The 111131-nt window shown below is 63.9% G+C and carries 116 protein-coding genes and 2 tRNA genes (2 of these 118 cut by a window edge); 61 read left to right on the forward strand and 57 right to left on the reverse strand.

What is annotated here, in order from left to right; all coding sequences use genetic code 11:
• The 12 genes from K1177_RS16155 to K1177_RS16210 all read right to left on the reverse strand — a co-directional run.
• Positions 1–1357, reverse strand: the 5' portion of a protein-coding gene (locus K1177_RS16155) for a methyl-accepting chemotaxis protein (RefSeq protein WP_224704761.1). Its footprint begins 1151 nt before the window's first position; the window shows 1357 of its 2508 coding nt (coding positions 1–1357); it begins with the start codon at positions 1355–1357; its stop codon lies beyond the left edge, outside the window.
• A gap of 104 nt (positions 1358–1461) precedes the next feature.
• Positions 1462–2445, reverse strand: coding sequence for an acetyl-CoA carboxylase, carboxyltransferase subunit beta (gene accD / locus K1177_RS16160; RefSeq protein WP_224704763.1), 984 nt, complete (start codon positions 2443–2445; stop codon positions 1462–1464).
• A 155-nt stretch (positions 2446–2600) separates the two neighbouring features.
• Positions 2601–3425 (reverse strand): tryptophan synthase subunit alpha, encoded by an 825-nt coding sequence (gene trpA, locus K1177_RS16165; RefSeq protein ID WP_224704770.1) that lies wholly within the window; start codon positions 3423–3425, stop codon positions 2601–2603.
• A 2-nt stretch (positions 3426–3427) separates the two neighbouring features.
• Positions 3428–4645, reverse strand: coding sequence for a tryptophan synthase subunit beta (gene trpB, locus K1177_RS16170; RefSeq protein ID WP_224704772.1), 1218 nt, complete (start codon positions 4643–4645; stop codon positions 3428–3430).
• Positions 4646–4800: 155 nt separating this feature from the next.
• Positions 4801–5448: a phosphoribosylanthranilate isomerase gene (locus tag K1177_RS16175; protein ID WP_224704774.1), complete on the reverse strand. Its 648-nt coding sequence runs from the start codon at positions 5446–5448 to the stop codon at positions 4801–4803.
• Between the two features lie 8 nt (positions 5449–5456).
• Positions 5457–5813: a lipopolysaccharide assembly protein LapA domain-containing protein gene (locus K1177_RS16180; RefSeq protein WP_224704776.1), complete on the reverse strand. Its 357-nt coding sequence runs from the start codon at positions 5811–5813 to the stop codon at positions 5457–5459.
• 31 nt (positions 5814–5844) lie between these two features.
• Complete coding sequence (locus K1177_RS16185) at positions 5845–6126, reverse strand: integration host factor subunit beta (RefSeq protein ID WP_137150239.1); 282 nt, start codon at positions 6124–6126, stop codon at positions 5845–5847.
• A 37-nt stretch (positions 6127–6163) separates the two neighbouring features.
• On the reverse strand, positions 6164–7120 hold the full coding sequence (sppA, locus tag K1177_RS16190) for a signal peptide peptidase SppA (protein WP_224704785.1): 957 nt from the start codon (positions 7118–7120) through the stop codon (positions 6164–6166).
• An 80-nt stretch (positions 7121–7200) separates the two neighbouring features.
• Positions 7201–7689 (reverse strand): GNAT family N-acetyltransferase, encoded by a 489-nt coding sequence (locus K1177_RS16195; protein ID WP_224704788.1) that lies wholly within the window; start codon positions 7687–7689, stop codon positions 7201–7203.
• 78 nt (positions 7690–7767) lie between these two features.
• Positions 7768–9510, reverse strand: coding sequence for a 30S ribosomal protein S1 (gene rpsA, locus K1177_RS16200; protein WP_396120232.1), 1743 nt, complete (start codon positions 9508–9510; stop codon positions 7768–7770).
• 140 nt (positions 9511–9650) lie between these two features.
• A complete protein-coding gene (locus tag K1177_RS16205) occupies positions 9651–10298 on the reverse strand; it encodes a (d)CMP kinase (protein ID WP_224704792.1) in 648 nt (215 codons plus the stop codon).
• 3 nt (positions 10299–10301) lie between these two features.
• Entirely contained in the window at positions 10302–11624 is a 1323-nt protein-coding gene (locus K1177_RS16210; RefSeq protein WP_224704794.1) for a 3-phosphoshikimate 1-carboxyvinyltransferase, read from the reverse strand.
• Positions 11625–11788: 164 nt separating this feature from the next.
• Here K1177_RS16210 and K1177_RS16215 point away from each other — a divergent pair, with 164 nt between their 5' ends.
• From K1177_RS16215 to K1177_RS16230, 4 genes are all read left to right on the forward strand, one after another.
• The gene (locus K1177_RS16215; RefSeq protein ID WP_224704796.1) at positions 11789–12202 is read left to right on the forward strand and encodes a TIGR02300 family protein; all 414 of its coding nucleotides are present in this window, start codon (positions 11789–11791) and stop codon (positions 12200–12202) included.
• Between the two features lie 138 nt (positions 12203–12340).
• Positions 12341–12416, forward strand: a tRNA-Ala gene (locus K1177_RS16220).
• A 226-nt stretch (positions 12417–12642) separates the two neighbouring features.
• Positions 12643–13233, forward strand: a complete 591-nt coding sequence (locus K1177_RS16225; protein ID WP_224704798.1) for a nitroreductase family protein — start codon at positions 12643–12645, stop codon at positions 13231–13233.
• Positions 13234–13404: 171 nt separating this feature from the next.
• The gene (locus tag K1177_RS16230; RefSeq protein WP_224704800.1) at positions 13405–14550 is read left to right on the forward strand and encodes a winged helix-turn-helix domain-containing protein; all 1146 of its coding nucleotides are present in this window, start codon (positions 13405–13407) and stop codon (positions 14548–14550) included.
• A 23-nt stretch (positions 14551–14573) separates the two neighbouring features.
• Here K1177_RS16230 and K1177_RS16235 read toward each other — a convergent pair whose 3' ends face one another.
• Both K1177_RS16235 and K1177_RS16240 read right to left on the reverse strand, forming a co-directional pair.
• The gene (locus K1177_RS16235) at positions 14574–14903 is read right to left on the reverse strand and encodes a hypothetical protein (protein WP_224704802.1); all 330 of its coding nucleotides are present in this window, start codon (positions 14901–14903) and stop codon (positions 14574–14576) included.
• Between the two features lies 1 nt (position 14904).
• A complete protein-coding gene (locus tag K1177_RS16240) occupies positions 14905–15438 on the reverse strand; it encodes a hypothetical protein (protein WP_224704804.1) in 534 nt (177 codons plus the stop codon).
• Positions 15439–15643: 205 nt separating this feature from the next.
• Between K1177_RS16240 and pncB the strand changes: the two genes are divergently transcribed.
• Positions 15644–16954 (forward strand): nicotinate phosphoribosyltransferase, encoded by a 1311-nt coding sequence (gene pncB, locus K1177_RS16245; RefSeq protein ID WP_224704805.1) that lies wholly within the window; start codon positions 15644–15646, stop codon positions 16952–16954.
• 119 nt (positions 16955–17073) lie between these two features.
• Positions 17074–17337 carry a hypothetical protein gene (locus tag K1177_RS16250; RefSeq protein ID WP_224704813.1) on the forward strand — a complete coding sequence of 88 codons (264 nt, stop codon included), beginning with the start codon at positions 17074–17076 and terminating at the stop codon, positions 17335–17337.
• Here K1177_RS16250 and K1177_RS16255 read toward each other — a convergent pair.
• The 6 genes from K1177_RS16255 to trhO all read right to left on the reverse strand — a co-directional run bounded on the left by K1177_RS16255 (position 17324) and on the right by trhO (position 21087).
• The gene (locus K1177_RS16255; RefSeq protein ID WP_224704815.1) at positions 17324–17575 is read right to left on the reverse strand and encodes a hypothetical protein; all 252 of its coding nucleotides are present in this window, start codon (positions 17573–17575) and stop codon (positions 17324–17326) included. The two genes, K1177_RS16250 and K1177_RS16255, sit on opposite strands and share 14 nt — an antisense overlap.
• A gap of 81 nt (positions 17576–17656) precedes the next feature.
• The gene (locus K1177_RS16260; protein WP_224704817.1) at positions 17657–18472 is read right to left on the reverse strand and encodes a lysophospholipid acyltransferase family protein; all 816 of its coding nucleotides are present in this window, start codon (positions 18470–18472) and stop codon (positions 17657–17659) included.
• Positions 18469–18912, reverse strand: a complete 444-nt coding sequence (locus K1177_RS16265; RefSeq protein WP_224704819.1) for a Fur family transcriptional regulator — start codon at positions 18910–18912, stop codon at positions 18469–18471. Before K1177_RS16265 ends, K1177_RS16260 begins: the two co-directional genes overlap by 4 nt.
• A 35-nt stretch (positions 18913–18947) precedes the next feature.
• Positions 18948–19427 carry a ribosomal protein S18-alanine N-acetyltransferase gene (gene rimI, locus K1177_RS16270; RefSeq protein ID WP_224704821.1) on the reverse strand — a complete coding sequence of 160 codons (480 nt, stop codon included), beginning with the start codon at positions 19425–19427 and terminating at the stop codon, positions 18948–18950.
• Complete coding sequence (gene tsaB, locus K1177_RS16275; RefSeq protein ID WP_224704823.1) at positions 19424–20044, reverse strand: tRNA (adenosine(37)-N6)-threonylcarbamoyltransferase complex dimerization subunit type 1 TsaB; 621 nt, start codon at positions 20042–20044, stop codon at positions 19424–19426. Before tsaB ends, rimI begins: the two co-directional genes overlap by 4 nt.
• The gene (gene trhO / locus K1177_RS16280; RefSeq protein WP_224704829.1) at positions 20041–21087 is read right to left on the reverse strand and encodes an oxygen-dependent tRNA uridine(34) hydroxylase TrhO; all 1047 of its coding nucleotides are present in this window, start codon (positions 21085–21087) and stop codon (positions 20041–20043) included. The genes tsaB and trhO overlap by 4 nt, the downstream gene beginning before the upstream one ends.
• A 110-nt stretch (positions 21088–21197) precedes the next feature.
• Between trhO and K1177_RS16285 the strand changes: the two genes are divergently transcribed.
• Complete coding sequence (locus tag K1177_RS16285) at positions 21198–22235, forward strand: aldo/keto reductase (RefSeq protein ID WP_224704831.1); 1038 nt, start codon at positions 21198–21200, stop codon at positions 22233–22235.
• Between the two features lie 5 nt (positions 22236–22240).
• Entirely contained in the window at positions 22241–23122 is an 882-nt protein-coding gene (locus K1177_RS16290; protein WP_224704833.1) for an alpha/beta hydrolase family protein, read from the forward strand.
• Between the two features lie 55 nt (positions 23123–23177).
• Here the strand turns inward: K1177_RS16290 and K1177_RS16295 are convergent, their stop codons facing one another.
• Entirely contained in the window at positions 23178–24221 is a 1044-nt protein-coding gene (locus K1177_RS16295) for an NAD-dependent epimerase/dehydratase family protein (RefSeq protein WP_224704835.1), read from the reverse strand.
• Between the two features lie 69 nt (positions 24222–24290).
• Between K1177_RS16295 and K1177_RS16300 the strand changes: the two genes are divergently transcribed.
• Complete coding sequence (locus K1177_RS16300) at positions 24291–24665, forward strand: winged helix-turn-helix transcriptional regulator (protein ID WP_224704844.1); 375 nt, start codon at positions 24291–24293, stop codon at positions 24663–24665.
• 185 nt (positions 24666–24850) lie between these two features.
• On the opposite strand, the gene K1177_RS16305 is transcribed toward K1177_RS16300, so the two are convergent.
• Both K1177_RS16305 and K1177_RS16310 read right to left on the reverse strand, forming a co-directional pair.
• Entirely contained in the window at positions 24851–25639 is a 789-nt protein-coding gene (locus K1177_RS16305; protein WP_224704846.1) for an SDR family oxidoreductase, read from the reverse strand.
• Entirely contained in the window at positions 25636–25965 is a 330-nt protein-coding gene (locus K1177_RS16310; protein WP_224704848.1) for a nuclear transport factor 2 family protein, read from the reverse strand. Before K1177_RS16310 ends, K1177_RS16305 begins: the two co-directional genes overlap by 4 nt.
• A gap of 96 nt (positions 25966–26061) precedes the next feature.
• Here K1177_RS16310 and K1177_RS16315 point away from each other — a divergent pair, with 96 nt between their 5' ends.
• The 5 genes from K1177_RS16315 (at position 26062) to K1177_RS16335 (ending at position 31513) form a co-directional block, all read left to right on the forward strand.
• The gene (locus K1177_RS16315) at positions 26062–26973 is read left to right on the forward strand and encodes a LysR family transcriptional regulator (protein WP_224704850.1); all 912 of its coding nucleotides are present in this window, start codon (positions 26062–26064) and stop codon (positions 26971–26973) included.
• A gap of 410 nt (positions 26974–27383) precedes the next feature.
• Positions 27384–28400, forward strand: coding sequence for an ABC transporter substrate-binding protein (locus K1177_RS16320; protein WP_224704852.1), 1017 nt, complete (start codon positions 27384–27386; stop codon positions 28398–28400).
• Positions 28401–28417: 17 nt separating this feature from the next.
• Positions 28418–29455, forward strand: a complete 1038-nt coding sequence (locus K1177_RS16325; RefSeq protein ID WP_224705836.1) for a FecCD family ABC transporter permease — start codon at positions 28418–28420, stop codon at positions 29453–29455.
• A complete protein-coding gene (locus tag K1177_RS16330) occupies positions 29452–30213 on the forward strand; it encodes an ABC transporter ATP-binding protein (protein WP_224704854.1) in 762 nt (253 codons plus the stop codon). The genes K1177_RS16325 and K1177_RS16330 overlap by 4 nt, the downstream gene beginning before the upstream one ends.
• A gap of 394 nt (positions 30214–30607) precedes the next feature.
• Positions 30608–31513: a trypsin-like serine protease gene (locus K1177_RS16335; protein ID WP_224704856.1), complete on the forward strand. Its 906-nt coding sequence runs from the start codon at positions 30608–30610 to the stop codon at positions 31511–31513.
• Positions 31514–31666: 153 nt separating this feature from the next.
• Here K1177_RS16335 and K1177_RS16340 read toward each other — a convergent pair whose 3' ends face one another.
• On the reverse strand, positions 31667–32854 hold the full coding sequence (locus K1177_RS16340) for a hypothetical protein (protein WP_224704858.1): 1188 nt from the start codon (positions 32852–32854) through the stop codon (positions 31667–31669).
• Between the two features lie 360 nt (positions 32855–33214).
• Entirely contained in the window at positions 33215–33403 is a 189-nt protein-coding gene (locus tag K1177_RS16345) for a hypothetical protein (RefSeq protein WP_224704859.1), read from the reverse strand.
• A gap of 326 nt (positions 33404–33729) precedes the next feature.
• Between K1177_RS16345 and K1177_RS16350 the strand changes: the two genes are divergently transcribed.
• The gene (locus tag K1177_RS16350; RefSeq protein WP_224704861.1) at positions 33730–34911 is read left to right on the forward strand and encodes a GGDEF domain-containing protein; all 1182 of its coding nucleotides are present in this window, start codon (positions 33730–33732) and stop codon (positions 34909–34911) included.
• 259 nt (positions 34912–35170) lie between these two features.
• On the forward strand, positions 35171–35905 hold the full coding sequence (locus tag K1177_RS16355; protein WP_224704863.1) for a hypothetical protein: 735 nt from the start codon (positions 35171–35173) through the stop codon (positions 35903–35905).
• Positions 35906–35949: 44 nt separating this feature from the next.
• On the opposite strand, the gene K1177_RS16360 is transcribed toward K1177_RS16355, so the two are convergent.
• Positions 35950–36240, reverse strand: a complete 291-nt coding sequence (locus tag K1177_RS16360; protein ID WP_224704869.1) for a hypothetical protein — start codon at positions 36238–36240, stop codon at positions 35950–35952.
• Positions 36230–37189, reverse strand: coding sequence for a LysR substrate-binding domain-containing protein (locus tag K1177_RS16365; RefSeq protein WP_224704871.1), 960 nt, complete (start codon positions 37187–37189; stop codon positions 36230–36232). The genes K1177_RS16360 and K1177_RS16365 overlap by 11 nt, the downstream gene beginning before the upstream one ends.
• A gap of 105 nt (positions 37190–37294) precedes the next feature.
• On the opposite strand from K1177_RS16365, the gene K1177_RS16370 reads away from it, so the two are divergent.
• A complete protein-coding gene (locus K1177_RS16370; protein ID WP_224704874.1) occupies positions 37295–37438 on the forward strand; it encodes a hypothetical protein in 144 nt (47 codons plus the stop codon).
• 54 nt (positions 37439–37492) lie between these two features.
• A complete protein-coding gene (locus K1177_RS16375) occupies positions 37493–38020 on the forward strand; it encodes a hypothetical protein (RefSeq protein WP_224704876.1) in 528 nt (175 codons plus the stop codon).
• Between the two features lie 40 nt (positions 38021–38060).
• Here the strand turns inward: K1177_RS16375 and K1177_RS16380 are convergent, their stop codons facing one another.
• The gene (locus tag K1177_RS16380) at positions 38061–39014 is read right to left on the reverse strand and encodes an extensin-like domain-containing protein (protein ID WP_224704883.1); all 954 of its coding nucleotides are present in this window, start codon (positions 39012–39014) and stop codon (positions 38061–38063) included.
• Between the two features lie 99 nt (positions 39015–39113).
• On the opposite strand from K1177_RS16380, the gene lepA reads away from it, so the two are divergent.
• Positions 39114–40919, forward strand: coding sequence for a translation elongation factor 4 (gene lepA / locus K1177_RS16385; protein ID WP_224704896.1), 1806 nt, complete (start codon positions 39114–39116; stop codon positions 40917–40919).
• A 365-nt stretch (positions 40920–41284) separates the two neighbouring features.
• Here the strand turns inward: lepA and K1177_RS16390 are convergent, their stop codons facing one another.
• Positions 41285–42196, reverse strand: a complete 912-nt coding sequence (locus K1177_RS16390; RefSeq protein WP_224704898.1) for an HNH endonuclease — start codon at positions 42194–42196, stop codon at positions 41285–41287.
• Positions 42197–42464: 268 nt separating this feature from the next.
• Positions 42465–44267 carry a helix-turn-helix domain-containing protein gene (locus K1177_RS16395; RefSeq protein ID WP_224704899.1) on the reverse strand — a complete coding sequence of 601 codons (1803 nt, stop codon included), beginning with the start codon at positions 44265–44267 and terminating at the stop codon, positions 42465–42467.
• A gap of 116 nt (positions 44268–44383) precedes the next feature.
• On the opposite strand from K1177_RS16395, the gene K1177_RS18440 reads away from it, so the two are divergent.
• The 11 genes from K1177_RS18440 (at position 44384) to K1177_RS16445 (ending at position 50671) form a co-directional block, all read left to right on the forward strand.
• Positions 44384–44515, forward strand: a complete 132-nt coding sequence (locus K1177_RS18440) for a hypothetical protein (protein WP_263574986.1) — start codon at positions 44384–44386, stop codon at positions 44513–44515.
• A 358-nt stretch (positions 44516–44873) separates the two neighbouring features.
• On the forward strand, positions 44874–45527 hold the full coding sequence (locus K1177_RS16400; RefSeq protein WP_224704901.1) for a hypothetical protein: 654 nt from the start codon (positions 44874–44876) through the stop codon (positions 45525–45527).
• A gap of 212 nt (positions 45528–45739) precedes the next feature.
• Positions 45740–45949 carry a cold-shock protein gene (locus K1177_RS16405; RefSeq protein ID WP_137150203.1) on the forward strand — a complete coding sequence of 70 codons (210 nt, stop codon included), beginning with the start codon at positions 45740–45742 and terminating at the stop codon, positions 45947–45949.
• A gap of 63 nt (positions 45950–46012) precedes the next feature.
• Entirely contained in the window at positions 46013–46225 is a 213-nt protein-coding gene (locus K1177_RS16410) for a hypothetical protein (protein ID WP_224704903.1), read from the forward strand.
• Positions 46226–46277: 52 nt separating this feature from the next.
• Complete coding sequence (locus K1177_RS16415; protein ID WP_224704904.1) at positions 46278–46751, forward strand: glutathione peroxidase; 474 nt, start codon at positions 46278–46280, stop codon at positions 46749–46751.
• Between the two features lie 8 nt (positions 46752–46759).
• Positions 46760–47068: a SelT/SelW/SelH family protein gene (locus tag K1177_RS16420; protein WP_224704906.1), complete on the forward strand. Its 309-nt coding sequence runs from the start codon at positions 46760–46762 to the stop codon at positions 47066–47068.
• Between the two features lie 65 nt (positions 47069–47133).
• On the forward strand, positions 47134–47502 hold the full coding sequence (locus K1177_RS16425; protein ID WP_224704908.1) for a YegP family protein: 369 nt from the start codon (positions 47134–47136) through the stop codon (positions 47500–47502).
• 91 nt (positions 47503–47593) lie between these two features.
• A complete protein-coding gene (locus K1177_RS16430; RefSeq protein WP_224704910.1) occupies positions 47594–48394 on the forward strand; it encodes a transporter substrate-binding domain-containing protein in 801 nt (266 codons plus the stop codon).
• A 94-nt stretch (positions 48395–48488) separates the two neighbouring features.
• On the forward strand, positions 48489–49289 hold the full coding sequence (locus tag K1177_RS16435; protein WP_224704911.1) for an amino acid ABC transporter permease: 801 nt from the start codon (positions 48489–48491) through the stop codon (positions 49287–49289).
• Positions 49290–49377: 88 nt separating this feature from the next.
• Positions 49378–49875: a CreA family protein gene (locus K1177_RS16440; protein ID WP_224704913.1), complete on the forward strand. Its 498-nt coding sequence runs from the start codon at positions 49378–49380 to the stop codon at positions 49873–49875.
• Positions 49876–50035: 160 nt separating this feature from the next.
• Positions 50036–50671 carry a peroxiredoxin gene (locus tag K1177_RS16445; protein ID WP_224704915.1) on the forward strand — a complete coding sequence of 212 codons (636 nt, stop codon included), beginning with the start codon at positions 50036–50038 and terminating at the stop codon, positions 50669–50671.
• A 521-nt stretch (positions 50672–51192) separates the two neighbouring features.
• Here K1177_RS16445 and K1177_RS16450 read toward each other — a convergent pair.
• Positions 51193–52644 (reverse strand): MFS transporter, encoded by a 1452-nt coding sequence (locus tag K1177_RS16450; protein ID WP_224704917.1) that lies wholly within the window; start codon positions 52642–52644, stop codon positions 51193–51195.
• Between the two features lie 168 nt (positions 52645–52812).
• Here K1177_RS16450 and K1177_RS16455 point away from each other — a divergent pair, with 168 nt between their 5' ends.
• A complete protein-coding gene (locus K1177_RS16455) occupies positions 52813–54603 on the forward strand; it encodes a hypothetical protein (protein ID WP_224704919.1) in 1791 nt (596 codons plus the stop codon).
• Here K1177_RS16455 and K1177_RS16460 read toward each other — a convergent pair.
• The 3 genes from K1177_RS16460 to K1177_RS16470 form a co-directional block, all read right to left on the reverse strand.
• The gene (locus K1177_RS16460; protein WP_318153302.1) at positions 54578–54967 is read right to left on the reverse strand and encodes an MmcQ/YjbR family DNA-binding protein; all 390 of its coding nucleotides are present in this window, start codon (positions 54965–54967) and stop codon (positions 54578–54580) included. The two genes, K1177_RS16455 and K1177_RS16460, sit on opposite strands and share 26 nt — an antisense overlap.
• An 89-nt stretch (positions 54968–55056) precedes the next feature.
• Positions 55057–55713: a peptide-methionine (S)-S-oxide reductase MsrA gene (msrA, locus tag K1177_RS16465; RefSeq protein ID WP_224704920.1), complete on the reverse strand. Its 657-nt coding sequence runs from the start codon at positions 55711–55713 to the stop codon at positions 55057–55059.
• A gap of 56 nt (positions 55714–55769) precedes the next feature.
• The gene (locus K1177_RS16470) at positions 55770–56093 is read right to left on the reverse strand and encodes a hypothetical protein (protein WP_224704922.1); all 324 of its coding nucleotides are present in this window, start codon (positions 56091–56093) and stop codon (positions 55770–55772) included.
• 243 nt (positions 56094–56336) lie between these two features.
• Here K1177_RS16470 and K1177_RS16475 point away from each other — a divergent pair.
• Positions 56337–56426, forward strand: a tRNA-Ser gene (locus K1177_RS16475).
• 218 nt (positions 56427–56644) lie between these two features.
• Here the strand turns inward: K1177_RS16475 and K1177_RS16480 are convergent.
• Positions 56645–57889 carry a sensor histidine kinase gene (locus tag K1177_RS16480; RefSeq protein WP_224704924.1) on the reverse strand — a complete coding sequence of 415 codons (1245 nt, stop codon included), beginning with the start codon at positions 57887–57889 and terminating at the stop codon, positions 56645–56647.
• Positions 57886–58605, reverse strand: a complete 720-nt coding sequence (locus K1177_RS16485) for a response regulator (protein WP_224704925.1) — start codon at positions 58603–58605, stop codon at positions 57886–57888. Before K1177_RS16485 ends, K1177_RS16480 begins: the two co-directional genes overlap by 4 nt.
• A gap of 193 nt (positions 58606–58798) precedes the next feature.
• Here K1177_RS16485 and K1177_RS16490 point away from each other — a divergent pair, with 193 nt between their 5' ends.
• From K1177_RS16490 to K1177_RS16500, 3 genes are read left to right on the forward strand one after another with little or no spacing between them, the layout of a single operon-like run.
• Positions 58799–60151: an efflux transporter outer membrane subunit gene (locus K1177_RS16490; protein ID WP_224704927.1), complete on the forward strand. Its 1353-nt coding sequence runs from the start codon at positions 58799–58801 to the stop codon at positions 60149–60151.
• Positions 60152–60164: 13 nt separating this feature from the next.
• Positions 60165–61511: an efflux RND transporter periplasmic adaptor subunit gene (locus K1177_RS16495; protein WP_224704930.1), complete on the forward strand. Its 1347-nt coding sequence runs from the start codon at positions 60165–60167 to the stop codon at positions 61509–61511.
• 50 nt (positions 61512–61561) lie between these two features.
• Complete coding sequence (locus K1177_RS16500) at positions 61562–64660, forward strand: efflux RND transporter permease subunit (RefSeq protein WP_224705840.1); 3099 nt, start codon at positions 61562–61564, stop codon at positions 64658–64660.
• A 92-nt stretch (positions 64661–64752) separates the two neighbouring features.
• On the opposite strand, the gene pcaF is transcribed toward K1177_RS16500, so the two are convergent.
• The 8 genes from pcaF to pcaD form a co-directional block, all read right to left on the reverse strand.
• Positions 64753–65955, reverse strand: coding sequence for a 3-oxoadipyl-CoA thiolase (gene pcaF / locus K1177_RS16505; RefSeq protein WP_224704931.1), 1203 nt, complete (start codon positions 65953–65955; stop codon positions 64753–64755).
• A gap of 4 nt (positions 65956–65959) precedes the next feature.
• A complete protein-coding gene (locus K1177_RS16510) occupies positions 65960–66631 on the reverse strand; it encodes a 3-oxoacid CoA-transferase subunit B (protein ID WP_224704932.1) in 672 nt (223 codons plus the stop codon).
• Entirely contained in the window at positions 66628–67350 is a 723-nt protein-coding gene (locus tag K1177_RS16515) for a 3-oxoacid CoA-transferase subunit A (RefSeq protein ID WP_224704935.1), read from the reverse strand. Before K1177_RS16515 ends, K1177_RS16510 begins: the two co-directional genes overlap by 4 nt.
• Positions 67351–67505: 155 nt before the next feature.
• Complete coding sequence (locus K1177_RS16520) at positions 67506–68537, reverse strand: 3-carboxy-cis,cis-muconate cycloisomerase (protein ID WP_224704937.1); 1032 nt, start codon at positions 68535–68537, stop codon at positions 67506–67508.
• An 18-nt stretch (positions 68538–68555) separates the two neighbouring features.
• Positions 68556–69176 (reverse strand): protocatechuate 3,4-dioxygenase subunit alpha, encoded by a 621-nt coding sequence (gene pcaG, locus K1177_RS16525; RefSeq protein ID WP_224704941.1) that lies wholly within the window; start codon positions 69174–69176, stop codon positions 68556–68558.
• Positions 69176–69922 carry a protocatechuate 3,4-dioxygenase subunit beta gene (gene pcaH, locus K1177_RS16530; protein WP_137150107.1) on the reverse strand — a complete coding sequence of 249 codons (747 nt, stop codon included), beginning with the start codon at positions 69920–69922 and terminating at the stop codon, positions 69176–69178. Before pcaH ends, pcaG begins: the two co-directional genes overlap by 1 nt.
• The gene (gene pcaC / locus K1177_RS16535) at positions 69919–70308 is read right to left on the reverse strand and encodes a 4-carboxymuconolactone decarboxylase (RefSeq protein ID WP_224704943.1); all 390 of its coding nucleotides are present in this window, start codon (positions 70306–70308) and stop codon (positions 69919–69921) included. Before pcaC ends, pcaH begins: the two co-directional genes overlap by 4 nt.
• On the reverse strand, positions 70301–71095 hold the full coding sequence (gene pcaD / locus K1177_RS16540; RefSeq protein ID WP_224704948.1) for a 3-oxoadipate enol-lactonase: 795 nt from the start codon (positions 71093–71095) through the stop codon (positions 70301–70303). Before pcaD ends, pcaC begins: the two co-directional genes overlap by 8 nt.
• Before the next feature lie 162 nt (positions 71096–71257).
• On the opposite strand from pcaD, the gene pcaQ reads away from it, so the two are divergent.
• Positions 71258–72169 (forward strand): pca operon transcription factor PcaQ, encoded by a 912-nt coding sequence (gene pcaQ / locus K1177_RS16545; RefSeq protein WP_224705842.1) that lies wholly within the window; start codon positions 71258–71260, stop codon positions 72167–72169.
• Between the two features lie 14 nt (positions 72170–72183).
• On the opposite strand, the gene K1177_RS16550 is transcribed toward pcaQ, so the two are convergent.
• Positions 72184–72999: a helix-turn-helix domain-containing protein gene (locus K1177_RS16550; protein WP_224704949.1), complete on the reverse strand. Its 816-nt coding sequence runs from the start codon at positions 72997–72999 to the stop codon at positions 72184–72186.
• Positions 73000–73083: 84 nt separating this feature from the next.
• Here K1177_RS16550 and pobA point away from each other — a divergent pair, with 84 nt between their 5' ends.
• Positions 73084–74238, forward strand: a complete 1155-nt coding sequence (gene pobA, locus K1177_RS16555) for a 4-hydroxybenzoate 3-monooxygenase (protein WP_224704950.1) — start codon at positions 73084–73086, stop codon at positions 74236–74238.
• A 39-nt stretch (positions 74239–74277) separates the two neighbouring features.
• On the opposite strand, the gene K1177_RS16560 is transcribed toward pobA, so the two are convergent.
• Positions 74278–75399: a 5-methyltetrahydropteroyltriglutamate--homocysteine S-methyltransferase gene (locus tag K1177_RS16560; RefSeq protein ID WP_224704951.1), complete on the reverse strand. Its 1122-nt coding sequence runs from the start codon at positions 75397–75399 to the stop codon at positions 74278–74280.
• 121 nt (positions 75400–75520) lie between these two features.
• Here K1177_RS16560 and K1177_RS16565 point away from each other — a divergent pair, with 121 nt between their 5' ends.
• The 8 genes from K1177_RS16565 (at position 75521) to K1177_RS16600 (ending at position 83582) form a co-directional block, all read left to right on the forward strand.
• Positions 75521–76567 carry an aromatic ring-hydroxylating dioxygenase subunit alpha gene (locus K1177_RS16565; protein WP_224704952.1) on the forward strand — a complete coding sequence of 349 codons (1047 nt, stop codon included), beginning with the start codon at positions 75521–75523 and terminating at the stop codon, positions 76565–76567.
• Complete coding sequence (locus tag K1177_RS16570) at positions 76567–77298, forward strand: GntR family transcriptional regulator (RefSeq protein ID WP_224704953.1); 732 nt, start codon at positions 76567–76569, stop codon at positions 77296–77298. The genes K1177_RS16565 and K1177_RS16570 overlap by 1 nt, the downstream gene beginning before the upstream one ends.
• Positions 77299–77454: 156 nt before the next feature.
• Positions 77455–78435 (forward strand): PDR/VanB family oxidoreductase, encoded by a 981-nt coding sequence (locus tag K1177_RS16575; RefSeq protein WP_224704954.1) that lies wholly within the window; start codon positions 77455–77457, stop codon positions 78433–78435.
• Positions 78436–78502: 67 nt separating this feature from the next.
• On the forward strand, positions 78503–80362 hold the full coding sequence (locus K1177_RS16580; protein ID WP_224704955.1) for a feruloyl-CoA synthase: 1860 nt from the start codon (positions 78503–78505) through the stop codon (positions 80360–80362).
• Positions 80363–80365: 3 nt separating this feature from the next.
• Positions 80366–81610 (forward strand): thiolase family protein, encoded by a 1245-nt coding sequence (locus K1177_RS16585; RefSeq protein ID WP_224704956.1) that lies wholly within the window; start codon positions 80366–80368, stop codon positions 81608–81610.
• Complete coding sequence (locus K1177_RS16590) at positions 81607–82368, forward strand: SDR family NAD(P)-dependent oxidoreductase (RefSeq protein ID WP_224704957.1); 762 nt, start codon at positions 81607–81609, stop codon at positions 82366–82368. The genes K1177_RS16585 and K1177_RS16590 overlap by 4 nt, the downstream gene beginning before the upstream one ends.
• A gap of 9 nt (positions 82369–82377) precedes the next feature.
• A complete protein-coding gene (locus tag K1177_RS16595) occupies positions 82378–82794 on the forward strand; it encodes an acyl-CoA thioesterase (protein WP_224704958.1) in 417 nt (138 codons plus the stop codon).
• A 23-nt stretch (positions 82795–82817) separates the two neighbouring features.
• Positions 82818–83582, forward strand: coding sequence for a crotonase/enoyl-CoA hydratase family protein (locus K1177_RS16600; RefSeq protein WP_224704960.1), 765 nt, complete (start codon positions 82818–82820; stop codon positions 83580–83582).
• Positions 83583–83585: 3 nt separating this feature from the next.
• On the opposite strand, the gene K1177_RS16605 is transcribed toward K1177_RS16600, so the two are convergent.
• Positions 83586–84038: a MarR family winged helix-turn-helix transcriptional regulator gene (locus tag K1177_RS16605; protein WP_224704962.1), complete on the reverse strand. Its 453-nt coding sequence runs from the start codon at positions 84036–84038 to the stop codon at positions 83586–83588.
• A 329-nt stretch (positions 84039–84367) separates the two neighbouring features.
• Here K1177_RS16605 and K1177_RS16610 point away from each other — a divergent pair, with 329 nt between their 5' ends.
• The 3 genes from K1177_RS16610 to K1177_RS16620 all read left to right on the forward strand — a co-directional run bounded on the left by K1177_RS16610 (position 84368) and on the right by K1177_RS16620 (position 87284).
• Entirely contained in the window at positions 84368–84856 is a 489-nt protein-coding gene (locus tag K1177_RS16610) for a TRAP transporter small permease (protein ID WP_224704964.1), read from the forward strand.
• Positions 84853–86175, forward strand: coding sequence for a TRAP transporter large permease (locus K1177_RS16615; RefSeq protein WP_224704966.1), 1323 nt, complete (start codon positions 84853–84855; stop codon positions 86173–86175). The genes K1177_RS16610 and K1177_RS16615 overlap by 4 nt, the downstream gene beginning before the upstream one ends.
• 86 nt (positions 86176–86261) lie before the next feature.
• On the forward strand, positions 86262–87284 hold the full coding sequence (locus K1177_RS16620) for a TRAP transporter substrate-binding protein (RefSeq protein WP_224704968.1): 1023 nt from the start codon (positions 86262–86264) through the stop codon (positions 87282–87284).
• A 272-nt stretch (positions 87285–87556) separates the two neighbouring features.
• Here K1177_RS16620 and K1177_RS16625 read toward each other — a convergent pair whose 3' ends face one another.
• On the reverse strand, positions 87557–88573 hold the full coding sequence (locus tag K1177_RS16625) for a LacI family transcriptional regulator (protein ID WP_224704976.1): 1017 nt from the start codon (positions 88571–88573) through the stop codon (positions 87557–87559).
• Between the two features lie 292 nt (positions 88574–88865).
• On the opposite strand from K1177_RS16625, the gene K1177_RS16630 reads away from it, so the two are divergent.
• From K1177_RS16630 to K1177_RS16650, 5 genes are all read left to right on the forward strand, one after another.
• Complete coding sequence (locus K1177_RS16630; protein WP_224704978.1) at positions 88866–90182, forward strand: extracellular solute-binding protein; 1317 nt, start codon at positions 88866–88868, stop codon at positions 90180–90182.
• Between the two features lie 158 nt (positions 90183–90340).
• Positions 90341–91231, forward strand: coding sequence for a carbohydrate ABC transporter permease (locus tag K1177_RS16635; protein WP_224704980.1), 891 nt, complete (start codon positions 90341–90343; stop codon positions 91229–91231).
• The gene (locus K1177_RS16640; RefSeq protein ID WP_224704982.1) at positions 91232–92047 is read left to right on the forward strand and encodes a carbohydrate ABC transporter permease; all 816 of its coding nucleotides are present in this window, start codon (positions 91232–91234) and stop codon (positions 92045–92047) included.
• The gene (locus tag K1177_RS16645; RefSeq protein ID WP_224704984.1) at positions 92044–95244 is read left to right on the forward strand and encodes an alpha-mannosidase; all 3201 of its coding nucleotides are present in this window, start codon (positions 92044–92046) and stop codon (positions 95242–95244) included. Before K1177_RS16640 ends, K1177_RS16645 begins: the two co-directional genes overlap by 4 nt.
• Positions 95245–95254: 10 nt before the next feature.
• On the forward strand, positions 95255–96310 hold the full coding sequence (locus tag K1177_RS16650) for an ABC transporter ATP-binding protein (protein ID WP_224704986.1): 1056 nt from the start codon (positions 95255–95257) through the stop codon (positions 96308–96310).
• Positions 96311–96382: 72 nt separating this feature from the next.
• Here K1177_RS16650 and K1177_RS16655 read toward each other — a convergent pair whose 3' ends face one another.
• The gene (locus K1177_RS16655) at positions 96383–96718 is read right to left on the reverse strand and encodes an integration host factor subunit alpha (RefSeq protein ID WP_224704988.1); all 336 of its coding nucleotides are present in this window, start codon (positions 96716–96718) and stop codon (positions 96383–96385) included.
• A gap of 210 nt (positions 96719–96928) precedes the next feature.
• Between K1177_RS16655 and rirA the strand changes: the two genes are divergently transcribed.
• Both rirA and K1177_RS16665 read left to right on the forward strand, forming a co-directional pair.
• Positions 96929–97390 (forward strand): iron-responsive transcriptional regulator RirA, encoded by a 462-nt coding sequence (gene rirA, locus K1177_RS16660; protein WP_224704990.1) that lies wholly within the window; start codon positions 96929–96931, stop codon positions 97388–97390.
• 266 nt (positions 97391–97656) lie between these two features.
• Complete coding sequence (locus K1177_RS16665; RefSeq protein WP_224704991.1) at positions 97657–99471, forward strand: ABC-F family ATP-binding cassette domain-containing protein; 1815 nt, start codon at positions 97657–97659, stop codon at positions 99469–99471.
• A gap of 15 nt (positions 99472–99486) precedes the next feature.
• Here the strand turns inward: K1177_RS16665 and K1177_RS16670 are convergent, their stop codons facing one another.
• On the reverse strand, positions 99487–100533 hold the full coding sequence (locus K1177_RS16670) for a LacI family transcriptional regulator (protein WP_224704992.1): 1047 nt from the start codon (positions 100531–100533) through the stop codon (positions 99487–99489).
• 512 nt (positions 100534–101045) lie between these two features.
• Here K1177_RS16670 and K1177_RS16675 point away from each other — a divergent pair.
• The gene (locus K1177_RS16675) at positions 101046–101267 is read left to right on the forward strand and encodes a hypothetical protein (RefSeq protein WP_224704994.1); all 222 of its coding nucleotides are present in this window, start codon (positions 101046–101048) and stop codon (positions 101265–101267) included.
• Between the two features lie 44 nt (positions 101268–101311).
• Here the strand turns inward: K1177_RS16675 and K1177_RS16680 are convergent, their stop codons facing one another.
• The 5 genes from K1177_RS16680 to K1177_RS16700 form a co-directional block, all read right to left on the reverse strand.
• Positions 101312–101509, reverse strand: coding sequence for a hypothetical protein (locus tag K1177_RS16680; RefSeq protein ID WP_224705002.1), 198 nt, complete (start codon positions 101507–101509; stop codon positions 101312–101314).
• Entirely contained in the window at positions 101502–101651 is a 150-nt protein-coding gene (locus K1177_RS16685; protein WP_224705009.1) for a hypothetical protein, read from the reverse strand. Before K1177_RS16685 ends, K1177_RS16680 begins: the two co-directional genes overlap by 8 nt.
• A 66-nt stretch (positions 101652–101717) precedes the next feature.
• A complete protein-coding gene (gene phnN / locus K1177_RS16690) occupies positions 101718–102284 on the reverse strand; it encodes a phosphonate metabolism protein/1,5-bisphosphokinase (PRPP-forming) PhnN (RefSeq protein WP_224705011.1) in 567 nt (188 codons plus the stop codon).
• 3 nt (positions 102285–102287) lie between these two features.
• Positions 102288–103418 carry an alpha-D-ribose 1-methylphosphonate 5-triphosphate diphosphatase gene (locus tag K1177_RS16695; protein WP_224705013.1) on the reverse strand — a complete coding sequence of 377 codons (1131 nt, stop codon included), beginning with the start codon at positions 103416–103418 and terminating at the stop codon, positions 102288–102290.
• On the reverse strand, positions 103415–104107 hold the full coding sequence (locus K1177_RS16700; protein WP_224705015.1) for a DUF1045 domain-containing protein: 693 nt from the start codon (positions 104105–104107) through the stop codon (positions 103415–103417). Before K1177_RS16700 ends, K1177_RS16695 begins: the two co-directional genes overlap by 4 nt.
• A gap of 111 nt (positions 104108–104218) precedes the next feature.
• On the opposite strand from K1177_RS16700, the gene K1177_RS16705 reads away from it, so the two are divergent.
• The 3 genes from K1177_RS16705 (at position 104219) to K1177_RS16715 (ending at position 106888) form a co-directional block, all read left to right on the forward strand.
• The gene (locus K1177_RS16705; protein WP_396120237.1) at positions 104219–105472 is read left to right on the forward strand and encodes a glycerate kinase; all 1254 of its coding nucleotides are present in this window, start codon (positions 104219–104221) and stop codon (positions 105470–105472) included.
• Between the two features lie 57 nt (positions 105473–105529).
• A complete protein-coding gene (locus K1177_RS16710) occupies positions 105530–105877 on the forward strand; it encodes a VOC family protein (RefSeq protein ID WP_224705017.1) in 348 nt (115 codons plus the stop codon).
• A 72-nt stretch (positions 105878–105949) separates the two neighbouring features.
• A complete protein-coding gene (locus tag K1177_RS16715; protein WP_224705019.1) occupies positions 105950–106888 on the forward strand; it encodes a Gfo/Idh/MocA family protein in 939 nt (312 codons plus the stop codon).
• 90 nt (positions 106889–106978) lie between these two features.
• On the opposite strand, the gene K1177_RS16720 is transcribed toward K1177_RS16715, so the two are convergent.
• Both K1177_RS16720 and K1177_RS16725 read right to left on the reverse strand, forming a co-directional pair.
• Positions 106979–107917: an aldo/keto reductase gene (locus K1177_RS16720; protein WP_224705021.1), complete on the reverse strand. Its 939-nt coding sequence runs from the start codon at positions 107915–107917 to the stop codon at positions 106979–106981.
• 52 nt (positions 107918–107969) lie between these two features.
• Positions 107970–108344 carry a VOC family protein gene (locus K1177_RS16725; RefSeq protein ID WP_263574989.1) on the reverse strand — a complete coding sequence of 125 codons (375 nt, stop codon included), beginning with the start codon at positions 108342–108344 and terminating at the stop codon, positions 107970–107972.
• Between the two features lie 248 nt (positions 108345–108592).
• On the opposite strand from K1177_RS16725, the gene K1177_RS16730 reads away from it, so the two are divergent.
• Entirely contained in the window at positions 108593–110185 is a 1593-nt protein-coding gene (locus K1177_RS16730; RefSeq protein WP_224705054.1) for an ABC transporter substrate-binding protein, read from the forward strand.
• 51 nt (positions 110186–110236) lie between these two features.
• A protein-coding gene (locus K1177_RS16735) for an ABC transporter permease subunit (protein ID WP_224705056.1) crosses the window boundary here: on the forward strand, positions 110237–111131 show its 5' portion. 119 nt of this gene lie beyond the right edge of the window; the window shows 895 of its 1014 coding nt (coding positions 1–895); it begins with the start codon at positions 110237–110239; the stop codon falls past the right edge of the window.

Consider the following 111131-nt stretch of genomic DNA (forward strand, 5'->3'; position numbering starts at 1 on the left):
CCGCGTCCACCACATGGCCAAAGGCCTGCTGCAGCTCGGTCATCATCGCCGCGCGCTCGGCCTGGTTGCGGATGATCTGGGCCGCCTCGGCCTCGGTCATCTCGGCCACCTTGATGCCATTGGCGCGGAACACTTCCACGGCCCGCGCCATGGCGCCCAATTCGTCGGAGCGGTCGGCGCCGCGCACCTCGACATCGAGCTGCCCCTTGGCCAGCGCCTCCATGGTGCCGGTTAGCCGGGTAATCGGCCGGGTAATGCGCTGCGAGAAAATCAGGCCCAGCGCCGCCACCACGGCCAACAGGCCCGCGCCGATCGCCAGCATCAGATTGCGCATATTGGCAACCGGCGCCAGGATCTCGTCCTTGCCCATCACCGCCACGGCAGCCCAGTTCTGGCCCGGCGTGGTGATCGGCGCCGCCGCCACCAGCATGTCCATGCCGCGATAGCTGCTGGTCTCGCCATCATTGCGCTGGCCCGCCAGCGCCGCGTCGAGCACCGGCCCGGCAAAGCCGGTCACCATGGCGTCATTGTCGGGGGTAAAGCTTGAATCATTGCGCAGCAGCCCGTCCGAACCGGCCACCAGCACTTCGCCCGTTTCGCCCAGGCCGGTGCGGTCGCCCACCACGGCGTCGAGCCGTTCGGAGGGCAGTTGAATGGCCAGCACGCCCACCTTGCGGCCCTGGGCATTGAACACCGGCTTGGCAAAGAACGCCGCCGGCAACCCGCCCGCCGGCCCATAGGCGGCAAAATCGGCAAAGGCGATGTCATCGGGGTTTTCGATGGCCAGCGCCTGCGCCACCACGCCACCGAGGGTCGAGGATGCAAAGGGGCCACCCTCGGCAAAGCGGGTGCCGAAATCAGCCGATTTGGTCACCGAATAGACCAGGAACCCCTTGAGATCGAACAGATAGAGGTCGCGATAGCCGCGCGCAGCAATGGTATTGCGGAAGCCGGCATGGAAGCGGGTATGGGTCGCGTCATAGGCGCCCGTCGTCCCCAGCGTTTCCAGCGCTGCCAGATTGTCCGGATTGGGATTGGTGTCGACATAGAGCTTGCGCACTTCGGCAGTCGGATCGACCTTGAACTGCAGCCAGGCGCCACCGAAATCGCGCAGCGACTGCACGGTCGCTTCCGAACGCGAGGTGGAGACCAGATCGTCCCGCACCGCCTTGAGATAGGTCGAGACCGCCGCCGCGCGTTCGCTGGCCAGCGTCATCAAATTGGTTTCGGCCGCACCACGCAGCGCCTGGCTGCCGATCATATAGCTGCCGATGCCGACGCCCAGGCTCACCAGCAGGGCGCTTCCCAACAGGGCCAGTGGCAGCTTGCGGGCGATGGGCAGCGAAAAAACCGACATGAACACACCCTCTTTGCTACGCAAAACGAGACCGGCCGCGGACATGCGGCCGCCCCTGCAGCTGCGCGCTACGTTAAGGGAGGGTTATTAAGCTGCCGTAAAATCTATTCGGCGTGCGCGGCCGCCGGGGAGGGCGCAAGATCGGCGTCATCGCCCTCTGCCGCCACGGCCGCATCGCGCAGGCTGGTGCCCCGCACAACGGTCGGGCTCATGGCGCTGGCCAGCGCTTCGGGCGCATCGGCCTTGGTCAGGATGGCCGCCAGCGAACCGATGGTCGGGCGCAGATTGTGCCGGTGCACCACCATGTCCACCATGCCGTGCTCGAGCAGGTATTCCGAGCGCTGGAAGCCCTTGGGCAGCTTTTCGCGAATGGTCTGCTCGATGACACGGGCGCCGGCAAAGCCGATCACGGCGCCCGGCTCGGCCAGATGCACATCGCCCAGCATGGCATAGGATGCGGTCACGCCGCCGGTGGTGGGGTTGGTCAGCACCACAAAGAACGGCAGGCCCGCTTCGCGCAGGCGCAGCACGGCAACCGTCGTGCGCGGCATCTGCATCAGGCTGAGCACGCCTTCCTGCATGCGCGCGCCGCCCGAGGCGACGAACAGCACGAAGGGGGTCTTGCGGGCGGCAGCGGTCTCGAGCCCGGTGATGATGGCCTGGCCGGCCGCCATGCCCAGCGAGCCGGCGAGGAAGTCAAAGTCCTGCACGGCGACGGTCACCGGCCGCGAAAACAGCTTTCCGGTGGCCACGATGACGGAGTCATCATAGCCCGTCTTGGCGCGGTTTTCCTTGAGCTGGTCGACATAGCGCTTCTGCGCGCGGAATTTCAGCGGATCGGCCGGGGCCGACGGCACGGGCACCAGCTCATAGGCGCCATCGTCCAGGAACGTCTTGAGCCGGTCCACCGGCTTGATCTTCATGTGATAGCCCGAATTGGGCACCACCCACTGGTTGGCTTCCAGATCCCGATAGAACACCATTTCGCCGGACTCGGGGTCCTTCACCCACAGGTTCTCAGCGATCTGCGGCTTGTTGCCGAGAATCGAGCGAATCTTGGGGCGGACGAAGTTGTCGATCCAGTTCATGGCAGGCCTCGTGCGGTGACGCTGAGGCCACCTAAGCTAGAATTGTGGCAATTCTTATCAGGGTGGCGGCATCTGCGCAAAGGGCGCCGCCATGCGCCTGTGGACAGCGGGCCTCCTGTGCCCGCCGCCCATCAGTGAAAAGACCTTGGGGCGGGTCAGCCCCGCGCGCGCTTCACGCCGCTGAAGATCTCGGCCACCAGGTCGCGCACGGCGCCGACCGTCTGGTCGGTCGCCTTGCCGTCCTTGAGCGAGCGGGCCACGGCATCGACCAGCACCGAGCCCACCACGATGCCATCGGCATGCTTGCCGATCTCGGCGGCGTCCTCGGCGGTCTTGATGCCAAAGCCCACCGCCACCGGCAGGTTGGTGTGGCTCTTGATGCGGTCCACCGCCTCGCCCACGGCGCCGCGCGACTTGATCACCGCGCCGGTCACGCCGGTCATGGAGACATAATAGACAAAGCCCGAGCTGTTCTTGAGCACGGCCGGCAGGCGCTTGTCGTCGGTGGTCGGCGTGGTCAGGCGAATGAAATTGAGCCCCGCCGCCATGGCCGGCAGGCAGAGCTCCTCGTCTTCTTCCGGCGGCAGGTCGACGATGATCAGACCATCGGCGCCAGCGGCCTTGGCGGCCTTTACAAAGGCCTCGACGCCAAAGCTGTAGACCGGGTTGTAGTAGCCCATCAGCACGATGGGCGTGGTCTCGTCCTTGCGGCGGAAATCCTCCACCATGCCCAGTACGCCGCGCAGCGTCTGCCCGGCAGCCAGCGAGCGCTGGCCCGCCAGCTGGATGGCGACGCCATCGGCCATCGGGTCCGAGAAGGGCATGCCCAGCTCGATGATGTCGGCGCCCGCCTGCGGCAGGGCTTCCAGAATGGCCTGGCCGGTGGCCAGGTCCGGGTCGCCCGCCATCACATAGGTGACCAGGGCCGGGCGGCCCTCAGCCTTGAGGGCGGCAAAACGAGTATCGATACGCGTGGTCATGACTAGAGCAGCCCCAGATATTTGCCGACGCTCTCGACGTCCTTGTCGCCACGCCCACTGAGGCACAGCACGATCGATTGGTCCTTGCCCATGGTGGGCGCCACCTTCATCAGCTGCGCCAGCCCATGCGCCGACTCCAGCGCCGGGATAATCCCCTCGAGCCGTGTGCACAGCTGGAAGGCTTCCAGCGCCTCGTCATCGGTGATGGGCGCATAGGTCACGCGCTTGCTGTCGTGGAGGAACGCATGTTCCGGCCCCACGCCGGGATAGTCCAGGCCCGCCGAGATCGAATGACCCTCGAGGATTTGCCCGTCCTTGTCCTGCAGCAGATAGGTGCGGTTGCCGTGCAGCACGCCAGGGCGGCCGCCGGTCATGCTGGCGGCATGGCCGTTCTCGACATCCACGCCATGCCCGCCCGCTTCGGCGCCATAGAGCTTGACGTCGGCATCATCGAGAAAGGCGTGGAAGGTGCCGATGGCATTGCTGCCGCCGCCCACACAGGCCACCACCGCATCGGGCAGCTTGCCCTGGGCTTCGGCGAACTGGCTCTTGATCTCGCTGCCGATCACCGACTGGAAGTCGCGCACCATTTCCGGATAGGGATGCGGCCCTGCGGCCGTGCCGATCAGGTAATAGGTGCTGTCCACATTGGTCACCCAGTCGCGCAGCGCCTCGTTCATGGCGTCCTTGAGCGTGCCCGCGCCGGCCGTGACAGGGCGCACTTCGGCGCCCAGCATTTTCATGCGCAACACATTGGGCATCTGCCGTTCCACGTCCGTGGCGCCCATGAAGATGGTGCAGGGCAGTTCGAACTTGGCGCAGACCGTGGCCGTGGCCACGCCATGCTGGCCCGCGCCGGTCTCGGCGATCACCCGCGTCTTGCCCATGCGCTTGGCCAAAAGGATCTGGCCCAGGCAATTGTTGATCTTGTGGCTGCCGGTGTGGTTGAGCTCCTCGCGCTTGAACCACACCTGCGCGCCGCCCAGGTGCTTGGTCAGCCGTTCGGCGAAATAGAGCGGGCTGGGCCGACCGGCATAATGCACCGACAGATCGTTGAGTTCGGCCTTGAACGCCGGATCCTTCTGGGCAGCGCGGTAATGCGCCTCCAGGTCCAGGATCAGCGGCATCAGCGTTTCGGCGACAAAGCGCCCGCCAAAGATTCCGAACCGGCCGTTGTCGTCAGGGCCGTTGCGTAGCGAATTGATACCGGTGGTGTCCACGTCTGCCTCAAGAATGCTCTGGCGCCCGATCATCCGGCCCGGCGGGGCAGGGTGGTGTCTGGCGCCAACAAGGGTCTGGCCATGGCCTTGTGCGGTGGCGCATGCCACCAGGCCGGTGCGGCCATCCTCCCCGCTTGGGGGGAGGGGCGAATGTCTTATACGGCGGCGCGGGCGTTTCGGATGAACGCTTCGATCAACCGCTTGTCCTTGACGCCCGGCGCGCTTTCCACGCCCGAGGACACATCCAGCCCCATGGGGCGCACGGTCCTGACGGCGTCGGCAACGGTGTCAGGCGTCAGCCCACCCGAAAGCATGAAGGGCACGGAAGGGTCAAGCGCCTTGAGCAGGCCCCAGTCAAAGGTCTCGCCCAGCCCGCCGGGCCGGTCGGCGCCCTTGGGCGGCTTGGCGTCGAGCAGCAGCCGGTCGGCCACTTCGACAAAGTCGGCGACATGGGCCACGTCCTCGGCAGTGCCGATGGGCATGGCCTTCATGATTTCAACGCCCGCTTCGGCGCGGATGGCCGCGACGCGATGCGGGGTTTCCGGTCCATGCAGCTGGATCCAGTCCGGCCCCAGCGCCGCCACCTCGGCCACGCAGCTGTTGTCGGGATTGACCAGCACCACGCAGGTTTCCACCCGCCCGCGGGCTTCGGAAATCAGCGTGGCGATGTCCTCGATCGACACATGCCGGGGCGAACGCGCAAAATGCATGAAGCCCACCATATCGGCGCCTGCCGCAATGGCAGCCTCAAGGATATCGGGGGTCTTGATGCCGCAGATCTTGATCACAATAGGGTCGGCCATAGGGGTGCTCAGCGCAGCTCCAGCAGATCGTCGACTTCGGATTTGGGTGTGTTCTGGCGCTGCGTCTTGCGCAGGCCCTTGAGCTCTTCATTGAGCAGGTGGGCTTCGCGTCGCCAGTGCTTCTCGCGACGACGATGATGCCCCTGGGCAAACCAGGTGGCGGTGCCGCCCATCAGCACGCCCACCAGCAGCGCCACATAGAGCACCACGAACAGCGGCACGCCGAAGCCCGGCAGGGCGGCCGCATCGACATTGCCAAAAGGGTTGAAATTGACCACCACCAGATGGGTGTTGGCCAGGGCAATCAGAATCAGCCCCAAACTCAATGGAACCAGAACGAGCCAGCCGACGATTTTATTGACCATGCCTATGGTTGCCTATGGAGCCCTGGCCCCGTTACGAGCGGTTCAGCCGCTCGCGAATTTCCTTGCCGGCCTTGAACTGCGGCACGTATTTCTCGCCCACATCCACCTGCTCGCCGGTGCGCGGATTGCGCCCCACGCGGGCCGGGCGGTTCTTCACCGAAAAGGCGCCGAAGCCGCGCAGCTCAACCCGGTCACCCCGGGCCATGGCGTCGCCGACCTCATCGAGGATCGCATTGACGATATTCTCGATATCGCGCTGGAACAGATGCGGATTTTCCGCCGCAAGTTTCTCGACGAGTTCCGATTTGATCATCATTGTCTCCAGATCACAGTCGTTTGGCCTCGCCGGTTCATGAGGCTGATCCAACCTGCCAAAGCGAGACAAGGCCGTCAAGCGGCATGGCGCCCTGACCAAGGCCCAGCAGACTCTTCGCCTGCCCGCCCAAAATCGTGCCGACCAGGTCAAATCCGGTCTCGGGCCGCGGCCAGGCGGTGTGCACATCAAGGTCCTTGGTCACGCCCTTTTCGGCTTCCAGCCAGGCAATGGCTTCCAGCTCGCCGCCGATGGCGTCGATCAGTCCGGCCTCAATACCCATCCGGCCGGTGACGATGCGGCCATCGGCCAGCGCCAGCGCTGCCGGTCGCGCCAGGCCGCGGCGTTCTGCCACAATATCGACGAACCACTGGAAACTGTCGTCCACCAGCGCGGCGATGGCGGCCCGTGGCGCGCCCTCCATCGGCTCGTCGAAATCGGGCTCCGCCTTGAGCGGGCCCGAGGCCACCTTGTCAAAGTCCACCCCGATGGTGTCGAGCAGCTTGCCCGCGTTCACATGCTGGAACAGCACGCCGATCGAGCCGACGATGGACAGGCGCCGCGCAAAGATGCGGTCGGTGGCAATGGCCGTCATATAGGCCGCCGAGGCGCCCAGTTCCTTGATCACCGCCACGGTCGGCTTGGTCGCGCGCAATTGCCCCAGCGCCTCATAGAGCTCCTCGCCGCCCGCCGTGGTGCCGCCCGGCGAATTGATCGCCACGATCACCGCCTTGACGCTGTCGTCCTCGGCCAGGGCATTGATCGCCGCCAGCCGCGCCGGATCGGTCGAAATCGTGCCATCGATCACCAGCCGGGCGATGTGATCCCCGCTCGCCTGCGGCAGGCCGAAGCGCCCCAGTCCCAGGATCACGGCCAGTGCCAGCGCCATGAATGCCAGCACGCGCCAGAGCCCGCGCGACTTGCGAAAGCGCTCCGTCGCGATGATGGTGTGCGGGTCCGTCGGCTGGGGGGCGGTGGGGGCGTGGTCGGTCATGGCCGGCTCCGGATAATGGGTCCTATGGGCTAGTCCGCCAGTATCTGTTTGGCAAGCGATGCGCCCCCGGGCCGATTGCCTCAGGCCGGCTTGACCATGAAGCGCGCGCTGTCCTCGTAACTGCTCAGCGTGTCTTCCAGCGCCGGAGCCTTGATCGCGCGAAACCCGTGCTTGTGCCAGAAGGGCACCGAGCCGTTGACGGCAACCAGGCTTGTGGTCGGCAGGCCGCGCGCCCGCCCGTGCCGCAGGATCGATCCCACGATGGCGGCCGCCGCGCCGGTGCCGCGCGCCTTGGGCATCAGCGCCAGATCATGCACATAATAGGTGTCGGCATCCGCCGGCAGGCTGCCCAGCAGTGCGTTGAGCGGGGGCACCTGCATATAGCGCCAGGGGTGGCTGAGCAGATAGCCCGAGGCCACGCCGTCGATTTCGAGAAACTGCGTGCCGTCCGGATACAGCGCCAGCCGCTCGGCAAACACCGCGTCGTCCTCGGGAAAATCCGGATGCACCTGCCGGGCGATCTCGATCACGGCGGGCAGGTCGGCTTGTGTCAGGGGACGCCAAAGCAAGGGGCTGGTCATATCTGTCCTTAACGGCAAAAGGCCCGCGCTGTGAAGCGCGGGCCCATCGATTGCTGCGAACCAGGATTACTCCTTGTCGCGATCCTTGAGGGCCGCGCCCAGGATGTCGCCGAGCGAGGCGCCCGAAGCGGACGAACCGTAGTTGGCCACGGCTTCCTTTTCCTCGGCGATTTCCAGTGCCTTGATCGACAGCTGGATGCGCTGGGTCTTGCGGTCGTACTGGGTGACGCGAGCGTCGACCTTTTCGCCCTTCGAGAAACGCTCGGGGCGCTGGTCGTTGCGGTCGCGGCTGAGGTCCGCACGGCGGATGAACGCGGTCATCTCGCTGTCGGCGATGCGCACTTCGATGCCGCCATCGTTGACCTCGGTCACGGTGCCGGTGACGATCGAACCCTTGCGGATGCCGCCTTCGGTGCCGGCTGCGTCGGCGACTTCGCCGGTCGACAGCTGCTTGATGCCCAGGCTGATGCGTTCCTTTTCGACGTCAACATCGAGGACCTTGGCCTGAACCATGTCACCGCGGTTGTAGTCTTCCAGGGCCACTTCGCCCGACTTCTGCCAGTCGAGGTCCGAAAGGTGAACCATGCCGTCGACATCGCCGTCCAGGCCAATGAACAGGCCGAATTCGGTCTTGTTCTTGACTTCGCCTTCGATGACGGCGCCCACGGGGAACTTCTCGGCGAAGCTTTCCCACGGATTGGCAAGGGTCTGCTTGAGGCCCAGCGAGATACGACGCTTGTCGGGATCGACCTCGAGCACGACGACTTCGACTTCCTGGGAGGTCGAGACGATCTTGCCGGGGTGGACGTTCTTCTTGGTCCAGCTCATCTCGGACACGTGGATCAGGCCTTCGATGCCCGGCTCCAGCTCAACAAATGCACCGTAGTCGGTGATGTTGGTGACGCGGCCGGTAAACTTGGCCTCGATCGGGTACTTGGCCTCGATGCCTTCCCACGGATCAGCCTGCAGCTGCTTCATGCCCAGCGAGATACGGTGGGACTCGTGGTTGATGCGGACGATCTGGACCTTGATGGTCTCGCCGATCGTGAGCACTTCGGACGGGTGGTTGACGCGACGCCATGCGATGTCGGTGACATGCAGCAGGCCGTCGATACCGCCCAGGTCAACGAACGCACCGTAGTCGGTGATGTTCTTGACCACGCCGTCGACAACCTGGCCCTCTTCGAGCTGCTGCACGATTTCCGAACGCTGTTCGGCGCGCGACTCTTCGAGGATGGCACGACGCGACACGACGATATTGCCGCGACGCTTGTCCATCTTCAGGATCTGGAACGGCTGCGGCACATTCATGAGCGGCGCGATATCGCGGATCGGACGGATGTCCACCTGCGAACGCGGCAGGAAGGCCACGGCGCCTTCCAGGTCCACGGTGAAGCCACCCTTGACCTGGTTGAAGATGGTGCCTTCAACGCGCTCGTTGTTGTTGTACATGACTTCGAGCTTGACCCAGCTCTCTTCGCGGCGGGCCTTTTCGCGGCTCAGCACGGCTTCGCCAGCGGCGTTCTCGACGCGGTCCACATAGACCTCGACGACCGAACCCACCTTGATGGTGCCGTCACGGCCAGCCTGGCCGAATTCCTTGAGCGCAATACGACCTTCGGTCTTCAGACCAACGTCGATGATCGCCAGGTCCTTTTCGATCGCAACGACCGTGCCCTTGACGACGGCGCCTTCCAAAGGCTCGTTGTCAACGAACGAGTCCATCAAGAGGGCTTCAAAGTCTTCTTTCGTCACAGTTTGCTGTGCCAAATGTCTTCTCCAGTCGTACCGGTGGTTGGGGGGTGGCATCGCCAGAAACGAGACCCGCCTGCTGATCGGGTCAGCAGCCGGTACACGGGGCTCCGTTCGGAAACGGCGATGGAATTGTATAAGTCCGCCTGGCTACGCTGAAGGCTGACCGTCGGGGCCGGGTTGGCGCAAGGTTGGATTTAGGGCTGTTGCCCTGCCTTGCGCGCCATGGTCCCATCGACAATCGCGATGGCTGCGCGGAGTGCGGCCTCTATATCGAGAAGTGTCGTATCGAGCAAGTGCGCGTCCGCCGCTTTGTAAAAGCCGCCATGCGGATTGGCCATGTCCCGGGCGTCACGCTCTTCTATCTGGTGATAGAGGGCATAGCGGTCAACCACCTGGCCGCGCGCTTCCAGCTGCCGCGCCCGTCGCTCCATGCGCGCCTTGCTGTCGGTCTGGATGAAGAGCTTCACATCGGCATCGGGGGCAATCACCGTGCCGATGTCGCGCCCGTCCAGCACGGCCCCGCCCGGCTGCCCGGCAAAGTCGCGCTGAAAGGCGAACAGCGCCTGCCGCACTTTTTCGATCACTGCCACCTTGGACGCCAGGACGCCCGCGTCCGCGCTCGTCAGCGTTGCCGTGTCGGTCAGGTGCGCCGCGTCCAGCCCTTCGGCCGCGGCGATGGCCTTGGCCTCAAATTCGGGCGTGTCCACCGCGTCCCGCACGGCCCAGCCCACGGCGCGATAGAGTAGCCCCGTGTCCAGGTGGGGCAGGCCATAGTGGCGCGACAATCCGCTGGCCAGCGTCCCCTTGCCTGATGCGGCCGGTCCATCCACGGCAATGATCATCGTCTAGCGTCCCTTCATGCTGGGAAAATGCCCGCCCAGGGCCACAAGGGCCTGCACGAAGCCGGGAAATTCTGTGTCGATGGCGCCGGCGTCCTCGATCACGACCTTGTTCTTGCTGCCCAGGCCCAGCACGGCAAAGCCCATGGCCAGATGCGCATTGCCCTGGCTGGCCACCGCGCCGCCGCCGGGCACCTTGCGCTCGCCGCTCACCAGCAGCCGTTCACCCTCAAAGCGCGCCTTGACCCGATTGGCCGTGAGCCCAGCGGCCAGGGCCGTGGCCGGGCTGGCACTGTCCAGCCCCTCGATCGTGGTGTCGCCCTCGGCAAAGGCCGCCGCAATCGCCAGCGGCACCATCTCGTCCGCCAGCAAGGCGCTGCGGTCCCGATCCAGCGCCAGTCCGCGCAGAAAGCTCGAGCGCACGCGCAGGTCCGCCACATGCTCGCCCATCATCTCGCGCTGGTTGGTGAAGGTAATGTCCCCGCCCATTTCGAGCAGCGCATCGATCAGCCCGGTGCGCTGCGGATTGACCAGCACGCCCTCGACCACCACATCGGCCCCCGGCACGATCAGCGCGGCGACAATGCCAAAGCCGGCCAGCGCCGGGTCTGCCGCGACGGTCACCATGCGCGGCGTCAGGTCTGCCCCGTCGCGCAGGCTGATGATGCGGGTGCCGTCCGGCTGCTCGTCCACACCGATGGCGGCACCAAAACCCGCCAGCAGGTTTTCCGTGTGATTGGCCGCCGTCGCCGCCGCCCGGATCTGGGTGAGCCCCGGCAGGTTCAGCCCCGCCAGCAGCAGCGCCGAGAGGCAATCACCATCGGCAATCGGTGCAGCGGCCGTGATGGGCAGTGCGCGCATGGCCCCGCGCCAGGTCGAATGCCCGTCGGGCCCGTCCAGAAGGCGCGCGCCGATGGCCTCGAGCATTGGCAGCACGCCTTTGCGCAGTTCCCCCGATTGACCCAGCGTCACCGCGCAATCCATGTCGTGGCTGGCCAGCGCCCCCAGCAGCAGGCCTGCCGCCGGTCCCAGCCCGTCGAGCGCCAGCGGCGCGCAGGGGGCCAGCAAGCCGCCCGTGCCCAGGCCCTGCACCTGCCAGTGGCGGCCCTCGCGGCGGATCACCACGCCCAATTGCGTCAGCGCCTGCGCCAGCCCGGCAATGTCGGCGCTCTCGGGCATGCCGATCAGCGTGCTGCGGCCCACCGTCAACGCGGCCACCAGCAGCGCCTGTGCCGCCAGGCGCCTGTCTCCAGGCACGGCAAAGCGTCCGGTCAGCGGGTCGGCGCCGTGGGCGGTCAGCGGGGCAGGGCTTGGGCTTTTGTCTGTCATGGGCGGCTTGGGCTTAGCATGCGCGCCCGCCCGAATGCCATCACCCCATTGGACTGCAGCCCAGCTCTCCACATTTTCGGTTTGACAGGACCCGGGTTTGCCCATAACCGGACTGACCGAACACGGGCCGAAACGCCCCCAAAACCCTACGAAAAGGAACATCGATGGCCAGTTCCGAACGCGGCACCAAACGGACCGACCCGGAAACGGGGAAAAAGTTCTACGACCTCAACCTCGATCCGATCGTCTCCCCCTATACCGGCAAGAGCTATCCGCGCTCCTATTTCGAGCAGGCGCTGACCGCCAAGGCCGCCGCGGTTGCCGCTTCGGCCCGCAAGACCACCGACGACGAAGATGAAGTCGAAGAGGAAATCGAAGACGTCACCGCCCCGGTGATCGTTTCCCTCGAGGAAGCCGATGCCGAAGAAGGCGTCGATGATGACATCCCCGAGACCGATGATGTCGACGTCGAAGTCGAGGAAGACCTGGGCGACGATGACGCCGACGTGTTCCTCGAAGAGGACGAAGACGAAGACGATGAACTGGGCTTTGACGTCGGCGGCGACGAAGAGCCTTGATTTTCAATGCGGATTCGGCCGGCTGTGACAAACAGCCGGTCGAATAAAAAAGTGTCATTTAGGCACTTGCGGTCTGCGGAATCATCCAATAGGTTCCGCCTCGCTTCGGACGGCAACCGCCGCCGAGACCCACGGAATGGGGCCATAGCTCAGCTGGGAGAGCGCTTGCATGGCATGCAAGAGGTCAGCGGTTCGATCCCGCTTGGCTCCACCAATTCCACTCCGGCCTGCGGGCCAGTCCCCCGACATGTCTGATACACCGGCGACCTGAAGCGGTCGCTGCGTTCGGCTGCGCCCCGCGGCCAAGGGCCGTTGCGCCACCATTTGCCACGCTTTGTTGAACACTGCGGTCGCGCTCTGGCGATTGTCCAGGCCGGCGTTCAACCCTACCTCAGCCCGTCCCCTCTCTGACACGACGCCGACCCGAGGTATTTCCTGCCATGACTGCCGCTTCCCCCCGCAGCACTGAACACCGCATCGATCCCGATATGCTGGCCCGCTGGTCGCCCCGTGCCTTCAGCACCGAGATCATGCCCCAGGCCGACCTGTTGACCGTGCTCGAGGCCGGGCGCTGGGCGCCATCGGCCTTCAACGCCCAGCCCTGGCATTTCATCTATGCCCGTCGCGACAGTGCCGCCTGGGATGGTTTTGTCGATCTGCTCAACCCCTTCAATCAGGATTGGGCCCGTCACGCCTCGGCGCTGGTGTTCATCGCCTCCAATCTCACGCGCGCTGATTCCAAGGGCCAGCGCCTGCCCGTGCGCTCGCATGCCTTCGATGCCGGCGCGGCCTGGGGCCTGATGGCGCTGCAGGCCACCAAGCTGGGCTGGCATGCCCATGCCATGGCGGGCTTTGATCACGATCGGGCCATGGCTGCCCTGGGCGTGCCCGAGGACTGGCGCCTCGAGGTGGCCGTTGCCATCGGCCGCCGTGGCGAGGCCGCCAGCCTCCCCGAAGGCCTGCGCGAGCGCGAAGTCCCCAGCGCGCGCAAGCCCCTGGCCGAAATCGCCACCGAAGGCCGATTCTCCTGACCAGCGTCTAGACCGTTTCACTCTTGAGTGGATTTGCGGCCCCTTTGCCGCCCTCCCCTCAAGGGGGAGGGGGCGATACAACCGCCTCAATCTGAAGGTGAAACGATCCAGGTTTGCGATGACGCCTGGCTCTGGCAGTGTGCAGCTTTGCCCTGCCGGAGCCGACTCACCTTGGCCAGATCACCCGTCTCCATCGACGCCGCCCGCGCCCGCCACATCTGGATTGCGGCGCAGCGGCTCGACACGTCCGAGCCCTTTGGCAGCGGCCCGGCAGCCACCAGCGCCGCCATAGCCCATCTGGGCTATGTGCAGATCGACACCATCAATGTCATCGAGCGCTGCCACCACCACATCCTGTTCTCCCGCATCCCCGGCTATCGCCGCAGCGATCTCGCGCAGGTCCAGTCGTCGGACAAATCGGTGTTTGAATACTGGACCCATGCGCTGAGCTATGTGCCCAGTGCCGATCTGCCCTTTTATGTGCCGGCCATGAAGGCCCAGCGCAGCGGTCTCAGCCGCTGGTTCGGGTCGGTCACGCCGGCCGAGACCAAGGCCATGCTCAAGCGCCTCCGCGCCGAAGGCCCGCTCTCCATGCGCGACATCAGCGATGAGCCCCTGGTCGAGAAAAACCATCCCTGGGCCAGTCGCAAGCCGTCCAAGCGCGTGCTCGAGGCGCTGTTCTATCAGGGGCTGGTCACTGTCTCGGCCCGCCAGGGCATGCTCAAGAGCTACGATCTGATGGACCGCCACTTCGGCTGGACCACGCCGCCCAAGCCCGCCACCGCCCGCCAGATCGCCGCCTACAAGCTCGATCGTGCCCTGCGCAGCCAGGGCCTGGTGAGTCTCGATTCCATCTGCCACCTCGATGCCCCCGGCAAGGCCGATGTGCTCGCGCTGATCGAGAGCCGTGTCCGCACAAAAAAACTGGTGCCCGTGACGATTGGTGGCAACGACAAGGTGTCCCATTGGGCCGCGCCGGACACGCTCGACAGCGCCGCCGGCGAGTCGCCCCATCTGGTCCATATCCTGTCGCCCTTTGATCCCCTGATCATCCAGCGCAAGCGGCTCAAGCTGGTCTTCGACTATGACCATCTGTTCGAGGCCTATGTCCCCGCGCCCAAGCGCAAGCTGGGCTATTTCGCCCTTCCCGTGCTGATGGGTGACACCATCGTCGCCGCGCTCGACCTCAAGACCGACCGCGCCGCCGGCAAGCTGCTGATCCAGCAGGCAACCTGGCTGGAAGACGTCGGCGCCGAAGGCCGGGCAGCGGTGGACGAAGCGCTCCACCGGTTTGAGCGGTTTCAGCTCGGGGCGTGAAGGGGGAGGCGTCCCCGTTGGGTTCAGACGATCAGCTTGAACCCCAACGCACCGTTGATCGCATCGCGCACCGCCGTCAGGGCAGCATTGACGATGCGTTCCGCCAGTCCCTCGACCTTCATGAGGGCCGCTGCCAGCGTGGCGATGAACTGCAGGCGGATCGTTTCAAGATACTTCGTCACCTCTGCCTTGGTGAACTCTCCCGCGACAAATGCCTGGCCGACCAGCACAAGCTGGCTGGCAAGTGACCAGCACGTATTGATGGAGAATTCCTTGGCCTCCTCCCAGAGCTCTGCGGCCTCCTCCCGTGCACCCTGCATGAGACCGGCGAAGATTTCGTCTGCGCTTGGCATATCAAAGATCCTTTGCTCGCAGCCCTGACAGGGTCGTCGCCACGGCTTTGTTGATGTCATCAATGGCAAGTTGACCCCGGATCGGGCCGATCTTTTGATGGTCGCGATGCGAGGCCTCAAGATCGGCGAGTACGTTCTGCAGCGCCAGCAGCGTCACCACTGCGCAATTGCCTGTCACCACGGTCTTGGGCGTATCGGCTGCAATTGTCTCGCCGCCTATTTTGATCGTTGGCAGGCCAATACTGTTGGCGATGCCATTGATTGGGCACTGCCGGCTGCTGAGCAGACCGGCTTTGACGACGATGTTGGATAATGTGCCGCTGGCCTTGGGGTAGAAAGCCTTGGCAGCATCAGAGGTGAAAGCGCCTGCTGGGGTCCCAGAATTGAGCCGCATGCTGGCAACGAAGGTGACGGCCTCAATCTGGAAAGCGCTCAGGTCATCGTCGAGCGACTTGTCATAGCGCTCACCCAGCTGAAAGCTGCTGCAGCCTGACACAACAAGCACGACTAAAAGGACGACGATGGCCCGGAGCATGATGTGCACTGCAGTTCACTCGGTTAGCGCCACAGATGGCCCGTCCAATAGAGGATCAAACGCAGCCTGTTCCAATTCGCAAACCTACCGACCGTAGGACTGCATAGGCCGCGACCAACACCCCACCGAACCGATCCGCGCCCGCGCGCCTTTCCAAACCCCCGCTTGCCGCGCTAAAACCCTTGCCGCGAAGTGGGGATTAGGTATGGCGACTTTCACTGACATGGCCCGCCGGGTGTACAACCACACCTGGAAGCTCGATCCCATCGTGCGCAGCCTGCTCGATACCGATTTCTATAAGCTCTTGATGTTGCAGATGATCTGGGGCCTCTACCCCAAGGTCGATGCTACTTTCTCGCTGATCAACCGCACCCAGTCGGTGCGCCTGGCCGACGAGATCGATATCGACGAGCTGCGCGCCCAGCTCGACCATGTCCGCACCCTGCGTTTCACCAAAAAGGAAATGATCTGGCTGGCCGGCAACAGTTTTTACGGCTCCCAGCAGATCTTCTCGCCCGAATTCCTGCGCTGGCTGGCCGATTTCCACCTGCCCGATTACCGCCTTGAGCGGCGCGATGGCCAGTTCGTGCTCGAATTCCCCGGCCGGTGGCTGGAAACCACCATGTGGGAAATCCCGGCCCTGGCCATCATCAACGAGCTGCGCAGCCGCGCCGCGCTCAAGCATTACGGCCCCTTCACGCTTGATGTGCTCTATGCCCGCGCCAAGGCCAAGATGTGGGAAAAGGTCGAGCGCCTGCAGAAGCTGCCCGATCTCAGGATTTCCGATTTCGGCACCCGCCGCCGTCATTCCTTCCTCTGGCAGCGCTGGTGCGTCGAAGCCCTCAAGGAGGGCATTGGCGACAGTTTTACCGGCACCTCCAATATCAAGCTGGCCATGGACAATGACCTCGAGGCCCTGGGCACCAATGCCCATGAGCTGCCCATGGTGCTGGCCGCGCTTGCCCCCAATGATGATGCCCTGCGCGCCGCGCCCTACCAGGTGCTCACCGATTGGGAGAGCTATTATGGCGGCAATCTCAAGATCGTCCTGCCCGATGCCTTCGGCACCGACGCCTTCCTGCGCAATGCCCCCGACTGGGTCGCCGACTGGACCGGCTTCCGCCCCGACAGCGCCCCGGCCATTGCCGGTGGCGAGCGCATCATCGAATGGTGGAAGAGCCGCGGCCGCGATCCCCGTGAGAAGCTGCTGATCTTTTCCGATGGGCTGGACGTCGACATGATCGAGGAAGCCTACCTTCATTTCGACGGCAAGGTGCGCATGGCCTTTGGCTGGGGCACCAATCTCACCAATGATTTCGAGGGCTGCGTGCCCAATGGCCCCAATCCGGGCCTGGACCCGATCTCCATTGTCGCCAAGGTCAGCCAGGCCAATGGCCATCCGGCCGTCAAGCTCAGCGACAATCCGGCCAAGGCCACCGGCACGCCCGAGGAGATCGCGCGCTATCTCCGAATTTTCGGCGACGCCGGCCGCGTGGAGCATGCCGTCAAGGTCTGACCAGTTTCACACCACCAAAAAACCATCAGCTGTGGATAGAGCCACAGCAGCGTCCCGCGTTAGGCGCTTGGGAACGCCTGCGGCATAATTTTGCCGCCGGGGGCTCCCATGGAGCCAGTATGACTTTGCAATTGATCGATATTTCCGTCCAGGACAAGCAGGCCCATCCGCGCCTGCCCGGACGCAGCACGGGCCATGTCCGCGCTGTTCTCACCGAAACCATAGATGGCCAGCAGCAGACCCATGAATTGACCGTCTCGGCCTGGGCCGATCACGCCGCCGATGCCACGCCCGAGGATATCGACATGGCGCTCATGCTGCGCGCCGCCCGCATCATTGCCCGGCTCAAGGGCAGTCTGGACCTGCCGGTCAGTTCGACTTGATCATGGCGTTGAGAAAGGCGCGCTGGCTTTCGCTCAGCCCGCCGGTGCGCACTGCCGGCCGGGCCAGCGGCACGGCCGGCTGCAGCTGCAGCAGAGAACGGCCGGGCTGCCGCGGCGATAGGGCCATGCGCGGGCGGTTGGCCCAGGCACGCGCCTGGCGCATCTGGCCTTCACTGCGCAGGAAATTGACCACCACCGGAACCACGATGATCCAGATCGCCAATACCTGCCAAGCCATATGCGCCTCCATGGAAATGCGCATCGGCTATAGCTAACAAATCCCTAACGGCCCAGCACGGCTTGCCGTTAGCCTTACTGGCTAAACTTGTATGTTCTGGCTCACCGGCGGCAGCGGCTTGCCGCGGTTGAGCGCCACCAGCATGGCGCGCACGTCATCCTCGGCAGCCTTGGTCACCACCTTGCGGTTGTCCGTCTCGCGCAGCGGGCGCGGCGTACCGAAGGCCACGGTCACTTCCTTGCGTGGGCCAGACAGGATTTCGATGATGTTCTGCTTCACCGATTTCGACTTGATCCAGGCGATCAGCGAGCGCTCATTGCGGGTCACCGGCAGGCCCTGCAGGGTCGTATAGGCCACCGTCAGCGGCTGGATCAGCACATCGGTGGCGCCAGCCTCGATCATGGCATGCTGGGCCGCGCCCACCAGCGCCGAGCGGAACGGCAGCACATGGGTGCCGATATCGCTCTGCCCCTCGGCAAACAGCAGCACCGCATTGCCGCCCGCCATATGCGCACCCATTTCCCGGCTGGTGCGCCCGGCATCGGTGCGCCGGGTGCGATCGACGAAAATGGTCTTCTGCAGCCGGGCCATCATGCCCACGAAGAACCATTCGCCCACTTCGCGCTTGGCCACAAAGGTCACATCGGCCACCGAGCCGATGGCCACGATATCGGTCCAGCTCACATGGTTGGAGACCAGGAGCGTCGCCCGGCCCGTCGCCGGCTGGCCCAGCACGGTGACCTTGAGCCCCAGGAAGATGCAGCCCATGCGATGGAACAAGCGGGGCAACACCTGCCAGGCCGGCAGGTTCAGCGCATTGATCAGGGCCTGCAGCGGGATGATCACCACCATCACCGGCAGCAGCACGAAGATGAAGAACAGCACGCGGAAGATCATGTCTTGCTCTTGTCGTCTCCAGCAATCGGCACCGCATACAGCTCCAGCCGATGGTCCACCAGCCGGTAGCCCAGCCGCTTGGCTATCACATCCTGGATGGCCTCGATTTCCTCGTTGCGGAATTCGATCACCGTGCCGCTGCGAATGTCGATGAGATGGTCGTGGTGTTCGTCCGGGATCAGCTCGAAGCGCGCCCGTCCGTCCTTGAAATCATGCTTGGTGACGAGCCCGGCTTCCTCGAACAGGTTCACCGTGCGGTACACTGTCGACAGCGAGATGCGGTCATCCACGGCCGAGGCGCGGCGATAGAGCTCTTCCACATCGGGATGGTCATCGGCCGCTTCGATCACGCGGGCAATCACGCGCCGCTGGTCGGTCATGCGCATGCCTTTGGTGACGCAGGCCTCTTCCAGCGTCGGGTCAGTCTGGCCCCTGCTCATGCCATTGCTCCGAACCGGTTTGTCAGGCTTCCGGGTTACCCAAGATCACGCGACATGACAAGCGCGGTGGCCGCAGACCCGTCCGGCTTGGGGTAATAGCCCTGGCGCCGCGCCACCTGGGCAAATCCCTGCCGGCTATAGAGCTTGATGGCCGCCACATTGTCCTCGCTCACCTCGAGAAACATGCGCCGCGCCGGGCTCATCATCAAGTCGGCAAATGCTGCGTTGAGCAGGGCCTGGCCGATTCGCTTGCCGCGCCATTTGGGGTCCACGGCAATGGTCAGCAATTCGCTCTCGTCGGCCGCCAGCCGCACCACGGCAAAGCCGGCAATGCGCCGCTTGGCGTCACAGGCCACATAGACCCGGCTTTCCGCCTCGCCGAGAAAGCCCATCATCTCCTGGCTCGACCAGCCGCGATAAAATCCCTTGGCATGGATGCGCGCCAGCGCCTCGGCGTCCGCGCCCTGGCCGGGTTCGATATGCAGCCCTGCCGGCGCCATCCACAGCTTGATCACGCGCCCGTCCTTTCCACCCGCCCCGCCGTCTGCGGCTTGGCATCGGCCTCGCGCACATAGGCCGCCTCGGGCGGGTGCGTCGCCGGGTCCGCCGTGGCGCCATGGCGGGCCACGAGGGCAATATCGACAAAGGGCTCCCCGATCACCACCGTGCCGGGGGGCACCGCCGCCTGCGCCAGCACCAGCGGCACGATATCGGCCTCGGTCAGCGGCTGCGCCGGCCCGGCAAAGATCTGGAAATAGGCCTCGCCCCGCCGCGCATCGAGCAGCACGGTCGAGGCACCCGGCACCGCCAGCGACAGCGCCAAAAGGCTCGGCACCCCGATCACCGGTATCCCCCGCGCCAGCCCGATGCCGCGCGCCGCGCTCAGCCCGATGCGCAGCCCGGTGAACGAGCCTGGCCCGGTGGTGGTCACCACCCGCGTCAGATCGGCATAGGTGAGGCTATTGCGCGCCAGCAGCGCCGCAATGCGCTCAAAGATCAGCTCGGCATGGCCCGTGGCAATGGCGTCGATCGACACATCGACGTTTCCATCCGCCAGCAGCAGCCCCAGTTGCAGCCTGGGCGCAGCCGTGTCGATGGCCAACACCACAGGCGTCTTGGTTGCCGCGGTCATGCCCCACCGGCCTGGTTGCGCTGGCGCGAAGCCTCGGCCAGGGCGCGCTTGCGTTCCCGCGCCGCTTCGGCGGCCGCCGCTGCCGCATCGCCCAGATGCGCGCCGCCACGCTTGCGCGCCAGCTCCATCTGCTTCTGCCGCTCCTGGGCTGCCGCATGCTTTTCTGCGTCATCGGCGCAATGGGGGCAGCTCACGCCCTCCACATAGGCGGGCAGGGCGCGCTCGGCTGGCGTCAGCGGATGCCGGCAGGCGCGGCACAGCGTGGCCTCACCCTCCACCAGCCCATGGCCCACCGACACGCGCTCGTCGAACACGAAGCACTCCCCGGCAAAGCGGCTCTCCGCCTCGGGCACCACTTCGAGATATTTGAGGATCCCCCCCTTGAGGTGGAACACCTCCTCAAAGCCCTGGCTCAGCAGATAGCTCGAGGCCTTTTCGCAGCGGATGCCGCCGGTGCAGAACATGGCGACCTTCTTGTCCCGCTTGGGGTCGAGATGGGTCGCCACATAGTCCTTGAACTCGGTGAAATTGGCAGTTTGCGGGTCCAGCGCCCGGCTGAACGTGCCCAGCCCCACCTCATAGTCATTGCGCGTATCGACGAGCACCACGTCGTTGCGGTCAATCAGCTCGTTCCAGTCCTCGGGCTCGACATAGGTGCCCACCTGCAGCGCCGGATTGGCCTCGGGCGCCCGCAGCGTCACGATCTCGGGTTTGAGCCGTACCTTCATGCGTAAGAACGGCATCGCGCTGGCGAAGGAATATTTGACTTCCGCACCACTCAGCCGCCCGCCGAACGGGCCGGAGACGAACAGGAACTGCGCCAGCGCATCGATGGCCTCGGGCGTGCCCGCCACCGTGCCATTTATCCCCTCCGGCGCCAGGATCAGCGTGCCCTTGATCCCCTTGCCGCAGCACAGTTCCGCCAGCGGCTTCTGCAGCGCTTCGGCGTCGGGCAGGTCGGCGAATTTATACAGCGCCATCACCTTGTATGGCAGATGCGCTTGGTGCAGATTGTCGGTCATATCAGTGTTCGGGCGGGTCATTGGCTCGCTCATATCACTGGCCGCGCCTGCGGCCAAAGCGAGAAATCACCCGACGGGTCCATCGCGCCCCGTCCCACACAGACCTAAACAGGCATCTTCGGGAGACCACCATGACCTATCGGGCCGATCCGGCACGCTATGACTCCATGCAATATCGTCGCTCGGGCCGCTCGGGCCTCAAGCTCCCCGTGGTCAGCCTCGGCCTCTGGCAGAATTTCGGTGGCACGCGCGACTACCCCTCCGCGCTCGAAATCCTCGCCCATGCCTTTGATGCCGGCGTCACCCATTTCGACCTGGCCAACAACTACGGCCCGCCCGCCGGCTCGTCCGAAGAGCTGTTCGGCCAGGTCATGGCGCGCGATTTCCGCCCCTATCGCGATGAGCTGATCATTTCCACCAAGGCCGGCTACACCATGTGGCCCGGCCCCTATGGCGATTTCGGCAGCCGCAAATACCTGCTTGCCAGCCTCGACCAGTCGCTCCAGCGCATGGGGCTGGACTATGTCGATATCTTCTATTCCCACCGCTATGACCCCGAGACCCCGCTGGAAGAGACCATGGGCGCCCTGGCCCACGCCGTCCGCTCCGGCAAGGCGCTCTATGTCGGCATTTCCAGCTATCCCGAGGCGCAGACGCGCCAGGCCCATGCGATCCTGAAAGAGATGGGCGTCGCCACCACCATCCATCAGCCCTCCTATTCCGTCATCAACCGCTGGATCGAGAACGATCGCACCATCGATGCATGCGGCGATCTCGGCATCGGCATGATTGCCTTTTCCCCGCTCGCCCAGGGCGTGCTCTCGGGCAAATACAATTCCGGCGGCGCCCAGGGCAGCCGCGGCGACAATCCCAATGGCACGCTGCGCGCCAGCCATATCGAGCCACGCGTGCTCGATGCGGTCGACAAGCTCGGCGAAATCGCCAAATCGCGGGGCCAGTCCATGGTCCAGCTGGCACTGAGCTGGGTGCTGCGCCGCCCCGAAATGACCTCGGCGCTGATCGGCGTGCGCACGCTCGATCAGCTCAAGGATAATCTCGGCGTGCTCAACAATCTCGATCTTTCGCCCGAGGAGATTGCCGCCATCGACGACGCCACCAAGGACGGCCAGATGGAGCTCCATCCCCGTCCCTCCGGCTGGCTGCGCTGATCGCCATGGCTCTTACGCGTCAACGCCTCATCGCGCTGATCGGCCTTAGCGAACCCGCCATCGCGCTGGTTTCGTCCACCACGGTCGAGCATGAAGATTATGCCGTCGAGACCCTCACCCTGCGCATCGGCAATGCCGATGTGCGCGGCTTCCTCACCCGGCCGCTCAAGCCAGAGGGTCGCCTGCCGGCGATCCTTTATGCCCATTCCCATGGCGGCGGCTATGCCATCGGCGCCGCCGAACTGCTCGACGGGCGCGAATATCTGCTCGATCCGCTCGGCCCGGTCTTTGCCCGCGCCGGCTATGTCACGCTCTGCATCGACATGCCGGTCTTTGGCCTGCGCTCGAATGTTACCGAGTCCGCCGCGACCAAGGCGCTGCTGTGGATGGGCCAGTCGCTGTTCGGCCAGATGCTGAACGAAGAGGCTGCCGCGCTGACCTATTTGGCCACTCGGCCCGATGTCGATCCCGCCCGCATCGGCGCCTATGGCATCTCCATGGGGTCGACCCTCAGCTATTGGCTGGCCGCCATGGACACCCGCATCAAGGCGGTGGTCCACCTCTGCTGCTTTGCCGATCAGCGCACCATGATCGAACTGGGCGCCCATGATGGCCATGGCATCTATATGATGGTCCCGGGCCTGTTGGCCGAAGCCGACGCCGGCTCGATTGCCGCGCTCATCGCCCCGCGCCCGCAACTGGTCTGCATCGGCGAGGCCGATAGCCTCACCCCGCCTCTGGCCGTCAGCCGCGCCTGGGCCGAGCTCGAACCGGCCTATGCCACCACGCCCGACCAGCTGCAGCTGCTCAGCGAACCCGGCATCGGCCACCAGGAAACCCCAGCCTCCCGCGCCGCCGCCCTCAGCTTCTTCGCAGCTAACCTCTAGTCGGGCAGGGCGCTGCCCCGCGCAGCGCCCCGCCGCTTGCGGCCGCGGACTGCCCTCAGGCCCGGGGCCTCTCGATCAGGCTCTCCCCGGCCGCGATGATCGATTGCGCAGCCGGACGCGGCGTCCAGCCGAGCAGGTCCTGCGCCTTCTTTGCGCTCATCTGGCGGCTTCTTCCGAGTTCCGGCACGAGGCCGGCAATCTGGGGGTTCATCAGCCCCAGCAACCGGAACAGCCAGTCCGGCATCTGTCGCAGCGAGACCTTTTGCGCGTCTTGTCCCAGGTTTGCCCTGAGGATAGCCGCCATGTCCCGGAACCAGAGAAAATCGCCACTGGCAATGAAGCGCTCGCCCGCCGCCTGCGGCAACATCATCGCCAGGATATGCAGGTTGGCGAGGTCGCGAATGTCCACGATCCCCATGCCGATATTGGGCAGGGCCGGCATCTTGCCGGCCAGCATGCGGGCGATCAGGCCAACGGAGTCCGAATAGGTGCCGTCCAGCGCCGGCCCCAGGATGAAGCCGGGGAGAATTGTCACCAGCTCCATCCCGACGCCGGGGCTGCGGGCAAAGGCCCAGGCATCCTGCTCGGCCATGGTCTTGGCCCGCATATAGTCGCCGATGCCGGCCTGGCCGAGGTCCGTCCAATGCGTTTCGTCGATCGGCTGGCCCGGCGCGAGCGATCCCTTGGCCGGGCGGCTGGCGGAAAAGCCCGATGACGTCAGCACCACGCGCTTGGCGCCTGCTGCCGCGCTGGCCCTGAGCACGCGCATCGTGCCCTCGCGCGCCGCCGAAATCACGTCCTTGCCCGTCATGGGCGATGCCTGATGCAGCACGAAGTCGACGCCTGCGAGCGCCTCGTCCCATCCCGCGTCATCGAGCAGATCGGCGCCAAATAGACGCAGCCCCGCCGTGTTGCCCGTGTACCGGCCAATGCGCCGGCGCAGCGCCTCTTCGCTTTTGCGCGAGCGGACCGTCGTGCGCACCACAAAACCCCTCTCGAGCAGCGCGACAATGGTCCAGCCCGCGAGATAGCCCGTGCCGCCCGTCACCAGGACGGTCTGTTGCTCTGGCGCAAAAATGTCTGAAGTGGTATCCGGCATCTCAATTGGTCTCCATTAGAGACCATAGGATGTAATTGAGACCGGGCGCTTTGCTAAGGAGGCACTTTGATGAGACTAGGAAACGTCGACGTCCCCCGCGACACCTGCCAATTGGTCGGCAACATCCTCGGCCATCTCGGCGACAAGTGGTCGGTGCTGATCATCGTGTTGCTGCGCGAGCGCCCCATGCGCTATTCTGAGCTGGAACGGCAGATCGAGACCGTCTCCAAGAAGATGCTCACCACCACGCTCCGCCATCTCGAACGCGATGGCTTCATCTCCCGCGCGGTCACGCCCACGATCCCGCCGCGGGTTGACTATCAACTGTCCGAGCTGGGCCGCGAGGTCATGGAGCCGCTCGACGTGCTGGCCAGATGGGCCCTGCGCAACAGCGACCGCATCGTCGAGGCCCGCTCGCGCTACGACTCCGATCATGAGCCCTAGCGCAGACCTGCCTGCTGGAGATCGATGGGTGATCGACGGCACTGGGGATCGGGATGGACACAGCCCGGCGTGACCATCCGCAGCTGCAATGTTCTTGAGATCGCAAATTGGCCTTGCCGCATGGTCACAAGGGTATTGGACAGGCTGCTCCCGGCCTCCGGATGTGCCGGGCCCAGGAGCGGCTTTCACACTGTCCGGATAGTGCCGCCATCAATGACGAACTCAGCGCCGTGGATCGCCGCCGCCCGGTCGGACGCAAGATAGGCGATAAGGTCGGCCACCTCTTCGGGTTTGGCGCCGCGCCCGATCGAAATTCCGCCCAGGGCATCGAGCACGGACTGGCGCGCGTCCTCGATCGTGCCGCCATTGGCCGCCCGCAGCATTTCGAGAAAGTCTCCGGTCCCTTCGGTCAGGATCCAGCCGGGAGAGACGGAATTGACCCGCACTCCCTTGGGACCGAGCTCTTTGGAAATCGACTTGCTATAGGTTCGCAGTGCGGCTTTTGCAGCAGCATAGCCCGTCGTGGATTCGGGCAGCGGCAGGACGGACTGGATCGACGTGATATGCACCACCGTGCCCTTGCCCCGCGCCAGCATCTGCGGGATCAGCAGGCGATCCAGGCGCACACTGGCGAGCAGGTTGAGGTTCAGCTCTGCAAGCCAATGCTCGTCCGTCAGCGCAGCAAAGCCACCTGCCGGCGAGTCGGACCCGCCGATCACATGGGCGAGGATGTCGACCCCGCCCATCCGCTCGATTGCCGCCGTGCTCAGCGCATCGCTGCCGGCCGTCGTGGTCAGGTCGGCCTGCACATAGTCAACGCCCGCGATAGGGTCCTTGATGGTGCGGGCGGCAGTGATGACCCGGGCTCCGCCGGCGAGGAAGCGCTCGACCGTGGCGCGGCCGAGGCCCTTGGTGCCGCCGCTGACAAGCACGCGCTGACCGGCGAACTCGCTGGGATTGGCCTGGACGCTCATACCGTCGCCTGCAGCGTCTGGATGGCGCCGTTCGCCAGCGTGAAGCGATAGGTGAAGCGGATCGGGCTGCCGGGGAACTCGCCGTGAGCGGGGCCTTCGAGCACGATATCGCCGTCTTCTTCCCGAACGGACTCGGGTGCGAAGATCGCCTTGACCGGGATCACTTCCTGTTCGAACAGGCGGCGGATTGCCGCCTGTCCCGCGAAGGGCTTGCCGTTGTCGATGAACAGGGCATCGGGCAGGAACGGCTTCAACATGCCGTCGATATCGAGACGGGCATTTGCCGCGATATAGTCGGCGATGGGACTGGGAAGGTTCAGGGACATGGTCATCTCCGTATTGGTGATGACGCAAACATAGCGATGGACTTTTCACCTGATAATCGAGACAAAGCAGCATAGCGTGTCACGGAAACCGGGATAATGGCTCGCCATTCGCTGATTGAACTCGAGGCCGTTCTCGCCATCGATCGTTGTGGGTCGTTTCGCGCCGCGGCGCTGGATCTGGGCATGTCGACCACCGCGATCAGCAACGCCGTGGGCAAGCTCGAGCGCGAACTTGATGTGCGGTTGTTCAACCGCACCACGCGCAGCGTCTCGCTCACCCATGCCGGGCGAATCTTTGTCGCACAGATCAAGCCGTCGCTGGACGGCATCCAGAAAGCGATGAACACGGCGCGCGCGCAGCAGGAAACGCCGTCGGGCACCCTGCGCATCAATGCCTTTGCGACCGCAGCGCGCGAGATCATGTCGCCACTCGTCCTTACCTATCTGGAGCGCTATCCCCAGGTTCACATCGACATTGTCACCGAGGGACGGCTTGTTGACGTTGTGGCGGCGGGCTTCGATCTGGGACTGCGCAGCGCCGATCTGGTGCCCAGCGACGCCATCGCCATTCCGCTGGGTCGGATGCGGCAGATTGCGGTGGCCGCGTCCCCAGCCTTCTTCAGGGACAGGGCGATTCCCAAGGTGCCGCAGGACTTGCTCTCCTACCCCTGTATTCGCGCGCGCCTGCCCGACGGAGCATTGCTGAAGTGGCGATTCAGCAAGGACGGCGAGGACCTGCAGCTCGACGTCGAGGGGCCTATCACCCTTGATGAAGCGTCTGTGACGCGGATCGCGGCAATCAATGGCGTGGGGATCGGCTATTTCATGGAAAGCGATGTCCGCGAAGACCTGTCCGCGGGCCGGCTTGTGCGCATTCTTGAGGATTGGACGCCGCCGCTCCCGCCGCTGTGTCTCTATTTCTACAATCGGCGCAATTCATCCGCCGCCTTCCAGGCCTTTATCGCCCTCGCGCGTGACTTTGCCGCCGGGCGGCTCAGCCAGCCTTGAATAATCTGATCAAGGCGCGCTCGCGCGTGATCATGCCCATGCCCTGGATGTCGAGCAGGGCGGGGGTCTCGAGTTTTTTGAAATGGCCCTTCGCCTCGCGGCCACAGCGTCGCCGCCGCTGTCCGGTGCCCGCCGCCCCCAACCCACGCGGGTCACCCTTGGGCTTGCCCCGAGGGCTCTTCACCTCACAACCAAGAAACCTCAGCTAATGTTAACATCGTCAACATTAGATATGTGTACAGTGTAAACATGCCCTCAATAGCCACCACCCTCAGGTGGCCAAATCCCCCGCGACATCCCGTCCACAAAATATGATATTTCAACTCTTGTTATTATCCTGTGTCCGGGCCTATACCCCCGCGCAGTTGACGGCGAGACCACCCGCCGCACGCACAGGATATCGCAACGCTATGAAACTGCCCGTTTTCGCCGGCCTCCTCGCGCTGGCTGGCCTCGCCGCCACTCCGGCCCTTGCTGCCCCCACCACCTATCCGCTGACCATCGACAATTGCGGCGTCAGCATCACCTTCGACAAGGCGCCCGAACGCGCCGTGGGCCTGGGCCAGAACAGCGCCGAGATCCTGCTCATGCTGGGCCTTGAGGATCGCATGGTTGGCACGGCCTTCTGGCCCAACAAGGTGCTGCCCCAGCTCGCCGAGGCTAATGGCAAGGTGCCGGTGCTGACTATTGAGTTCCCCACTTTTGAATCCATCCTGGCCACCAATCCCGATTTCGTCGCTGCCGCTCTGCCCAGCCTGATTGGTCCGTCCAGCAAGGTCGCCAAGCGCGAGGATTTCGATGCGCTGGGCATTCCCAGCTACATCTCGCCCAGCACCTGCGTGGCCGATGGCAATGCCACTGACAAGTTCGGCTATGGCGACCGCAGCGCCCTGTGGAACATGGATACGCTCTACAAGGAGATCGACGATCTCGCCCGCATCTTCGACGTGGCCGACAAGGGCGAGGCCGTGATTGCCGACCTCAAGGCCCGCGAGGCCGCCCTGCGCGCCGATGCGCCCAAGGACGGCAAGGCGCTCTCCTATGTCTTCTGGTTCTCCAGCCCCGAGCCTTCGGCCGATGCTTATGTCGGCGGCAAATACAGCGCCTCCGGCTTCATCGCCGATGTCCTGGGCGGCACCAATGCCATCACCAATGACGCTGAATCCCCTGCCGTCGGCTGGGAAAGCATCATTGCCAGCAATCCCGACGTCATCGTCGTCACCCAGGTGGATCGCAACCGCTGGGAGCTCGATAAGGCCCAGGCCAAGATCGACTTCCTCAAGTCCGATCCGGCCACCAGCCAGATGCCGGCCGTGCAGAACAATGCGCTCATCATCATGCCCGCCCAGGCGATGAACCCGAGCGTCCAGACCATCTTTGGCGCCGAGACGGTGGCCGAGCAGCTCAAGGCTCTCGGCCTCAAGTGACGACCACTCTCGCCACCATCAGCGCGGCGCCGCCGCTGCGCCGCTGGCTTGTGCCCGCGGCGTGGCTGCTGGCGAGCCTGCTCGCCATCGCGCTGGTGGTCGCCATCAGCGTGGGGGTCGGCGATCTGCCGATCTCCATGTCGACCACCTTTTATGCCATCACCAACAAGCTCGGGTTCACCGCCGTCGCGCTCAACCCCATGCATGAGACGGTCATCTGGGAATATCGGTTGAGCCGGGCCCTGGTCGCCGTGTTCTGCGGCGCGGGCCTGGCCCTCTGCGGGGCGATTCTGCAGTCCCTGCTGCGCAACCCCCTGGCCGAGCCCTATGTGCTGGGCATTTCCGCCGGCGCCTCCACCGGTGCGGTGGCCGTGGTCATCCTGGGCATTGGCGCCGGCGCCATCTCGCTCTCGGCCGGCGCCTTCGTCGGCGCCTTTGCCGCCTTCTTCTTCGTTGCCATTCTCTCCAATGGCGCGCGCGGCGGCGCTGACCGCACCATTCTGGCCGGTGTTGCCGCCTCCCAGCTCTTCAACGCCGCCACCGCCTATGTCGTCACCACCTCGGGCAATGCCCAGCAGGCGCGCGACGTCATGTTCTGGCTGCTGGGCAGTTTCGGCGGCGTGCGCTGGCCCGAGTTCGTGCTGGTGTCCATCGTTGTCGGCGTCGCGCTGGTCATCTGCCTGCTCAATGCCCGCGTGCTCGACGCCTTCGCCTTTGGCGACGAGGCCGCCGCATCGCTCGGCGTCGATGTCGGCCGCACGCGCATCCTGTTCTTCGCGCTCACCGCCGTCATCACCGCCACCATCGTCAGCATGGTCGGCACCATCGGCTTTGTCGGCCTGGTCGTGCCCCATGCCGCCCGCTATGTCGTCGGGCCCCTGCATGCGCGTCTGCTGCCTGCCTGCGCCATTGCCGGGGCCATCTTCATGGTGCTGGCCGATATCGCCTCGCGCAGCCTCATCCCCCAGCAGGTGCTGCCCATTGGTGTTGTCACCGCGCTCGTCGGCGTGCCCTTTTTCGCCATCATTCTCTATCGGCTGCAGCGCCCGTCATGACCATCAAGGCCGATAATCTGATCTGGAAGATCGGGTCCAAACCCATCGTCAACGGCGTATCGCTCGCCGTGCGTCCTGGCCAGACGCTGGGCCTGCTCGGCCCCAATGGCTCGGGCAAGACCTCGCTGTTGCGCCTGCTCACCGGCCTGCGCCGCCCCCATGCGGGCGCCGTCACGCTCGATGGCACCGACATCGCCACCATCGGCCGCCGGGCCCTGGCCCGCCGCGTCGCCTTCATCGAGCAGCATGCCACCACCAGCGCCAATCTGCGCGTCATCGATGTGGTCAAGCTCGGCCGCTTCCCGCACCAGACCATGTTCTCCGGCTGGACCGCTGCCGACGCCACCGCCGTTGCCGAAGCCCTGGCGCGCACCGGCCTCACCGACAAGGCCGACCAGTCCTGGCAGAGCCTGTCGGGCGGGGAGCGCCAGCGCGCCCAGCTCGCCCGGGCCCTGGCGCAATCCCCGCGCGAACTCATTCTCGACGAGCCCACCAATCACCTCGACGTGCAGCACCAGATCAGCCTGTTGCGGCTGGTGTCAGACCTGCCGGTCACCAGCATCATCGCCCTGCACGATCTCAACCACGCCGCCATGTTCTGCGACGAGCTGCTGGTGCTGCAATCGGGCCAGGTCGTCGCCGCCGGCACGCCCGAAGCCGTGCTCACCCGCGACCTCCTCGCCGACGTCTTTCATGTCGACGCCCATGTCGAGCCCTCCCCCCACCACGCCCGCCCGCATATCCACTTCACGCGCTAGCGGCAGGGCAGGGGCCGCGACCGTCCACCCCGGCGCCCAAACCGCGCGTATCTGCTCTGCCTCGGCCAGCCCCTCTGAGCTTGGCTCTCGCCAAGGCTGTCGTTCACCCAAATGCGCTGCTAATAGGATGAATCTGTGGGGCAAAAGCCCCAGGCGTTTGAGTGGACCGAGACGAGACGGATCGATGCTCTTTTCCCAGGTGTTTGGCTGCGGTTGGCCGTGGTCCAGGGGGCAAGCCCATCGCCACCAGGTGCCATCCCCTTCACCAATACAGCGCTCGTCCCGACGCACGGCTGCGTCCGGATCGGACGCTGATATCCCCACCATGCAACCTCAAGACCAACCAAAGCGGACCATTCCACAAATGCCCAGTCAGACACCCAAGGGGCGAGGCATGACCTCCAATATCGTCGCGGCGCTGCTGGGCACGGCGCTGCTCAGCCTGGTGGCCGCCGGTCCGGCCCAGGCGGTGATCATTCTCGACAGCACCTGGGCCGATCAGGGCGGGGCGGAGGGTGCGGAAGGCGACGGCTTCGGCGCCGCCAAGGCGCTGGCCATGGAGCCGCAATTCTGCGCCATCATGAGCTTTTTCGACGGCGAGCAGATTGGCGGCTCCGGCACCTGGATCGGCAATGATCAGGACGGCACGGCCTATGTGCTGACGGCAGCGCATAATTTCGGCGACTGGGACGATCCCGCCACCTGGACCTATTACACCCGCGCGGGCACCGAGTTCACCGGCAAGGCCGTCCATATCCATCCCAATTACGACGCCAACAGCGAAGAGACGCCGGGCTACGACATCGCCATCGTGGAATTGGATGGACCCGTCGAGGATTGCGACACCCCGCCTCTTCTCTATGGCGGCAGCGATGAGCTGGGTCAGCTCGCCACCATGGTCGGCTTTGGCTCGCGGGGCATTGGCTCGGTCGGCCAGGATGACAAATACTACACCAGCCAAGATGCCGCTGCGGCGCGCAACATCATCGACGTGGTCGAGGATCCGGCCCCCGATGGCAAGGGCGGCAATCAACTGCTGGTCGATTTCGACAGCGAGGATGGCGCCAGCAATGTCTTTGACAACAGCGATCCCCTGCCGGTTGATGATTATGAAGGCGTGCTGGGGTCAGGAGACAGCGGCGGCTCGCTCTGGATCGAGACCGACGAGGGGTGGGCCATTGTCGGCGTCAACGACTGGGGCGACGACGCGGTCTATGGGTCCACCGGCGGCTTCGGGCGCATCAGCCCGCAATACGACTGGGTCAAATCCATCTTCGACGCGCATTTCACCAACGAATAGCGGCGGCGGCGAACGGCAGCTGGCGACCCCATTGCGGGCGTTCAACGACCGTTCAACGCTACCCAAGACCTGCCATTGGTCGTCGCTTCGCAAAGTCTGGCTTGTTCAACATGCAGCGCTGTGGGACATCCGGAGCAAGCTTGCGGCTCTTTGTTAGAATAGCGGCTGGTCGGCAAACAGGTCACCAATGATGCGATGAACTTTGTACCGCGCATATCCTTCTTGGCCTTCGACAAGTTCGCTCACCAAGCCGATGAGCACGTACCTTAATTTGGCCCCTTGGTACTCAAATTCAAACGAGGGCGCGCTGATTGCAACCCTAGGGATAGTACCATCGACGAAAATGTCGGCGGCCTGTTGGTCTAGCCAGCCGCTTAGGCTGATCCTCACAGTCTCCCCACCTTTGCGCTGCACCAGCAATTCCTCACCCTCCGGAATAAAGGTAAATTCCGCCGCAGGATCGGGCTCTCCCGGATGGGCCTCCTCGACCCCACTGAAGCGGCCATGATAATAGGGGGTTCCCGTAAGGTTGACCGGCTGCTTCCTCAGACCTGAGTCGAAGTCGACGCCGTTACCCCCGATCAAGGCACTCTTCATCGCTTTCGCTATCCGCACCGTGCTGGTGGGTACTGCCCTGGTCCGGTTGAAAGGTAGTTCCGCAGTTAGAAGCACCCCAGTGAAACTATCGAGCACCGGCCAGATTGCGTCTGGATCTGACGAGTCTGGATGCCTCTCAGGCAGTTCGGAGAAGGCAGCGCCCAACTCAACGAGATCGGGACGCCACACCTTGGTCAAGCCAACAGCGACACTCGTCTGCACGTATTGATAGGGGATGTCGGCAATATCGAAGTTGAACGAATATGGAGCGATTTCGTGCAGCCCCTCCTCGGTTGGCAAGGGCTGATCGGCGATCGCCTTCCGAACGTCTATGGTGGCAAATCCGTCGCCATAAGCCTGCACGAGAACGTTCCAGCCGTGTGGCTCCATCGAGTGGCCGCACACCATAGGGCGATCAATGATGTCGCCATAGCCCGGCCCACCCCACAGTATTCCAATGAGTATGGGCGTAGAACTGAGATCGAGCAGCACCGGATAGGTTGCCGAATAGCCTACTTCCGTCGCGGCGGGGACGGTCGCATACCATCCGTCGTCGCCCAATGCCGCGTTCGTATCGTTCAGGTAGGCCTCCATCCGCCGATCCTGCTCAGCTTCGAGGCCAGGAGGAACTGGGCAGGCATAGAGGTTGATGTTGGGAGCAGGTGGCGAGGCAATAGGATCAACTGCAAATGTATGGCTCTGGCCAACTAATGCAAGAATGAGACCTATCGAAAAACTGCGCACGGAGGTCTCCTAAATCCACCACAATAAGCTGCGCACAACTGGGACCAAGTCAAGCTTTCGCATACCCACTACAGCGGGAATCGCTCCACAGACGCTGCATGTAGCACTGCCGGACGATGTGATAGTTCCGGGCAGGGCCCGATACGTAACGCGCGTGGTATGGTCGCCATTAGGTTCGCCGGGATACGCCGCATGGTGGTGGCAGTAGCTGTTCTCACGACGTCTCGCCACCTTCCACTTTGGCGGGCTTTGCTCCGAAACCCGTCAGTCCGCTTCCCACCCACCTCAGCCGTTCAGGCAGGCCTGTGCCCAAGGAACCTCAAGCCCGACGGCGCAGCCGCCATTGGCTCCCTGTCTGTCCTACGCCTGGTCTTCATCGCCGCTGTCGCGCTCAGGCTTGTCATAGTGGCCTTTGATGGCCTTCTCGCGCTCCCGATGCAGGTCCAACTGCGAACGCACCATCGCGCCGCTGCTGATGCGCAGATACCGCGCAAACCCAACAACAAGAAGCAGGACGACCAGCAGGACGGCGTAATCCAAAAAGCTCATGTGCCGCGGCTCCAAAAAATGTTTTAGGTATCAATAGGTTATTTGCTTAGGCGTTGAGCCCGGCCGCCGCCCACGCCCAGCCCCCAGCCCACCCCCCGGCGTGACCCGCCGCCCACATGCCGGGCGCAGCGCTGCCCGGCGGGTGCGGGCATTTCCCCCTTGCCGCCAGGTCGGACTCTGACCCAACAGCACGCCGGGCATCTCCCCAATGCCCTCGGCCTTAACGATGCGTGAATTGTGCGCGATCATTCCCGGTCGCGGCTAAAGGTCCCATAAAGAAATCCTGTGCTATCAAGAAGATCGGTGCAACAACCATTGTTCGACTGATGCAGCGTCAAACTGAATCGAGCGATCTCTACAAGGCCCTCGTAGAGGCTCTGTCCGACAATGTGCTGCCAACAGCGTCCATTGGGTTGATCCTTTTGGGCAGCGGTCTTTACACCTACAGCCAGACCAATGATGCCGTTGCCCTGGCCCTGACGATCTTCGGGGGCCTGGCGTCGGTTCTCAAAGTCTTTCTGATCTTCTTTCATCGTCGGACCATGCGTGTTCAATCCCCCACGCTTTCGGTCATCAGGCGGTTCGAAACCAGTCACGCCATTGCGACCTGGTGCATGGCGGCGCCCATTGGCGGCTTGAGCGCGCTCATGTTCTCTTTGCCCGAGCTGCATCTCCATGTCGTGGGGACCGCCCTGCTCTTTGGGTACTGCGCCGGCGTAGCCACCCGCATATCGGTGCGCCCCGTGATCGCCATGGGCGCCGTGATCCTCGCCGCGGCGCCGGCCATTGCTTCGGCGCTGATGTTTACACAGGATGCGCGGGTCCTGATCGCTGCGGTCTTCGTGCTGTTTTTCCTGAACGCTGTGGAGACCATTACCCATCTTCACCGGAACGCGAGCCGCCTCATCGCGATGCGCCTGAAAGTGGCAAATCTGGCGCGGCTCGATCCACTAACGTCACTCAGAAATCGTCTTGGCTTGCAGGAGGCCTTCAACGCCTTGCCGCCAGATCGGGGCGGCGCGATTGCGGTCCATGCCTTCGACTTGGATGGCTTCAAGTCGGTCAATGATCAATTCGGCCACGCGACAGGGGATCGGTTGCTGCAGGCGCTCTCCGAAAGATTGCGCCGTGTTGTTGGGCATAACGGTGTGGTCGCTCGCGTCGGCGGAGACGAGTTCGTGGTCTTGCAGACAGGCCTCGATAGTGAGTCCGGTCCGGGCCTTATGGCCAGCAATATCCATCGTGAACTGACCCAGCCTTATGAAGTTGGCACCGGCCAACCTGTCCACATCGGCCTTAGCCTTGGCTTCAGCATTGCCGACGAAAGCGGCGGATCGCTGGACGCGCTCGTCCGCGAAGCCGACGCGGCAAGCTATGACGTCAAGAGAAGCGGCGGCGGTTTTCGCGCCCACCTGTCACCACAGTGGGTCCAGACAGAAGCGCCAAGAAGTGGGCATGCGCGGCGGAAGCCCGAGGTCCTGACACCGCAAGGACGTCTCGCCATTTGAAGGCCTGACATCCAAAGCGCGACCAGGGCGATAGGCCGACGAACTGTCAGCGCCTGACGTGCCCTGCGCAAGAAGTTGCCTATTCCCCGCACACCCCAAGGCACCCGGCCTATTCCGGCAACGCCGTCTCCCCACCCCATAGCGGCCCCAGCTCTGCCCCGGCAGCCACGATCGCCCCCATGCCCCCCGGTTCCCCCGGGAACAGCCGCCCACGCAGACAGGCGATATCCTCAGGCCAGCTTTCATCAGGAGATCGCCCATGCCCGCCACCGCACCGTCCATCCCCACCAGCACCCCAACGCGCGCGCCGATTCCCGCAGCCAAAGCCGTCCTGCTGGCCGGGTTGTTTGCCGCGCTGTCTGTCTCGGGCGCCGCCGCCAGCGATCTCGCAACCCCCCAAGCCGCCGTTGCGGCCTATCTCGATGGCGTGGCCGACCATGATCTGGCGGCGGTTCTGGCGGCCAGCGCCGTCGAGCCGATGAGCGAGCGGTTCGATTTCCCCGCCTATGTCGATCGCTATCAGATGCTCAACGTCGCCGTGCCCGCGCCGGCGACCGATCCCATGCTTGTGGCGATCAACCGCGCCAATTTCACCGCCCAGATCGCCAAGCAGGTGCAGTTTCTCACCTATGGGTTGCTGAGCACCGTGGATATCGATCATGGGCGCCCGCTCACCATGGACGCTGCCGGGGCGTCCGCCTTTGCCGCTGAGATCGATCCGTCCCGGCTTAAGGCTCTGGTCGTGCGCCAGATCGGAGAATTCGATCTGCCGGCCGACAAACAGCCGCGCTATCGCGCCAATGCTGCCGCCCAGGCCGTCACCTATGGCGCCGACGAACAGGTGGAACTGGGCGCCGTGCTCGACTTCGAGGGGGCGACCTATCAGGTGGGCTTCACCGTGCTGCGCTACGGCCAGACCTGGGGCGTCAGCAGCCAGTCATCGGCTCTGGTGGGCACCAGCAGCCTGGGCACGCCCCAGCGGGTCACGCCCTAGCTGCGCGTGGCTCTGCCGGAATAGGCGATGGGGCAGGGCCCCGCCTATTCCGGAAATTCCCGCTCCACTCGCACATAGCCCGGCGAGGTTGGCCGGCGTCGGCGTTCGGTGGCCTTGCATTTCTTGATGATGGCGCGCACCCGCTTGATCACGCCGATGCCCATGCCCTCGATCTCGAGCAGTTCGGGCCCGGTCAGCTTGTCGATCTGGCCCAGGGTCTTGAGGCCGCAGAACTGCAGCCGCTTGCCGGTGCCGTCCTCGTCCCGCAGGTCGATGACGTTGATCTCCTGCCATTTGACGGCGCCGCGCAGCCACGCCCGATAACTATCTGCCATGGTTGTCCATACAACCGCGCGGGTCGGCAACGCCAGCCTCCGCGCGCTGCTGCTGCAGATAGCCGCCCACGCTGGCGGGCACCTCCTGCGCCAGCCAGCGGCGCAGCGCGCGGATCTTGCCGCTTTCGCGCTTGCCCCGGCCCACCACCAAAAAATAGCCCTGCGGTCCGTCAACGCTCAGCCCGAAGGGGCGCACCAGCCGCCCGTCGCTCACCGCGTCGGCGCTCATCATGTCCGCCGCCATCAGCACACCCTGCTCGGCAATCGCTGCGTCAAAGGCCAGCGAGGCATCCGAATAGACCGGACCATCGAGCACCACCGTCTCGTCCAGCCCCGCCGCCGCCCGCCACGCGTCCCAGCTCAGCATGGTCGTCTGGTCCTGGATCACCGGCACCTTTGCCAGATCGGCCACGCGACCGAGGTGTTGCGCCACCTTGGGCGCGCACACCGGTTGATAGCGCGTGCCGCCGATCAGGCTGGCCTGCACGCCCGGCCATTGCCCCAGCCCGAAGCGGATGCCGCAGTCGACATCGGCGCGGCTGAGATCGACCATTGTCGCCGACACATTGAGCCGCACCTCGATCTCGGGGTGTAGCCGGGCAAATTTGGCAATCCGCCAGATCAGCCAGCGCGAGGCGAACACGCTGCCCACGGTCAGGTTGAGCACGCCGTCCTCGTCGCCCTTGAGACTTCCCAGCCCCTCGGCCAGCGCCGTGAACCCAGCCGTCAGCTGCGGCAGCGCTGCGCTGAGCGCGGGCAGGGGGCGCAAGCCGCCGCCACTGCGGTCAAACAGCGCCACGCCCAACCGCTCCTCGGCCCGTCGCAGATGCTGGCTCACTGCGCCAATGGTCACGCCCAGTTCCTCGGCCGCCGGGGCCAGCGCCCCGCGCCGCGCCACGATCTCGATGGCGCGCAGGGCATTGAGCGGAATGGGAAATGGGTTTGTCATATAGATTTTCTATAACGATGCCGCGCCACTGTCCATTGTGATGGTGCTGTCACAGGCGCAAAAGAGGGGCAAATCTTACCCACCCCATCTGGAGACCACGACAAAATGTCTGTCCTGCTGTATCATCTTCATCGGCTTCTGGCCGATTGGCTGCGCCCGGAGGCGCCCGCGCAAGCCCCGCAATTCTCGTCGCGCGATTGGGCCGATCTGCCCGTCTATCATCCGCAATGCGACACGGCGCCGTTCTGAAGCCACATTCGGCTCGTTCAAGAGGGGCAACCGATCCGCAATCAGGAAGTGCCCATGATCCGCCCTGCTGTTCTTCCCCGCCCGTCGCGCCTTGCGCCGCTGGCGCTTGTCGCCCTTTTCGGCCTTTGCCTCGGCGCCGCCCAGGCGCAGGAGGCAGCCCCGGCCGCCGCGCCCGAGGCGCCCGCCAATGTGGTCATCGATCCGGCCGCCGACGTCTCCAAGGCCCCCAAGCAGAGCAATCTGCTCACCGGCTTTTATGCCACCCAGGCGGTGATCGAGATCTGCGCCCTGCCCATCGATGATGCCGTCAAGACCGGCATGGCCGGCGACCTCAAGCGCCTGGAAACCAGCGTTGGCCTCGACGACGCTTCCGCCGCCACGGCCTATGCCAAGGTCAAGGCCGATGTCGAAAAGACCCAGCCCGATTGTGCCGAGGGCAGTGCCGATCGCGCCAGTGTCGATGCCGTCACCGCCATCTATGCCGAAGCAGCCGCCAAGGCCGCTGCGGCCACCGCAGCTGCCGCTGCCGGCACCGCCGTTCCCGTCGATCCCGCTGCTGTCCCGGCCACCCCGGCCCAATAAGCCCATCCGGCGCCGGGCCTCTGCGGGCCCGGCCCGGCGCCTATTGGCAGAGCTGCGCCGTGCAGCTCTGGCCATGGCAGCCCAGGTCGAGATGCAGATGGTCGGCATGCTCGGCATTGGCCTCCGGCCCCAATACGGTGGTGAAGCTGCCGCAGGCCGCATCATGCGCCAGGCGCCACAGCCGCCCCGCGGGCGCATCGGCGTCTCGCCAGTCCGCCGCCACGTTCAGCGCCCGCCCGTCTTCCAGCACGAATCCGGTGACATCGAGCGCATTGGCAAAGCTATGCTCGGACATCAGCGCATCGTCGCCGCCCACCCGCGCCCGGCACAGATAGCCCGTTCCGGTCACCACTTCGGCCAGAGGACTGCCCAGCATGCTGCCGGCAGAACCATCCACGGTGGCGAGCCAGCCGGGCAGGGCGCTGGCCATGGCGCAATTGGTGGTCACCGGTTGGCTCAGGCTCACCATGCGCCCCCGGCTCTGGATTGCCGTCACCAACAGCGGCGAGCGCTCCCCGCAGCCCTCTTCGCTGATCGGCGGCAGCATGGTCGCCTGCACCAGCCCCGCGATCACCGCCGGGCACGCGCCCTGATAGATGCGTGTCTCCTTGGGCGCAGCGGTTTGCTCGGGCGCCGCAACAGGCGCGGGCTCTGAAGCCGGCGCCGCTTCGGTCGCCGGCGCCGCTTCCGTCAAGGGCTCCGTCTCCTCTGCCGGCTTCGCCTCGTCCGCGGGTGCCGCACTTTCATCCAGCGCCTCCGGCCGTGGCCGCGGCACCGGCGGCGCCACGGGCGCCACCACCGGCACATCCACTGTCGGCTCGCTCGGCCGTTTCGGCGGCACCGGTCCCTGCGCCTTGGGCTGGGCCCTGGGCGGCTGCAAGGGCGCCGTCAGCTGCTCCATGGCATTGCCCATTTGGTCCAGCCAGTCCTGCGCCCGGGTGGTCGGCGTCAGCAGTGTGGCGGCCAGCGCCAGGCTCAGTGTCAGCGTCCGCATGTCAATTCCCGCCGCAGCGGTCCCTTTGTTGCGCAATCGCGCAGTTAACCTGCGCTAAACCATCTTTGCGCGCCCCCGGGCTTCTGCTATCAGCGCCCCATGACAACGCCGCTTTCCCACATCCGCAATTTTTCCATCGTCGCCCATATCGACCATGGCAAGTCCACCCTGGCCGATCGGCTGATCCAGTCCACGGGCGGGCTCGACCTGCGCGAGATGAAGGCCCAGGTGCTCGATTCGATGGATATCGAACGCGAGCGCGGCATCACCATCAAGGCGCAGACCGTCCGTCTCACCTATAAGGCCAATGATGGCGAAACTTACGTCCTCAACCTTATCGACACGCCCGGCCACGTCGACTTCGCCTATGAGGTGAGCCGCTCCATGGCCGCCGTCGAGGGGAGCCTGCTGGTCGTTGACGCCTCCCAGGGCGTCGAGGCGCAGACCCTGGCCAATGTCTATCACGCGCTCGATGCCAATCACGAGATCGTCCCCGTCCTCAACAAGGTCGATCTGCCCGCCGCCGATGTGCCGCGCGTCAAGCAGCAGATCGAGGATGTCATCGGCATTGATGCCTCGGACGCGCTGGAGATTTCCGCCAAGACGGGCCTGGGCATCGATACCGTGCTCGAGGCCATCGTCACCCGCCTCCCCGCCCCCAAGGGCGACGTCAATGCCCCGCTCAAGGCCTTGCTGGTCGATAGCTGGTATGATGCCTATCTCGGCGTCGTGGTGCTGATCCGCGTCATCGACGGCACCGTGCGCAAGGGCCAGAAGATCCGCATGATGGCCGCCAATGCCAGCTATGAGCTGGATCGCGTCGGCGTCTTCACCCCCAAGCTGGTCGATGTCGGCGAGCTGGGCCCAGGCGAACTCGGCTTTTTCACCGCCTCGATCAAGGAAGTGGCCGATACCAATGTCGGCGACACCATCACTGATGATCGCAAGCCCACCGCCGAGCCGCTGCCCGATTTCCGCCCGGCCCAGCCGGTGGTGTTCTGTGGCCTGTTCCCTGTCGATGCCAGCGATTTCGATGAGCTGCGCGCCGCCATGGGCAAGCTGCGCCTCAATGACGCCAGCTTCTCCTTCGAGATGGAAACCAGCGCCGCCCTCGGCTTCGGCTTCCGCTGCGGTTTCCTCGGGCTTTTGCACCTCGAAATCATCCAGGAGCGGCTCAGCCGCGAGTTCGATCTTGATCTCATCGCCACCGCCCCCTCGGTGGTCTACGAGGTCGCGCTCACCGATGGCAGCACGCTCATGCTGCACAATCCGGCCGATCTGCCCGATGTGATGAAGATCGACGAGATCCGCGAACCCTGGATCAAGGCGACCATTCTCACCCCCGATGAGTATCTGGGCTCCATTCTCAAGCTCTGCCAGGATCGCCGCGGCGTGCAGCGCAATCTGAGCTATGTCGGCAATCGCGCCATGGTGGAATATGATCTGCCGCTCAATGAAGTCGTGTTCGATTTCTATGATCGGCTGAAGTCCATCTCCAAGGGCTATGCCAGCTTCGATTATACGCTCAACGATTATCGCGCCGGCGATCTGGTCAAGCTCTCGGTGCTGGTCAATGCCGAGCCGGTCGATGCGCTCTCGATGCTGGTGCACCGCACCGTCGCCGAAAGCCGCGGCCGCCAGATGTGCGAAAAGCTCAAGGAGCTCATTCCGCCGCATCTGTTCGTCATTCCCATCCAGGCGGCCATCGGCGGCAAGATCATTGCCCGCGAAACCGTGCGCGCCATGCGCAAGGACGTGACGGCCAAGTGCTACGGCGGCGACGCCACGCGCAAGCGCAAGCTGCTCGAAAAGCAGAAAAAGGGCAAAGCCCGCATGCGCCAGTTCGGCAGCGTCGAAATCCCGCAGGAAGCGTTTATCAAGGCGCTGAAGATGGGTGACGACTGATCGGTTTGCGTTAGCAAAGCCGAGGCGCCAGTGGCGCCTTGGCAGATCAGTCGCCGGGTCGCTGCCAAAGGCAGCGGGCACCCGGTCAAATAGCGGTTCCTCCTTCACCTCTCCCCCAGGGGGAGAGGTCGGATCGCACAGCGATCCGGGTGAGGGGGCCTTCGGGCGTCCTGCATGGCATCATCACCGCCCACCGCGCGTCACCCTCGGGCCTGACCCGAGGGCTCTGCACTTTCGGGTGCGCCGCACCCGCCCCACCCCCGATGTCATCGCGGCCTTGAGCCGGGACCCATTCTGAGGTCTCTCTGCCGCACCCGATCGCGGTGTCTCCGCTGCCCCACCTCCCCCTTCAGATGAGAGGCGCCTCACGCCTTAAAGCAATGCTCCCGGTGCCAGTTCAGAAATGCCGGATGCGGCCGATCCCGCGCCGCCAGCGGGCCGATTAGCCGGCCAGTCTTGTTGATCAGGCTCTCCACCCCGTCGCGGTCATTCACCTGGCGCGAGATGATGATGCTGAGATCATCGGCTACCCCGATCAGCCCGCGATCAAACATCCAATGCGCCGTGCCCGACAGCGCCAGCCCATTGCCCACGCTGTCCGGCCCATTGTGTTCCACCGGCCTGATATGCGCCGCCGCCACTTCGGCCCGGCCGCCGCCATTGATCAGCTTGAGCCCGGTCACCGCGCAGCGCTCGTCATAGGCGCGCAACACCACGCGGCGAAACACCCGGTCGCGCAGCGTCCGTGTCGTCATCGCGCTGATCCGCTCGCGCTCCTGCTCGAACACAAAGGGCTCTTGGCTCTCATCGATCTCGAACGGCTGCACCGCTGGCGCCTCCGCTGTGCCCACGCGCGGCAGCAGCGGGTGCGCCTCCTCCAGCCCGCGCGCCAGGATGCGGTCCAGATCGCGCGGCGATATCGGGCGCACAGCCGCCTGTGCCCGCCCGGAAATCCGCCCCTGCTCATTGAGCAAGCCGCGCTCCACCACGCCATTGGCGTCGGCAAAGGGCACCGGATTGGCAAATTCGAGATAGCTCCCGGGCACCATCAGGGCCAGATACATATTCGGCGCCGTCGGGTCCGGCACAATGCGCTCCACTTGCGCCAGGGCATAGTAGCCCTTGGAATCGCGGACCTTCACCGGCTCGTAATAGACAATCCAGTCGCCCACACAGGCCGACGCGCGCTCAAGATAGGGTTTGGGGAATTGATAGCGTTCAGCCGGGCTGTCGTCGTAAATCGAATCCGCCCGATGTATGAAAACGCCGAAAGTCATACTGTCCGCCCTTAGTGCTAGCACCATTCATGGAATGCGCGCAGCAAGGCCGCAAGCCGCGGCCGCGATGAACCAACGACCAGATCACCAAAATCGGGCCCGGAGCTCCAATCTCATCCCACCCACCACGCGGTCCCTCCCCCTTCAGGGGGAGGCTAGGTGGGGTGCCCAAGCACACACAGCACTCAGCAAAACCCCCGATGTCATCCCGGCCTTGAGCCGGGACCCATCCTGAGGTCTTCCAGCGCGCAAGGCACGCGCCATCATCTCACGATGGATTCCGGCCCTCGCTCTCCTGCGCTTCCTCTATTTTCTTGAGGGCCTTCCTGCATGCCGCCGCCTCCTTCTTGGAGTTCATGCTTTCATGCACGCGGACAGCGTTTTTCATATGATTTGCTGACTGATCCAAATCGAACTTTGCTATCTTTGCTTCAGCTACGTGTGAGTGCGCGAAGAATATTCGACTTAATTCTGCTTGAATGAAGGCCCAATCCGAGGGATGGCGCTCTTCGTCTAGAATATTGGCGGCCAGATGATAGGAACCCAGCGCTCGGACTAGGTAGAGCTCCATCAGCTCGGCGCTGCATTTCAGCCCGTGCTGAACAAGGGCTTCCCCCAGCCGCAAGTGCATTTGAGCATGGGGCATTGGAAACAAGACCGTCGGGTAGGTCTCGATAGCTGTCTGGAGAGCACTAATCCCCCTTACGCGCAAGAAATGAGCGTCTTCGGTGTCCGTGGTGCTTGCAGCAAGAAGTATTAGGGCTCCTCCCATATTACCATGCGCCACACCCCAGACCTCGGTGTTGGAGCATTGTTCAGCAGCAGCGATGGCTTGCTTGTATGACTGAATGACCTCTGTCAGGGCTGCGGAAGTCGCTGTGTCCTTCCTTGCTTCGAGACTTGTCATGAGAGCGCTGCCAAGGCTGTTGGCGGCATGTGCCTTGAGTTCGTACATACCGTCCAGTTTGCTGAGTCTGCTAACAGTAGCTCTAAACATCTGAACTGTTTCTTCGAAAGTTTTTGCATCCCTATGAAAGCGAGCTTTATCAAATAGCGAGTTCCCGAGCGCAATTTCCGCAGAAATTAGGTCAAACAGTTCTTCCTCTGAATCGGCTTCGATTGAAGAGAATGCCGTCACTGCTTCTCTGGCATATTGGATGGCTTTTTCGTTGTACAAAATTCGATCGCGGTCGCCTTTGCTTCTGAGCGATGCCTCGTTCCGAAAAATCAAGCTAATCTGATAGGATGTCTTCGATGATTGGTGTTTGTTGCCTTGAATGCTCTCAAAGGTTAGGCACTTTTCTAGTAATTTTGCTGCAACCTCAAAATGTGAACGCAGAGATCTACGGCCTGATTCGTACAGTGCATGAGCAATCTCGTTGAGCAGATCAGCTGCCCGGGCCTCAGACAGAGGCCGCAGCATTTCAGCGGCCGAGAAATAGTGCGATAGCGCCGTTGTAGGGTCGCCAGCAGTAAGCTTTACGTCGCCTCTCGTAACTCTGAGTTCGACGAGTTTGCCAACCTCACGCAACGCACTACCATTGAGTTGAGTTTCTTCGGCTTTTTGAAGGGCCTCGTCAGCTTCTGTATAGTCTCCTTGGTCAAGAGCATCGATAGCACTGGCCTTGAGGTCAGCTAAGTCCAAGTCCGCTTCATCAAGTCGTTCTATCCGCGCTCGAAGATCGCTCCACTCCTTTGCCTTTGAGCGCAGATAGTCTTCCAATTCAGCCAGTGTGGAGGCGGGATTTGCATTCTCAAACTGGCGAGCGACAGCCTCAATCATGTTCCGCGCCTCCCGATATGCGCGATCCAGCGCTGGATCAGGAAGGGCTGAGGTTCTGGAGGCGCATGCCTCCAACTCTTTGTTGGAAATGCCGAGTGCAGCCACCAGCGGGTCGAGCGTTCTTGGGTGTGGATTTGCGACAAGTCCTCCCTCAAGTTCGCTAATTCGCCGGGTCTTCGCGCTGGTGCCGTACGCGTCCTCCGCAAGCTGAATTTGGGTGAGACCCTGCGCCTTCCTGCGCTGCTGAATTAGTTGCCCGACAGCAGCACCAAAGGTCTCACGGCTCATTTCCGCATAGACTCCGCATTTTTCCGCGGCCAATCCGCATACGGCTCGGAGGTTCATCCAGCAAAGTCTCATAGTCAACATCGCCCTGGCAGGGCTCAACGCCGGAGACTACGACCATGAAATTTAGCGATGTCTTTTCGGTGGTTGCGGCGACCATTGTGATGCTGACTGCACCTTCTTTGACCGCTGAAAGCCTCGCAGCTGCGCTTGCACTTTTGAGCGCGCTCTTTGCTATCAACGGCATGTGAGGCCACCAATAGTCGATTCACAATTTCGTTGGCTAATCTTTGTCCAGAACCTGTTGAGATCGCCGGCGCTACTAAAGTATGCGCCTCTCCACCCCGCCTTACCCTCTCCTGTCCGGCACAACGCCGCAAATGACAGGAGAGATCATGCCCCACCCCTTCCGCTACGCCGCCAAAGCCGCGCCGCAGGACGATGAACCCGTCCTAAACCCCGCAGACTCCAGGCCCCCCGTCTTCCCGGGCTCCGTTCCGCCGCCGCCGGCAGCTCAGCACGTCGCATCCCACCTTCTCGCCCCCTTCATTCCCTGTTAACCTCCACGCCGGGGCATAAGCCGCGCCTTGGGCGGGCAGGGGGATTGGGATGGATAAGCGTCTGGCGCGTCTGGTGATGGCGGTCGTGGTGATCTTGGCGGGGTCGGCCACGCTGGCCCAGGCGCAGCAGTTTGACAGCTATTGCGCGCAGATTTCCGAGCAGGACAAATTCGCTTCCGATGGCTATCCGCTCACCGATGCCGGCTCCATCCTGCGGCAGGATCGCGCCAATTATCATCGTTTCGGCCGGCCCGATGATCTCGATCAGACCGATGTGACCTTTGCCAGCAGCAAGGCGCGGTCTGCCATTCCCGCCATGCTCGATGCCGGCAACACCGATCCCTATGTGCTCGACGCCATCGTCAACGATTATCCCTTCGTCTGCATGGACGTCTACGCCCGCTCCATCGATGCCTATATCATCGATCCCGTGGGCGATGCCGGCGATGACTCCGGCCCCGCCTTCCCCTTCAATGGCCGCTGGGATTGCGAAGTCGCCATTTTCACCTTCGATGCCTATACCTACAACAATGGCGAGGAAGACCTGCCGATCCAGGACATCCAGGAAAATTCCGACGGCAGCTATACGCTGTTCTTTGCCGGCGATTACTTCATCACCGTCGGCGATTTCACCGCCACCACCATGACCTGGCTGTCGGGGGAAAGCGGCGACAGCTTCAGTTGCACCCTGCTCGAACCCTGATCCCGGGCGGCGCCGCCCCCGCTTTCCTTGCCACACGGGCAGGGGAGTGCTAGACAGGATGACGTTTTCAGCCTTTCAAGGCTTGCCATCCGGCCCGGCTTGCCGGCCTGCGGCGATCCCCAGAACTTTGCGAACGTTGCTGCCGTCGCGTGCATGTTGCCGCGGCGGAAAATGCTCGTTCGCAAATGCGCGGGCTTTTCGGGATTTCTGTCATGGCCACCAACGGCACCGTCAAATTCTTCAATTCCACCAAGGGCTTCGGCTTCATCCAGCCCGATGGCGGCGGCGAGGACACCTTCGTGCACATCTCCGCTGTCGAGCGCGCCGGCCTCTCCGGTCTCAATGAAGGCCAGAAGGTCAGCTTCGAGATCGAAAAGGGCCGTGATGGCCGCGCCAGCGCCACCAATCTGGCCGTTCTCTAGAGATTTTCTGCGGGCCGCTGTCCTTTCTGGGCAGCGGCCCGTGCCGTTTTGCGGAGCCATCCGATGCACAAATATGCCGTCGACCAGACCCTGGACCTGCTGCCCAGCCACGGCAGCACCACCCGCCGTGCCGCCCCCTGCCGCATCGTCGCCCTGCTGCCCTATGAGGGTCGCCAGGTGCAATACAAGGTGCAGTCGAGCCTGGAGAGCTACCAGCGCATCGTCAGCGAAGCCGATCTGCGCCTGCCCGCCCAGCTCGATCAGGCACAGGCCTGAGGCGCGACAAAATAACTGTCGCGGCCGGCCCGCAATGGGCTAGCATCGGCTCATGACCCAGACACAGACGCTTTCCGATTTCACCCTTCCGCGCCTCGATGGCACGCCGCAGGCCCTGTCGGCCTATGCCGGCAAGCTGGTGCTGATCGTCAACACGGCTTCCAAATGCGGCCTCACCCCGCAATATGAGGGGCTCGAGGCGCTCTATCGCCGCTATGGCGAGCAGGGCTTTGTGGTGCTGGGCTTTCCCTGCAACCAGTTTGCCGGGCAGGAGCCGGGCACGGCCGACGAAATCGCCAGCTTCTGCAGCCTCACCTATGATGTGAGCTTTCCCATGTTCGCCAAGCTCGACGTCAATGGCCCGTCCGAAAGCCCGCTCTACACCTGGCTCAAGGCGGCCCATCCCGGCGACATCGAGTGGAACTTTGCCAAGTTCCTCATCGATCGCGACGGTACGGTGGCCCAGCGCATCGCCCCCGATACCCAGCCCGAGGCCATTGTCCCCGCCATCGAGCGGCGCCTCTAGCCAGCATCATGGATGCCCCCGCGCCCAAGCCGAGCGTCGCCATCGCCTATTGCACCCAGTGCAACTGGCTGTTGCGCTCGGCCTGGATGGCCCAGGAGCTGCTCTCCACCTTCAGCCTCGAGCTGGGCGCGGTCACCCTGGTGCCGGGCACCGGCGGCATTTTCGAGATCGCCATCGATGGCGAGCTGGTCTGGGAAAGAAAACGCGATGGCGGCTTCCCCGACGTCAAGACGCTTAAACAGTTGATACGCGACAGAATCGACCCCGAGCGCGATCTGGGCCATATCGATCGGGACAAACTCCCCCCTTCCATTTGATCGCGCAGCGGCTAGTCTTTCCCACATCGGCGCCACAGCGCCACATCATGGGGGAGGATGGCCAGATGGCCCACAAGTTCAAGATCAGCGCCGCTGCCGGCGATCAGTTCAAGTTCGCCTTTGTCTACAATGCCGAAAAGATCTTCTGGTCCGAGAGCTACAAGGCCAAGGCCAGCGCCAAATCGGCCATCGAGTCCCTCAAGTCCCATGCGCCGGGCGCCGCCACGGTCGATCTCTCCAAGGGCGAGAGCGGGTCGGGCTATCGCTTCGAGATCGTCGCCTCCAAGGATGGCCAGCATTTCGTCCGCTTCGTCGCCAGCAATGGCGAGACCATGGTGCGCACCGAGACCTACAAGTCCAAGTCCAGCGCCCGCAATGCCATTGCCTCGCTGATCAAGAACGGCCCGCCCGCTGCGGTTGTCGAGGAAAGCTGAGCCTGTCGACAGGCCGAAATCTGAGGTTTCAAGCCGTGATGCCGTAGTTTAATCTCCCGGTCACAATCACTGTCCGGGAGCCTGCCGCCTCATGTCCAACTTCCTTGTGCGCGCCGCCGCTGTTGTCGCCACGCTTGCTCTGGCCATTCCGTCCGCCCAGGCCCAGGGCCTGCCCGATCTGGCGGGGCGCGAGATCGTTGCCGTCACCGAAAACGCCTATGTGCCGCTCAACTTTGCCGATCCCAAGACCGGCGAGGGCATCGGCCTCGAATACGACCTCTTCAACGAGATCGCCAAGCGTCTCAATGCCAAGGTCAAGTGGGAGCTCTCGAGCTGGGACGTGATGATCCAGTCGGTCCGCGATGGCCAGTTCGAGGTCGGCATGGATGGCATCACCATCAATGACGAGCGCAAGGCCCAGGTCGATTTCTCCGACAGCTATCTCACCAGCCAGCAGCTGATGCTGGTGCGCGCCGACGAGACGCGCTTCACCGATGCGCCCAGCTTTGCCGCCGACGCAAATCTGCTGGTCGGCGCCCAGGCCGGCACCACCAATTTCTATGTCGCCGTCTATGACGTGCTCGATGGCGACGAGGCCAATCCGCGCATCAAGCTGTTCGACACCTTCGGCGCCTCCGTCCAGGCGCTGATGGCCGGCGACATTGATACCGTGCTCATGGATCAGACCTCGGCCGACGGCTACATCGGCGCCAATCCCGGCGCCTTCAAGGTCGTCGGCACGCCCCTGGGCACCGAAGACTTCGGCTTCATCCTCACGCCCGGCTCCGACCTGACCGCGCCCATCAATGCCGCCCTCGCCGCCATCAAGGCCGACGGCACGCTGGACGCCCTCAAGACCAAGTGGTTCTACGACTACAACGCCGCGCAGTAAGCCGCCCATCTGGCCAGGCACCCCTCTTGGCTTTGAGAGGGGTGTCTGGCCGCCAGCTGTCCGCGCGTCCCCTGCGCCATTCCGATCGGCTCTGATGCCCTATACCCCCCGCAAGCCCAGCATGCTGTCCCGCCTGCCCTGGTGGCTCATGGCCATTCTGCTGCTGTTTGTGCTCGGCTATTGGGGCATTGCCACCGACGCCACCTATTCGCAGATTTTCCGCACCGTCTCGGGCGGGCTGCAGACCACGCTCTGGGTCACGCTGGTGGCCTTTGTCTCGGCCACGGTCCTGGGGCTCCTGGTCGCGCTGGCGCGCACCTCCGGCAACCGCATCCTCGTCGAACTCGCCACCTTCTATGTCGAGATCATTCGCGGCATTCCGGTGCTGGTGTTCCTGTTCTATGTCGCCTTCGTCGGTGCGCCGGCCATGGTGGGCGCGGTCAATTGGCTGCTCCAGCCCACCGGGCAATCGATCACCGTGCGCCAGTTCGATTTCGCCTGGCGCGCCATTGTCGCGCTCACCGTCTGCTATTCCGCCTTCATCGCCGAGATTTTTCGCGCCGGCATCGAGGCGGTCACCCGCGGCCAGCTCGAGGCGGCCAGTGCCCTGGGCCTCAGCCGCTGGCAGCGCTTCCGCCACATCACCTTCCCCCAGGCCCTGCGCACCATCCTGCCGCCGCTCGGCAATGACTTTGTCTCCATGATCAAGGACAGTGCCCTGGTCTCGGCCCTGGGCGTGCAGGACATCACCCAATTGGGCAAGGTCTATTCCTCGGGCAGCTTCCGCTTCTTTGAAACCTATAACGTCGTCGCGCTGCTCTATCTGTCGCTGACCATTTCGCTGTCCCTGCTCGTGCGCCTGCTCGAGCGCTATCTCGACCAGTCCAAGCGCTGACGCCACCCGGGCCAATGCCGGACGGCGGCGCCCCTTGCGCTGCCCCCCGGCTTCCCCCATGTGTGCATCACAACTCTGGGAGCCACACATGAAGCGTATCGCCGCCACTGCCGTCGCCGCCACTCTTGCCATCACCCTGGCCGCCTGCGGCGACAGCCGCGAAGTCGGCTCCGTGGGCGTCGACTGGACCGGCAATGACATCGCCATCGATGCGCTTGCCGATCCCGAGGTGGATGGCGTTGTCTGCCACCTCGCATATTTCAACCGCTCCTTCATTGATCGCGTCAGCCAGGGCAATTGGTTCGAGGACCCGTCCTATTCCGCCCTCGACTGCTCGGTCACCGGCCCCATCACCATTGGCGATATCGCGACCAAGTCCGGCGGCGAGGAGATTTTCCGCGAGGCCCGCTCGCTGATTTGGAAGTCGCTGCGCGTCACCCGCATCTATGATGCCGCCAACAATTCGCTGATCTACCTGGCCCATGCCCGCCAGATCCAGCAGGGCAGTGGCAAGATGAGCCTGTCGGTCATTCCGCTGGCCACCGAGCAGGTCACCTGGAGCAATGGCGCGCCGGCGCGCAACTAGCGCCATCCTCGCGGCAACGCACCACATGGAACGCCATGGCGTTCCAACCCGCGACAACATAAAAACATTCCGCTTCCCGCCGCTTCAATGCGCAGTGGGGGGCACGATATTATCCTTAGGCAGTTCAAGGGCCCTCTGGGGCCCCAAGAGGAAGAGCACGATGTCCATTTTGATTGGCGATACCGCCCCCGATTTCACCGTTGAGTCCACCGAAGGCCCGATCCACTTCCACGACTACATCGATGGCTCCTGGGCTGTGCTCTTCAGCCACCCCAAGAATTTCACCCCCGTCTGCACCACCGAGCTGGGCTTCACCGCCAAGCTCAAGCCCGAGTTCGACAAGCGCGGCGTCAAGGTGCTGGGCCTGTCGGTCGACAAGCTCGAGGATCATGCCGGCTGGGCCAAGGACATCGAGGAAACCCAGGGCACTGCGCTCAATTTCCCGCTGCTGGCCGACACCACCGGTGAAGTCGCCCGCAAATACGACATGATCCATCCCAATGCCGACAACACGCTGACCGTGCGCTCGGTCTTCGTCATCGGGCCCGACAAGAAGGTCAAGCTCAAGATCGAGTATCCGGCGTCCACCGGCCGCAACTTCAATGAAGTGCTGCGCGTTATCGACAGCCTGCAGCTCACCGCCAAGCACTCGGTGGCAACGCCCGTGAACTGGGAAAATGGCGACGACGTCATCATCGCTGCCTCGGTCAACAACGAAGCCGCCAAGGCCAAGTTCCCCGAAGGCTGGAAAGAGCTCAAGCCCTACCTGCGCATCGTCCCCCAGCCCAAGGGCTGATCGCCCGACCGGCCGGCTCATGCGGCGGCCCCCCGCCTCATGAGCCCCCAACTCTTTGCCTTTTGGCCCCCAATCCCTCCACCCGTCATTGCCCGGCTCGTCCGGGCAATCCATCTCTTCGCCGGTGCAAATGGATCACCCGGACAAGCCGGGTGATGACGCCGGTGTATGGTGTTGCTTTGGCGCAAAGCCTCTCAGTCGTGTCCGTCGCCCTTTAGGGGGGAGGTTAGGTGGGGGCGTGTTGGGCCATCCAGCCTCGCCCCACCCCGATGTCACCCCGGCCGTGAGCCGGGGCCCATCCCGAGATGCCCTGAGCTCCAGCCCGCATCTCTCCGCCGTTTGGCACCCAAACCCTCCACACGTCATTGCCCGGCTCGTCCGGGCAATCCGCTCTGCGCCCAGGCCAATGGATCACCCGGACAAGCCGGGTGACGACGCCGGTGTGTGGGAGGCAAGAGGCACGAGAGTCTCACTCGTCTCCCTTCCCCTCAGTGGGGCGGGATCAAGGGTGGGCGCCTCCCTTACCCAGCCTCCCCGGGCAATCCATCCGCCAGCATCGCCGCATGGCCGTGCTCGGACTGTTGCATCAGCCCCACCATGCGCCAGGCCGCCAGCAGCGCCAGCACGGCAACGACAAAGCCCAGCGCATAGACCGGGATCATGGCCGCCATCACCGCGCTGGGCGCGGTGGCGCTGGCCAGGCCCGCCGCATTGGCGGCCACGCCCGCCAGGGCAGCCCCGATGGCGCCGCCTGCCGATTGGGTTGTCGGCACCAGGGCCGAGGTCCGGTCCCGTTCGGCATCGCTGGCTGCTTCCATCATGGAGAGGTTGAGGTAGCCATTGCAGGTGCCAAAGCCGGCGCCGATCAACAGCTGTCCGGCCAGCACGATGACCACCTGGTCCATTTGCAGCCCGGCCAGCACCAGCAGCAGTCCGCCCGCGATCATGGCCGGCCCCGTGCGGATCAGCAGCTTGCGCGTGCTGCGCTGGCGCACATTGGCCACCGTGATGGCGGAGGCACTCCAGGCCACCGCCAGCACGGCCGCAACGGCACCCGCCGTCGTCGGCCCATAGTTCCAGGCCTGCTGCACCACCAGCACCAGATAGACCGCCGATCCCGCTGCCGCGATGTTCATCAACAGGCTCATCCACAGCCCCGTGCCAACCACCGTGCCGGCGCGAAAAGCGTCTGGCGGCATCAGCCGGTCACGACTGCGGGCATCGAGCCACACGGCGCCCACCAGCACCAGGCTGGCAAGCAGCAGCAAGCCGGCCGCGGCCAGCGGCGGCAGCACGGCAGCCAGTGCGACCAGCAAGATGCCCGCGCCGATCAGCAGCAGCCGCGCGCCGGGAAACTGCACCACCTGCTCGTCGGCCAGCTGCGCCGGCACCGCCACCAGCACCATGGCCCCAAAGATCAGCACCAGCGGCACGCTGAAGAGGAACGCCGCGCGCCAGGACAGCCACTCGGTCAAGAGGCCTGCAGCAGCGGGCCCGCCAAAGGCGGCAATGGCCCACATCATGGCCTGCAGCCCAAAGACCTTGGGCACCAGCCGGGCCGGAAACAGCGCCGGGATCAGGGCAAAGCAGATCGCCGCCACCATGCCTTCGCCCAGCCCCTGCAGCGCCCGGCCAACCAGCACCTGCGGCATGGCGCCGGCGCTGCCCACCACCAGCGTTCCGACCAGAAACAGGCTGGCCGACCCCAGCAGGGCCCGTCGCGCGCCCAGCTTCTGCTTGAGCAGCGCCGCGCCCGAGCCGCCGACAATGGCCAGCACCAGATAGAGCGTCACCGCCCAGGAAATCAGCGCCACGCCGCCCAGCTCATCCACGGCGGTGGGCAGCGACACGGTCGCGACAAAGGAATTGAGCGCCAGCAGCGCCACGCCCAGGCTGATGATCAGCGTGGCGGGTGCGTAATTGGGTGCCAGGATCTCGGACCAGCGGCTGGAGACGTCTTCACTCGTGGCCATGGTGGCACTCCGAAATTAAACAAGTTATTGCTTGATATATTGGGCTAATTAAAAAAGCAATCGCTTGTTTAATAGTCGGGTCCTGGCCATGCGCAAGCGCTGGCTGTGCCAACCCCATCTTAACGCCAGCGGGCGCAAGGTCGCCTGGAATTTTATGGGATATCGACCGTGCGCCAGCCCGCTCCACATCGCTCTGGTCCAGATCTGCGCCTGGTCCTGGCCGTGTTCGCTCTGGCCGCCCTCATCCTGGTCTGGCGCAGCCTGTCTGCCGGTGCTGCGACGCCGCTGTTCAGCGACACCGATGATGCCATGCGCATGGTGGTCGCGCGCGACGTCCTGGCAGGCCAGTCCTGGTACGATCCGATCCAGCATCGGCTCAACACGCCCTTCGGCGCCGAGATTCACTGGTCGCGCCTGGTGGATGTGCCGCTCGCCGGGCTGCTCGCTTTGTTCACGCCGTTCCTGGGGCCTGATGGTGCCATCATCGCCACGGGCTATGTCTGGCCCTTGCTGCTGCTGGCGCTGCTGCTCTGGCTCTGTGCCGGCCTCACCCAGCGCCTGGTCGGTCCAGAGGGTGTCCTGCCTGCGCTCGTCCTGCCGGTGCTCAGCCCCGCCGTAACGGCCGAGTTCAACCCCGGCCGCGTCGACCACCACAATGTCGTTGTCCTGCTGACCCTGGCCACCATCTGGGCCGGGGTGGAATCGGCGCGCCGCCCCCGCTTTGCCATTGTGGGCGGCCTGCTGGCGGCGACGTCCCTGGCCATTGCCACCGAATCCCTGCCCGTCATCGCCGCTGCTGTGCTGGTCGCCGGTCTGCTCTGGGTCAGCGATCCGCAGCGTGCCGGCACCATGCGCAATTTCGGCCTGGCCTTCCTTGCCGGTACGGCGCTGCACCTGGCCATCTATCGCCCGCCTGCGCGCTGGCTCGAGGCGGCCTGCGATGTCCTCTCGCCGGTCTATCTGGCCTTTGCCGCCGTCGTCGCGGTGACGTTCACACTCGCCAGCCTGCTGCAACTGTCGGCGCGCTGGCAGCGTCTGGCGGTCCTGGCGCTGCTCGGCGGGCTGGGCTGCGGTCTGGTCATCGCCCTCTACCCCCAGTGTCTCAAGGGCCCCTATGGCGCGCTTGATCCCTGGCTGCAGCTGCATTGGCTGGCCGGCATCACCGAGGCCAAGCCCTGGCTGTCGAGCCTGTTCGAACTGCCCGGCTATGTTGCGGCCGTTGGCCTGCCGGTCCTGCTGGCGCTGGTGGTGGTGCTGGTGCGCCTGTGGAAGCAGCCGCGCGAGCGCGACGAATGGGCCGCGCTGTTCCTGTTCATGCTGGCCACGGCGGTGATCATGCTGGCCCAGGTCCGGGGAGCAAGGCTCGCCATCATGCCGGCCATGCCCGCTGCCGCCTGGCTCATCGTTTCGGCCCGCCACCACTATCTCCGCCGCGCCAGCATCGGCTCGGTGGCTGGCCTCGTCGGCAGCTGGCTCGGCTTTGCCGGCGTACTCATTGCCCTGTTGGTGACCATTGCGGTCAATCTTGCGCCCACCGGCTCCGCGGCCGCAGCCAGCGCCGCTGCACGCCAGAGCCGCGAGGCGTGTCTGGTGCCATCAGCCTTTGCTGACCTCGCCCCCTTGCCGCCCGAGCGCATCATGTCCCCCATCGATCTGGGTTCCCATCTGCTGCTCTACACGCCACATTCGGTGGTCGCTGCGCCCTATCACCGCAACGAGCGCGGCGTGCGCGACGCCTTCCGCTTCTTCAACGATCCCATCAGCGAGGCCCGCGCGATTCTGGAGACGCGCGGCATCGGGCTGGTGGTGATCTGTCCGTCCATGCCGGAAGTGTCCGGCCTCAGCGAGCGGGCCGCCAACAGCTTTGCCGCGCTCTACGAGGCCAATGCGCTGCCGGCCTGGCTCTCGGATGTGAGCCTGCCCGACAGTCCACTCAAGGTGTTTGCGGTACTGCCATAGCCAGGTCGGTGAGCCCCAATTGCGCCCGCACCCGGCGCGGCAGCTTGCCGGCAATCAGCCCGTGCGCCGCGCGCACATAGTTGCGCAGCTCATCCTCCCCCAGGGCGGAAGGGTCTATGATCTGCACCCATTTGGCGCGCGCCAGATAGGGCGCCGGGCGCACGCCGTCGAGGTCAGGCAACAGGGCAAAGCTCATGTCCGAACACTTGAAGCTCAACCCGGCCTGTCCGTCGGTGCCCCAGCCGGACAGCAGCGCAAAGATCTTGCCGCCCACCTTGGCGACGCTGGCGTCGCCCCATTGATGCACAATCTCGGTTGCCGGCAGGCTCAGAGCGAAGTGCTCAAAGCCTGCCCGCGTCATCATGCTATCGATCTGCTGTGTCACAGGTGCACCCCATGCTGGCGATTTGGGGCAAAGCGTGCCCCGATTGACCGCAGCATGCTAACCGGGTTTCAGGCTGCCGTAACGCCCAGGCCGATCGGGCAGCTCACGCCCGTACCCTGCAGCCCGCAATAGCCGGCCGGGTTCTTGGCCAGGTACTGCTGGTGATAGGTCTCGGCATAATAGAACGGTCCCGCTGGCGCGATTTCCGTGGTGATCCGCCCCAAGCCCTTGGCATTCAAGGCCTTTTGATAGGCGTCACGGCTGGCGGCCACCGCAGCGGCCTGCGTATCCGATGTGGTATAGATCGCGCTGCGATACTGCGTGCCCACATCATTGCCCTGCCGCATGCCCTGGGTCGGATTATGCTCTTCCCAGAAGCACTTAAGCACGGTCTCGAGGTCAGTCACCTTGGGGTCGAACACCACCTTGACCGCTTCGGTATGCCCCGTGCGGCCCGAGCACACTTCCTCATAGCTGGGGTTGGGCGTGCTGCCACCCTGGTAGCCAACGGCGGTAACGATCACGCCCGGCAATTGCCAGAACAGGCGCTCGGCGCCCCAGAAACACCCCAGGCCCAGATAAATCGTTTCTGATTCAACGGGATAGGGCCCCTTGAGCGGCTGGCCATTGACGAAGTGGTTTGAGGCAACGGGCATCTCGGTGCTGCGGCCAGGCAGGGCCTCGGATGCCGAGGGGATGGTCGAAGGCTTGGTCTTGAAGAACATTTCAGCTTCCTTTCATGCCTCTATTCGGCCAATGGCCGCAAAGGGTTACATCACCTTCAGATCTGGTCTTCCCGCAGAAACAGGGCGCGACGCGGCTTGCGTCCCAGCACGGTCAGCAGCACGCCCGGCACGCCGAACACCGCAAAGGCCGGCAGCGCAAGCACATATGCCAGCCCCGCCTGCAGCAGATCGGCAAACATCCGGCTCGCCAGAAATTGGCGAATGCCATCAAGGCTTTGCGGATGCAGTTGCAACCACAGCTGGTCCAGGCTCGTCAGCAGCAGCGCATTGGCGCCCAGTGACTTTGTGCCATCAATGACCAGCAGGACCAGCGCCAGGCCGATCAGCCAGGTGCCCAGAATTCTCAAGATCAGCCGCATGCGCATTCCCGGTGCCGGCGGCAATCCATCTCGGCCTGGCCTGGCCGTTTGATCGCCGCACCCCGCCTTTGTGCCATGCCCGAAGGCTCTCTCACAAGCTGGGATGCCACCATGCGAAAAACAATCGTCATCTCGGTGTCGTGATCCCTTGCGCCCAAGCGCATGATAAGTATATTGCGCCTCGCTCGCGCCGGCCAACCAGCCGGCCCCTCCGGCGATTCCAGCCCGGAGTATAGGCGATGCGGAGAGATGGCCGAGTGGTCGAAGGCGCACGCCTGGAAAGTGTGTAGGCGGGGAACCGTCTCAAGGGTTCGAATCCCTTTCTCTCCGCCATATTTTCTGCACCACCAAGACGCTGATTTTATTGGGCGTTCTGTGAGCACGGCCTTGAGCCGTGCCTCTGCATCGACCGCCGGGTTCGGCTACCCTGGCCAGTGGCATAGAGAACCCGCGCCCGCGTCAGCTCATTCCCATGCCAAGGCGGTCTGCCAGGGTGCACGCATGGTTTCTCGGGCACACTGGACGGCAGGCGATCAGCCAGCACGGCAACACTAGCCCTGTCGGGCGAATGCAATCGTCTGTTCGAGGCCTTTGCCGGGCCGGTTCCTGATGTCCAGCGTTCCGCCGCTGCGCTCGATGATTTCAGCGGCCAGCGCGAGGCCCAGGCCGGCACCGGGAATTGTCTGCAGGCGGCCAGGCTCTGCCCGGAAGAATGGCTCGAACACGCGCGTGAGCAGGTCTTCGGGGATGCCCGGGCCTTCATCGCGGATGATGATTCTTGTGGTCTGTGCCGAGTTTTCCAATGCGGCCGTGGCCGACTTGCCATGCGTGGCGGCGTTGATCAGCAGGTTTCTCAGGGCCCGGCGCATTGCCAGGGGCGGAAGCGGCAGCACGGCCTTGTCCAGCCTGCCCAGGCTGAGCCTGTAGCCCTGCTTGGCCAGCTCCTGCAGTTCGCCCGCCAGCATGTCATCGAGGTGCACCGGTTCCGGTTGCACGGCAGTGACCTCTTCACGCACCAGGCCGATGGCGCTGTCGGCGATGCGTTCGAGCTCGTCGATATCCCTCAGCCATCCTGCGCGTTCGTCGTCATCGAGAAATTCCGCCCGCAAGCGCATGCGGGTCATGGGCGTGCGGAAATCATGGCCCGCGGCCGCCACCAGTCGCATACGGCTTTCCATGGCCCCCTTGAGCCGGTCGGAAAGCCTGTTCAGCATCTTCGCGGTTTCGATGGTTTCCCCGCTCCCCACTTCAGGGACATGCGGCAGGACGCCATCCGGCCCGACGGTGCCGACGGCATGCTCGAGCACGGCAAAAGGGCGGGTAACGCGGTAGGCCATGATGAGCGAGACCACAATCACGCAGAGGACGATCAGCCCCATCCAGGTACCCATGATCACCCAGAAATCCATTGGCGGCCGAAGGTCGGTCGGAAAGTCGATGGCGACAAACGCATCGCCAATATTGACGACGGCGACCGGGGACATGGTGCTGGGTTTGTCATAGACGGTGACAGGCAGGTTGATGCCGTCCTTGGCCAGCAGTTCGCCAATGGCCTGGCTGAGATCGCTGCGCACCGGGCCGAACTGGGCTATGTCGTCCTGGCTGAGATAGAGAAATGTCGAGCGATCTGGATTGATCACGCCGTTTAGCGCCTGGATCTGGAACGCCACCGGCCCGACCATTCGCTCAGGCAGCGGATAGCTGATCGCCACAACGCTGGCCAGGGTCGCCACCAGCAGGATCAGGCAGATGGCGCCAACAAGAATGGCCGCGATGCGAAGCTGCAGCCGGGTCAAGACACCCCCTCGATCCGCTCGACCCTGGTGGACAGCTGGTAGCCGCCATTGCGCACCGTCTTGACGATGCCATCGTCGCCCGCATCGCGGAATTTGCGACGGATACGCGAAATCAGGACATCGATGGAGCGATCCACTACGCTGGCATCGCGCCCCTGGGTGAAATCGAGCAGTTGCTCGCGCGACAGGATCCGGCCAGGCCGGTCCAGCAGCGCCTGCAGCAGCTGAAACTCCGCGCCGGTCAGATCGAGCATTTCGCCGCCGGGCGCCGTCACCGTGCGCGCGGTTGGATCAGCAACAAATCCTGAAAAGCGATAGCATTCGCGGGTCGTGGCGACGGGCGCACTGTCGCCGCTACGTCGCAGGACTGCCCGAATGCGGGCTACCAGTTCGCGTGGGCTGAATGGCTTGCCCATATAGTCGTCGGCCCCCAGTTCCAGACCCACAATGCGGTCGACCTCTTCCTTCAGGGCCGTGACCAGAATGATGCAGATGCCCGGATTATTGCCGCGCAGGCTGCGGCAGATATCAAGGCCCGAGCCGTCCGGCAGCATGACGTCGAGGATCACAAGGTCAAACAGGCCGTCCGCCATGCGGGCGTCAAACTCGACCCGACTTCCCGCCGCCGACACCCGAAAGCCCTGCTCGGACAAGAACCGGCTCAGCAACCGTCGTATCTCGGGGTCGTCATCGACCACCAGAATGCTTGCGGCCATGACGCCCTCCTGTCGCCCATAGATAGCGCGCTATTGCCATTCGTCCAGCGCGAAGGTGTTGCCCAATGTTGCTGACGAGCGGGCAGCAACATTGAGCAAGAAAATTCCTCGTGCCGGACACATTGAGCAATCAAACGTTGTCACCGAGCAATATCGGCTTGCCAGACAGTGCGCTTCACTCTGGGAGCTCGCTGTGCTGCGCTCGATTACATCCATGCTCATGGCCGGCACGCTTGCAGGCTGCACCACGCTCGGCCCCGCCTATATCGCGCCGACCATAAGTCCAGCGGCGCAATATGGTGCCGCCCTGGCCGGGGCAAAGACGATAACGGCGCAGGTCCAGTGGTGGCGGGCCTTTGGGGACAGCGTACTCGATGGCCTGATTGAGGCCGGTCTGGCGCAGAACCTGACTGTTGCCCAGGCTGCCGAGCGCGTCGTCGCCGCCCGTGAAAGCGCCGTCTCGGCGGGACTGAACAACGTGCCGTCGGGCACGGCGATGGCGCAGGGCGCCGCCAGCAACAGCGGCATGGGGGCAACCCTGCTCAGCGCATCCGCGTCGGTCTCGCTCAGCTGGGAAATCGATCTGTTCGGCGGGCTGGCAAGCAAGCGCGCCGCGGCGCAAGCCAGCCTGGACGCCGCAATCGAAGAAGCCAACGGCGCACGTCTGTCGCTGATTGGCGAGATTGCGCGCAACTATTTGCAGGCGCGCGGCTTTCAGGATCGCCTGCAGATCGCGCGCTCAACGCTGGAGGGGCAGAACCGCACCCTGAGCGTGACACGACAACAGAACGAGGCCGGGCTCACCAGCAATCTGGACCTGGCCCAGCTGGGGGGCGATGTCAGCACGACGGCTGCGTCGATCCCCACGCTTGAGATCGCCCTCAGCCAGACCATCCATCGCCTCGGCGTGCTCCTGGGTCAGGAGCCGAAGTCGTTGCAGCGCCTGTTTAGCAACGGCGCACAGATTCCGCGCCTCAAGGTCGACGTCGCTCCTGGCATTCCGGCCGATCTGATGCGCGACCGGCCTGACATCCGCCAGGCTGAGCGGCAGCTGGCATCGGCCACCGCCGCCATTGGCGTCGCCGAAGCGGACCTTTATCCAAGCCTCTCGCTCTCGGGAAACCTGTCGGTGGCGTCCGCGACAAGCTGGACCCTGGGGCCATCGCTCAGCCTGCCCATCTTTAACCGCGGGCAGCTCAAGCAGACGGTGCTGATCGAGCAGTCCAAGGCACGCCAGTCCTACCTCGCCTACAAGCAAACGGTGCTCGAGGCCGTAGAGGAAGTCGAAAACGCGCTGGTCGGCCTGAGCAAACAACAGACTCGCCGCCAGCAGCTGGCCAATAGCTACACCCATTATGTGCAGGCCACCGAGCTGGCCGACGCGCGCTATGCGGCGGGAGAAACAACGCTTCTCACCCTGCTCACCGCGCAACGGTCGCTTTACACGGCCCGCGACTCCCTGGCGCAAAGCACGGTCGACGTCGGCCTTCAATATATCGCTCTCAGCCTCGCCCTCGGTGGTGGCTGGGACCTGTCATCGCGCTGATCAAGGCCTCCCCATGAACAGATTCATCGTCCCACTGCTCGCTGCAATGCTGGTCAGCACGGCCTCTGGTCCCACGCTGGCGCAACCGGCCGGGGGGCCGCCCCCGGGCATGGGCATGCCCGGCATGTCCATGGGGCCCACACAGGTTGGCATCATCACGCTGCAGCCCGAAGCTGCGCCAATCAGCACCGTCCTGCCGGGCCGTGTCGTTGCCTCGGCGACAACCGATGTTCGCCCCCAGGTTGGCGGCGTGGTGACGCAGGTGCTGGTCCGCGAGGGGCAGCAGATTGCTGCCGGCGACACGATCGCCACAGTCGATCCTGCGACCTATCAGGCAGACGTCGCTGTCGCTGAGGCCTCGGTGGTCAGTGCGCAGGCCAAGCTGCCGACGGCGCAGACCAAGGTCGAGCGCTACATCTCGCTGGTCAATTCCGGCGGGATCAGCCAGTCCGAACTCGACACCGCCCAGGTTGAGCTGGCCCAGGCCAAGGCAGCCCTTGCCGGTGCCGAGGCTCAGCTCAAGGTCGCCAGGCTCACGCTGGAGCGCTCCAGCATCACGGCCCCCATCTCGGGCATTGTCGGTGCGGTCAATGTCCAGGTCGGTTCGCTCCTCACCGCCAATCAGGCTGAGGGCCTGACCACCATCCGCCAGGTCGATCCGGTGGATATTTCCCTGGTTGAAAGCAGCGCGAACCTTTTGACCTCGCGCCAGGCCATGCGCGAACGCGACGCCGCGCCCGCGCCCACCGACGCGACCGAGCCCCCACCCTTGACGGTGACGCTGCAGCTTGAGGATGGCTCGGCATATGACCAGCAGGGCACTATTGCCAGCATGGACATGGTGGTGAGCGAGACGACCGGCACGTTCAACCTGCGCGCCAGCATGCCCAATCCCGATCGCCTGCTGCTGCCTGGCATGTTCGTGCGCGCCACCATCAATTTCGGCAAGCAGGACGGCGTCTATCTCGTGCCGCAGCGGGCCGTCACCTTCAACGCCGCGGGCACTCCCACCGCCTATTTCGTCGGTGCCGACGACAAGGTCGAGCAGCGTGAGCTGACGGCCGAACGGGTCGTCAACAATGCCTGGGTTGTTACCGCCGGGGTTGCAGCGGGTGACCGGCTGATCGTCGATGGCTTGCAGAAAATACGGGTCGGCGGCGACGTCAGCCCGATTGAGGTCGTTATGGATGCCGATGGCGTCATCCACCAGGAGACGCCCAAGGCGTTGCCTCAGGGCGGCGAGATGCCTGCAGGCGGGCCGCCGGCCGGCTTTACACCGCCTGAAGGCGCGACAGCGCCGACCGATACACCTGATGCCGGTATCGCGCCGGCCGGCGGTGCTGAAGGAAACGCGCAATGACCGACCAACCGCAGTCCGCCGCAAGGATCGCCCTGCCAAACCGGCGCTCGCTGGCCAGCTTCTTCATTGCCCGTCCGGTCTTTGCCATCGTTCTGGCGATTGTGACCTGCCTTGCCGGAGCGGTGGGCATCTATTCGCTGCCCATTTCGCAATATCCCGAAATCGCACCCACCACGATCACCGTGCGGGCCTCCTATTCGGGCGCCAGTGCCTCCGCGGTTGAGAACTCGGTGACCACCGTCATCGAGTCCGCGATGACCGGCTTTACCGACCTGCTCTATATGGAGAGCTCGTCCTCCACCGGTTCGGCCAGCGTCACGCTGACCTTTGGCAATACCATTGATGCCGACATCGCCCAGGTGCAGGTGCAGAACAAGCTGGCCCTGGTGGAAAGCCGCCTGCCTGACGCCGTCCAGCAGGCGGGCCTGACGGTCAATCGCTCCGGCAGCAGCATCCTGATGATCGGCAACATTGTCTCAAAGGATGGTCGCTACACATCCGACCAGCTCGCCGATATCATGAGCACCACGGTCGAACCGGTCATCGAGCAGGTCGAGGGCGTCGGCGGCATTCAGTCGTTCGGTTCGGGCTATGCCATGCGCATCTGGCTCGATCCGCTGTCGCTGGCGCAGTACAAGTTGACGCCCAGCGACGTCACGGCCGCTATTCGTCAGCAGAATGTGCAGGTGTCTGTCGGCACGCTTGGTGCCTCGCCCAATACCGACGGGCAACAATTGCGCGCCACGATCACAGCACAGACCCAGCTGCAGACTGTGGCGGAGTTTGAGAACATCATTCTGGTTGCCGGCAGCGATGGCGGCACCGTTCGTCTGGGCGATGTCGCCCGCGTGGAACTGGGGCTGGAATCCTACGGCCAGGAAACCTCCTACAATGGCGTGCCGGCCGCCGGGTTTGGCGTCCAGCTATCAAGTGGCGCCAATGCCATCAATACGGCGGACGGCGTGCACGAGGCCCTCGATGGCCTGGCCAACTCGCTGCCCGATGGTGTCGAGGTGGTCTATTCCTATGAAACTACGCCCTTCGTAGAACTCTCGATCGAAAAGGTGGCCCATACCCTGATCGAAGCGATCATCCTGGTGTTCGTCGTGCTGCTGGTGTTCCTGCAGAACTGGCGCGCCACGCTGATCCCGATGATTGCCGTGCCGGTGGTGATGCTGGGCACGTTCGGCATCCTGGCCGGGCTGGGTTATTCCATCAATACGCTGACCATGTTCGCCATGGTGCTGGCGATTGGCCTGTTGGTTGATGACGCCATCGTTGTGGTGGAAAACGTCGAACGCGTCATGAGCGAGGAACATCTGTCGGCCCGTGAGGCGACAGAGAAATCGATGGGTCAGATCACCGGTGCGGTGATCGGCATTGCTGCCGTGCTCACGGCCGTCTTTATCCCCATGGCGTTCTTCTCTGGCTCGGTTGGTGTCATCTATCGCCAGTTCTCGGTCACCATCGCTTCAGCCATGATCCTGTCGGCCCTTGTCGCCATTGTGCTGACACCGGCGCTCTGCACGCTCATGCTCAAGCCGCACAAGCCCGGCCAGCAATCGCGTTTCAAGCCTTTCGTGTGGTTCAACTCGGGCTTTGCCAAACTCTCGGGCGGTTATGTCGGCACGGTTGGCTATGTCATCCGCCGGCCGCTGCGCATCCTGGTGCTGTTTGCCGGCCTGCTCGGTGGCGCCTACTGGCTCTATAACCAGCTGCCCAGTTCCTTCCTGCCCGAGGAAGACCAGGGCGTGCTGATGACCATCATCAACCTGCCCGAAGGGGCCAATGCTGCCCGCACGCAGGCGGTGATGGACATTGTGGAACATTATTATCTCACCGAAGAGGCCGATGCGGTCGAATCCATCTTCATGACGCTTGGCTTCAGCATCGGCGGCAGCGGCGGCGAAAACAGCGCCATGGGCTTTGTTCGACTCAAGGACTTTGGCGAGCGCACCGATCCGCGCCTGTCCGCCTCGGCCGTGTCACAACGCGCGCTGATGTACTTCTCGCAAATCCGGGATGCCCAGGTCTTTGCCCTGGCCCCGCCGGTCATCCAGGGTCTTGGCTCGTCCAATGGCTTTGAGATGGTCCTGCTCGACCAGGCCAATAACGGGCCACAGGCGCTTGGCGAGGCCAGCAACGAACTCGCTCGGCTGGCGGGCCAGACCAGCGAAGTCACCAATGTGCGCGGCAATACCGGCGATCTCGACAGCCAGCTCAAGGTTGTCATCGATCAGGAAAAGGCCGGGGCCCTGGGTATCGACCTCTCTGCCGCCAATGCCGTGCTCAGCGTCGCCTTCGCCGGCACAAGCGTCAACGACTTCATCTACAAGGGCGAGATCAAGCCGGTGATGGTTCAGGGCGAAGCGGAATACCGGATGCAGCCAGACGATATCAAGAGCTGGTTCGCCCGGAACCGTGATGGCGAAATGGTGCCGTTCTCCTCCTTTGCCAGCACGCAGTGGGAGCAAGGGGCAGCCTCGCTTTCCCGCTTCAACAGCATGGCCTCGGTATCCATGAGCGGCACCAATGCGTCTGGCGTCTCGTCTGGTGCCGCCATGGACAAGATGGAGCAACTGGTTGCCGGCATGGATGGTGGCTATGGCGTTGCCTGGTCGGGGCTGTCCTATCAGGAGCGCCTCTCAGGTTCCCAGGCCATCCTGCTCTATGCCGTTTCGATCCTGGTGGTCTTCCTGTGCCTGGCTGCCCTTTATGAGAGCTGGACCATACCGATCTCTGTGATCCTTGCTGTCCCGGTGGGCATCGCAGGCGCGCTGCTGGCCGCCTATCTCTTCGGCCAGAGCAACGACGTCTACTTCAAGGTTGGCCTGCTGACGACAATGGGCCTCGCTGCCAAGAACGCGATCCTGATCGTCGAGTTTGCGCGTGATCTCAGGGCTGAAGGCTTGTCGGTGATCGATGCCACGCTTGAGGCAACGCGCCTGCGCCTGCGCCCCATCGTGATGACATCGGTCGCCTTCCTGCTTGGCGTCATGCCCCTCGCGACCGCCAGTGGGGCAGGGTCTGGCGCGCAAAATGCCATCGGCATCGGCGTCGTGGGTGGCACCCTTGCTGGCACACTGCTTGGCATCTTCTTCGTTCCGGTCTTCTTTGTCCTGATTGGCAGGACATGGCGGAAGGCTTGAACGGCAGACGGCGTCACCGGGTGCAATCGACGTCATAGCGACGCTTTACTGGAATCGGCGGGCCGCGGCGCCCACCGATTTCAATCCGGCGGCTAGACCCTTTCGAGGCCGATGGCGATGCCCTGGCCGACGCCGATGCACATGGTGGCCAGCGCCCGCCGCTGCCCGGTCAGCGCCAGCTGTAGCGCCGCGGTGCCGGTGATGCGCGCGCCGCTCATGCCGAGCGGGTGGCCCAGCGCAATGGCACCGCCATTGGGATTGACCCGCGCGTCGTCCTCGGCAATGCCCAGTTCGCGCAGCACGGCGATACCCTGGCTGGCGAAGGCCTCGTTGAGCTCGATGACATCGAAATCGGACGCGCCGAGCCCGAGGCGGGCGAACAGTTTCTGGCTGGTCGGGGCCGGGCCCATGCCCATGATGCGGGGCGGCACCCCGGCGGTGGCGCCACCCAGGATGCGGGCGATCGGGGTGAGGCCATGTTTGCGGGCGGCGGTTTCCGACGCGATGATCAGCGCTGCGGCGCCATCATTGACGCCCGAGGCATTGCCCGCCGTCACCGTGCCATTGGGAAAGAGGGCGCGCAGTTTGCCCAGGGTTTCAAGGCTCGTCCCAGCGCGCGGATGCTCGTCGGTATCGACTACCACCGCTTCCCCCTTCTTCTGGGGAATGGAAACCGGCACGATCTCCTGCGCCAGCCGACCGCTCTGCTGGGCGGCGACGGCCTTGTCCTGGCTGCGCACGGCAAAGCTGTCCTGTGCCTCCCGCGACACGCCGAATTCCTGCGCCACGTTCTCGCCAGTCTCGGGCATGGAATCCACGCCATACTGCGCCTTCATCGCCGGATTGACGAAGCGCCAGCCTATGGTGGTGTCATAGATCTCGGCATGGCGGGAAAAGGCCGTGTCGGCCTTGGGCAGCACGAAGGGCGCGCGGCTCATGGATTCTGTGCCGCCGGCAATCAGCAGCTCGGCCTCGCCCGATTTGATGGCGCGCGCCGCCGATATCACCGCATCCATGCCCGAGCCGCACAGCCGGTTGATGGTGGTGCCGGTGACCCCCACCGGCAAGCCGGCCAGCAGCAGGCTCATGCGGGCGACATTGCGATTGTCTTCGCCGGCCTGGTTGGCACAGCCGAAAATGACATCGTCGACCGCGTCCCAGTCCACCTTGGCATGCTCGGCCATCAGCGCCCGCAGCGGCACGGCGCCCAGATCGTCGGCCCGCACCGGGCTCAGCACGCCGCCAAAGCGGCCAATGGCAGTGCGCCGATAGGCGCAGATGAAGGCTTCGGCCATGGTGTCAAATCTCCGGAGCGATGAGCGCGCCAATGCTGTCGGGAACCACCAGTTCGGCGCCGGTCATCGCCTGCAATTCGTCCAGGCTCAACTGGGGCAGTTTCTCACGCAGCACGAAACGCTGGTTCTCGATGTCGATCACGGCAAGGCTGGTATAGACGCGGGTGACGCAGCCCACGCCGGTCAGCGGCAGGCTGCAGCGCTGCACCAGCTTGGGGCGACCGTCCTTGGTGACATGGTCGGTAATCACCGCGACGCGTTTGGCGCCATGCACCAGATCCATTGCCCCGCCCACCGCGGGTACGCCCTTGGGGCCGGTACTCCAATTGGCGAGATCGCCGTTTTCGGCCACTTCATAAGTGCCCAGGATCGCCACATCGAGATGGCCGCCGCGCACCATGGCAAAGCTGTCGGCATGGTGGAAAAACGCCGCGCCGGGCCTGAGCGTCACCGCGCGCTTGCCAGCATTGATCAGGTCCCAGTCCTCCTCGCCCTCCGGCGGCGCCTCGCCGAAGTTGAGGATGCCGTTCTCGGTGTGAAAGATCGCCTGCCGGCCCGGCGGCTGGAACCGCGCCACCATTTCGGGAAAGCCGATGCCCAGGTTCACATAGGCGCCGTCCTCGATGTCCTGCGCCGCACGCCAGGCGATCTGCGCATTGGAAAGTCTGGTGCTCATGGATAGGCCACTCCGGCGCGGATCAGCGCCTCTTCCTGTTGCGGATTGGCGACTTCGACAATGGCGTCGACGAACAGCCCGGGGGTGATGACCTGTTCGGCGTCGATGCTGCCCGGCTCGACCACGCGCGTGGCCTGCACCACGGTGAACCCTGCCGCAGCCGCCATCAGCGGCGAGAAATTGCGCGCGGCCTTGCGATAGGTGAGATTGCCCTGGCGGTCAGCCAGTTCGGCCTTGATCAGCGCCACATCGGCCTTGAGCCAGCGCTCCTGCACATACATGCGGCCGTCAAACTCGGCCACCGGCTTGCCGACGGCCAGATCGGTGCCATAGCTGCTGGGGGTGTAGAAGGCCGGAATGCCGGCGCCGCCAGCGCGGATGCGTTCGGCCAGCGTGCCCTGCGGTACCAGTTCGAGCGCGATCTCACCGGCCTGATAGCGCTCGGTGAAGGCGCGCGGATCGGACGAGCGCGGGAACGAGCAGACCATCTTGGCCACCATGCCGGCATCGATCATTGCCGCGATGCCGATGCGGCCATTGCCGGCATTGTTGTTGACGACCGTGAGCTTGCCCGGGCTGCCGGTGGCGACGAAGCGATCAATCAGGGCGTGAATGAGTTCGATGGGCGCGCCGGCGCCACCGAAGCCGCCGATCATCACCACCATGCCGTCCTCGACCCTGGCGACCGCTGTGGCCAGGGAGTCTACCGTCTTGTCCATGCGCAGTCCTTTCGGGCTATCGCTGACATCAATGCCAGCATGTGCCCCGCAAAGGAAATGAAATGGCGGCTGTCATTGATAACGTATCAGTTATGAAAACCTGGACAAAATCGGCCATTTTGGCCGAAAAAGCCCCTCATATCATAACCAATTGGCTAGTTGATGCGGATCTGATTGAGCAAGGTACTAGCCAGCCGCAGGCTGGCGCCGGTCGCTTCCAGCATCGGCGGCAGAGTCAGCCATTCCAGTGTCCAGGCAGCGCCGGAGCGCTCATATTCATGCACCATGGCCTGCTGCAGCACGCCCGACAGGCCCGCGTTGAAGCGGGCCAGCGCCACCAAGGTCTCGGCGATGATCGGGTTGGATTTATGCGCCATGGCCGATGAGCCGCCGCCAGTGAGTAGAGTGATGGACTGCACCTCGCTCTGGGCCAGCAGCGTGATATCGGCACCAATCTTGCCCAGCGTACCGGTGATCTGCGCCAGGCGTCCGCCGAGTTCGACGACGCCCTCGCGATTGGCCTGCCAGGGCGGAGCATCGGCCAGACCGAGGCGCCGGGCCATGGCGGCGGCGATGGCATCGCCATGACCGCCAAAGCTGCTGCGGTCACCAACCGGGCCGCCCAGTTGCAGCACCAGTCCCGTGCGGCGCAGCGCCTCGAGCGCGGTACCATGGCGGCCAAGCGGCGCGGCCCAGCTCTCAAGCTTGGCGCCCCAATGGGTCGGCAGGGCCGCCTGCATGCGGGTATGGGCCATCAGGGTCTGCTGGCCGTGGCGATCCGCCAGCTCGGCAAGCCGGGCGCGGATGTCGACGATCCGACTTTCGAGCAGCACCAGCACCTGGCCGAGCTGCAGCATCAGCGCGGTATCGATGATGTCCTGGCTGGTGGCGCCCTTATGCAGCCCATCGCGATGCTCTGCGGGCAGGTGCGCCCGCACCTGCGCCACCAGGTCCGGCACCACGACGCCATCGCGGGCCATGCCCTGTTTCAGCCGGTCCCAGTCGGGCGCAAAGCCTGCGATGGCTGCCGCAACCGCCTGGGCGGCGTCGGCGCTGATCCAGCCAGACTCGGCGCTGGCCTCAGCCAAGGCCTGTTCGACCGCCAGCATGGCCTGCAGCTGGGCGGTGTCGCTGAGCAGGGCGGCGATGGTGTCATCGCCCGCAAGGGCGGAGAGAAGGGGTGTCATGCCGCCACTATGGCTCGCTCAGAAGTCGAAGAACACCGTTTCATTGGGCCCCTGCAGGTGAATGTCGAGCACATAGCGCGGCACGTCACCATCCTGCTTCTGCGCGATCAGCGTGGGGCGCCGGCGCTTATCCATGATCTTGTTGAGCACATAGTCATCGGCGTTCGCGTCGGCCTCGTCGGAGAAATAGAGCCGGGTCTGCAGCCCAATATTGATGCCGCGCGCCACGATCCACAGCGAGACATGCGGCGCCTGCGGGCGACCGTCGGGGCCGGCAACCGGGCCGGGCTTGATGGTCTCAAAGGTGCAGCAGCCATCGGCATCGGCAGGCTGCCGTCCCCAGCCGAGAAAGCTCGGGCGGGAATTTGAATCCCGGCTGGGCGGGGTGACAAAGCCGCCGTCGGCATCGGCCTGCCAGATCTCGATCACCGCATCGGCGACCGGCGCGCCCGAGCCGTCGATCACTCGACAGGTAATGTCGATGCGCTCGCCCTTGGTGTCGGGCGTCAGCATGGAAATGCCTGGATCGGCGTCGATCACCCCGGTGATGCCGCTGAAATTGGGCGTCATGCCGATGTGCACATAGGGGCCTGCCGTCTGGGAAGGGGTTTCCTTGAGGGTTGGAACCGGGTGCAGCATCAGTTTCCCTCCAGCTTGTTTTCAAACATGGTGGAGCGGCGGCCCCGCAGGACAATGTCGAAGCGATAGGCCAGTGCATCCATCGGCGCGGTGTTGTGGCGGTCCAGCCGGGCAATCAGCTGATCGATGCCGGCCTTGTCAGGCACGGTGCCCACGATCGGGCACTGCCAGATCATCGGGTCGCCCTCGAAATACATCTGCGTGATTAGCCGCTGCGCAAAGGCGTGGCCGAAGACCGAGAAGTGAATGTGCGCCGGCCGCCAGTCATTGCCGCCATTGGGCCAGGGATAGGCGCCCGGCTTGATGGTGCGGAAGGAATAAAAGCCATTCTCGTCGGTCAGGGCACGCCCGAAGCCGCCGAAATTGGGGTCGATAGCGGCCAGATAGCCTTCTTTTTTGTGGCGGTAGCGGCCACCGGCATTGGCCTGCCAGAATTCCACCAGCGTGCGCGGCACGGGGCGGGCATTCTCGTCCAGCACCTGGCCATAGACCACCAGGCGCTGGCCGATGGCCTCGGTGCCATCCTGGCTGAAATTGCGGATCAGGTCATTGTCCAGCGCGCCCAACTTTTCATGCCCGAAGGTCGGCCCGCTCAATTCGGACTTGGTGGGGCCCAGCGCCAAAAGGCTCTGCTTGGGGGCGCGGAAAGTGGTGCTCTTGTAGGTCGGCGTATCGGCCGGCGGATGCCAGGCCCGGTCACGTTGATAGAGGGCGCCATCGGCACCCGGAAGGATGATCCCGCTCACTGTGCAGCCTCCTTGCGCTTGGCCAGCTCGTCCTTGGCGATCCGGAAGGCCCGATTGGCCGCCGGAACGCCAGCATAGACAGCAACATGCAGCAACGCTTCCTTGATGTCGTTCGGTGTTGCGCCGGTATTGGCCGTTGCCCGCACATGCATGGCCACCTCTTCGTCGTGACCCAGGGCAGCCAGAAGGGCGAGGGTGATCAGCGAGCGCTCGCGCTTGGTCAGGCCCGGCCGCGACCACACCGAGCCCCAGGCACCCTCGGTGATGAAGGTCTGGAAATCCTGGTCGAACCCGGTTGTGCGCGCGGTCGCGCCATCGACGTGGCCATTGCCCAGGACAGCGCGACGGGTCGCCATGCCGCGGTCAAAAAGCGTGCTGTCAGCCATGTATGGCCTCCTCAAGAAAACGCGCGATAAGCCCGGACAAGGCGTCCGGCTGCTCGATGGATGGAATATGGCCGGCTCCGGCGATGATTTCGAAGCGGGCGCCGGGAATGGCCGTCGCCAGGCTGCGGACCAGTTCGACGGGTGTGGATTTGTCGGCGCTCCCGGCAATCACCAGGGTCGGGCAGGCAATGCGGCTAACGTCGGCCGTGAGATCGGCATCGCGCAGCGTGGCGCAGGTCGAGGCATAGCCCGTCGCGTCCGACCGCAGGAAGAGATTGCGCCAACCGGCCAGGGCGTCGGGCTGCTGCGTCATGAAGTCGGGGCTGAACCAGCGCTCCATCACGCCATCGGCAATGGCGCCCATGCCGCCGTGTGCGATCGCAGCAATGCGCCCGTTCCACAAATTTGCGTCGCCGAACTTGGCGGCCGTGTCGCACAGGATCAGTCGGCCAATGCGCTCGGGCTGCTGCAGCGCCACGCCCTGGGCGATCAGGCCACCGATCGACACGCCGCAGATCGCTACGTCCCCGATGCCGAGATGGTCGAGCAGGCCGGTGAGGTCGGCGACATGATCGCCGAGGCTATAGTCGCCTGATGGGGCGCCGCTCAGCCCATGGCCGCGCTTGTCATAGCCCACCACACGGTAACGGTCGGCCAGCTGCGCCGCCACTGCGTCCCAGATCCTCAGATCGGTTCCCAGCGAATTGGCAAAGACCAGCACTGGCGCGTCTGGCGGCCCGGCCAGCCGATAGTGCAGCAGCACCCCATTGATCCGCGCAAATGCCATGTGTCCTCGCTCCGGCATAAACCTTACGCATTGGTGACGGCAAAGGAAAATGAGTATGATCTAGCCAAAAATAACCTCTGGGTTATGATGTTTCGGCCCGGATGCAGAAATTCTGCGCGGTAGCCCGGGTTTTCATAACTGGAGGACAAGTTGGCTCAGCGCATTATCGATCCGCGCATCCGCCTGCGGCACATCGCCTGCTTTTTGGAAGTGGCCCGGCTCAAGAGCGTCGTCGAGGGCGCTCGGGTGCTCAACATCAGCCAGCCTGCGGCCTCCAAGACCATCAAGGAGCTCGAAGAGGTGCTTGGTGGCGAGCTGTTCGACCGCAGCCGGCGTACCCTGACGCTGACCGCCTTTGGCGATGTGTTCTACCGCTATGCCTCCAACAGCCTGGCCTCGCTGCGGCTGGGCATGGATGCGGTCAAAGGCAATGTCGCCGGCACCATCGTGCGGGTCGGGGCGCTGCCGACGGTGTCGGCCCGCCTGCTGCCCGCTTCGGTCGCCGCCTTCACCGCCACCCATCCCAATATTCGCGTGCAAGTCGTCACCGGCCCCAACGAGCACCTGCTCAACCAGCTGCGCACGGCCGAAATGGATTTCATCATTGGTCGCATGGCAGAGCCTTCGGTCATGGTCGGTCTGGCCTTCGAACCGCTCTATGCCGAACGGGTGGTGATGGTGGTGCGGCCGGGCCATCCCCTTCTGGGCCAGCAGCCCTTCGCCCTGCATCGGCTTGCGCCCTATCAGATCATGATGCCCACGCGCGGCGCGGTGATCCGGCCGCTGGTCGATCGCATGTTGCTGGCCAATGGCGTGACCAATCTGCGCGACCAGATCGAGACGGTGTCGGATGCCTTTGGCCGTGCCTATGTGCAGGAAACCGATGCCATCTGGATCATTTCTGAGGGCGTGGTGGCGCGCGATGTGGCCGAAGGCGCCATGGTGCTGCTGCCGGTCGACACCAGCGAGACCCTCGGGCCCGTCGGGTTCACCACCCGCGGCGAAGTGGCGTCGGAATTCCCAGCAACCCTTTTGATGGACGTGGTGCGCGAGCAGGCCTCCAAGCTTCGATAGAGCCAGAGCGGGCGCTAGCGACGGAAGGCGCTGGGCGGGGCGCCCAGCATGCGGGTGACAAAGCGCGTAAAATAAGCCGGGTCCTCATAGCCCAGCTCGCTGCCGATCTGCTTGATGGAGAGGCTCGAAAAGGCCAGCATGCGCCGGGCTTCAAGTCCGATGCGCCGCTCGATCAGCCCCAGGGCTGTGGTTCCGGCGACGCGCCGGCAGATTCGGTTGAGGTGGGTGGGGCTGACGCCGAGCGCTCCGGCATAATCGCTGATGCGCCGTGTCTCGCGGAAACGCTCCTCGACCAGATCGCGAAACCGTTGCGCCATGCCAAAGCCGGGGTCCGGCATCACGCCGTCCTCCTCGCCCCGCCGGCTGCGGTGGATCTCGATGACGAGCAGCGTGAGCAGGGCCCGCATAGCCGCGTCGTGGCCCGAGCCGGCATGCCGCGCCTCGTCCACCAGGTTTTTCGCTGCGGCACAGAGCCGTCGCGTCTGCTGGGTCACCACCATGGCCGGCGGCACCTGCAGGTCAGCGGTCCGGATATCCTGTTGCATCAGGGTCAGCACCGTCCCCTCGACGTCCTCGCTGAAGGTGAAGCCATGCACGGTCTGCGCCGGAACGACCACCACCATGGACGGCGCCAAGCCATGGTCGATTCCGTCCAGCGTCACCGCCCCGCTGCCGCGCGTCAGCACCAGCACCTGGAAGAATTGCTCGTGCCGGTGCGGGGCTATGCGATAGCCATGCGGCCGGCTCCGCGACTGGATGCTCTCCCAATGGAGCCAGTCGGTGCTGCTGTCCTGTTCGCCATAAAGGCCGTAGATCGGGATCCCATCCATGTTCCAATAGTGCAAGCGATTGCCTCGCCTGTCCATTCTCAGACGGCCGTTCATCCGCATGCTTGAGGGCGGGAGGACTGCACAGTGCGTACACAGGTTGTCATTATCGGAGCGGGGCCGGCCGGATTGGCCCTGGGGCGGCTGCTCGAACAGGCGGGCGTCGACGCCATGATTCTGGAGCGCAAGAGCGCTCAATATGTGCTCGGACGCATCCGGGCCGGCGTGCTGGAATGGGGCTCGGTGGAACTGCTGGATCGCGCTGGCGCTGGAGCCAGGATGCATGCCGAGGGCCTGGTGCATCACGGCACGGCCCTCAGCTTCGACGGCGATCGCATGCATATCGATTTCACCGATCTCGTCGGCAAACAGGTCATGGTCTATGGCCAGACCGAGGTGACGCGGGACCTGATGGACATCCGCCAGGGCACCACGATCTATGAGGCCGAGGACGTGCAATTGCACGATTTCGACGGCCAGCCCTGGGTGAGCTACACCAAGGACGGCACCACACACCGCATCGACTGCGACTTTATCGCCGGCTGCGACGGCTATCACGGCGTCAGTCGCGCCAGCCTGCCAGCATCAGCCGTCAGCACCTTCGAGCGCGTCTATCCCTTTGGCTGGCTCGGCGTACTGGTCGACAAGCCGCCGGTCGACCCTGAACTGATCTATGCCCACCACGCGCGCGGCTTTGCGTTGTGTTCGCAGCGCTCGCCAACGCGGTCGCGCTATTATGTGCAAGTCGCCGCCGACGAGAAGGTCGAGGCCTGGTCGGACACGCGCTTCTGGGACGAGTTGCGCCGCCGGCTGGACCCGCAGACCGCCGAGCGCATCGAAACGGGTCCGTCCATCGAAAAGTCCATCGCGCCGCTGCGCAGCTTTGTCGCCGAGCCGCTGCGCTTCGGCAGGCTGTTCCTGGCCGGGGACGCAGCCCATATCGTGCCGCCCACCGGGGCCAAGGGGCTCAACCTGGCACTGGGCGATGTGGCACTCTTGGGCGATGCCCTAATGGAGGCGCTGCAGGAAGGGTCCGACGCCGGCATCGACAGCTATTCGGTGCGGGCGCTGCAGCGCATCTGGAAGGCCGAGCGCTTCAGCTGGTGGATGACGAGCCTGCTGCATGTGTTCCCCGAGACCGGCGATTTCGGCCGCCGCATCCAGCGGGCCGAGTTCGACTATCTCATGGGCTCGCGCGCTGCCCGGCAAAGTCTCGCGGAAAACTACGTTGGCCTGCCGTAGGGCGCCGGCGCCGGCCAGACCGGCGCCGGGTTGGGGCGGCTAGACGCCGCCCCAGATGGCTTCGGCGGTCTTGACCACCAGGTCGAGCTTGCGGCGCTGATCGTCCATGGTGATGGAATTGCCCTCTTCGGTGGAGGCAAAGCCGCACTGCGGCGCGATGCCGAGCTGGTCGATATCGGCGAACTGGGCGGCCGCCTCGAACTTGCGTTTGAGGTCGTCGAGATCTTCCAGTTCCGCCGTCTTGGTGGTGATGAAGCCGGGCAGCACGCGCTTCTTGCCCTTGGGCAGCAGGCGCAGCGGCTCCAACCCGCCGGCGCGCTCGGAATCATATTCCATGAAGTAGATGTCGACATCGGTCTGGTTGAACACGGCGTCGGCCGCCGGGTCATAGGCGCCATCGGCCACCCAGGTGGATTTGAAATTGCCCCGGCACATATGCATGCCGATCAGCATGTCGTCCGGCCGGTCGACGATGGCGTCGTGCATCATCTTCGCATAGCGGCTGATCAACCAGTCCGGATCCTCACCCTTGGCCTGGCGCTCGGCGCGGATCTTGGGATCGCACAGATAGGCAAAAAAGATGTCGTCCATCTGTAGATAGCGGCAGCCGGCATCATAGAACGCCGAGACCGCCGCCTTGTAGGTGGCGGTGATGTCAGCGAAATATTCCTCGGCGTCGTCGCGATAGGCGGCATGCCCGATATCGTCTTGCGCGATGCGGAAGTGGATGGCGCTGGGACCGGGGATCGAGATCTTGGGCGTCACCGTGCTGTTGGCAGCAACGAACTTGAAGTGTTCCAGCATCGGATGGTCAGCCGGGAAGCCCAGCTTGCCGGTGATCACCGGGACGTCGGCCTTGGTGGCCACACCATGGAACTGGATGCCGCCGGCGGCCCGATGCTCGATCTCAAGCCCATCCAGCATGCCCATGAAGTCGAAATGCCACCAGGCGCGGCGGAACTCGCCATCGGTCACCGCCTTGAGGCCGGCCTCCTCCTGCATGCGGATGACGTCACGGATCGCAGCGTCTTCTATCTCCTTGAGCGCTTCGGCAGACAGCGTCTTGTCGGTGAAATGCGCGCGGCGCGCAGCATGCACGGCACTCGGTCTCAGGAAGCTGCCGACGACGTCGGCGTGATAGGGCGGCTTGGCAACGGCCATGAGTCTCTCCTCCTTTTGGGTGCAAGGGTGATCGCGCGATCTCGCCGGGCTGGCAATGACATTCTTGCAAAATGTATACAACCGGTGTTCAATAAGGCATCTCGGGGAGGAGATGACAGATATGGACGAGCCACGTTTTCCGCTGAACGCCTGGTATGCTGCGGCCTGGGACGTCGAAATCAAGCGCGCGCTGCTGCCGCGCACCATCTGCAACAAGCCTGTCGTTCTCTACAGAAAGCTGGATGGAAGCGCCGTTGCACTGGCCGATGCCTGCTGGCACCGGCTGCTGCCGCTGTCGATGGGCGAGCTGCACGAGGACAATGTCATCTGCGGCTACCACGGCCTGGAATTCGATGACTCCGGCCGATGTGTATACATGCCATCGCAAGACACCATTAACCCCTCGGCCTGTGTGCGAGCCTATCCCCTGGTTGAGCGGCATCGCTTCATCTGGGTCTGGATGGGCGATCCGGCCCTGGCCGACCCGGCACTGGTCCCCGATCTGCACTGGAACGACGACCCCGCCTGGGCCGCCGACGGCAAATACATCCATGCCCAATGCGACTACCGGCTCGTGATCGACAATCTGATGGATTTGACGCACGAGACCTATGTGCATGGCTCTTCGATCGGCAATCGCGCCGTCGCCGAGGCGCCCTTTGAGGCGACACATACCGACAATACCGCCACCATCACGCGCTGGATGCGCGACATCGACGCGCCGCCCTTCTGGCGCGGACAGCTCGGCAAGCCGGGCAATGTCGACCGCTGGCAGATCATCAATTTCCAGGCGCCGGCCACCATCGCCATCGATGTGGGCGTCGCGCCCACCGGCACCGGCGCGCCCGAGGGGGATCGCAGCCAGGGTGTCAACGGCTTCGTGCTCAACACCATGACGCCCGAAACCGACAAGACCTGTCACTACTTCTGGGCCTTCGCCCGCAACTACAAGATCGATGAACAGGCGCGCACCCACACTCTGCGCGAGGGGGTCTCGTCGATCTTCCGGGAAGACGAGCGCATCTTGGAGGCCCAGCAGAAGGCCATCAACGCCAATCCCGACCACGTCATCTACAATCTCAACATCGACGCTGGCTCCATGTGGGCGCGGCGCCTGATCGACCGGATGATTGCGGACGAGACCAGCCTGCGCCAGGCGGCCGAGTGATGGAAAAATCCGACCGCGCCCAGCAGTCCCAACGGGCCCTGATGGGGGTGCGCGACCTGATCGTCTCCGGCGAGATCCGGGCCGGCTCGCGCCTGTCCGAGGTCGCGCTGGCCGAAAAACTGGGCATTTCGCGCACGCCGCTGCGGGCCGCGCTGGCCCGGCTGGGGCAGGAGGGGCTGGTCGATACCATTCCTTCGGGCGGCTATGCCGTGCGTCGCTTTACCCGCGAGGATGTGATCGACGCCATCGAGCTGCGCGGCGTGCTGGAAGGCACGGCGCTGCGGCTGGCTGCCGAGCGCGGCGTGGCCCCGGCCCGTATGGGCGATCTGCACCGCCTGCTGGTCGAGCTGGATACCACCCTGCGCGGCACGGTGGAGGTGATGGATTTCGACCGCTATGTCGACCTCAATGCGGCGTTCCACGAACGCCTCTGGGGGCTGGCGAGCCAGACCATAAGGCGCGAGATCGAGCGGGTGACCAGCCTGCCGTTCGCCTCACCGAGCGCCTTTCTCGACAAGCAGGCCGATGTGCCGGCCTTCCGCCGTTCGCTCTATGGCGCCCAGGCGCAGCATCGCGCCATGGTCAATGCCATCGAGATGCGCGAGGGCGCCCGCGCTGAATCGCTGGCCCGCGAACATGCCCGCCTGGCGCGGCAAAACCTTGAACACGTGCTCGACGAGGATCGCAGCCTGATCCGCCGGGTGCCGGCTCTGTCGCTGGTGATGGGCTAGTCCCCGCAAGAGCCACGTAACAACAGGCGCTGGTGCACCCACCCGCTTGCGGATTGGGATCAAGGCGGGGTGCCGCCGGGCAAACCGGCTGCTCCGGCCCGTCCCCGAGGAGGAAGGGGAGGCACAAAGGCGCGTCACCATTGGGAGGAAAACCACATGCGCAATCGTATCGAATGGCGCGATGCCCGGGTCGCCGAAATCCGGACGCTCGCCGAGGACGTCCGCTATTTGGCGTTTGACGTCGAAGGGGCGGTGCCCCGCTTCGAGCCCGGCTCGCACAGCAATTTCCGGGTCGAGATCGACGGCGAGGCGGCGATCCGCACCTATACCGTGCTGCCCGCGCCGCAGGGCCAGATTGCCGTGGGGGTCAAGCTGCATCCCCAGAGCCGCGGCGGCTCGCGCTTCATGTGGTCGCTCGAGACCGGCCAGTCGCTGCGGCTCACGGTTCCCGAGAACCGTTTTGAGCTCAATTGGCGCGCCGGCCATTATCTGTTGTTGGCCGGCGGCATCGGCATTACCCCGATCTATGGCATGGCGCGGGCGCTGGCGGCGCGGGGCGCTTCGCTGCGCCTGGTCTATGCCGCGCGCTCGCGTCCGCTCATGGCCTTTGCCGATGAACTGACAGCGCTGCTCGGCGATCGGCTCAGCCTGCGCGACAATGCCCAGGGCGAGCATATCGACCTGGCGGCCGAGTTCGCGGCCCTGCCAGCGGAGGCAGAATGCTATCTCTGCGGCCCCATCGGCATGCTCGAAGCGGCCAAGGCCGCCTGGGCTGCGGCCGGCCGACCGGCCAGCCGCCTGCGCTATGAAGTGTTCGGCGACAGTGGTCTGTTCCCCGAAAAGACCTTCACCGTCGAGGTGCTCAATCGCGATATTGCCGTAGCCGTACGGCCCGACCAGACCATGCTGGAGGCCCTGATCGGTGCGGGTGTGGATATGATCTATGATTGCCAGCGCGGAGAATGCGGGCTCTGTGCCGTGCGTGTGCTGGATCGCAGCGCGGCCATCGACCATCGCGACGTCTTCCTCAGCCAGGCCGAAAAGGCCGAGAACAGCCATATGTGCGCCTGTGTTTCGCGGCTGGCCGAGGGGCGGGCGGTGATCGACATTGGTTATCGCGGCGCGGCGTCCAGCTAGCCTGCACAATCCTCTCTTGTGCAACATATAGTTATAGTACATAACTATATTCGTGAGGGAGGAACTCATGACCAATCTGACCACGCCTGTCCGCCCCGTGCGGCTGGGCAATATGGCTGCGAGCGCAGAGCGCCGCGCTGACGGCAGCACCATCATCAGCTCGGTGGAAACGCTCGGGCCCTATCCGCGCTCGATTGTCGATGCGCTCAAGCAGTGGGCCGACAAGACGCCCGATGCCGTGCTGATTGCCGACCGCGACGGCGCCGGCTGGCGCGAGCTGAGCTTCGCCCAGGTGCGCGACGCCATCCCGCCGCTGGCGCAGTTTCTGCTCGATGCTGGATTGAGTGCCGAGCGCCCGCTGATGATCCTGTCGGGCAATGAGGTCGAGCACTTCCTGCTCGGCATGGCCGCCATCTGGGTCGGCATTCCCTATGCCCCCATTTCCCCGGCCTATTCGCTGGTCTCCACCGATTTCGGCAAGCTCCGGCATATCGCCGGCCTGCTGACCCCGGGCATGGTCTATGCCAGCGATGGTACGCGCTTCGCCCCGGCCATCAACGCCGTTTTCAGTGCCGACACGCCGCTCATCGTGCGCAGCAATCCGCCTGAGGGGCGCAACGCCCATGTGTTTGCCGATTTGCTGAACACGCCGGTCACCCAGGCCGTGGCGGCCGCCCATGCGGCGATCACGCCCGACACCGTGGCCAAGGTGCTGTTCACCTCCGGCTCCACCGGCCTGCCCAAGGGCGTCATCACCACCAATCGCATGATGGCCTGCAACCAGGAAATGATCCGCACTGCCCTGGCCTTTCTGGCCGACGAGCCGCCGGTGCTGCTCGACTGGATGCCCTGGAACCATGTTGCCGGCGGCAGCCACAACACCGGCATCGCCATCTACAATGGCGGCAGCTTCTATATCGACGATGGCCAGCCGACCCCGGCGCGCATCGGTCGCACGCTGGAAAATCTCAAGACGGTGCAGCCCACCTTCTTTACCAATGTGCCCAAGGCCTATGAGTTCCTTGTCGCCGCCTTTGACGAGCATCCCGAGGCGCGGCGCAACCTGTTTGCCCGGCTCAAGCTGCTGCAATACGCCGGCGCCGGCCTGTCCCAGCATGTGTTCGACGGGCTCGACGCCGCCGCGCGGCAGGAGACGGGCCAGCATGTGATGATCATCACCGGCTATGGTTCGACCGAAACTGCGCCCTTTGCCTTCACCACCACCTGGGTGGTTTCCCAGGCTGGCCACATCGGCCTGCCGGCCGCTGGCATGAGCGTCAAGCTGGCGCCCAATGGCGACAAGACCGAACTGCGCCTCAAGGGCCCCAATGTCACGCCCGGCTATTGGCGCGACGCCGACAAGACGGCCGAGGCCTTTGACGAGGAAGGCTTCTATCGGATCGGCGACGCGGTTCGCTTCGCCGATGCCGAGGACCTCGGCAAAGGCCTGGTGTTTGACGGGCGCGTCACTGAGGACTTCAAGCTCTCGACCGGCACCTGGGTCAACTTTGCCGCGGTCCGCGCTGCCGTCATCGGCGCCTGCGCGCCGCTGATCCGCGACGTGGTGCTGACCGGGCTCGATCTCAACTACATCGGTGCCATGATCTTTCCCGACCTTGAGGCCTGCGCGCGTCATGCCGGTTTGCCGGCAGGCACCGATGCTGAAACCATCGTCGCCCATCCGGCCGTGCGGCAGAAATTTGTCGACAGCCTTGCCGCCCTGGCGGCAAAATCCACCGGTAGCTCCAACCATGTCGCCCGCGCGTTGCTGATGGCCGAACTGCCCGACATCGACAAGGGCGAGATCACCGACAAGGGCTCGATCAACCAGCGCGCCGTGCGCACCCACCGGGCTGACCTAGTGGCGGCACTGCATGCCGACCACCCCGGCCCCGACATCATTGTCTGTCCACAAAAAGGCACCTGACCCATGAGCAAAGGCCTTCGCCTCACCTTCGATGACGCCTGGTTGCTCGGCGGCGCCCGCACGCCCTTCATCGACTATCGCGGCGCCTTCGCCGAGATTTCCCCGATCGACCTGGGCATCAAGGCGGCCCGCGCCGCCATTGCACGTACGGGCGTCAAGGCCGCCGATATCGGCCACACCATAGCGGGCTCCATGGCTCAGGCGTCGTTTGATGCCTATGTCACCCCACGCCATATCGGGCTCTATGCCGGCGCCCCGGTCGAGGCCCCGGCCCATCTGGTGCAGCGCATCTGCGGCACCGGGCTGGAGGTCATCGCTCAGGCCGCCGATTCTGTTTCGCTCGGTCGTGTCGATCTGACCCTGGCCGCCGGCTGCGAAAGCATGAGCCGCAATCCGATTGCCGCCTACACGCATCGCAATGGCTTCACTATGGGCAAGGTGGAATTCAAGGACTTCCTGTGGGAGGCGCTCTACGATCCCGCCGGCTGTGTCAACATGGGCGACACCGCCGAGAACCTGGCCAAGCAGTACAACATCGGGCGTGAACGCGTGGACCGCTTTGCCGAGCGCAGCTTCAACCGCGCCATCGCCGCACGCGACGCCGGTACCCTGGCCGAAGAGATCGTACCCGTCACCAGCGAGAGCTTTACCATCGAGGGCATCGATACGCGCAGCCTCAAGCTGCCGCGCGGCGTCGAGAGCGTCGACACCGACAGCCATATCCGCGCCTCGTCCTACGAGGTGCTGTCCAGGCTGCGCCCGGCTTTTGGCGGCGTGCAGACCGGCGGCAATTCCTCGGCCATCGTCGATGGCGCCGGCGCCGTGCTGGTGGCCTCATCGGCCTATGCCAGGGCCAATGGCCACGGGCCGCTGGCGCGCATTCTGGCCAGCGCGGCCATTGGTGTGCCGCCGCAAATCATGGGCATCGGCCCGGCGCCCGCCATCCGCGCGGTGCTCGAAGCCGCCGGCCTGCGCCTCGACCAGATCGACCGCATCGAGATCAACGAGGCCTTCGGCGCCCAGATCCTGGCCTGCGTCGATGAACTGGGGCTGGACGAAGACAAGCTCAACGTCAATGGCGGCGCCATTGCCATTGGCCATCCGCTGGGCGTTACCGGCATTCGCCTGGGCCTGACGCTGGCGCTCGAACTCAAGCGTTCGGGCAGCCGCTATGGCATAGCCTCGGCCTGTATCGGCGGCGGGCAGGGCATTGCTCTACTGATCGAAAACCCCGAGGCCGCAGCATGAAGATTTCCGGCAAGACTGTCTTTGTTACTGGCGGCGCGTCGGGTCTGGGCGCTGCAACGGCCCGGGCCCTGGTCGCCGCAGGCGCCCACGCCGCCATCTTTGACCGCGACGCCGCCAAGGGCGAGGCCGTGGCCGCCGAACTGGGCGGGCGCTTCTTTGCCGTCGATGTGGCCGACGCCGCCAGCGCTGAGGCCGCCGTGGGCGAGGCCGTCGCGGCCCTCGGCACGCCATCGGCACTGGTCAATTGCGCCGGGATTGGCACGGCCGGGCGCATCGTCGGGCGCGAGGGGCCGATGCCGCTCGATGCCTTCGAGAAAGTGGTCCGCGTCAACCTGGTCGGCAGCTTCAACATGATGCGGCTGTGTGCGCATGCCATGTCGCTGGGCCAGCCCGATGCTAATGGACAGCGCGGCGTCATCATCTCCACCGCTTCGGTCGCTGCCTTTGACGGCCAGATCGGCCAGGCGGCCTATGCCGCCTCCAAAGGTGGCATTGTCGCCCTGACGCTGCCGGCAGCGCGCGAATTTGCCCGCTTCGGTATTCGCGTTCTGGCCATTGCGCCCGGTCTGTTCCTGACGCCGCTGCTGGCCGAACTGCCCCAGGAGGTCCAGGACGGCCTGGCCGCCTCCATCCCCAATCCGGCTCGGCTGGGCCGGCCGGAGGAATTTGCCGCGCTCGTGGCCGCCATGATCGACAATGACTATCTCAATGGCGAAGTGGTCCGTCTCGACGGCGCCCTGCGCATGGCGGCGAAATAGGAGGAGGCTTTGTTCAGCAACAGCACACGGGTCGAGATCCAGTTCGGCGACTGCGATCCGGCCGGAATCGTCTATTATCCCAACTACTTCCGCTTCTTCGACAATGCCACCGCCGCGCTGCTCTCGGCCGCCTTTGCCATGCACAAGCGCAATTGGCTGGCGCACTACGGCATCGCCGGCATCCCAATGGTCGATACCGGCGCGCGCTTCCTGGTGCCCTCGCGCTTTGGCGATGTCGTTGAGATTATCTCCGAGATCACGGAACTGGGCCGATCCAGCTTCGGGGTCAAACATCGCTTGCTTCGCGACGGCCAATTGGCCATCGAGGCGCATGAAAAGCGCGTCTGGGTGGTCGCGGGCGAGGACGGCCGCATTCGCTCCGCCCCCTTGCCCGACGCGGTACGCGAACTCTTGGGTGCCGCATGAGCGCACGCGCAAAAGGACAGGCCATGGCTGACGAACTGATCATCGAGCACAAGGGCGCCACTGCCCATCTCACGCTCAACCGCCCCGAAAAGCGCAATGCCCTCAATGACAGCCTTGTCGCGGCGCTCGATGGCTTTTTCTCCGCCGTGCCCGCAGGCACGCGCGTCATCATCATCTCCGGCGCTGGCGGGCATTTTTCGTCGGGGCTGGACCTGTCGCAGCATGTCAGCCGCCAACCGCTCGAGGTGATGGCCCATTCGCGCAACTGGCACCGCGTCATGGCGCAGATTGCCAATTCACCCATTCCTGTGGTCGCCGCCATGACGGGCGCGGTGATGGGCGGCGGGCTCGAATTCGGCGCGGCCTGCCATGTCCGTGTCGCCGAGGAAACCGTGCGCTTCCAGATGCCCGAGGGTCTGCGCGGCATCTTTGTCGGCGGTGGCGGCTCTGTGCGCATCTCGCAGCTGATCGGCCCGGACCGGATGACCGAAATGATGCTGACCGGTCGGGTCTATTCGGGAACCGAGGGCGAGCGGCTCGGGCTGGCGCACCATCTGGTGCCCGAGGGCCGGGCCCTGGCCAAGGCCATAGAACTGGCCGAACGCATCGCCAGCAATTCCCCCACGATCAATGGCTTCATCATCCAGGCGATTGCCCAGATCGGCAGCATGCCGCCCGAAGCCGGGCTCTATGCCGAAAGCCTGGCCGCCGCGCTGAGCCAGACCGGCCCCGATGCCGAGGAAGGTTTGCGGGCGTTTCTCGAAAAGCGACCGCCGGTGTTCCGTTAGCGATCAACTCAGGCGGTCCAGCAGTGCCAGCAACTGGTTGCGGCTGGCCTCGCCGCCCAGCTGGCTCAGCAATTGCTGTTCCATGTCCTCATGGCGGGCCCGCGCCGCGGCGAGAAACTGCACGCCTTCGCCCGTCAAGTGCAAGGCATTGGCTCGGCGGTCCCCGGCGGCGGCGCGGCGTTCCAGAAAGCCCCGCGCCTGCAGGGCATGGACCAGGGTGACGAAATTGGCCCGCTTGATGCCCAGGGCATCGGCGATCTCGGTCTGCTTGCGGCCAGGATTGTCATCGATCAGCAGCAGCACCGAATACTCGGCCGGGCGCAGCCGCATTTCCTCAAACACCTGCAGGAAGCGCTGGAACACACTCAGCTGCGCCCGGCGCAGCCGATAACCCAGAATCCCAGTGGTAGATTCCGTTCGCAGTGCATCGCTCTGATTGGTCAGGTCTTCGCCCATGGGATTTCGGTTTTCCGTGGTTGGCAAACATTGTTATATTCCATAGCATTGGCTGCCAACAGGCCTATGCGAGGTCAAGGGCTAGCATGACAGCCCGGTTATCTCGATGGGGGGTAAAGGCGGATTATTCCTGCGAAATAGCCCGCATTCGATAACTCAAGGGTTATCGGTTGCCCATGACTTATCATTTTACATTCCGGGCCTGGCGGCGTCTATATCAGACCAAGAGGGCCTCTCCAGACGAAATATCGTTGGCGGGGCAGGGAGGATTGGCATTGTTCGAGGACACGTCTGTACTCGGCCGTCTGGCCACCGGAATGGCGAAAGCCATGGCCGTTGCCGGTGGGCTGGCATTGGTGGCCATGGTTGTTCTGGTGGTGGCCAGCGTGGTCGGCCGCGCCTTGATCGTTATCGGGCTCAAGCCCATTCTGGGCGACTATGAAATCGTCTCGATCGGCATGGGCTTTGCCGTCTTTGCCTTTTTGCCCTGGGTGCATCTTGAGCGTGGACATGCCATGGTCACCCTGCTCACGGACAGTCTTCCAAAAGTCTTCAACCGCTGGCTGCTGGTGCTCACCGACCTGATGATGCTGCTGGTCAGCGCCTTCCTGGCCTGGCGCCTCTATGACGGTACGCTCGACAAGCTGCGCTACGGCGAGACGACCCTGCTGCTGGGCTTCCCGCTAGGTTGGGGCTATGCCCTGGGCCTGGTGGGGGCGGTGGCCTTCGTTCTGGTCTCGATCTTTGTGCTGGGCCGTTCACTGACCAACGCGCTGGCCGGCCGCGACGAACCCCGGCGTGCGGGAGCTGACCTGTGACACCAGTCCTTCTCGGCATCCTGTCATTTCCCGTCGTTCTGGGGTTGATCGCCTTCCGCGTACCCATCGGGCTCGCCATGCTGGTGGTTGGCATCATCGGCTCATGGCTTGTCACCGGCACCATCAATCCGGTCATTGCCCAGTACAAAAACGTGACCTATTCGACCTTTGCCTCCTACTCGCTGTCTGTGGTGCCGCTGTTCCTGCTGATGGGACAGTTCGCCAGCCTGGGGGGCCTGTCGTCGGGCCTGTTCAAGGCTGCTGCCAGCTGGCTGGGTCATCGCAAGGGCGGCGTCGCCATGGCGGCAATCGGCGCCAGCGCTGGCTTCGGCGCTATCTGCGGCTCGTCACTGGCCACTGCGGCGACCATGGGTCAGGTATCGCTGCCCGAACTCAAGAAATATGGCTATTCGGACGCTCTGGCGACGGCGAGCGTGGCTGCCGGCGGTACGCTGGGCATTCTCATTCCGCCCTCGATCATTCTGGTGATCTATGCGGTGCTGGCCGAGCAGAACATCGCCAAGCTCTTCATCGCCGCTTTTGTTCCCGGCATCCTGGCGGTCCTCGGCTACATCATCGTCATCGCCGTCTATGTCCGCGTCTGGCCCGAAGGCGGCGGGCTGCGCGAGCGGGTGCCCTATGCCGAGCGGCTGCGCAATCTGGCAGAGATCTGGCCGGTGCTGGCCATCTTCCTGCTGGTCATCGGCGGCATCTATGGTGGCCTGTTTACCCCCACTGAGGCGGCAGCCATCGGTGCGGCCGGAACCGGCATTATGGCGCTGCTCTCGCGTCAGCTGACCTGGTCGCGGATCAGGACCGCCATGCTCTCGACGGCGTCGTCCACCGCGATGATCTTCATGATCGTTCTGGGCGCGATGTCGCTGAACAGCTTCCTGGCGCTGTCGCACCTGCCGCAGGAGGCCGCCGCCTGGGTCTCGTCACAGGGCTTCAATCCCTGGCTGGTGCTGACCATCGTGCTGCTGCTCTATCTGGTCATGGGCTGCGTCATGGACTCCCTGTCCATGATCCTGCTGACCGTGCCGATCATCTATCCGATCATGTCCGCCCTCGACTTCGGCCTCGGGCCGGACGAGTTCGGCATCTGGTTCGGCGTTCTGGTCCTGATTGTCGTGGAGGTGGGCCTGATCACGCCGCCAGTCGGGATGAACCTGTTCATTATCAATTCGATGTCGCCGGGTGCGCGGATTACCGAGACCTATCGCGGTGTATTGCCCTTCGTGGCCAGCGACATCATTCGGACAGCCTTGCTGGCGGCGTTTCCGCCGATCACGCTGTGGCTCGTCTGGGCGCTGTTCTAGGCGCCATCGTCAAGCGTCCGGCGCTGCGGGGAGTTGGGGCCGGTCGATTTGGGAACGGGCCATTGGCCCAAAACTGGGAGGAAACTATGAAGAGAAGGTCTATCGTGCTGGCAGGGCTCGTCGGGCTGGCCATGACCGCTTCGGCGGTCGCACAGGATGTCACGCTGCGCCTGCATCAGATGTTGCCGGCGCAGGCCACCATTCCCGCCAAGGCCATCGAGCCATGGGCGGCCAAGGTGGCCGAGGAATCGGGCGGCCGGATCAAGGTCGAGCTCTATCCGGCCATGCAGCTCGGTGGCGCGCCACCGGAGCTCTATGACCAGGCCAAGGATGGCGTCGTCGACGTCATCTGGACTGTGCTCGGCTACACGCCTGGCCGGTTCCCCAAGTCCGAAGTGTTTGAACTGCCCTTCATGATTCACAATGGCGAAGAGGGCTCTGCAGCCTTCTACAACTATGTGATGGCCAATTCGGCCGAGGAGTTCGACGGCGTCAAGGTCATCGCCCTGCACACGCACGGTCCTGGCCTGTTCCACACCAAGCGCCCGGTCAACACGCTCGAAGACCTCAAGGGCATGAAGATCCGTGGCGGGTCGCGCATCATCTCGGGCATGCTGGCTGAACTGGGCGCCGAGCCCGTCGGCATGCCGGTGCCCCAGACCACCGAAGCCCTGTCCAAGGGCGTGATCGAAGGCACCACCGTCCCCTGGGAGGTGACGCCCTCGCTCAAGATCTCCGAACTGGTGACCAACCACACCGGGTTCTCGGGCCAGTATGGCCTTTATACCCAGACCTTCGGCTTTGTGATGAACATGGATAGCTACAACCGGCTACCGGACGATCTCAAGAAGGTTATCGACGACAACTCGGGTCTGGAGACCTCGCGCCAGTTCGGTCGGGTGATGGATGAAGGCGATGCCGTCGGCCTCAAGATCGCGCAGGATCGTGGCAACACGATCATCACGCTCGATGATGCCGAGACGGCCCGTTGGCAGGCTGCAGCACAGCCCACCATCGACAAATGGGTTGCCGACATCAACGCCGCCGGCAATGACGGCGCTGCACTGCTGGCAGCGGCACGGGCCGCCATCGCGGCCGAAGCCAAATAGGCCGGCAGATCAATCGAAAATGAAACGGGCGCCGCGAGGCGCCCGTTGTTTTTTGTTTGCCCAGTTTCCACCGGGGGCGTTACGAATGCCCGGCCAGACTCAAATAGGCGCCACGAATTGCATTATCCGTCGTGGGCTGTCGCCGCGCCGCTCGCGAAAAGGCTGAAGAACCTTCGGACCGGTTCAGAAAACCATGTTGAGTTTCTGGCAGAAGCGGCTCGCCGCCCCGCCGGACCTCGCACCTCCGCTGGGCGCCGTTTGCCCCAGGCGGGTCAGTTGCGCCACTGTGGCTGTGGTTCGGCCAGCGTCTGCAGCGTTTCGGGCTCTGCACCCTCGATGCGGCGCAGCAGCAAATTGGTGAGTTCCACACCAGCTGCGAACACGTCTTCCCGAATGCTGTCCACGGCGGGAAACAGCGTCGGCAGGATGCCCGACGTCTGCTTGTAGATCAGGTGCACATCCTGCCCCATGCGCAGGCCGCCTTCCATCAGGCCGCCGGTCAACGCAATGGTGCGCATTTCGCTGTCACAGATGATGCCATCGGGCCGGTCGGGCTCATTGGCCAGCTCGATAGCCATGCGGCGCATTTCGGTGGGCGGCAGATACTGCATGCCCGTCATGATCCGCGGCTCGAGCCCCATGCGCGCGGTGGCCCGGTGAAAGGCCGTGACGATATTGTGGTGGTTGGTGGTCGTGTCATCGCCCACCACCAGCATGACGCGCTTGCAACCCCGGCTGGCCAGGCGCTCCACCGCCATGGTTGCAAACACCTCCGAATGGAAGTCGTGGAACGCATGGGGGGTGAAGAACTCTGTCCGCCCATGGCTGACAAAGGGAAAATCGGCATCGATCATCATCTGCACGCGCCGGTCACGCGGCGCCGTGTGAGTGATGATGACCCCGTCTGCCGTGCGATTGTCCAGCACATAGCGGATGGTGTCGCCGCTGATATTGCGTTCGAATTCGGGGATCACCGTCAGGTGGTAGCGTGTGCCCTTGATGGCATGGCCAATGCCCTGGATCATCTGCCGGGCGAAATCGATCGAATCTTCGGCGCCGTCGAGCACCAGGGCAATGACATTGGTTTTGCCGGTGCGCAGGCGCACGCCAGCGCGGTCGGGCACATAGCCAAGCGCCTTGGCGGCCTCGGCGACCTTGTCGCGGGTCTCCTGCTTGAGCGTGGTGCCGCCGCGCAACGACAGTGACACCGTCGACAGGCTCAGCCCGGTCATCTGCGCAATGGTGCGCAAGGTGACGCGCCCGCTGCTCCCTGTGCTTCTGATCGCCATGGGACCCCTTCCTTGCCATGGTTTTACACCGCCGCGATAAGAAACCAAAGACGCTAAAATATGCAACGATGCACAGCGAATTTTCGCATATCTGAAACGATTTCAGAAAAATAAGATACTGTAAATAAACACGAAAATAGTCGGAACGTCAGGCTGGCTGACCAAAACAAGAATTAATTTGCAACGTTGCATATCTTGTGGTTACGTCAGGCCGCGTTCAGGGCCAAATGGCCGGCGCGATGCCGCCCAACGAGACGGCCAAAGCAGCACGTGAGCAGCAGAGGAGGAGTTCATGCTCAAGAAGGGTTTTCTGACCACCGTGGCGGCACTGTCGCTGGTGGCCGCCGCCGCTATCCCGGCCCGGGCCGAAGTGACGTTCATGTATGCCGAGTGGATCTCCGCCCTGGTCGAGCCCGGCATCAAGGCGTTCGAGGAAGAGACTGGCGAGACCGTCAAGGCGATCAAGCTGCCCGGCCAGGGCTATGACCAGCGCATCGCGCTCGACCTGGCAGCCGGCACAGCCGCTGACGTCAATCTGATGGACAGCTTCATGGTCTCCGAGCTGGCGTCGTCCGGCTATCTTGAGCCGCTCGATGACCTCCTCGCCGGCTGGGACCAGTACCAGTATTACCTCAAGGGCCTGCTCGAAGTCGCCTCCTACCAGGGCCACGTCTATGCCCTGCCGACCGACACCGACGTGCGCATGCTTTGGTACGACAAGTCCAATTTCGAAAAGGCCGGCATTGCCATGCCGTGGGAGCCCAAGACCTGGGCCGACATTCTCGACGCTGCCCAGAAACTCAAGGATGCGGGCGTTCAGTATCCCTTCCAGTTGCCGGCCGGCACCAAGCAGGCTGAAGCGGCCACCATGCAGGGCGTCTACATGGCGCTGCTCGGCGCCGACAAGCCCGAAGGCGACCGCAATCGCCTGCTCAACCGCGAAACCGGCCAGTGGATCGGCGATAGCCCGGCACTCCGCCGCACCTTTGATCTTTACCACCAGGTCTATGTCGACAAGCAGCTCAACCCGGCTGACCTGAACTACGCCACCGATATCGGTGCGGCGGTTCGCGCGGCTCTGGCCAATGACCAGCTCGGCATCCTGGCGAGTGGGTCTTGGGAAGATGCGTGCCTGTGGGATTGCAACAATCCGCCCAGTCGCGAAGATCGCGATGCGCAGGTTGGCTGGACGCCCTGGCCCGGTTCGGGCGAGCCTGGCGCCAAGACCACGACCAACATCTCGGGTGGCTGGACCATTGGCATCAATGCCAATGCTGCAGACAAGGACATGGCGTTCAAGCTGGTGACCTCGATCTTTGACGAGGGCAATTTCAAGGCCTGGACCCTGGCCAACCACCGCATGGCCGTGCGCACCGATATCTCGGAATCGCCCGAATACACCGCTGATCCGTTCCTCGCCAAGGCGACGGCCCTGGCTGCCGACACCACGGGTCGTGACACCGTTCCGGGCTACCAGACGGTCTCGGCCCTCATCCAGCAGGCGACCGCTGACATTCTTGATGGCGCATCGGTCGATGACGTCATCCAGGAATACCACGACGCGCTGGTTGATGAGTTCGGCGCCGACAAGGTCATGACCTACGAATAATCCGTCTCCCAGGTGACGCCCGCACTGTCCTCCGGGCGTCACGAAAGGGGTGCCGCGACCGCAAGGTCGCGACACCCTTTATTTGACCGAACGGCGCACATTTCGCGCCCGAGTCAGGCTTTGCTCGACCGACCATTGTCGCCAGTGAGGGATCCGTAATGAAGAACCAGTCCAATCCCTGGCTCACCAGCAATCTTTTTGTCCTGGCGCTGGGCATGTTGCCGGCAGCGCTGCTGATCGGCGTGCTGCTCTATTTCACGGCCTGGGCCTTCGCATTCAGCTTCACAGATCTGGCCCTTGTGGGGCGCAAGTCCGTGGAATGGAGCTGGGTGGGCCTACAGAATTTCGAGCGCCTGTTTACCCGCAAGGGCTTCCTGGACGCGCTCTGGACCACGGTTATCTTTGTTTTCTTCTCCGCCATTGTCGGCCAGTCGGTGCTGGGCTTCCTGTTGGCGGCCACCCTGCGTGGTACCAGATCGGGCATTCGCAGCGTGGTCGAAGTCTGCATCATGCTCGGCTGGCTGCTGCCTGATATCGTGGCTGCCTTTCTGTGGTCGGCCACCACTAGCCAGACCGGCCTGATCAACGCCCTGATCGTGGTGCCGCTCGGTTTCCCGCCCATCAATTTCATCAATGACTATGCGCTGCCCGTAGTCATCGTCGCCAACGTCTGGAAGGGCACCGCCTGGTCTTACCTGCTGTTCTCGGCGGCCCTGGATTCGGTGTCTCGTGAGGTGATTGAAGCCGCCAAGGTCGATGGCGCAACGCCCTTCCAGCGCATCTGGCTGGTCATGTTGCCCATCATCCGGCCGCACATCGCCACCAACATGCTCTTCATCACCATCTGGACCTTCACCTACTTCCCGCTGATCTTCGCGATGACCGGCGGTGGTCCTGGCCGGCAGACCGAAACCCTGGCCGTCTTCCTCTACAACCAGAGCTTTGCGCGCGGCAATCTGGGCTTCGGTAGCGCCATTTCGGTGGCCATGCTGGCCATCGTCGGTGTGCTTTCCATCTTCTATCTGCGCCTGCTGCGGGAGCCCAAGTAAATGGAATCCAACCCCACGCATTCGCGCCTGACGGCCATTGCATTGACCTTCATGGCCGTCATCTGGGTGAGCCCGTTCTCCTGGCTGATCCTGAATGCCTTCAACACGGCCTCGACCGGGCAACTCGAGATTCCCCGCTCGGTGGGTCTCGACAATTTCGCCATGGCCATAAGTGGCAATGCCGGCCGGCAGTTCCTCAACTCCATGCTGATCGCTGCCGGCACCGCAACGCTCAGCGTGCTGGTCGGTATTTCGGCAGCCTATCCGCTGTCGCGCCTGCGCATTCCCGGGCGCAATGCCTTTCTGTGGACGCTCGTGCTGCTGCGCATGTTGCCCTCGGCTGGCGTGCTGGTGCCGCTCTATTTCGCGGCCCAGCGCGGCGGACTCCTCAACCAGTTGGGGGTCATCATCGCGCTGACCATTCTCAACCTGCCGTTCACGCTGCTGCTGCTCAAGAACTTCTTTGACACCGTGCCGATCGAGCTGGAGGAGGCAGCCTATGTCGAAGGTGCCACGCTGTTCCAGATCGTCACCCGCATCGTGCTGCCCATGTCCCGGGCCGGCATTGCCGTGGTCTGGTTCTTCAGCTTCACCGGCGCCTGGAACGAGTTCCTTTTGCCGCTGATCTTTGCCCGCGTGCAGGATGCCTTCCCCATGTCGGTGGGTCTCTACGCCGCCTTCGGCCAGCAGGGGGCCATCAACTACGGCTTCCTCACGGCCTATTCCATCATCTACGCAGCGCCGGCGGTCGGCGTCTATTTCTTGCTGCGGCGAAACATGAACACAGGGTTCGCCGGCGTCGGAGTCAAAGGATGACCTATTCCAACCCCCTCTCGTCCAAACTCGGACTGCTCGACGACGATCTCAAGATGGAAGGCAAGCTGCTCCGGCTGTGCTCCGATCTCGAGCAAAAAATCCTGACGCCCATCGCCGATGCGCCCTTCCAATGGCATGTGCAGCGCGCTGATGTGACGACCGAGGCCGCGTTGGCCGATGACTGGCGCGCCTGGGAACAGTTCGGCAGCCATTCGGTGTGGGCCAAGAAGCAGGGCCACACCTGGTTCGCCGCCGAGGTCGAAGTGCCCGCCGCGGCCGCCGGCAAGACCTTTGTGCTCAAGTTCACCAGCCAGTGGCAGGATCGTCCTGGCTCGACCGATCCGCAGTGCCTGGCCTATATCGATGGCAAGATCGCCCAGGCGCTTGATGGCAACCACACCGAACTGGTCATCGAACGGAAGGCCAAGCCGGGCAGCAAGCATACGCTGCTGGTCAATGCCTTCACTTTCTTTGATCGCCCGCTTGTGGGTTTCAAGGTCGAGTTCTTCACCCGCAACGAGCGCGTCGAGAAGCTCTATTATGACCTGATGACGCCGCTCGAAGTGGCCGTGCGCCTGCAGCAGCAGGATCCCCGTCGCCACGCCATTCTCAACATCGTCGAGCGGGCGCTGCGTGCCCTCGACCGCCGTGATGGCAATGTCGCGGGCCTTGAGGCTTCGCTGGGTGCTGCCGAAAAGATCGCCGCCGAAGTCTACGCCCTGGTCGATACGGAAACACAGCCGCAGATCACCGCGGTGGGCTCCACGCACCTCGATGTTGGCTGGCTCTGGCGCGTCATGCACACCCGCGACAAGACCGGTCGGTCCTTTGCCACGGTGCTCAACCTGATGGAAGAGTACCCCGAATTTGTCTTCATGTATAACCAGTCGGTGCTCTTCGACTTCATCAAGAAAGACTATCCCGAGCTGTGGGCGCGGCTGCTCAAGCGCGTCAAATCCGGGCAGTTCGAGATCGAAGGCGCCATGTGGGTGGAGCCGGACGTCAATATCGTCTCGGGTGAATCCCTGGTGCGCCAGATCATGCGCGGCCGCCGCTTCCACCTCGAAAACTTCGGCGTCGACCCCAAGACGGTCTGGCTCCCCGACACTTTCGGCTATTCGGCCAACCTGCCCCAGGTGATGGACAAGTCGGGCCTCAAATATTTCGTCACCAGCAAGCTGAGCTGGAACGACACCGACCGCTTCCCCTATGACAGCTTCCATTGGCGCGGCATCGACGGCACCGTGACCAAGGCGCAGTTGATCACCGCCCAGCGCTTCGAGAGCGAGCAGATCTTCACCACCTATAACGGCGATTTGTCGGTCTCCGAGACCATGGGCGCCTGGAAACGCTATGAGCCCAAGGCGGCGCACAGTGAAGTGGTCATGAGCTATGGCTATGGCGACGGCGGCGGCGGCCCCACCCGCGCCATGATCGAGCGCGGCATTCGCCTCGAACGCGGCATTCCGGGCGCGCCCCGCGTCAAGCTCGAGGGCATCGTGCCTTTCCTCGAGCGTCTGGGCGCCCATATGGATGCCCCCGATTCCCGCTTCCCCACCTGGAATGGCGAGCTCTATCTCCAGTACCATCGGGGCACGTTGACCTCGGTGGCCAAGAACAAGGCCAACAACCGCAACGCCGAGCGCAAGCTGCGCGAACTGGAGTTCCTGGGCATGATGGCGCTGGCCCAGTCCGGTGCGGCCTATCCGGTCGATGTGCTCGCCCAGTTCTGGGAGCTCGTGCTGATCAACCAGTTCCACGATATCCTGCCCGGCACCTCCATCCCCGAGGTCTACGCCGACAGCGACGCGGAATATGATCAGATCTTCTCCACCCTGAATTCTCACAACGGCCCCTGGCACACGGCTGCCCAGGCGTTCGCCAAGCCCGGCACCGAACAGCTGCGCCTGTTCAATTTCACGGGCCAGCAGCGTTCTGGCCTGGTGGTGTTGGGCAGTGAGCCGAGCCTTGCCGGCACGGCGCTCGCCAGTGCCGGGGCCAATCATCCCGTGCAGCGTCTCGTTGGTGCCGCTGGCGAGACCAGCTACGCAGCCCCGGTTGCTGCAATTGCCCCGCTCGGCTGGACAGCAGCGCAACTGGTGCAGGGCGATGGCGGCAAGGCCAAATCGAGCCTCACTGTCTCGGCAACCAACCTCGAGAACGACCTGCTCAAGGTGACCCTCGATGCCGCTGGCGAAATCATCTCGGTCTTCGACAAGACCCGCCAGCGCGAGACACTGGCCGCCGGTGCTCGCGCCAACCGCCTCATCGCCTATGAAGACAAGTCGATGGAATGGGACGCCTGGGACATCGATCGCTATTTCGAGGAACAGTTCTGGCCGCTCGCCGATGGCAAGTCCGTCGTGAGCGTTGTCGAAACCGGTCCGCATCGCGCCGCCATCCGTGTCGAGCGCAGCTACCAGTCGTCCAAAATTGTCCAGGTCATCTCCCTGGCCGCTGGCGAACGGCAGGTGGAGTTCGACACCTTCATCGACTGGCATGAGCGCCACACCGTGCTCAAGGCGCAGTTCCCCTTCGATCTCAACACCTCGGAGATCCGCTCAGAAATCCAGTTCGGCCACGTCAAGCGGCCCACTCATCGCAATACCAGCTGGGACAAGGCGCGTTTCGAGGCCTCGATGCACCGCTGGGTTGATCTGAGCGAGACCGATTTCGGCATCGCACTGCTCAACGACAGCAAATATGCCTATGACTGCATCGAACAATCGGTGCGCCTGACGCTGGTGCGCGGCTCGACGTTCCCCGACCCGCAGGCCGACATCGGCGAGCATCGCATCCGTTATGCAATGTTCGTGCATGATGGGGTGACCGATCTGGCCGAAGTTCACCGCGCTGCCGAGCGTTTCAACAATCCGGTTGCCGTCATTGGTACGCTCGCCCCGGCCAAGGCGCTGGCCGCCGAGCTCCCCAGCTTCAGCTTCGCCCAGGTTGACTGCAACAACGTCACCCTGGAGACGGTCAAGAAGGCCGAAAAATCAAACGCGGCCGTGTTGCGCGTGTTCGAACACGCCAATATCCGCGCACAGGCGACCATCACCTTCGGGGTCAAGGTCAAGTCGGTGCGCAAGGTCAACCTGATGGAGGAGCAGCCCAGCAAGCCCCTCAAGCTGACGAACAACAGCGTGACCCTGGCGCTGCGGCCGTTCGAAATCGCCACCCTGCTGATCGAAACCTGAGGAGATTCCCATGGCTGACGTGTCCCTGCGCGGCATACGCAAATCCTACGGTTCGGTTGAGGTCGTCCATGGCGTCGACCTCGACATCAAGTCCGGCGAGTTCGTCGTCTTCGTCGGACCCTCCGGCTGCGGCAAGTCGACCCTGTTGCGCATGATCGCCGGGCTTGAGCCCATCAGCGGCGGCGACATTTCCATCGGTGGCGTGCGCGTCAACGATGTGCCCTCGCCCAAGCGCGGCATCGCCATGGTGTTCCAGAGCTACGCGCTCTACCCGCACATGACGGTTTACGACAACATGGCGTTCGGCCTCAAACTGGCCAAGACCCCCAAGGCCGAGGTGGATCAGCGCGTGCGCGCCGCCGCGCGAATCCTGCAGATCGAAGACTATCTTGAGCGCATGCCCAAGGCCCTATCGGGAGGCCAGCGTCAGCGCGTTGCTATCGGTCGTGCCATTGTGCGCGATCCCAAGGTGTTCCTCTTCGACGAGCCGCTCTCGAACCTGGACGCATCGCTGCGCGCCCAGACCCGCATCGAAATCGCCAAGCTGCACGACACGCTCGACGCGACGATGATCTATGTGACGCACGACCAGGTCGAGGCCATGACGCTGGCCGACCGCATCGTGGTGCTCAATGCAGGGCGGATTGAACAGGTGGGCAGCCCGCTTGAGCTCTATTCCAATCCGGTCAACACCTTCGTGGCCGGCTTCATTGCCAGCCAGCGCATGAATTTCGTGCCTGTTGAGCGGGCCGGCGATGGCCTGAGCCTGCCGGGTGGCAAGATCCTCACCCTGGCGCATGACCAGCTCTCCAATGCCCGCACCTTGGGTGTTCGCCCCGAGCATCTCCACCTGGCATCACCCACAGCGGCGCATTTTACTGGCACCCTGACGGTGATCGAACAGTTCGGCGAATATGCGCTGGCCTATGTCGAGCTCCCCGGCGGCGAGTTGATCACCGTCAAGCTGGACGGTGCGCCCGATCTCAAGTTGCACGACACCATCCATATCGGCTTGCCAGACCATGGCGTGCATCTGTTCGATGACAAAGGGCGCGCCCTGCACTGACCAATTGCGTTGAGATCAGCTCGTCATGGCCCGGCCGCATCCTGGCCATGCCGCGCTGATCCTGCGCATCTCCTAGCGGCCGAAGGGTTCCTTCGCCTTGGCTTCTGGCCCGGGCAACTCCACAGCATCAAGCGTCTCGCGCAGCTGTGCGCTGGGCGTGAACACCACGGTCTGGCGCGGCGATATCTTGTGCTCCTCGCCCGTGCGGGGATTGCGCCCCAGGCGCTCAGCGCGCTTGCGCACCTGAAACGATCCGAATGCCGTCAATTTGACATTCTCGCCATCCATCAGGGCGGCAGCCATATGGGCGAACATGCTGTCCACAAATGGCGCGATGTCGGACTTGTGCATCCCCGTCCGCCGCGCCGCTGCTTCCGCGAGCATCGCCCGCGTGATTGTCTTACTCAACGTCGATAACCCTCCCAGTCTTTAAATCCATTAGCAGAATTTAAATCGCTGTCCAGTGGCAACCGACTGCTATTAAATATGAATGACTGCATCATGTTTCGTTGACATAGCTTAGAATGGTTATAAGATACGGGCGCGGCATCGATCTGGATCGGTGCGTTTATTTGGCGTGTTCGAGTCGCCCCGGTGGCGACCGCTAAGAGGTTCAATGTGCGTCTGACCCGTCAGTCCAACTATGCCATCCGTACCCTGGTCTATTGTGCCGTCAACGAGCCGGACCTCAGCCGGGTGGCCGACGTGGCCAAGGCCTACAACATCTCCGAACTCTTCCTGTTCAAGCTGATCAAGCCGCTGGTCGAGGCTGGGCTGCTGGCGACCGTGCGCGGTCGACATGGCGGCATTCGATTGGGCAAGAAGGCCGAAGACATCACCCTGCTCGATATCATCCGGCTGACCGAAGAGAGCTTCGCGCTGGCCGAGTGCTTCGAGGATGGCTCTGATTGCCCTCTGGTGGGGGAGTGCGACCTCAATGGCGCGCTGCGTGAAGCGCTCGGCGCATTCTTTGAGGTCCTGGCGGGCTATACCGTGGCTGACCTTGCCAGCAAGAAGCGCTCGATCCGGGATCGCCTGGGCCTGACGGCGATCGAGGCTGTGTCCGCGCCCATGCACTGAGGGTACCGTCAAACAAATATGAGTTTGACAATCATATTTAATCGTGCTCTAGTCTGAGCCATCGAACGCGCACGTCCTGAGCCCTTGCGGACTCAACTGGATGTCGCGTCGACAGGCGGGGCTTGCTGCTGCCGTCTCCCCAGGCCGGCCCGGGTCCTCAACGCCCTGGTCGGCCTTTTTATTTGTGATGTCACGCCAACCGGGCAGGGCCCATAGTCCCGCGAACCAGCTTCCCTTTGCCTCTCGGCTATGCTCTATCCGCCAACATGGCTGCAGCACCCCTTCTTTCGCTTCAAAACATCCAGTTGACCTTTGGCGGCACGCGCCTGCTGGAGTCGGCAGAACTCATCGTTTCACCCGGCCAGCGCATCGCGCTGGTTGGCCGCAACGGCTCGGGCAAGTCGACCCTGCTCAAGATAGCCTCTGGCGAAGTGGGCCATGATGCCGGCGTGCGGTTCGTTGAACCCAGTGCCACGCTGCGCTATCTGCCGCAGGAGCCCGACCTGAGCGCCTATGCCACCACGCTGGCCTATGTCGAGGCTGGACTGGGACCAGGCGACGATGAATACCGTGCGCAATATCTGCTGAGCTCGCTCGGCCTCAATGGCACCGAGGATCCCCGCACTCTCTCGGGTGGCGAAGGTCGTCGCGCCGCTTTGGCGCGAGTTCTGGCGCCCAAGCCCGATATCCTGCTGCTGGACGAGCCGACCAACCATCTTGATCTGCCGGTGATTGAATGGCTGCAGTCCGAACTCGACTCTATGCGCTCGGCCATGGTGCTCATCAGCCACGACCGGCGCTTCCTCAGCGACCTCACCCGTTCCACCGTCTGGCTCGATCGTGGTGTGACGCGGCGTCTCGACAAGGGCTTTGGCGAGTTCGAAGCCTGGCGCGATCAGGTGCTGGAAGAAGAAGAGCGCGACCGCCACAAGCTTGATCGTCAGATCGTGCGCGAAGAGCATTGGGTGCGCTATGGCGTTACCGCAAGGCGCAAGCGCAATGTCGGTCGTACGGAGCGGCTGGCCGGCCTGCGGCAGGATCGGCGCGAACAGCGCAAGGTCACCGGCGCGGTGAACATGCAGGTGTCCGAGGGCCGCACCTCCGGCGCGCTGGTCGTCGAGGCCGAGAATATCACCAAGGTCTATGGCGACCGCACAATCGTCGGCGATTTTTCCACCCGCGTCCTGCGCGGCGACCGGATCGGCATCGTCGGTCCCAATGGCGCTGGCAAGACCACGCTGATCAAGATGCTCACCGGCATGCTCCAGCCCGACAGCGGCACGATCAAGCTCGGCTCTGCGCTGGAACTGGCCATGCTCGACCAGGGACGCGCCAAGCTCGACCCCGAGACCCGCCTGCGCGACGCGCTCACGGGGGGCGGCTCAGATACGCTGCAGATCAATGGCCAGCCCAAGCATGTCGTGGGCTATATGAAGGACTTCCTGTTCACGCCCGAGCAGGCCAATACGCCCATCGGCAAGCTCTCGGGCGGCGAACGCGCCCGTGTGGCGCTGGCGCGCCTGCTGTCGCTGCCTTCCAATTTTCTGGTTCTGGACGAGCCCACCAACGATCTGGATCTCGAAACCCTCGACCTGCTCGAGGAAATGGTCAGCGATTACGCGGGAACCGTCGTGGTGGTCAGCCATGATCGCGACTTCCTCGATCGCGTCGCCACCTCCGTGATCATTGCCGAGGGCGATGGCAACTGGACCGAATATGCCGGCGGCTATTCCGACATGGTGATCCAGCGTGGCGAGGGGGTACAGGCACGCGCCGCCGCAAAGGCCCATCGCCCCGGCAAGACGTCCATGGCCCCGATCGCTCCTGCGCCAGCAACCGCCAAGCGCAAGATGAGCTTTAAGGAAAAGCACGCGCTTGAAACGCTGCCTGACCAGATCGAAAAGCTCGAACTGGAAATTCAGGCCATCAACGCCGCCTTGGCCAAGCCGGATTTTTACACACGCGACCCCAAGGGCTTTGCCGAGAAGTCACAGGCCCTGATCGCGGCCGAGGCCAAGCGGGCGGCGGCCGAGGAACAGTGGATGGAACTGGAAATCCTGCGGGAGGAACTCGAAGGCTGACATCAGCCTCCGAGGCTAGTCAGCCCAGGTGAACACCGGTTGTGCCAGCGCCCTGAGGTCGCCGGTTTCGCCGGCAATGCGCCGCAGCAGCAGCGCGCCAAGGTTGCGGCCGGACTCGGTGAAATCCTCGACCACCGTCTCGGCTCCGGTCTGGAACTGCGCAAACATCTGCGTGGATTGCTTGGTCACAACATGCGCGTTGCCACCCACGGTTAGGCCTGCCTCGCCGATGCCGCTGATCACTGCCAGCGCCGAAACCTCCGATGCGCAAACCCAGCCATCAGGGCCGTCGGGTCGCTTGCTTCGCTTGATCACATAGTTGCGGATGGCATCGCTGGCGCTGCCCAGGTTCACGTCCGCGGCAAACTCATAGGCGATCCCGGCCTCCTGCGCGGCCCGCGCAATGCCCGCCTTGAGGTGGTCAGTATAGGTCAGTGCGCTATCGGGAAGCACGGTGGATATCCGCCGGCACCCCTTGGCGGCCAGGCGCAGCGTGGCGCCATAGGCATAGGCCTCATTGTCGAAGTCGACAGACGGATGCGCCTCCGGCCAGCGGCTGCGGCCATGGCTGACGAAAGGGAAGTCGTTGTCGATCAGAAAGCGGATGCGTTCGTCAAAACTCTCGGCCTTCGAGAAGATCACGCCATCGGCCATGCGATTGCGCACGATATGCCGGACGGGCTCCATCGGCTGCACGTTGCGGAAGAGCGGCATGATCACCAGGTGATAGGCCGTGCCGCGCAGAGCCTCGGTCAGCCCCGACACGATCGAGGTGCCAAAGCCGTAAATCTGCTCGTCCGGCTCAAGCACAAGGGCGATGACATTGGTCCTACCGGTCTTGAGGCGCAGCGCTGCGCGGTCGGGCAGATAGCCGATCTCGGCAGCAATCTTCTGCACGCGGTCACGCGTTTCCTGCGCCAGTTCGGGCGCATTGTTGAGCGCACGCGAAATGGTGGTCACGGCGAATCCGGTCATCTGGGCTATGGTCTTGAGCGTGGGCTTGCCGGACGGCTTGGCGCCGCGCTTGGGCTTGCTGATTTTCGGCAGTTCGTCGTCCGACACCACTGATACCTCTCGCATCGCCGGCAAATGGCGATCACGCTTGCGCAGGTGACATGACCAGATTGTCGGTCACAGTTCAAGCAAAGCAGACCTATGGCACAAATCTGGCGAACCACGCCAGATTGCGACGGCTTGGTGTTCTGCGACGAAAGTCGAGCAGGCTTTTTCGTCTTTTCTGCATTCTGTGGTTTGCCACGCCCTAGCTTTCGGCTGCGAACGCGCCTATCTTGCCCATGCATCGTCAGATGGCGATGCAGTGTACGTGCCACCCACCCGCAGGAAAGGACTGAAGATGAATACATCCCATTGCTTCACCATCCATGCCGGTCTTGCGCTCGTACGCACCCAAATGCGCGGCGTAAAACGCTGGCAAGGGACCTGTCGCTGCAAACGAATGTGATCCGTCACACCTTCGTCTCAAACATTCGATAGACCCCAGCGTTGTCGGCCCGGATGGAGCAGAGTTCTCCTGTCCGACCAGTCGTCACGACGCGCAAGTGGAGCATCCACCCATGCTGGAAAGTAATTTAGATCGGGCCAAGGCCCACAAGCCGATCGTCATCGAAGTTGCCGGTGAGCCGCTGGGCGTTGTCGTGCCGCACGGCGATGGCTACCGTTTCCTCGCCGTCAAGCTGCCGGCCTTTGCCATCGATGGTCAGGAATTTGCCTCTGTCGAGCTGGCCCATGTGGCCGTGTCGCGGGCTGTGCGGGACGGGCTCTCGCCGGCCGCCTGAGGAGACTTGGTGCTGGCGCGTCTCACGCACCAGCACCGCCTCATCTAGTCATCATTTGTCGCGTTGAGTTCGCTGGGGCGCTTGCCCTCGTCGATTCGCTCGGGCGCGTCGAGCGCGGCATCGACGGCCGCAGCAATTGCCTCGACATCGAACCCCTCCGCCCCCGCGTCTGCCTGTCGGGCGAGTTCAGCAGTAATGGCGGCCGAGATGATGCTACGCCGCGCGTTGTCCTTGTCAGCCATTGCCATCGATCGAAATCCCGTTCTCGTCTACCTTCACTTCAAGGCTCGGCTGGGCCTGTTGCTGCTGGTAGCTGTAGATGCCAAAGCCAACCACTGCGATCAGCAGGATGGCGATAACAGCGTAAAGTCCATTGCGGCTCATGCGAACTCCTGTTTCCAAAATAACATGCATTGTCGGTCAATGGTCCCAATGGGACGCAAAGCATGTCTATTCTTGGGCAGCGATGGCGCGGAGCGCCATGACAAAGGCCGTCACGCCGATGGCCAGCGACCCCGAATTGTCAATGATGATGGGATTGACCCCGCTGGGCACGGCCGCCGTTTCCCGCGCCAGGCGTGATGTCACCTGCTGCCGGCTTTCCCGGCCGCGAGCGATCAGACGCTCTGCCCGCAGCGAAATCTCTGCTGTCACCAGCACCACCGCACAGGCGGGATACTTGGCCATCGCCTCTGCCACAACATGGCGAGAAACGCTCGCCACAACCGTCTTGCCCAGCGCAATGTCGGTCTCGACGCTGATCGGCAGGCCATAGCGCAGATTATGGGCGTCCCAGGCCAGGCAGAAGCGACCAGCCGCTTCGGCGCGAGCGAAATCATCGGGGGGCAGAGGGTCGTGCTCGTCCAGCTCGATATCGGCGGGCCGCGTCACCACCCGGCGCACAAAGACAAACCGCTTGTCATTGTCCAGGGCCCGGCTGGCGCCATCGATCAGCGTGTCCTTGCCAACCCCTGAGGGACCAACGACCAGGACCAGAGAACCGAGCGGTCGCGCCATATGTCAGCTAACCCTTTTGCCTTGCCGCCACACGCTGCGCACCACCGGAAGATCGCCCACAAGGCGGACCTGCACAAGGTCTGCCCGCTTGCCCACGGAAATTTCTCCGCGATCGCCCAGACCCGCCGCACGCGCCGGATTGAGCGTCACCTTGGCGATAGCCTCGGGCAGGCTCAGCCCCTCCACCTGCTGCGGCAGCACAAAGGCGGCCTGCAGCAGCGCGAAGGGCACATAGTCCGAACTCAAAATGTCCAACAGTCCCGCCCGCACCAGATCGGTAGCCGCGATATTGCCAGAGTGCGATCGGCCGCGCACCACATTTGGCGCGCCCATCAGGATGGACAGGCCACCATCATGCGCCGCCGCGGCGGCCTCCAGCGTAGTGGGAAACTCCGAAATAGCCACGCCATCGGCAATCGCCTCCTCGGCATGAGCAAGGGTGGCGTCGTCATGACTGGCCAGGGCGAGCCCCAGCTCGCTTGCCCGCTGCACGATATGGGCGCGGTGCGGCGCCGAATAGCGCGCGTGGTCGGCCAGCCGGTCAGCGATATAGCTGTCGAGTTCCTCGGGGGTCCGCCCGATGCTGTAGAAGCGCTTGTAGGCCTCCAGTGTGCGGAACTGCCGCTGCCCGGGCGTATGGTCCATCATCGAGGCCAGCCGGGTCTGCTTGTGGCTGGCATGGGCCTCGAACTGCTCGATTACATCGTGGCTGGGCAGTTCGCAGCGCAGATGCACCAGATGCTCGGCGCGCAGCCAGCCCTCTTCACCGGCCCTGGCGATCGCCGAGGTCAGCTTGGCAACATGGCTGCCCATCTCCGGCATGTCGGTGTCCGAGCCCACGCGCACCGAGTCGAAAACCGTGGTGATGCCCGAGCCCGCAACCTGCACGTCATGAGCATGCAGCGCCGCCATGGGGTCCCAGAACACGCCGGGGCGCGGGCGATAGTGATTCTCCAGGTGATCAGTGTGCAGCTCGATCAGGCCTGGGATCAGGAAGTCGCCTTCCATATCCTCGCCCGCATGGCTGGGGCCGGCATCGATGGATCTGATCATCCCATCGCCCAGGGCAAGGCTGCCCTGGACCACACGGTCGCCCAGCACCAGCCGGGCATTGCGCAGCGCGAAACCCGTCATTCGGTCTCGCCCAGCTTGAAATCGGCAATGCGCGTGAACCGCTTGCCGGTGTCCGGCTCATGGAACAGGCTGAGCCGGTCGAGCACGAGCGCCTCTTCCAGCACCGGCTTGAACCAGGTGGCCGCCGCCCGGCCGATCTCGGCGCCATCGGTCTCGCCAAGCCTGTCGCTGAGCGTCATGTGGAAGCGGAATTCCTCAAACACATAGGGGTAGCCATAGGCGTCGAGCAGTTCGGTTTGCCGTTCCGTAAGGCCACGCCCGGCGCGCGCCGCCCGGTCCTTGACGCTCATTGGGGCGCGGAAGCTGTCGAACTCTTCCACCACATAGGCGGCGAAATCCTGCAGGGCTTCATTCTCGTCGACCAGAAGGGCCAGAAAGCCGGCCAGCGATTCCAGCCGTGGCCTGCCCAGGGGCACGGGCTGGTGCCTGGCGGCGAAGGCCGTCAGTGCAGCACGCAGTTCGGCCTCGGTCGCGCCTTCAACCAGCGCCATCGGCGCCTTGATCGTGGCGTGAAAGCCGTACCGATTGGCGGACTGGGTGAGGTTGAGCAGACGGTCCCGATCAATGCCCGCGACCGGACCATTGAACGTCTCGTTGTTTGCGGCGTCTCGGCCCAGCCAGGTGGCGGCCCGCTCCCACAGATTGCTTGTGGCGGATGGGGCGTAGTAAATCGCGAATCGTTCGGTCATCGGAACTCCTTGCCCTGCCGCTAGTGCGCTAGTGTGTCAGGGGTTTGACACCCTGGGTGCCCCTGATGCTGGCTATCTACACCCGCGGCGAATCGCAAGGCGAGACAGACAATGGACACTAGCCTGCTCGAGCAGATGTTCCACACCGCAGTGGCCCAGGCGCAACCTGCCATGGGCATTCGCCAGAATTTGCCCGAGCGCCCGCGCGGACGAACCGTCGTAATCGGCGCCGGCAAGGCCTCCGCACAGATGGCGCGCGCCTTTGAGGAGGCCTGGGATGGTCCGCTTACCGGCCTGGTGGTCACCCGCTACGGCTATGCTGAAGCCTGCGAGCGCATCGAGATCGTCGAGGCGGCCCATCCCGTGCCCGACGAGGCCGGATTTCTCGCGGCCCGCCGTATCATGGAGACCGTCTCCGGCCTCAGTGCCGACGATCTGGTGGTGGCGCTGATCTCGGGTGGCGGTTCGGCCCTGCTGCCTGCGCCGGCTCCCGGCCTGACGCTGGACGATGAGCAGGCCATCAACAGGGCGCTGCTGGCCTCGGGCGCGCCCATCGGGGTGATGAACCTGGTGCGCAACCAGTTCTCCGCCATCAAGGGCGGTCGCCTCGCCGCGCGTTGCCGCCCGGCCCGCGTGGCGACGCTCGTGGTGTCCGATGTGCCCGGAGACGATCCGGCGCTGGTCGCCTCCGGCCCCACCATCCCCCTGGCCGGGAACCGTGCCCTGGCACGCAAATATGTCTCGCTTTATCGCATCGTGCTGCCGCCGCACGCCCAGGCGCTGCTTGCCGGCGATGACAATCTGGCCCCAACGGCCAATGACCCCGGCTTCGCCAGCAACAGCGTGCGGACCATTGCCTCTGCGGCCCTATCGCTGGAGGCCGCCGCGACCCTGGCCCGCCAGCACGGCATCGAGGCCGCGATCCTCTCCGATTCCATTGAGGGCGAGGCGCGGGATGTGGCCCAGGTGCACGCGGCCATGGCCCGCGAGATTGCCGTTCGCAACCGACCCTTCGCCAAGCCCGTGGTCTTGCTGTCCGGCGGCGAGACCACGGTGACCCTGCGTGGCCAGGGTAGGGGCGGGCGCAATGCCGAATTCCTGCTTGCTCTGGCCATCGCCATCGATGGCGTTGCCGGGATCACAGCGCTCGCCGCCGACACCGATGGCATTGATGGTTCCCAGGACAATGCCGGCGCCATGGTGGATGGTACAACCGCCACCCGTCTGCGCCACGCGGGCATCGATCCCCTGGCCGCGCTGGCCAACAACGACGCCTATGGCGCCTTTCAGGCAATTGGCAGTCTGTTGATGACCGGCCCGACCGGCACCAATGTGAACGACTTCCGCGCCATTCTCATTCGCTAGTCAAAGGTGGCGTGCTGGCATAGCTTGCTCCCCCATCAAGGTCTCAAGGGGGCTGCCATGGCCAGGGTTACAGGAATTGGTGGGGTGTTTTTCCGGGCCCGCGATACGGCAGCCCTGGGCCAATGGTACGAACAGCACCTGGGCATCCCCGGTTTCTGGAGCCAGGATGCTGGCATGACGATCTTTGCCCCCTTCAAGGCTGACACCGACTATTTCCCGGCCGATCGTCAATGGATGATCAACCTGCGCGTGGATGATCTCGACGCACTGCTCAACACGCTGCATGCGGCCGGCATTGTCATCGAAACCCGGCCCGACGAGTGGGACACGCCGGAAACCGGGCGTTTTGCCCGCATTCACGATCCGGAAGGCAATCCGATAGAGCTTTGGGAGCCGCCAAAATAATCATACAAATAGACTTGGCAGACACTGGTCCCGTCTGCTCTATACGCGCGACTTTTCCTTAGGAGCCAGACAATGGCCAAACGCAAGATCGCCGTCATTGGCGTGGGTAAGATCGCGCAGGATCAGCACCTGCCGGTGATCGATCAATCCGAGGATTTTGAGCTGGCTGCGACGGTATCGACCCGCGGTCTGGGCCATAATGGCGTGCCTGTGTTCAAGACGCCGGGCGAGCTGTTTGCGGCCATGCCTGAAGTCTCTCTGGTCTCCATCTGCACGCCGCCCGGGATTCGCCACCAATATGTCCGCGAGGCGCTCGACGCCGGCAAGGACGTGATGATGGAAAAGCCGCCCACCACGACGATCTCCGAGCTGGACGACCTGATCGCCCATGCCGATCGGCTAGGGCGTGTGCTCTATCAGACCTGGCACAGCCAGTATAACGCGGCCGTCGACCGCACCAAGGCGATCCTGGCGGAGCAGGGCGTGGTGTCCGCCCGCATCGACTGGCGCGAAAGCGTGCGCAAATGGCATCCTGGTCAGGACTGGGTCTGGGAGCCCGGTGGGTTTGGTGTCTGCGACCCCGGTATCAATGCGCTCTCCATCTTCACCAAGGTCATGCCCTTCCCGGTCTTTGTCAGCACCAGCAAGCTGACCTTCCCGGCCAACCGGCAGACCCCGATTGATGTCGAGATCACCTTCAAGTCCGGTCAGGCCCACAAGCCTGAGCTATCGGCCGGCTTCAACTGGCTGGAGGAGAGCGGCGAGATCTGGACGATCCGTTTCGAGACCGGAACGGGTGACGTGTTGCGCCTTGAGGGGGGCGGTCGCAGCCTGCGCATCAACGACGAACTGGTGCTCAAGCATGGCGACGCCGAATATGGCGCCATGTATGACCATTTTGCCGATCTGCTGGATGCCGGTCGGAGCGATGTCGATGCGGCGCCGTTGCGCCTGATGAGCGACGTGTTCCTGATGGGTGCCCGCGTCACCGGCCCGGATTTCGAATGGTAATGTCGGGCGCTTGCGCCCGCTGAAGCCCTGAGACGACAAAGGCCCCCGGAAACGCCGTTCCGGGGGCCTTCTTGTTTCTTGCGGAGCTGACTACTCGCCGGCTTTGGTCAGCGCCTGGATTTCGTCGTCGGTGAGCTTGAGGCGCACGCCGCGCGCCAGGCTCCTGACCTGCTCGACCGAGGTGGCTGAGGCAATCGGCGCCGTCACCCCGGGCTGGGCAACGAGCCAGGCGAGCGACACCTCGGCCGGCGTTGCATCATGGGCCGCGGCGACCTCGTCGAGAGCCCCCAGGATAGCCTTGCCCTTCGCGTCGAGATACTTGGCCATGCCGCCACCGCGCTGCGACTTGCCGAAATCGGCCTCGCTGCGGTACTTGCCGGTCAAAAAGCCCGAGGCGAGACTGTAATAGACTACCGTGCCCATCTCCTGGGCGATGACCGTGTCGCGCAGGGCGTCAAATTCGGCGCGGTCATAGAGATTGTAGCGCGGCTGCAGAACCTCATAGCGTGGCAGCGACTTGACGACCGACGTCTCCTGCGCCGCCTTGACCATGTCCGCGGTGTAGTTCGATGCGCCCAGGACACGCACCTTGCCGGCGCGCACCATGGGATCATAGGCGGTCAGCGTTTCCTCATGGCTGGTCTTGGGGTCCGGCCAGTGGCTGAAATAGACGTCGACATAGTCTGTTTGCAGCCGCGCCAGGGAATCCGTGAAACCCTTGGCTACCTGCGTCGCCGAAAGCCCGCCGGCTTCATTGGCCGAGTTGACCTTGGTGAAAATGTGCACGGCCTCGCGATTGCCGCGCGCCTTCATCCATTTTCCGATGATGGTCTCGCTCAGGCCCGGCGGATTGCCCGGCACCCAGTTTGGATAGCCCTGGGCGGTGTCGATGGCGGTAAAGCCTTCTTCGACAAAGGCGTCCAGAATTGCAAAGCCCTGTTCTTCATTGACCGTCCAGCCGAAGACATTGCCTCCCAGCACCAGCGGTTCGATGACAAGTTCACTGCGTCCGATCGGGCGGCGGTCCATGCGAGCTCTCCATTCTGATTGTGTTGATCAACCCTAGAGGGCTGATCTGGTACTATTGTGGCCGCGGTTCAATCAGGTCCCAGAGATTTCCGTAGAGATCTTCGAAAACCGCAACTGTGCCATAGGGTTCGTGGCGCGGCGCCTCGCGGAAGACCACGCCCCGCGCCAGCATGCCCGCGTGCTCGGCCGCAAAATCATCGGTTTCGATAAAGCCCATCACCCGCCCGCCGGTCTGGTCGCCGACGGCGGCCATTTGCGCTGGTCCGTCGGCCCGCGCCAGTAGCAGCCGCGTGCCGCCGCCATCCCTGGGCCCCACCAGCACCCAGCGCTTGCCGCCGCCCATGTCGGTGTCGGTCAAAAGGGCAAAACCGAGCTGGTCGCGATAAAATACGATCGCCGCATCATAATCGGCGACCACAAGAGTCATTGTTGCGATAGATTTTGTCATGCGGGCAAGGGAGCATCAGCCGGGCCTCTGCGGTCAAGAGGGGTGAAGTGCCCACCGAACCGTTACAAGCAAATCCGTCCAATCCTGTGGAAGAGGGCTTTGCCTGTCATCCAATTGACCAAATGGTCAAACTCCCCCATTGCACTCCCCCGGATTCTAGGCTTTGTTGACCGCCAAGCTCCGGATGGCAAACCGGTGGCGCATAGAACTTTCGGGAGATAACAATCATGAAATTGATGAAAAGCCTGCTGGCGGCAACCGCCATCATCGCGCTCGCAGCCGGTGCTGCCCAGGCCAAGCAGTTGATCTACTGCTCGGAAGCGTCCCCCAAGCATTTCGATCCGGCCATGGCGACCGGCGGCAATGACTTCGACGCTTCGTCCCGCACCATCTACAACCGCCTGGTTGAGTTCAAGCATGGCGAAACCGCCATCGAGCCCGGTCTGGCTGACAGCTGGGAAATCTCCGAGGACGGGCTGGAATACACCTTCCACCTGCATCCGGGCACCAAGTTCCACACCACCGACTATTTCACGCCCACCCGCGATCTGAATGCGGACGACGTGGTGTTCTCGTTTGAGCGCCAGTTCAAGCAGGACAATCCGTTCAACGCCTATCTGGCCGACAGCCAGTATGAATATTACGAAGCGATGGCCATGCCTTCCTACATCAAGGAAGTGGTCAAGGTGGACGATCTGACGGTCAAGATCGTGCTCAACACGCCCAACTCCCCCATGCTGGCCAACCTGGGCATGGACTTTGCGTCCATCGTTTCCAAGGAATATGCCGACCAGCTGGCTGCCTCGGGCAACACCGCCGATTTCGCTGCCAAGCCGATCGGCACCGGCCCGTTCCAGTACGTTGACTACCAGCTGGATTCGGTGATCCGCTATTCCGCCTTCCCCGACTACTTCAAGGGCAAGGTTGCACTCGATGACCTGATCTTCGCCATCACGCCCGACACCACCGCGCGCACCCAGCGCCTGTTGGCTGGCGAATGCGACATCATGAGCTACCCCAACCCGACCGATATCGCCTCCCTCAAGGAGAACCCGGATCTGGTGGTGATGGACCAGGCTGGCCTGAACATCGGCTACATGAGCTACAACACCACTGTTGCGCCCACCGATGACGTGGAAGTGCGCAAGGCGCTCAGCATGGCCATCAACAAGCCCGCGCTGGTTGAAGCCCTGTTCGGCGCCGGCAATGCCGAGCCGGCCAAGAACCTGATCCCGCCCACCATGTGGTCCTACAACACCGCAACGCCCGAGCAGGAATACAACCCCGAAAAGGCCAAGGAAATCCTGGCTGCCAAGGGCGTGACCGAGATCGAGCTGTGGGCTTCGGACCGCGCCCGCTCCTACAACCCGAGCTTTGCACGGTCGGCTGAGATCATTCAGCAGGACTGGGCTGCGGTTGGCGTCAAGGCCACCATCAACACCGTGGAATGGACGCAGTACCGCATCGACGGCGCCAAGTCAGATCGTCCCGGCGCCTTCCAGATCGGCTGGGGCGGCGACAATGGTGATCCGGACAACTTCTTTGCCGTGCTGTTCGGCGCTGCGGCCATCGGGACCCAGAACTATTCCATCTGGAACAACGCTGAGTTCGAAGAGCTGATCAAGCAGGGCGTGCTCGAGACCGATCCGGCCAAGCGCGCCGAGATCTACACCAAGGCACAGGAAGTCATGACCCGTGAAGAGCCCGCCTTCCTGATGGCGCACTCGACCATCTACATGCCCATGAGCAAGAAGGTCATCGGCTACACCATGGATCCGCTGGCCATGCACCGCTTCGACAACGTCGACGTTGCCGAATAAGCCATGAGGCCTGGCGGCGCCGGTTAACCCGGCGCCGCTGGCCATTGCACCATGCTCAGATACATCATCAACAGACTCGCGTTGGTCATCCCGACGCTGATCGGCATTACTATTTGCTCGTTCGGCTTCGTGCGGCTGATCCCCGGCGACCCCATTCTGGCTCTCTCCGGCGAGCGCGGCGTCAGCGCCGAGCGCTATGCCGCCCTGGTCACCAAATATGGCTTCGACCGACCGATCTGGGAGCAGTATTTCCGCTATATCGGCCAGGTCATCCAGGGTGACTTTGGCGATTCACTGGCCACGCACCGTCCGGTGATCGAAGAGTTCTTCAAGCTCTTTCCCGCCACGGTCGAACTGGCTGTCTTTGCGCTGATCTTTGCCATCGTGCTGGGCATTCCCGCCGGCATCTTTGCCGCCGTCAAGCGCGGCAGCTGGCTCGATCAGGGCCTGATGGGCACGGCCCTGGTCGGCTATTCCATGCCGATCTTCTGGTGGGGCCTGCTGCTGATCATCTTCTTTTCCGGCTATCTGGGCTGGACGCCGGTTTCGGGCCGCATCGGCCTGCAGTATTTCTTCAAGCCGGTTACCGGCTTCATGCTGATCGACAGCCTGATCGCCGGCAAGCCCGATGGCTTCGTTTCGGCGCTGCGGCACCTGATCCTGCCCACCATCGTCCTGGGCACAATTCCACTCGCCGTCATCGCGCGTCAGACACGCTCGGCCATGCTCGAAGTCATGGGCGAGGACTATGTTCGCACCGCCAAGGCCAAGGGGCTCAGTGGCCAGCGCGTCATTGGTCTGCATGCCTTGCGCAATGCGCTGATCCCGGTGGTCACCACCATTGGTCTGCAGATCGGCGTGCTGATGGGCGGTGCCATCCTCACCGAGACCATCTTCTCCTGGCCCGGCATTGGACGCTGGCTGGTCGATTCCATCTACAAGCGTG

Source organism: Devosia aquimaris, assembly GCF_020169335.1.
Classification (GTDB): domain Bacteria; phylum Pseudomonadota; class Alphaproteobacteria; order Rhizobiales; family Devosiaceae; genus Devosia; species Devosia aquimaris.

Coding starts and splice junctions, on each gene's coding strand:
- accD (WP_224704763.1), bottom strand. CDS start 2,445: ATGAACTGGATCGACAACTTCGTCCGCCCCAAGATTCGCTCGATTCTC.
- trpA (WP_224704770.1), bottom strand. CDS start 3,425: ATGACCACGCGTATCGATACTCGTTTTGCCGCCCTCAAGGCTGAGGGC.
- K1177_RS16175 (WP_224704774.1), bottom strand. CDS start 5,448: ATGGCCGACCCTATTGTGATCAAGATCTGCGGCATCAAGACCCCCGAT.
- K1177_RS16180 (WP_224704776.1), bottom strand. CDS start 5,813: ATGGTCAATAAAATCGTCGGCTGGCTCGTTCTGGTTCCATTGAGTTTG.
- K1177_RS16185 (WP_137150239.1), bottom strand. CDS start 6,126: ATGATCAAATCGGAACTCGTCGAGAAACTTGCGGCGGAAAATCCGCAT.
- sppA (WP_224704785.1), bottom strand. CDS start 7,120: ATGACCGACCACGCCCCCACCGCCCCCCAGCCGACGGACCCGCACACC.
- rpsA (WP_396120232.1), bottom strand. CDS start 9,510: ATGCCACCCCCCAACCACCGGTACGACTGGAGAAGACATTTGGCACAG.
- K1177_RS16205 (WP_224704792.1), bottom strand. CDS start 10,298: ATGATCATTGCCGTGGATGGACCGGCCGCATCAGGCAAGGGGACGCTG.
- K1177_RS16210 (WP_224704794.1), bottom strand. CDS start 11,624: ATGACAGACAAAAGCCCAAGCCCTGCCCCGCTGACCGCCCACGGCGCC.
- K1177_RS16215 (WP_224704796.1), top strand. CDS start 11,789: ATGGCCAGTTCCGAACGCGGCACCAAACGGACCGACCCGGAAACGGGG.
- K1177_RS16225 (WP_224704798.1), top strand. CDS start 12,643: ATGACTGCCGCTTCCCCCCGCAGCACTGAACACCGCATCGATCCCGAT.
- K1177_RS16235 (WP_224704802.1), bottom strand. CDS start 14,903: ATGCCAAGCGCAGACGAAATCTTCGCCGGTCTCATGCAGGGTGCACGG.
- K1177_RS16240 (WP_224704804.1), bottom strand. CDS start 15,438: ATGCTCCGGGCCATCGTCGTCCTTTTAGTCGTGCTTGTTGTGTCAGGC.
- pncB (WP_224704805.1), top strand. CDS start 15,644: ATGGCGACTTTCACTGACATGGCCCGCCGGGTGTACAACCACACCTGG.
- K1177_RS16250 (WP_224704813.1), top strand. CDS start 17,074: ATGACTTTGCAATTGATCGATATTTCCGTCCAGGACAAGCAGGCCCAT.
- K1177_RS16255 (WP_224704815.1), bottom strand. CDS start 17,575: ATGGCTTGGCAGGTATTGGCGATCTGGATCATCGTGGTTCCGGTGGTG.
- K1177_RS16260 (WP_224704817.1), bottom strand. CDS start 18,472: ATGATCTTCCGCGTGCTGTTCTTCATCTTCGTGCTGCTGCCGGTGATG.
- K1177_RS16265 (WP_224704819.1), bottom strand. CDS start 18,912: ATGAGCAGGGGCCAGACTGACCCGACGCTGGAAGAGGCCTGCGTCACC.
- tsaB (WP_224704823.1), bottom strand. CDS start 20,044: ATGACCGCGGCAACCAAGACGCCTGTGGTGTTGGCCATCGACACGGCT.
- trhO (WP_224704829.1), bottom strand. CDS start 21,087: ATGACCCGCCCGAACACTGATATGACCGACAATCTGCACCAAGCGCAT.
- K1177_RS16285 (WP_224704831.1), top strand. CDS start 21,198: ATGACCTATCGGGCCGATCCGGCACGCTATGACTCCATGCAATATCGT.
- K1177_RS16290 (WP_224704833.1), top strand. CDS start 22,241: ATGGCTCTTACGCGTCAACGCCTCATCGCGCTGATCGGCCTTAGCGAA.
- K1177_RS16295 (WP_224704835.1), bottom strand. CDS start 24,221: ATGCCGGATACCACTTCAGACATTTTTGCGCCAGAGCAACAGACCGTC.
- K1177_RS16300 (WP_224704844.1), top strand. CDS start 24,291: ATGAGACTAGGAAACGTCGACGTCCCCCGCGACACCTGCCAATTGGTC.
- K1177_RS16305 (WP_224704846.1), bottom strand. CDS start 25,639: ATGAGCGTCCAGGCCAATCCCAGCGAGTTCGCCGGTCAGCGCGTGCTT.
- K1177_RS16310 (WP_224704848.1), bottom strand. CDS start 25,965: ATGTCCCTGAACCTTCCCAGTCCCATCGCCGACTATATCGCGGCAAAT.
- K1177_RS16315 (WP_224704850.1), top strand. CDS start 26,062: ATGGCTCGCCATTCGCTGATTGAACTCGAGGCCGTTCTCGCCATCGAT.
- K1177_RS16320 (WP_224704852.1), top strand. CDS start 27,384: ATGAAACTGCCCGTTTTCGCCGGCCTCCTCGCGCTGGCTGGCCTCGCC.
- K1177_RS16330 (WP_224704854.1), top strand. CDS start 29,452: ATGACCATCAAGGCCGATAATCTGATCTGGAAGATCGGGTCCAAACCC.
- K1177_RS16335 (WP_224704856.1), top strand. CDS start 30,608: ATGACCTCCAATATCGTCGCGGCGCTGCTGGGCACGGCGCTGCTCAGC.
- K1177_RS16345 (WP_224704859.1), bottom strand. CDS start 33,403: ATGAGCTTTTTGGATTACGCCGTCCTGCTGGTCGTCCTGCTTCTTGTT.
- K1177_RS16350 (WP_224704861.1), top strand. CDS start 33,730: ATGCAGCGTCAAACTGAATCGAGCGATCTCTACAAGGCCCTCGTAGAG.
- K1177_RS16355 (WP_224704863.1), top strand. CDS start 35,171: ATGCCCGCCACCGCACCGTCCATCCCCACCAGCACCCCAACGCGCGCG.
- K1177_RS16360 (WP_224704869.1), bottom strand. CDS start 36,240: ATGGCAGATAGTTATCGGGCGTGGCTGCGCGGCGCCGTCAAATGGCAG.
- K1177_RS16365 (WP_224704871.1), bottom strand. CDS start 37,189: ATGACAAACCCATTTCCCATTCCGCTCAATGCCCTGCGCGCCATCGAG.
- K1177_RS16370 (WP_224704874.1), top strand. CDS start 37,295: ATGTCTGTCCTGCTGTATCATCTTCATCGGCTTCTGGCCGATTGGCTG.
- K1177_RS16375 (WP_224704876.1), top strand. CDS start 37,493: ATGATCCGCCCTGCTGTTCTTCCCCGCCCGTCGCGCCTTGCGCCGCTG.
- K1177_RS16380 (WP_224704883.1), bottom strand. CDS start 39,014: ATGCGGACGCTGACACTGAGCCTGGCGCTGGCCGCCACACTGCTGACG.
- lepA (WP_224704896.1), top strand. CDS start 39,114: ATGACAACGCCGCTTTCCCACATCCGCAATTTTTCCATCGTCGCCCAT.
- K1177_RS16390 (WP_224704898.1), bottom strand. CDS start 42,196: ATGACTTTCGGCGTTTTCATACATCGGGCGGATTCGATTTACGACGAC.
- K1177_RS16395 (WP_224704899.1), bottom strand. CDS start 44,267: ATGAGCCGTGAGACCTTTGGTGCTGCTGTCGGGCAACTAATTCAGCAG.
- K1177_RS18440 (WP_263574986.1), top strand. CDS start 44,384: ATGAAATTTAGCGATGTCTTTTCGGTGGTTGCGGCGACCATTGTGATG.
- K1177_RS16400 (WP_224704901.1), top strand. CDS start 44,874: ATGGATAAGCGTCTGGCGCGTCTGGTGATGGCGGTCGTGGTGATCTTG.
- K1177_RS16405 (WP_137150203.1), top strand. CDS start 45,740: ATGGCCACCAACGGCACCGTCAAATTCTTCAATTCCACCAAGGGCTTC.
- K1177_RS16410 (WP_224704903.1), top strand. CDS start 46,013: ATGCACAAATATGCCGTCGACCAGACCCTGGACCTGCTGCCCAGCCAC.
- K1177_RS16415 (WP_224704904.1), top strand. CDS start 46,278: ATGACCCAGACACAGACGCTTTCCGATTTCACCCTTCCGCGCCTCGAT.
- K1177_RS16420 (WP_224704906.1), top strand. CDS start 46,760: ATGGATGCCCCCGCGCCCAAGCCGAGCGTCGCCATCGCCTATTGCACC.
- K1177_RS16425 (WP_224704908.1), top strand. CDS start 47,134: ATGGCCCACAAGTTCAAGATCAGCGCCGCTGCCGGCGATCAGTTCAAG.
- K1177_RS16430 (WP_224704910.1), top strand. CDS start 47,594: ATGTCCAACTTCCTTGTGCGCGCCGCCGCTGTTGTCGCCACGCTTGCT.
- K1177_RS16435 (WP_224704911.1), top strand. CDS start 48,489: ATGCCCTATACCCCCCGCAAGCCCAGCATGCTGTCCCGCCTGCCCTGG.
- K1177_RS16440 (WP_224704913.1), top strand. CDS start 49,378: ATGAAGCGTATCGCCGCCACTGCCGTCGCCGCCACTCTTGCCATCACC.
- K1177_RS16445 (WP_224704915.1), top strand. CDS start 50,036: ATGTCCATTTTGATTGGCGATACCGCCCCCGATTTCACCGTTGAGTCC.
- K1177_RS16450 (WP_224704917.1), bottom strand. CDS start 52,644: ATGGCCACGAGTGAAGACGTCTCCAGCCGCTGGTCCGAGATCCTGGCA.
- K1177_RS16460 (WP_318153302.1), bottom strand. CDS start 54,967: ATGATGACGCGGGCAGGCTTTGAGCACTTCGCTCTGAGCCTGCCGGCA.
- msrA (WP_224704920.1), bottom strand. CDS start 55,713: ATGTTCTTCAAGACCAAGCCTTCGACCATCCCCTCGGCATCCGAGGCC.
- K1177_RS16470 (WP_224704922.1), bottom strand. CDS start 56,093: ATGCGGCTGATCTTGAGAATTCTGGGCACCTGGCTGATCGGCCTGGCG.
- K1177_RS16485 (WP_224704925.1), bottom strand. CDS start 58,605: ATGGCCGCAAGCATTCTGGTGGTCGATGACGACCCCGAGATACGACGG.
- K1177_RS16495 (WP_224704930.1), top strand. CDS start 60,165: ATGAACAGATTCATCGTCCCACTGCTCGCTGCAATGCTGGTCAGCACG.
- pcaF (WP_224704931.1), bottom strand. CDS start 65,955: ATGGCCGAAGCCTTCATCTGCGCCTATCGGCGCACTGCCATTGGCCGC.
- K1177_RS16510 (WP_224704932.1), bottom strand. CDS start 66,631: ATGAGCACCAGACTTTCCAATGCGCAGATCGCCTGGCGTGCGGCGCAG.
- K1177_RS16515 (WP_224704935.1), bottom strand. CDS start 67,350: ATGGACAAGACGGTAGACTCCCTGGCCACAGCGGTCGCCAGGGTCGAG.
- K1177_RS16520 (WP_224704937.1), bottom strand. CDS start 68,537: ATGACACCCCTTCTCTCCGCCCTTGCGGGCGATGACACCATCGCCGCC.
- pcaG (WP_224704941.1), bottom strand. CDS start 69,176: ATGCTGCACCCGGTTCCAACCCTCAAGGAAACCCCTTCCCAGACGGCA.
- pcaC (WP_224704943.1), bottom strand. CDS start 70,308: ATGGCTGACAGCACGCTTTTTGACCGCGGCATGGCGACCCGTCGCGCT.
- pcaD (WP_224704948.1), bottom strand. CDS start 71,095: ATGGCATTTGCGCGGATCAATGGGGTGCTGCTGCACTATCGGCTGGCC.
- K1177_RS16550 (WP_224704949.1), bottom strand. CDS start 72,999: ATGGATGGGATCCCGATCTACGGCCTTTATGGCGAACAGGACAGCAGC.
- K1177_RS16560 (WP_224704951.1), bottom strand. CDS start 75,399: ATGGCCGTTGCCAAGCCGCCCTATCACGCCGACGTCGTCGGCAGCTTC.
- K1177_RS16565 (WP_224704952.1), top strand. CDS start 75,521: ATGGACGAGCCACGTTTTCCGCTGAACGCCTGGTATGCTGCGGCCTGG.
- K1177_RS16570 (WP_224704953.1), top strand. CDS start 76,567: ATGGAAAAATCCGACCGCGCCCAGCAGTCCCAACGGGCCCTGATGGGG.
- K1177_RS16575 (WP_224704954.1), top strand. CDS start 77,455: ATGCGCAATCGTATCGAATGGCGCGATGCCCGGGTCGCCGAAATCCGG.
- K1177_RS16580 (WP_224704955.1), top strand. CDS start 78,503: ATGACCAATCTGACCACGCCTGTCCGCCCCGTGCGGCTGGGCAATATG.
- K1177_RS16585 (WP_224704956.1), top strand. CDS start 80,366: ATGAGCAAAGGCCTTCGCCTCACCTTCGATGACGCCTGGTTGCTCGGC.
- K1177_RS16590 (WP_224704957.1), top strand. CDS start 81,607: ATGAAGATTTCCGGCAAGACTGTCTTTGTTACTGGCGGCGCGTCGGGT.
- K1177_RS16600 (WP_224704960.1), top strand. CDS start 82,818: ATGGCTGACGAACTGATCATCGAGCACAAGGGCGCCACTGCCCATCTC.
- K1177_RS16605 (WP_224704962.1), bottom strand. CDS start 84,038: ATGGGCGAAGACCTGACCAATCAGAGCGATGCACTGCGAACGGAATCT.
- K1177_RS16610 (WP_224704964.1), top strand. CDS start 84,368: ATGGCCGTTGCCGGTGGGCTGGCATTGGTGGCCATGGTTGTTCTGGTG.
- K1177_RS16620 (WP_224704968.1), top strand. CDS start 86,262: ATGAAGAGAAGGTCTATCGTGCTGGCAGGGCTCGTCGGGCTGGCCATG.
- K1177_RS16625 (WP_224704976.1), bottom strand. CDS start 88,573: ATGGCGATCAGAAGCACAGGGAGCAGCGGGCGCGTCACCTTGCGCACC.
- K1177_RS16630 (WP_224704978.1), top strand. CDS start 88,866: ATGCTCAAGAAGGGTTTTCTGACCACCGTGGCGGCACTGTCGCTGGTG.
- K1177_RS16635 (WP_224704980.1), top strand. CDS start 90,341: ATGAAGAACCAGTCCAATCCCTGGCTCACCAGCAATCTTTTTGTCCTG.
- K1177_RS16640 (WP_224704982.1), top strand. CDS start 91,232: ATGGAATCCAACCCCACGCATTCGCGCCTGACGGCCATTGCATTGACC.
- K1177_RS16645 (WP_224704984.1), top strand. CDS start 92,044: ATGACCTATTCCAACCCCCTCTCGTCCAAACTCGGACTGCTCGACGAC.
- K1177_RS16650 (WP_224704986.1), top strand. CDS start 95,255: ATGGCTGACGTGTCCCTGCGCGGCATACGCAAATCCTACGGTTCGGTT.
- K1177_RS16665 (WP_224704991.1), top strand. CDS start 97,657: ATGGCTGCAGCACCCCTTCTTTCGCTTCAAAACATCCAGTTGACCTTT.
- K1177_RS16675 (WP_224704994.1), top strand. CDS start 101,046: ATGCTGGAAAGTAATTTAGATCGGGCCAAGGCCCACAAGCCGATCGTC.
- K1177_RS16680 (WP_224705002.1), bottom strand. CDS start 101,509: ATGGCTGACAAGGACAACGCGCGGCGTAGCATCATCTCGGCCGCCATT.
- K1177_RS16685 (WP_224705009.1), bottom strand. CDS start 101,651: ATGAGCCGCAATGGACTTTACGCTGTTATCGCCATCCTGCTGATCGCA.
- phnN (WP_224705011.1), bottom strand. CDS start 102,284: ATGGCGCGACCGCTCGGTTCTCTGGTCCTGGTCGTTGGTCCCTCAGGG.
- K1177_RS16695 (WP_224705013.1), bottom strand. CDS start 103,418: ATGACGGGTTTCGCGCTGCGCAATGCCCGGCTGGTGCTGGGCGACCGT.
- K1177_RS16700 (WP_224705015.1), bottom strand. CDS start 104,107: ATGACCGAACGATTCGCGATTTACTACGCCCCATCCGCCACAAGCAAT.
- K1177_RS16705 (WP_396120237.1), top strand. CDS start 104,219: ATGGACACTAGCCTGCTCGAGCAGATGTTCCACACCGCAGTGGCCCAG.
- K1177_RS16710 (WP_224705017.1), top strand. CDS start 105,530: ATGGCCAGGGTTACAGGAATTGGTGGGGTGTTTTTCCGGGCCCGCGAT.
- K1177_RS16715 (WP_224705019.1), top strand. CDS start 105,950: ATGGCCAAACGCAAGATCGCCGTCATTGGCGTGGGTAAGATCGCGCAG.
- K1177_RS16720 (WP_224705021.1), bottom strand. CDS start 107,917: ATGGACCGCCGCCCGATCGGACGCAGTGAACTTGTCATCGAACCGCTG.
- K1177_RS16725 (WP_263574989.1), bottom strand. CDS start 108,344: ATGACTCTTGTGGTCGCCGATTATGATGCGGCGATCGTATTTTATCGC.
- K1177_RS16730 (WP_224705054.1), top strand. CDS start 108,593: ATGAAATTGATGAAAAGCCTGCTGGCGGCAACCGCCATCATCGCGCTC.